This window comes from Microbulbifer maximicatervae (SeqCode), from assembly GCF_052467225.1.
Map to the genome: position 1 here is coordinate 4,170,045 of NZ_CP174303.1, position 115,343 is coordinate 4,285,387.

Below are 115,343 nucleotides of genomic sequence, written 5' to 3' on the forward strand. Positions count from 1 at the left end.
TTGCGGACTCGATAGCGCCCGACTTCAAAGCCTTCTTTACGTAACAGCTTCATTAACCGACGACTTCCCAGGCTCTGTCTAGATTCTGCAAATAGGGCCTTCAAACGATGGCATAGTTGCCATGTTTGAGCATCTATTGAGCTATTACCACGGCAACACCAATCGTAATAACCAGTTTTACTTACTTGCATTACCCGGCAGAGCACCCTAACAGGAAAGCTGCCTTGCTGTTTTTCAATAAAGCTGTACTTTATTTCATTTCTTTCGCAAAGAAGGCGCTGGCCTTTTTTAGGATTTCTTTCTCCATCCGCAACTGCTTATTTTCACATCGTAATCGCTCTAACTCTGCGCGCTCACCTACATCCAACCTCACACCGTCTTCTTCCTGCTTCAGTTCCTTTATCCAGCGTCGCAGGTTATTGGCTGTTGTTCCTACAGCCTCTGCTGCTTTAGAAATTGAATACCCTTGCACAGAGACTAGCGCTACAGCGTCTTTCTTAAATTCCGGCTTGAAATGCCGACGTGTACCTTTTGTTGTCATACTTCACCTCGCTTGGTAGTTTTACCATCTTAGCGAAGTGTCCGGAAGGATTAGACCACTACACTACTACTAATGGCAGTAACACCTCTATGCCGCCTCATACGCATCTGGCAAGTATTGCTAGTATCTGGACTACCTCTTACTTGATTTTCAATGGTCAGTGAGAATGTCTATTCAGAGGAACCTTAGAGACTGATAGATTTTAATTAGAGGCACTCTACTGTATACCAAAAAGCTCTAGCTAAGTAAGTCTGGAGTTGTACCGCTTGCTTTAAGCATGTGGCCTATCCCCATGTCTTTTTGTTTCAGGTTAACAAATAGCTTTGAAGTAAAAACACCAAAGGGCATTTGAGCTACACCAGTCTCTGTACCGGTCGGCGTAACAATGGCATAACTAGGTGTTTTATAAGGCTTAACCTTTTTACCTTTGGCTTGATTAATGATAACGCTCGCTAAGATGCCTCCTTGAACGTTTGCTATATAGCCGTGCTTATTTTTATCCAGAGTAGAGCAATCACCTATCGCATAAAGGTTAGAATAACCCCTAACCCGCATATATTCGTCCACTTTAATTAATCCCATCTTATCTAACACACCGAGTAATTCTGTTTTTAGAAACTCCGTATTTGGCGACATACCTACACATTCATAAACCAGGTCTGCCTTGAAGGTGTCTTGAGTATTCATAGAACGGTAAATTGCACCTTCCTTAACTAGCCGGGTATTGAGGTGTACGCTAACGCCTTTAGCCGTAAGCTGCTCTAGCGCCTTGTTCTGAGCTTTAGGCTTAAGATGGCCAAGTAGTACATCTTTAGAATGCACTAAGGTCACGGTTTTATTGGGATAAGCGCTGCTAATTTCCCCAGCCAGCTCCACGCCAACGGTACCGCCTCCTACAATCAAAACTGACTGAGATTTCGCCAGTATTTTTTGCTCATTCCGCATTTCTTGCTCACGCTCGGAAATCGTATAAGCTGATGTGGATTTCGCTATCGGCAAGGTTGGGTAGCGACTGCCTGTCGCGATAACTGCCTGTTTAAAGTGGATCTCTAATCCATTTGATGAGTTTGCTATCCGGTCATCCATGGAAACCACATCTGCTTGAACAAAATCGCTCTGAATAAAGTCACGATAATATTTACGTGGATTAGCAGTCAGTAAGTTAGGCGCTATCGCATTACGTAATGTGGCAAAGGTCACTTCAAAATGGTCCTTTCGGTCAACCAATACCACCTGCATACCCTGCTTAGCTAACTTTTGGGCCACAGAAACACCAGCAAAGCCTCCGCCAACGATTAACACGTCTGTCCGCTTGATCATAACTCGCCTCAATATCGTTCAACTGTTCGGATAAAGCGCGGCCGTTCGCAATGCCTCACGAACAGGTCACTTTTTGATAGAGAGATAAGGATAAAGTTAGACTTAAGCTAATGATATTAACTATAATCTAACCTCTTGTTAGCTTTTTACTAGCATGTTGGTTTAGCTGATATCGGGTGATGATACCGCGCAGGTATGAAGTAAAAAGGTGTACGCAGACTCCCAGCTTCTACTGGCAGAAGAAAAACAAATAGCTGGTTTACGTTACTCATTCAAAATGATCAGCGATGTTGATACTGTCCAGTTTGCAAGCACTGGCAAATGGTATCGAGTGCAGATTACTCATGTTGTCAGCACAATAGAAAAGATGCTTCATAAAAGAAAGCCAGTTAATGGCTATTTTCAGTTTAAGACCCTCAAATATGCTGCATCAGAAACTTACCAATATTTTCTCTAAACTCACGCCACTATGACTTTGGAACAATTACGATATTTTAAGGCGATAGTTGAAGGTGGCTCGCTAAAAGCTGCTGCCCAAACACTTCACCGAACACAGCCCACTATAAGCGCCGCCATCAAGAAATTAGAGGCGGACCTCAATCTACAACTATTTGATCGAGACCAATACAGGAGCACACTCACAGCTGACGGCAAAGCCCTGTATGAACAATCCAAATATGTACTAGCTGAAGCCCACTCGTTTGAGAGCTTAGCTAAACAGCTAGTCGCAGGAGAAGAACTGGAAGTAGGTATTGCGTTTACTTCCGCCATACCAGTCGGCCCAATACTCAGCGCAATCCGTCAGTGCAAAATTGAGTACCCAAAAACACGCTTGGAGGTCTATTCCGAAAATGGCCTTGGGCCACTGGACTTATTGACGGAAGGCCAGGTTTCCATAGCTATTATTCCGTGGACTGAAACTTACGACCAGCTTGAATCCATTCATCTAATGAATATGAAATTCATTTCTGTGATCGCTGGCGACTCTCCCCTACTTACCCAATACGAGGAAATCCCAAGGCAGATTATGCTACACCATCCCCAGGTGATCATCAGTGGTAGGAAGTCATCCACTAAAACCTACGGGGTGCTTGAAGGGGGCGATCAATGGAGAGTCAACGATTTTCCGACTAAAAAAGAAATTATTCTTCAAGGTATGGTTTGGGGTACGCTACCAGAACATATGATAGAAGCGGAGCTTGAACAGGGCTTATTATCGCCCATAGCAGTGGAAGGGATACCAAAACCGCAAGAACTGGAAGTGCGGGTGGCTAGACAAGCATCTGATCCGATGGGTCCCGTAGCAAGTTACCTTTGGCAATTATTCCTAAACCTTCAAGGCTTTCATTAGAAAACACTTACGATATTTCTACCAAAATTTTTCAGATTCTTTATGTTTAAAATATAGATTCTAAGAATTTGAAGCTGACCTACCAGGTGTTTGTACTTTACGAGAGAAACTCTTTGGTTGAGCTTCATCACACTAGCACATAGGTAAATAAAAGGCGCTTAAATTATCCTATTAGAAACAATTAAGTTTGTTTCCATATCAAAGATGCGTAAAATCGATAGATCTCTATTAGTATTTTGTTATTTTTGGTTCGGCTTGATTCGGCTCTCACCTAAAGAGAAGTACCAGAATTTCCTAAACGATCCATTCCTTCAAAAGGAGAACGGTAGCGAGATATAAGAATAAGTAAAAGGCGCTGACCCAAGGTGCTACCAACACCCGGGGCCAGCTAACCAAATTGATACAGACACTATCAAAAGTCGAGTAGACCAAAGGAACTTCCCCTTCAGCCTCTCACAGAACCGTACGTGAACCTCTCAATTCATACGGCTCTTCGTATTCAGCACATTTTCAATCTTCCCATTCTCCAGTGTGCAAACAAGCCACGCATTTGTTGACGAACCTTTCCAATAAAGACCCAACTCTTGAAACAGCTTCGCTTCAGATGCTTAAACTTCTTCCTGGCCCAACGCATCAGCGTTTGGTCAAGATACTTCTGAAGTCGATAAACACCATATTTCCGCCCAAAGTGACCGTAGTAGTTCAGCCATCCTTGTATTGCTGGATTAAGTGCTTGTGCCATCTCCGACAGTGATCGATCCACCCAGTTAATCACACGCCATTGCCTAACCTTATCCTTGATCCTCTTGAAAGCTTTTGGGCTCATTGATGGACCAAAGGCAGTGAAGGTTTGTCCATGGCGATTCTTTGCTTTCCTGGGACCAAATCGATAACCCAGAAAGTCAAAATGGATCACAGGGTGGTTGTCTTTGCGGTTGCTGTTCTTGCAATAAACCTTGCGGGTTTTCTCTGGATGAGCTTCAAGCCCGCAGGTAGTCAGGCGTGCTTTTAGAGCCGCCAGTAAGCGATCCGCCTCTCGAGGATTACGACAATGGTAAACAGCATCATCCGCGTAACGCTCAAAAGGAATATCTCTGTGCGTTCTCACCATCCAGGCGTCCAGCGCGTAGTGCAAAAACAAGTTTGCTAGTAGCGGGCTAATTACGCCCCCTTGTGGAGTACCTTGTGTTCGCTCTTCAAGCTGTCCGTCCCGATGTTGTACTGGAGCCGTTAACCAGCGCTGTACATAGAGTCTGACCCACCGATGATTATTATGTTTATCTAATGCCTTCAGCAGGAGTTCGTGATTAATATTGTCAAAGAAACCTTTGATATCTAAATCAACTACCCAGATTCTATCCCAGCATCGTTGTCGAGCTCGACGCACTGCGTCTATAGCAGATTTGCCTGGCCGATAACCGTAGGAGTCAGGGTGAAATACCTTCTCCAATTCTGGCTCCAGCAGTTGCTTAGCCACCATTTGTGCAATGCGATCTTCGATTGTGGGGATACCCAGTGGTCGCAGGCTGCCATCGAGTTTCGGAATATCCACTCGTTTGACGGCTGATGGAAAATAGCTGCCAGATGACATCCGATTCCATAGCTTGTACAGGTTTTTGACAAGACTCGATTCGTATTGCTCTATCGTTATCTCATCAATCCCCGCTCCGCCGCCATTAGCCTTAATCTGCTTCCACGCTTCCCAAACCGCTCGCTTGGGAATATTGAATGGCTTTGCGCTAATCGTTAATTCCTCCCCATCTGGGTTGATTACACGGTTAGTCGCCGAATACGACAACCCCTTCGCTCCACGTCCATTACAGCCGCTTCTCCACTACTACGGGTTGTTCCGCCCCTGTGACCAGTCTTGGTACTCAACGTCTTGTAGGGCCTCTACTTGACGCTCTTCCTTAACACCTGGACGACAGGTTCTCCTGTTCCACCCAAAAGCCTGTTGTGTGTTCACGCCACCTCTATGCCGGATGCCACTCGGTCGGTAAACAGGTAACCTCCAAGCTTATCCCCGCACTTAGCCAGTGCACGGGTTTTGACATCATCTTGGTAATACGCTTTCGACACCTCATCAGTGGTTCATTTGCATTCGTCTCTACACAACATACCTGACGTATCTCTTACGCCTTTTCCTCAAGCGCTTCTAACCAAAGCTCTTTACTCCGATCACCTTGAGGCGGTTTGTTATCACTTCCTGCAAAGCGATAACGGAGGGCCGACCTCCATCTCCTGGATAGCACGTATTTATTTTTTATTTATAAAAAATAAAAAAAATACTCAGGACGCACTGGCTGTATGGATGATACGCTAGAAACCCGCTCGTCTTCAATAAAGTGGTGTACATTCAGCAGCTTGAGGCGTGTCCCCAAGCTCTGGGAGCGTTGCGCTCGCCTTTTCTTCTTCTATGCTTATCGTTCTCGTGCTCCCCCTCTTCTAGCCGCTTCTTTCAATACTCACCCAAGAGAACGCTCTTTCTTGTAGCCTATATCAGTAGGAAATGAATATGTTGATATTGAAACGCCGAATAGGTGAAAACCTACGAATCGGCACCAAAGTTTCGGTTAAGGTATTAGAGGTTAAAGGCAATCAAGTGAAGATGGGGATACATGCCCCCAAGTCCGTACCCGTTCATCGAGAAGAAATATATAGGCGCATCCAAAAGGAATAGATGGTGAACTGCCGAAGCCGTTGAGAAGCAAGTGTTCGGTCTTCCCAGCGGCTTTCCAATTAGTTTATGACCTTTGGAAAGGCCTCGGTTAGCTAAATACTTGCACAAACTAACCAATAACAACTGTCTCTATGTGATATTTGTCAAACTCCAATACGAACTGCACTCAACTGAAACCTTTACAGATGGGGTCATTGAAGGGCGTATTACATACTATCTGCTTGTATTTAGCATAAGCTTCTGCATTATAATTTCTGGAATGGGGATTCATAAAGCCATGAAGGTAAGTGGAATGATGAACCTCCACTTGCTCTTTCTGCTTCAAAGTCTGTATGACCTCTGATACAGAAAAATGAGGCTCCATCGCCGGGAATATCAAGCGCGTAGGAAATATAGGATCAATTTTTACGTAATGGCGAACTTGTGAACTATAAAATAAAATTGCCCCTGAAACATTACTCAAAGCTTGATGATCAGATAATCTCCATATGGCCGATGCACCAATACTAAAACCTACTAAACTCACATGACCAAATGATGCGCTGATTCGTTCTGATAATTTTTCAACGTATTTATCGAACCCAACCTTTGATGTAAAGTGTGAATACGCCTCAACTTCACAATCGAAATTCATCAATCCTGAATTATACGGATCAACTATCTCTACACTACCAGGAAGATCAGCTGCAAATCGCTCTAACGCTTTTGTACGACCAAAAATATCTGAAACCAAAATCCAAGCCATAGTTTATTTTTTTCATATAACAAGAAAGAAACGATACACCGACCAGTTATAGTTTAATCTATACATATTTATCGAGTTCGATACAGTATGTCGTAAAACATCGACCCAACAGCTCAGTTTTATGCACTGTTTTGGATATTCTTTCCAAAGCCCTGTATTCTGGCCTACTATCAAGCAAATGACACACTATTTCCTTATGCCCTAACCCCTTAGCCCAACCGATCATTGTTTTGAATACTGAGAGTCCAGAACCCCAAAACTGTTGAGATATGACAACAGCCATCTCAAAGCCGTTATCGTCAGGTTGAATACCACACCACCCAGCTAATACTCCACCGATGTAAATTAGTCGAACACGGCACCCAGGCAGGGAGTCTACTTCTAACTTAAACTTGATCCACTCATTAATACTCTGGACATCAAAGTATTCATGTTTAATTAAGTGCTCCCTAAGTGAATCCTCATTGAGTACAGCTAACAGCTTATCTCGCTTCACTTGGGTTAGCTCCTTAAACTCGATTCTACTCATATTAAAGTAATTTTGACCTTCTCGTTTTGGGGTGGCTTTAAAGACGAAATAGTTTTTGCCTGCTTTGTAAGTTACCCAAGAGTAATTGCGACCGAAAGGTAGGTGCCTATTCAATAAGGAAAGTTTCTTTATCCATTTGAGGAAAAGAATGCAGCCACCGTGTAAAAAACACAAAAATAGGAAATCAACTTCATCACTTTATTAGTCGCTACGGTTTGCTCTCTTGTACTTTTCCTGGTATTCGCGGCGCTGCTTAGTAACTTCATACAATACAATTCCAGAAGTTGTTCCGAGGTTCAGGCTTTCAATCATTCCAAACATTGGAATGGATACGCAGAAAGCGCTATTTTCTACTGCAAGATCACTTATACCTCTAGATTCGTTACCAAACCAAACAGCCAGCTTTGGCTGAGTGTAATCTGCCTCATGCAATATAAAGTTATCTTTTCCTTTTACATGGGGAGAGGTGACAATCGAGATAAATCTGTTTTTCGCCAAATGATCCAAGCATTCCTCGGTACTATCAAAACGCTTTACGAAGCTCCATTTGATCGCAGAGACAGACGGCTTCGAGAGTGATTTCCTTTCTCTCATTTCCTGCCAGTCATCGGGTATTAGATTGCGAGGATCAACAATATACGTTTTTTCAACGCCTAATGCATTGACGTTTCTAATGACCGCTCCAATGTTCTTCATATCCATCGGGCACTCGAGAACAGCTATCAGATTTTTACAGCGATAAGGCTTAATTTCATCAGCTCTTTTTCGGGCACCATTTTTATCAATTTCCATATTCTCGAAGACCTTAGATAATTTGTTCATTCATAGCCCTACACTCAAATGCATATTCACGCACCGCTCGTAGTGTATCCTAATATTTTCATCTGGCGTTATTTCCAGCTTGAATCAAGGTATAAACGAGCAATAACCAACCCCTTTTCGTACGGACTTAGATTAGCAATCTTAATTCGATATTTATCGCACCCAAGAGCATGCTTATAGTACGAGCCCAATAAAATGTCATTTGTTTTGTTACCTGCTCTTGCTTCATTGTAGGATTTCAAGCTATCTCCGATACCACTATCTCCTATATATTTCCCCTTATTCGCGAAAAAAACTGTTTGGTAAACAAAGTCTCCAGCCATATTCATTAACGAAACTTCCAATCCTGCTTTTTCATTAGCCCAATACCTTGGCTCCTCTGAATACCAATAAACCTTAAATTGAAACCCTACGTTCTCTGAGCACATATTCATAAATTCATATTCCTGCCCCTCTTCGCTCATATCAAAACTATCAAATCTGACATTATGGTATGTGGCAGGCATGAACATTAGCCAGCTTGTATCCTTCGTATAGATTCCATCTCCTTTAAACGTACAAGACGCTACAATGAATGACACAAATATAACTTGAAGCCAAGAGATTCTAAATATACTCAACTTTACTCCCTTAAACATAACACCTTAATAACCGTAAACTAGATCGCAGCAAAACGTAATATAAGCCATCCTGCACCAAAGACGTATAAATCATTGTTTTTTTAAAATAGCACACCGACATAGCTACTATAAAGAAAGCAACAACGGGCAGCTTGGTTCAACTTGGAAAAAATCGGCACTCTCTATCTCAGCCTCTAATTTCAATAGTTTTTCTGTATGCCAATATCTTTTAGGAGCATTTCATTTGCGAATATCACAATCCTGTTACTCCACTCATTAGGACCAAGCTCTTCTACTGAATCATAAAGATCAATCAGCTCTCTAGATTCTTGTTCGAGGAGGCTTTTAGCAACCCCTGAGATAAAATCATATAGATCGATAATACCCATAAGATGCTTAGCAACCTAAAATGTTTGACCGAAGGCGTTTTCTGCTGGAGGTGCCGGCCCATCTATTTTGAGGGCGACATAACTTCAATGTTATGATCCACTATTTGGAATGCTCGCTATTTGGATATAAATTGCCTTAGATTTGCTCTAAAATACCTCGGAAACGACTTCTTTTGTTATAACTTCAAGGTTCTTCACAGTTTCCCCGCGCACGTCATTAACATCTAAAACAACAGTAACTTGAGTTAATACTCCATTGTTAATACTAAATCCGAGCTGTGAGTCCCAGCCGTATTTTTCTTTAATGGCAGCTTGGGCAAGCTTCTGTTTTTCAAAAATGCCTTTCATATCATCGACAGCATCACAGGCAACTAACAGAATTATTGCCAGAGCCAAAAACAGCATTCTAATCATTAAATTCTCCACTCGCTTCAAACTTACAACCCCAATAACAGGCCATGAATCTTTTACTATGCACTATCGCAGCTATCAGAAATTTTCTCCATTTTTCCGTAACCGACTTCACCAAAACTTCTCAAAGAAGCTGTTGATTCTTTTTTAATATTACTAACCATCCTGCTCCATTGGATATCAGCCTTCTTTGAACTTATAAAAACAAAACCCCACGTCTGACTTTCAACCCAAGCTCCGCCATCATAGATTATATTCATTAGCAAATTTCCAGATTTTTCCAGCACTTCATATTCCTGATAAAACTTCTGGAACGGCCCACCTTCTTCCAGCTTAATGTATAATTCGGGAATCTCTCCACAGTTTAATACTACTACCTGATAAAAGGGTTCACCCGTATCATTTGGAAGAACTGTAGTAGAAAATCTTTCAATGTAACCTGACCATGTGCCGGACGCCCTTTCTGTCTCAGATAACTTATCTGGCTTTGCAACAAAAGTTGTACATGAAATCAATATTAAAGAAATAAATACTAAAAAATACTTCATAACCACCTTAAAACTTTAACGCTTGCATTTGCAGCGGCTGCTATAAAGCGTAAGGTGCCGCTGCTTTTTTGTTATGACTAGACTTACTCTGGCCATTTATCACCCTCCGAACGGGCAATAAAATCGTAGTTTAACTCAGTACCAAAGGGCTCAGATGGTAATTCCGAGCCTTGGTAAGTAACTGAGCACTCCTGGTTTAAAAATGCCAAAAGATCATGTATCCCAGCCTCTTTAGCTTCTTGTACAATTTTAGCAATTTCATTTCGCTGGACTTCAGATAACGATGAAAGCACCTCGTTGCGGTACTCGTTTTCTTTAGTATCCGGGTAGATACCCAGCGCCACCCACTTAGAAGTGGCTGATTCTTTTAAAGAAACCACTTTCTCAATAAATTCTTTGTATTTTCCTAACCCTTTATTCATGAATTAACTAGCCATTACGTCCGCGGCACATGCGAGCTTATAGTAAAGGAAAAGTCGAAGCGGAAAAGCCATCGCTGCACCTACGCTTGCAATGCACTATTACCTTGTCGCTCAAAGTCATATTTTAGCCCCTGCGGCAAGGTGTAGTACCCACTCTCATTAATTGAAACATACATTGTTTTGCCTGCAACTTTTGGCTCCCAACCTGAACTCAATGCAAATTCGACAGCCTCTCTTACAGACTTTGGTGACAGAGTAAAGTACCAACTACTAGCATCTATATACAATAGAGATTTGGTGTTTCTAGCGAGATGTACTCGAATATGGAATTCCTTGTATGGATACAAAAAAAGATTCTCTTGATTAGCTACCCAGAAATAAATGCTATTTCCAATATGTAATTTTCGTTTGATTTTATTTGTCATGATTGTGCATTTTATTTATATGTTAGCCCTCAAACCACTATTATCTTGACTACTATTTCAAATGTAAATCAACTGCTCACATTTACCTTTCACTATCATTTCAATTAGATGTACATAAACGAGACCATCGAACCAAATAAAAAAGTATGATCAATATAACCACTATCAAATGTTGCAGATAGATAACCAACTCTTTAATTTTAAGATTATTACTCTAAAAATCTTAGCCTCTTCATAAATAACGGTCACTAAGAAGATCATTGAGCGACCCCACACGCTTTAATCAAAAATAGAACTCGCTCAACTACCACCGCCAAGTCGCCGCAATATAAGGCCCATGTTGAGTAATATCATAAGCAAAACGCCCATCAGAGAGTCGATCGGAATAATCAATACTGTAATACTGATACCCAAAACGCAGTGAGGTTGTCTTCCAGGCGCGCCAGTCGAATCCGGCTAGTAGGTTCCACTGTAAGTCATCACCCCCAGCGCCAAAGCCTCCCAGTTCCGTGCGTACAGCAACGGTTAGGCATTCAGTAATTCCGATTGCACCTCGCGCAGATAGTGTAGGTTCCCACCAACTCTGTTTGCCTCCAAGGCGATTCCTAAATTCGGGCCTGGGGCCTATGTTAATTCCCGCTCGTGCTTTCACTTCCTGCTTTAATCGGTTCCAGCGCAAACCCGCTCCCACATCTACAAAGTACTTTCGCCCACTATTAGCCAGATTCCCTTCTAAAATCCGGTAACCGGCTAGGGCATTTATCCAGCCCTGGCGAGCATCCACCTCAACATCAATATCTACATCGATATCCAGCTGTGGGTTTCGCGGCGGGGTTATGGTTGCTCCCTTGTCCAATCTGAGGTGCACATAGTAGAGATCCGCCACTACCCCAAAGCGCCCTTTCCAGGCTTCCAGGCGCACAGAAAATGCAGCGTTGAGGAGCTCCAGGGTTTTACTTAAATCCAGATCAATATCGACACTGGTGTCAGCGACAGTAGAAGTCCCTTTAGTGCGAAGCGGGAGGAAAAGATAAGGAGTGGCAAGGAAGCGCCAGTCATCGGGCTCTTTGGAAGTTAGGCTGGCAGCTGTTGCAGGCTCCGAACTTTGCGCGGCGGTACAGGAGATAAAGCTACAGAGCGTTAGCGCCAATATTTGCCTTGCGCTTTTCTCTTTCGCCTGTCCCTGTTTCATAGCAGCAACCGCTCCAAATCATTCGAGGCTCCATAGAGCACCAATGAATAAGGATAGATAGAGCTGAGGGAAGTTTCAGAGTGAGGAAATCTGCGGCATAGGGGGGAGGAAATACTGCCGGGCAGGTAAAACTACCCGGCAGTGAGAAGCGATTAGTCGTTCGCTTCAGGGCGCATATGTGGGAACAGCAGTACGTCGCGAATCGACGGAGAGTTGGTAAACAGCATTACCAGACGGTCGATACCGATGCCCTCACCAGCGGTGGGCGGCAGGCCGTATTCCAGCGCGCGGATATAGTCGGCGTCGTAGTGCATGGCTTCGTCGTCACCGGCATCTTTCTCCGCAACCTGGGCTTTGAAGCGTTCAGCCTGATCTTCTGCGTCGTTCAACTCGGAGAAACCATTGGCTATCTCGCGGCCGCCTACGAAGAATTCAAAGCGGTCGGTGACAAACGGATTGTCATCGTTACGGCGAGCCAACGGAGACACTTCGGTTGGGTACTCAGTGATAAAGGTCGGCTGGTCGAGACGATGCTCTACAGTCTTCTCGAAAATCTCGATCTGTACCTTACCCAGGCCCCAGCTGTCTTTCAGCGGGATTTCCAGCTTCTCAGCTACCGCGCGGGCGGATTCGATATTGTCGATATCGGCCGCAGTCAGTTCCGGGTTGTAGTGCAGGATGGAGTCGAACACAGACAAACGCGCGAACGGCTTGGAGAAGTCGTAGCTGCTGTCCTGGTATTCCACAGTGGTGGAGCCCAGTACATCTTCACAGATACCGCGCAGCATCTTCTCGGTGAGGTCCATCAGGTCATTGTAGTCCGCGTACGCCTGGTAGAACTCAAGCATGGTGAATTCGGGGTTGTGGCGCGTGGATAGGCCCTCGTTGCGGAAGTTGCGGTTGATCTCGTAAACCCGCTCAAAACCACCCACGACCAGACGCTTCAGGTACAGCTCCGGGGCAATACGCAGGTACATATCGATATCCAGCGCATTGTGGTGGGTAACGAACGGACGCGCGCTGGCACCGCCGGGAATAACTTGCAGCATGGGCGTTTCCACTTCCATAAACTGCTGGCCGTTGAGGAAGTCGCGGATGTACTCGATCACTTTGGAGCGCACGCGGAACACTTCACGGGCTTCCGGCGTGGCGATCAGGTCCACGTAGCGCTGGCGATAACGCATTTCCTGATCGGCGATGCCGTGGAATTTTTCCGGCAGCGGGCGCAGTGCTTTGGTTAGCAGGCTGTACTCTTCACAGTTGACGTAGAGGTCGCCCTTGCCGGATTTGTGCAGCGTGCCTTTTACGCCGACAATATCACCGATATCCCAGGCACCGAAGCGCTCTTTAATATCTTTCTGTGCCGCTTTATCGGCGTATAGCTGGATGCGGTCAGACACATCCTGGATCACCATAAAGGGTCCGCGTTTAGCCAGGATTCGCCCTGCTACGCACGCCCGTTTACCCAGTTCTTCCAGCTCCTCTTTCTGTTTATCGCCAAACTCAGCTTGCAGGTCGGCAGCGAGGTTCTCGCGGCGAAAACTGTTGGGGAAAGCATTGCCCTTCTCGCGCAGAGCGGAAAGCTTGGTGCGGCGCTCGGCGATCAGTTTGTTTTCGTCTTGCTGGATATCAGTCATGGTGATCTATCAGTTTTGTGATTGATATTGCCCCTCATCGACGAGGGGCGCGGTGAGAGTGGAGACTTTAAATCAGAGGCCGGCTTTTAGGCTGGCTTCGATAAATTGGTCCAGGTCTCCGTCCAGTACTGCCTGGCAGTTGCTGGTCTGGACATTGGTGCGCAGGTCCTTGATACGCTGGTCGTCCAACACGTAAGAGCGGATCTGGCTGCCCCAACCGATGTCGGCCTTGCTGTCTTCCATGGCCTGCTTCTCTGCGTTGCGCTTGAGCATTTCCTGCTCGTACATTTTTGCGCGCAGCATTTTCCAGGCTTTATCGCGGTTCTGGTGCTGGGAGCGCTCGCTCTGGCACTGCACGACGATACCGGATTCTGTGTGGGTCAAACGCACCGCAGAATCGGTTTTGTTCACGTGCTGACCACCGGCGCCGGACGCGCGGTAGGTGTCTTCACGCACCTGGGACTTGTCGATTTCAATCTCGATATTGTCATCGATTTCCGGTGACACAAATACCGAGCTAAAAGAAGTGTGACGGCGGTTGCCGGAATCAAACGGCGATTTGCGCACCAGGCGGTGTACACCGGTTTCTGTGCGCAGCCATCCGAACGCGTGGTCGCCGGCGAAATGCACAGTGGCACTTTTGATACCGGCCACTTCCCCCGCGGAGACCTCTTCCAGGGTGGTCTTGAAGCCGTGGGCCTCACCCCAGCGCAGGTACATACGCAGGATCATTTCCGCCCAGTCCTGGGCCTCGGTACCGCCGGAGCCGGCCTGGATATCCAGATAGGCGTTGTTCTCGTCGTTCTCGCCGGAGAACATACGGCGGAATTCCAGAATCCCCAGCTGCTGCTGGAGACCTTCGATCTCAGTGGAGACCTCCCCTACGGAGTCCTCATCATTTTCCTCGACGGCCATTTCCAACAGTTCGCGGCAATCGGCGATGCCGGAGTCGAGGTTTTCGATGGTGTTGACCACCGTTTCCAGGGAGGAGCGCTCGCGCCCCAGTTCCTGTGCGCGGCTGGGGTCGTCCCAGACGCTCGGCTCAGCCAGCTCCAGCTCTACTTCGGTAAGGCGTTCTTTCTTGCTGGCGTAGTCAAAGATACCCCCTAAGAACGTCGGTGCGCTCTTCGAGGTCTTTCAATTGATTGATGAGGGGATTGATTTCCATGAACTTTCGGTGTCCGGACAAAATAAAAAGCGGCGCGCATTCTACCGCAGCGCGCGGGGGTCCTTCCAGTCAGATAGGGGCTGATATGGCGGCAAATCCTCTACTAGGCGGTCTGTCCCGAGAGCTTTTCCAGAATTGCGCAGTCTGGGGACTCATTGCCGGCGCAGCTATCGGCAAAGGCCCGCAAGGTTGCGCGCATCCCCAGCAGGGTCTGCAACTGCTCTTCGAGCTGCCCGAGCTTGTGATTGACCAGGTCTTTGGTCTCGCGGCTGTGGCGCTCCGGGTTATCCCGCAACCCCAGCAGCGCCCGGACCTCCTCAGTGGTAAAGCCACAGGCCCGCGCGCGGCGCACGAAGCAGAGGGTTTCAACATCGGCAGTGGAGTAATCCCGATAGCCATTAGCAGAGCGGCCGGGCACCACCAGGCCAATATTTTCGTAGTGGCGCAGGGCTTTTGCACTGAGCCCCGAATTCTCTGCGGCCTGGGAAATATTCACGATTACCCCACTTAAGGTTTGAACTCAGGCACTGTTGTCCCGACAGGCAGCAAACTGATACTGCACTTTCTCCGCGGGGCTATATCCCAGCTCAATTGAGGCATCAAGGGCATCCATACCGACCAAGTGCATCAGGATATCTCCTGTGGGTGCGCCACATACGGCGGGGAACATCCTGTCGGTGCGGACTCCACAGCGGGACTCCTGCACCTTCACCCCATTGTCACTCAACTTGGCCTGGCTCTGCTGAAGGGTCATACCACCCCCTTCGCACTGCTTGCTGCCACTGCCGCGGTAAATCCACACCATTTCCCCTGGCCTCATAGTCGCTGCAGGAAGCGTGGGTGCGACTTCGGGCTCCGCCGCGCCGGGTGTGTTCTCAACCTCGTTCTCCATCGCTTTCTCCTCCCTCGACTGGCCGCAAGCCGCCACCGAGATAATCAGGGCCCATACCCATAAGAATGACAACCGTTTTTTCAACACAGAACATCCTCCATAAAGCGATAAATAGCCGTGTCAGAATAACGCCAACCAGGCTCCCACCGATAGCATCAAAGTACCAGAAATCCGATTAACCAAACGCACATTTTCAGACCGCTCCAACAATCGACTCAGGGCCTGGCCGCCACTGGCATAGATCAGCAGGCACAACGCCTCCAAAAGCAGCAATATCGCCAGCAAGACTGAGAGCTGCGGTACCAGGGGTTTGGTATCGTTAATAAATGGCGGTAATAACGCAATAAAAAACGCCCAGCCCTTGGGATTGGCCACAGCTGTGACAAAACCCTGTAGTGCCAGCGCTCTTCGCGATGGTCGGCTAGCGTCGACCGTATCACTCTGATCCATAAGGGCCAGCTGCCCCCGGGAGCGCCACATCTGCACGCCTATCCAGGCCAAATAGGCGGCCCCGCAGTATTTGAACAGCTGAAATAAAGTCGGATACTGAACCATCAATACCGCAGCACCGAGTGCAGAGGTAATCGCCACCGACGCAACACCGATCAACTCACCCACCATCATCCACAGAGTCTGACGCACGCCCAGGGTAATTCCCAGACTGAGCGATAGCATCATGCAGAGCCCCGGTGTGACCGAGGCAAAGAAGCTTGCGGGAACAAAGAGTGCCAGTGTCGATAATTCCATTGATATTCCTAGTGGTGAGTACCGCTGTGGTTGCCGTAATGACTGACCAGCATCCCCGCCAGCATCAAACCACAGCCAATTAACTCCGTGGTATTGAGCATTTCATTGAGGAATAGCCAGCCCGCCGCCAGGGCGAAAACTGCCTCCAGGCTCATAATTACAGTGGCGTGGGAAGGCGCGGCGTAGCGTTGGGCCAGGAGCTGGAAAGTAAATGCCAGTGCCGTGGAGAAAATCATCATGTAGGCGATAGGCCAAGCCGCATCGATCGCCGATTGCAGTGTCGCCTCCTCGGTAAATAGCGAAGCTACGGCGGACAAAAGGCCACACACCAGGAACTGGATACAGGCGAGTCGCAAAGCGTCATAGCGTTTTACCAGTCGATCTGCCGTCAATACCTGGATGGCAAAAACAAAGGCACTGGCAAATACCATTAAGTCGCCCACCAACTGGGACTCTTCACTGAAGTCCGCCAACCAATAGAGGCCGAACAAAGCGAGACCAATTCCCATCCAGGTCCAGCGATTGGTTTTATGCCCCAGGGACAAACCGATCACCGGCACCAGCAATAAATAAAAACCGGTAATAAACCCAGCGCGGCCGGCAGTGGTATACAGCAAGCTCACCTGTTGAAGTGCCGCGCCGAGAAACAGCCAAAAACCCAACAGTGCGCCACCGGGCAGGCAGGCGCGCCAGGTGTGATTCACCAATTGCCCCTCGGCTTCACCGGGCTGGGCATCGCGACGGGAGGACAACCAGTAAACGATGGGAATCAGGATTAAACCACCGAGAATAAAACGCCATGCGTTAAATGCCAGCGGCTCAATATCCGCCATGGCAATCTTTTGCGGCACAAAGGCAACGCCCCAGAAGAGAGCGGCTAATAACAGTAGGACTTCGGCCTGGACTTGTTTACGTTTCACTACTTTTTACTTCCAAACAACTTGGGAGCTGTTGCAAAAAACTCCGTGTTTTTCCCAACAGCCAGATACAAAGTGCGCCCTATACCGCTTCTAACAGGCTCACCATTAATTGCAGGGATTCCCGCCCGCGAAATTCATTAACATCAAGCTTAAAAGCCAAGCGCACTCTTTCCGTGGGCTGCGGCCACTGCTCGGTGTCCACATTAAAAGCAATAGCATCCAGCGCTAATTGCGGCGCCTGGGGCGGCGCCACCACCATTTTTAAATGGCGCTCGCCGACAATGCGCTGTTGCAGCAACAGGAATTCACCGTCAAATACCGGCTCTGGAAACGCCTGTCCCCAGGGCGCGCAAGCGCGCAACATGGCTGCCGTGTGCAAAGTGTAATCCCCAGATTCCAACTCACCGTCAGAGTCGATAACCGCGTGCAGCTGGTTTTCATTCAGGCGGTTGCGCACCACCTGCTCAAAAGCCTTGCGGAAAGCCTTCAGGTTTTCCTGGGGTAAGCTCAGCCCCGCCGCCATGGCGTGGCCACCGAACTTGCTGATCAGGTCCGGGTGAGAGGCGGCTACGTCACTCAGGGCATCGCGAATATGCAGCCCGGGAATCGAACGCGCAGAGCCCTTCACCAGGCCGTTATCACCCTCAGCAAATGCGATCACCGGGCGGTGGAATTTCTCTTTGATGCGGCTGGCCAAAATACCCACCACACCTTGATGCCAGTTGGCATCGTACAGACACAAACTCCAGGGAATTTCGCCCTCCAGGCGCAACTCATCCAGGGCCGCCATTGCCTCCCGCTGCATCCCCTGCTCGATCGCTTTGCGATCCCGGTTCAGGGCGTCCAGCTCGCCGGCCAGCTCCCGCGCTTCACTGGGATCGCGGGTGAGCAGGCAGCGGATACCGGTGCCGATATCGTCGAGACGACCAGCCGCATTAATTCGCGGCCCCAAAATAAAACCAATATCTGTGGTAGAGAGCCTGCGCTGGTCGCGCCCGGCAACCTCCATCAGGGCGGCAATACCGGGCCGGCAGCGGCCGGCACGGATACGGGCGATGCCCTGATGAACCAGAATCCGGTTGTTGTGATCCAGCGGGACCAGGTCGGCCACAGTACCCAAGGCGACCAAATCCAGGTATTCGGCCATATTGGGCGGGGCGATACCGCTCTGCTCAAACCACCCACTCTGCTGTAGGGCCGTGCGCAAACGGCTGAGCAGATAAAAGATCACCCCCACCCCAGCGAGGTTCTTGCTGGGAAAGTCACAGTCCGGCTGGTTCGGGTTTACGATGGCATCCGCCTGCGGCAGCTCACTGCCGGGCAGGTGGTGATCTGTCACAATCACTTTCATACCAGCAGCTTTTGCCGCTGCCACGCCCTCGATACTGCTAATACCGTTATCTACGGTGATCAGCAGATCGGGCTGATAATCTTTGGCTACCTCGACAATTTCTGGAGTCAGCCCGTAGCCGAAGTCAAAGCGATTCGGCACCAGGTACTCCACTCCCGGCGCGCCCATTGCACCCAGGGCCAACACCCCCAAGGTGCTACTGGTGGCTCCATCCGCATCGAAATCCCCCACGATAAGGATTTTCTTTTGCCCGTGGATAGCATCCACCAGCAAGGAAACGGCAGCCTCCAGCCCTCGCATACTCTGCGGGCTCTGTAATTGAGAGAGGCTGTGATCCAACGCTTCTTCGCTGACAATCCCCCGCCCCAACAGGACACGCTGCAATATTTTTGGTGTTTCAGAAGCAAAACGGCCAGTAGACAAATCCACTGGCCGTCGCTGAATTTTTGTACTCAATGTATTTCTCAGCAAACTAATAGCTAATCGGTTGCCGCTTATTGCACGACAGTGTGCCGATTAACTGCCTTCTGACAGCATCGTCGCCATATAGTCGTGTACTTGGGACAAGTTATTGGGCAATACCTTGAAGCGCTCCTCCCGCTGCCAGAGATCCTGCATATGACTCGGCAGGGGAATCTCTTTTTCTGGCAGGGCCTGGGCCACGGCATCGGGGAATTTTGCCGGGTGTGCGGTAGATAAGCAAACCATGGGCTGTTCGGTAGAGTGACGTACCTGTCGTGCGGCTTCAACCCCGATAGCTGTATGCGGATCAAGTAGATATTCGCAGGAGCTGAAGGTCTCACCAATCACTTCAACCGTGCGCTTGTCATCCACCCGACTGGAGGAGAAAACTTCTCTCGCTTTGCCCAGGGCCAATTCACTCAAATGCATGGGCTGACTGCGATCCGCGAGCAATTCAGCAACCGTCGCACCATCGCGACCGTAGAGATCAAACAGCAATCGCTCAAAGTTGCTCGACACCATAATATCCATGCTGGGAGATAAGCTGTGAACCAGTGGTTTGGGTGTGTGGTCATTGCCGCTGATGCAACGATGCAGAATATCGTTGGCATTGGTCGCAATTACCAATTGGTCGATGGGCAATCCCATCTGCCTCGCCAGGTAACCGGCAAAAATATCGCCAAAATTACCGGTGGGCACCGAGAAATTAACGGTTTTATCCGGCGCCCCCAGGCGCAGGGCGGCATAAAAGTAATAGACGATCTGCGCCATAATCCGCGCCCAGTTAATGGAGTTCACCGCCACCAAACGGCGCCCATCGGGCAGGAATGATTGATCGGCAAAACTCGCTTTCACCATATTCTGGCAATCGTCAAAATTACCTTCGAGAGCGATATTAAATACGTTGTCCGACTGCACTGTGGTCATCTGGCGTCGCTGGACTTCAGATACACGGTTATGGGGGTGCAGAATAAAAATATCGATATTGTCGCAATGACGGCAACCTTCGATCGCAGCCGAACCGGTATCACCAGAAGTTGCTCCCATTACCACCACTCTTTCACCGCGCTTTTTCAGCAGGTGATCAAAGAGTTGACCGAGGAACTGCAAGGCAAAATCTTTAAATGCCAGGGTGGGCCCATGAAACAACTCGAGCACCCACTCATTGGTGTCTGTCTGCACCAGCGGGGCAATAGCCTTGTGGCGGAAGTGCTTGTAGGAACGTCCGATAATACCGCTCAGCTCTTCATCACTGAGATCATCCCCCACAAACGGCTGGATAATGCGAAAGGCCAGCTGCTCGTAATCGAGCCCCGCCATAGAGGCAATTTCCTCGCGAGAAAACTTCGGCAAAGTCTCGGGAACATAGAGGCCTCCATCGCTGGCAAGACCTGTTAGTACGGTATCGGCGAAGGAGAGAGACGGCGCGCTGCCGCGTGTGCTGACAAATTTCACAGTATTTCTTGGCTCTTATCGCTGGCTGGGGAGTTTATTGATTGGGGCACCGAGCCCGGATTATGTCACTCGGCGCCCGCGGGGTTTATCCGAGGCTCTCAACACGAATCCTGACGACTTCACCTTCGACCGTTTCCAACGCCTCTATTTGTGCAACCGCTTGGCGGAGGCTGGCTTCATCGGCTCGGCTGGTCAAAATCACCACCGGGACAAGTGCCTCACCTTCAACCGGTTCGTGCTGGATCAGAGCCTCGATGCTGATGCCTTGATCACTGCAAATGGTGGCCACCTGAGACATGACACCGGGCTTGTCGTGGGCGGCGATACGCAGGTAATAACTAGTAATAACATCTTCTTCCGGCAGAACCTGGGTTCCCCCTTGGTTCGCAAGAGCGACACCCGCTGCCGGCACTCTGTGCTCCGGCTTGGCCTCAAGAGTGCGGGCCACATCAACAAGATCGGCAATCACTGCCGATGCCGTGGCTTCATCGCCCGCACCAGCGCCGTAATACAGGGTTGGTCCCACAGCATCGCCGCTGACCAGCACCGCATTCATAACGCCGTTTACGTTGGCGATCAGGCGGCGCTGGGGGATTAAAGTCGGGTGCACCCGCAACTCCACGCCCTTGTCAGTGCGACGCGCAATCCCCAGGTGCTTGATACGGTATCCCAGCTCATTGGCGTAGCGAATATCTTCACTACAGATCCGGCTGATGCCTTCGGTGTACACCTTGTCAAAAGCGAGCGGCATAGCAAATGCCAGGGAAGCCATAATCACAAGCTTGTGGGCAGCATCGATACCTTCCACATCAAAAGTGGGGTCCGCTTCCGCATATCCTAAAGCCTGGGCCTGGGCCAGTGCCTCATCGAAACTGCGCCCTTTTTCCCGCATCTCAGTGAGGATGTAATTGCCGGTGCCATTAATAATTCCGGCGAGCCACTGCACCTGGTTGCCCACCAATCCTTCGCGCAGGGATTTAATAATAGGAATACCGCCAGCTACCGCCGCCTCATAGGCAATGGTGACATTGTGCTTTGCGGCCAGCTCAAACAGCTCGTTGCCGTGTTCGGCAATCAACGCCTTGTTAGCGGTGACAACATGCTTGCCATTTTCAATCGCTGTGCGCACCAGCTCCTTGGCTACCGTAGTACCACCGATAAGCTCCACCAAAATATCCACGTTGGGATTATTGGCGACATCGAAAATTTCCCGGGTAACGTTTATCTGGCTGGTATCACAGTGTGCGTTATCGCGGCGCGCACCTATTTGCTCAATGACCAGGGCGCGACCGCAACGGGCTGCAATTTCCCGCCCATTGCGCGCCAATACATTCACCGTTCCACTGCCGACAGTACCCAGGCCACAGATACCGATCCGCACGGCACGGGGTGCCTTTTTTACAACCACCTGAGCCTCCGCCTCCGCAGTCTCTTCCACTGTTGCGCTCACAATGTTCCTCCGCGCAACTATAGGGGCAGCGAACCAGACCGGGATCTACCCCCGATTACATAGAAAGTGCCACCACAGGAAGCCGCGCAATAAATGCAAATAAAATTGACAAAAGATCATCAACCTTACCGAGCGGAACGTAAAAAAGTCAATATAATTGCGCCATAAAGGCACCGCTTCCGGCTAGAGTAGAGTCGAAACTTCTGTCACCCAAAATCACCTCTTGAAACCAACAGCGTCCTCAGTAGATGCTATAGAAGCATCTACTAGCATCAGGTAACAGCAACCTGCGAAATTGCATCCACCGCGCCTTTGCACAAAATAGGGGCGTACTGAATCCGGACTCAGATAGTGGTCGAGTAATGAAGAAAACCCTAATCCTTTATACAGGCGGAACCCTGGGAATGCGCCGAAGCGAATCGGGCTATGTGCCTGACGCCGACCTGGAAGGCGCTCTGGGCCGCCTCTTACAAGATGTTATCGGCCAGCTTCCACAATACGATTTCCAGGCACTCGACCCACTGCTGGATAGCGCCAATATGCGACCAAAGGACTGGTATCATATTGCCAGCCTGATACGCGACAACTATAGCCAGTACTCAGGCTTTTTGGTGCTGCACGGCACCGACACCATGGCCTACACCGCCTCAGCACTGTCCTTTGCCCTACAAGGCATAGAAAAGCCCGTGGTCGTCACCGGTTCCCAGATTCCCTTGCGGGAGATGCGTAGCGACGCCTATAACAACTTAATTGCGGCGCTATTATTAAGCGGCTCCGACGATATCAGGGAGGTTTGCCTCTACTTCAACGGCAAACTTCTACGCGGCAACCGTGCAGTGAAGGTCAGTTCTGGCTCACTGGATGCTTTTAGCAGCCCCAATTACCCCTGTCTCGGGGAAGTGGGTATCCAGGTCAATATCGACCACAACGCCCTGCTGGTGCCCACCGGTGAACCGCAGTTTCAGATTCCCACCAATGCCAATGGCGGAGTGATTTTACTGAAACTATTTCCCGGTATATCTCCCTCACTCATTGAGAAAATTTTAGAAAGCCGCCCCAAGGGCCTGATTATTGAAACATACGGCACCGGCAATGCGCCGACTGACGACAGTGCGTTTACTGAGCAGCTTGAGAAGGCTTCAAAGCTCGGCACTATTTGTGTAGCAGTGTCCCAGTGTTTGGAGCACCAGGTGGATCTGGGTAAATACGCTGCGGGCTCCGCACTGCTTGATGCCGGTGTTATAGGTGGTCTGGATATGACCAGCGAAGCCTGTTTTGTAAAGCTCAACCACCTGTTGGCAATGGGCCATTCCGATACGGAAATTAAAACCCTATTACAGCGCCCGTTGTGCGGTGAGTGCAATCACCCCAACTGATAAAAACTGAAGCTATTGGCGAGGCCATATGGCTTCGCCTTTAAAAAGGGATCGAGTGATTAACAGGGATTGAAGGGATAACCTCTATCCAGAAGCAAAATACCGATGAGCAACGATTTTTCGCAAAACCTCCGCCTTCTGTGCAGCTTCTACCCATCCATAGCCGAGGTGTGCCGGCGAATTGGGGTGAACCGTGCCCAGTTCAATAAATATCTCAACGGTAACACTCAACCCTCCCAGTATACCCTGGGAAAGATATGTCATTTTTTTGGCGTAGAGCCCCATGAAATCGTGATGCCCCACGAGCAATTCAGCCAAATTGTTCGCGTGCGCAGCGCACCCGTCTCCGACAGCCTCCCCGCCAGGCCCTACAATCGCGATATTGATATTCTGATGCGGGAGTCCCAGGGGCGGGCCGATAAATATTTAGGCTTCTATTTCGAGTACCACTACTCCATGACCTTCTCCGACCATATTATTCGCAGCCTGCTGCATATTGAGTCGGATGGTGATGGGTATTATTTTCAGCGCTTCGAACGAATGCGCTACCCGGATAGGGATGAGTGGTATAAATCCCGCTATAAAGGCATGCTGCTCTTTCTTGCCGATCGTATTTTTTTGGTCGGCTATGAATCCTTGACTCACAATGAAATCGCACAAACTATTTTATACCCCACCTATAAAAGCCGAGTCAGCTATCTATCCGGATTAAAGCTGGGAGCATCCGCCAGTGACAGGCGTGAGCCCGTCTGTACAAAAGTAGTTCTCGAATCTCTCGGTCGCAACATCAGCATAAAAAATGCACTGAAATTATGTGGTGTTTTTGGTCCTGAGTCCGAAGAGATAAACAAAAACATCCGCGAGAATATTCGCGCAACCTCTACAGAAGGGCCGCAGAGTTTCTTTGCGACACCACTCTAAAAAATACTTCCCAATTAATTACTAAATTACCCCAACACGAGGCTTGCGGGAGGTGGAGATATTACCCCACCCCACACAGGCCCATACGATGAAGAGAAGAGAAACTGATGACCAACGATTTCCACACACTCAAACCAATGCCGGTTTTTAGTGCAGGTGCAGAAACCCGCTTGGAGAAAGACTTATTGGGTGAGCGCGAAGTACCGGCCGATGTCTATTTTGGCATTCAAACTTTGCGCGCTTTGGAAAATTTCCAGATTACCGGAATTACCCTGAATCACTTCCCCAATCTGGTAAAAGCACTGGCGATGGTAAAAAAAGCTGCGGCCAGCGCCAATGGACAGCTCGGCTACCTGGAGCCCAAACTGCAAGATGCCATTGCCACTGCTTGTGACGAGATTATCGATGGCAAACTGCACGATCAATTTTTAGTAGATATGATTCAGGGCGGCGCCGGCACTTCTACCAATATGAATGCCAATGAGGTGATTGCCAACCGCGCACTGGAATTACTCGGTCACAACAAAGCCGAGTACAAAAAAGTACACCCCAACAACCATGTAAACCTGTCGCAATCTACCAATGATGTTTATCCAACCTCAATAAACCTGGCCATTCTGCTCAGCTACAGCGACCTGGTTCAGTCCATGGAGAGCTTGTGCGTTGAGTTCGACAAGAAGGCCAAAGAGTTTGCCTCAGTAATTAAAATGGGGCGCACCCAACTCCAAGATGCGGTACCTATGACCCTGGGCCAGGAGTTTGCCGCCTTCGCCGCCACTGTGCGCGAAGATGTCGACAGAGTTAAGGAGCTGGTCGCCCTATTCAAAGAGATCAATATGGGTGGTACCGCGATCGGCACCGGCATTAATACCGACCCGGAATATCGCCAGCTGGTTGTTAACGCGCTGTCAGAAATTTCCGGCATCGATTTTATCTGCGCAGAAAACCTGGTGGAAGCCACCTCCGACATGGGCGCCTTCGTGATGTTCTCCGGCGTCATGAAACGCATCGCCGTTAAGATCTCGAAAATTTGCAGCGATTTACGCCTGATTTCCAGCGGCCCTCGCGCTGGCCTCAATGAAATTAACCTGCCGCCGATGCAACCCGGCTCATCCATTATGCCCGGCAAAGTCAACCCGGTTATTCCCGAAGTAGTTAACCAGGTCGCCTACCAGGTGATCGGCAACGACCTCACGATTACCCTGGCTGCTGAATCCGGTCAGTTGCAGCTCAATGTTATGGAGCCTGTGATCGCCTTTAACCTGTTACAGTCCATGCGCCTGATGACCCAAGCCATGACCACACTTGCGGATCGCTGTGTGAGTGGAATCACTGCCAACGAAGAGCACTGCCTGCAACTGGTTGAGAACAGCATCGGCCTGATTACTGCGGTAAACCCGTTTATTGGCTATGAAAATGCCACCCGCATCGCCAAGCAGGCACTAATTACCGGAGCCAGTGTGAAGCAGTTAATCCTTGATGAGGGGTTACTGAGTGAGGAGGAACTGAACGATATCCTCGCGCCGGAGAATATGACCCAGCCGAGAAAAGTAGAAATTAAAAACCCTGCTTAAAAACAAAAACCGGCAACCTCTCGGTTGCCGGTTTTTTTAGCTATCAGCCGGGCTTAGATTCCCAGCTCTTTAAGCAGGCGATCCGGTGGTAAGTAACCGGGAACAACCCGACCATCTTCCATCACGATAGTCGGCGTACCGCGCACATCGATAGCCTCGTTGCCCAGCTTGTATTGAGCTGCCACCGGGTTTGTCTTACAGACATCCAAAGGCACGTTTTCACGGTTCTTAAGTGCAGTCAGCGTCTTGTTGCTGTCTTCCGCACACCATGCAGTTGCCAGTTTGCGATATCCCAGGGAGTTAAGACCACCGCGTGGGAACGCCAGGTAGCGCACTTCGATTCCGCGCTTGTTCAGCTCGGGCACATCCTGGTGCAGCTTGCGGCAGTAACCGCAGTCCACATCGGTAAATACATAAACGCTTGCCTTGGTTTCACCTTTCGGGGAGAAGACAATCATATCTTCTGTATCAAGGGCGCCCATGACCGCAGCGCGGCGCGTCGCTCTACGCTGCTCGGAAAGGTTGGCAACACCGCCAGCCTTCACCTGGTAGAGATCGCCATAAACAAAGTGATTGCCATCAGCAGAGACGAACAGGGTCGTGTTGCCGTCATCGACATCCACTTCGTAAAGCCCTTCAATTGGACTCTCCCGTACCTCTCCATAGGTTGCTTTGGGATTACTCGCCTCAAGGCGTGTCTTGATGGTTTTAACAACGTTGGTATCGACTTCTGCCAACGCTGCAGAGCCCACCAGACTGAGTAGCGCGCCAGCGATTGCCAGCGGCTTCTTGATAAGCGTCATTACCAATTGCTCCTTAAATTCTCATTGGGCTTCGACTTAATCATCGGCCTTCAGTTCCAGCCAGTATGGCAGCTCTTTGCCGCTGCGAACCTAATTGGCACGTTTTAACATATCCAGTCACCTTGGACTACGCAAAACACCGCAAGACGTGAGCGCTTTAGCGAAATTGACTGTATCCCCGCGCCAGGGCAAGCCCGTGTCCATTTATGTCAGTTAAGGCAAGCAGACCCAATCAGGGACACCAAATATGCTGTTCGTAACCCACATACAAAAAAGGCCGAAGCGTACGCTTCGGCCTTTTTCTGCGATCAAGGAGAGCTTAGTTGAGCTTCTCTTTGATACGTGCAGCTTTACCAGTCAGGCTGCGGAGGTAGTACAGCTTGGCCTGACGCACGTCACCGCGACGCTTAACCTTGAGGCTGTCTACCATCGGGCTGTGAGTCTGGAAAGTACGCTCAACGCCAACACCGTGGGAAATTTTACGCACGGTGAAGGAGGAGTTCAGACCACGGTTGCGCTTACCGATAACCACGCCTTCGAACGCCTGCAGACGCTCACGGTTGCCCTCTTTTACTTTTACCTGAACGATTACAGTGTCGCCCGGTGCGAAGGGAGGTACTTCGCTCTTCAGCTGTTCCTGCTCCAGCTGCTGGATAATTTTGTTAGTCATTTGGATCGCTCCCAAATACAGATTGTGTAGCTTCTCAGCTAGTTCACCGAACTACTCGCGCCTCCCGGCGAATTCGGCCTCAATTTTCTTCGAGCTTCTGTTCCCGCTGGATCTCATCCAGCAACAACTTCTGCTCATCGCTCAGCGCCAACCCTTGCAATAAGTCCGGGCGTCGCTGTTGCGTGCGCGCCAATGCCTGTTTCAGGCGCCAGCGGCGTATTCTTTCATGGTTGCCGGAAAGCAAAACTTCCGGTACCGCTACTCCCCGATATTGTTCCGGTCGGGTGTAGTGTGGGCAGTCCAGCAGGCCAGAGGAGAAAGAGTCCTCAACCGCTGATTGGTTGTGTCCAAGTGCGCCGGGAATCAAGCGGGTAATAGCATCCACCATCACCATAGCAGCCAGTTCGCCACCGCTGAGGACATAGTCACCAATGGACCACTCCTCGTCGATCATAGATTCGACGATACGCTCATCCACACCTTCGTAGCGCCCCGCCAACAACACCAAGTTGCCAGCTGCAGACAGCTGCTCCACTCCACCCTGATCGAGCTGTCGACCCTGGGGAGACATGTAGATACTGCGTACAAATTCACCATCTTCACCAGCCCAAGCTCGAGCAGCCTCGAGAGCCTGGTAAAGAGGCTCAGCTAACATCACCATTCCCGGTCCGCCGCCGTAAGGGCGATCGTCCACAGTCCGGTGCCTGTCACTGGTAAAGTCCCGAGGATTCCAACAGCGAACTTCTAAAAGGCCATCTTTCACAGCCCGTCCACTGACGCCATACTCGGTCAATGCGGCAAACATCTCCGGAAAAATGCTTACCAGAGCGATTCGTTTTGTCATCGCTCCTACGCCTTAAAAAGCCGGGTCCCAGTCGACGGTTATTACACCGACTTCCAGGTCAATATTGGTAATAAACTGATCAGGTAGATAGGGAATCAAGCGCTCGCGCTTATCCGCTCCACCGCGCACCACCATTACATCGTTGGCGCCAGTTTCCATCATGCGAGCAACGGTACCAAAGTCGTGATCTTCGCCATCGAAATGGCTGATAACCTTTAACCCTTCGAGCTGGTGCCAGTAATACTCACCATGCTCAAGCTCAGGCATCAGTTCACGAGCTACAGCAATATCGCGCTGGCAAAGTCGAGCCGCCAAATCGCGGTCATCAATGCCTTTCACATGTACGATCAAGCCCTTGCCGTGACGCTTACCAGCGTCAATTTCGAGAGCTTCCCAACCTTTCGGCCCCTGCAAGCGCCAATTAGGGAACTGCAGGATGTTGTCCATCGGCTCGGTATAGGAGTGAACCTTGACCCAGCCGCGCACACCATAAACGGTAGTAACGCGCCCAACCGTGACCAACTCTTCGGAAGGTTTTCCGTTATCTGTCACAGGAGCACCACTTACGCGCAAATTAAGCAGATTCTTTCAGAAGCTTGCCGACGCGGTCAGAAACCTGTGCGCCACGACCCAGCCAGAAATCAACACGCTCGCGATCAACACGCAGGCGCTCTTCCTGACCACGGGCAACCGGGTTGAAGAAACCAACACGCTCAATAAAACGACCGTCGCGAGATTTGCGGCTGTCGGTAACGGTCAGATGATAAAACGGGCGCTTTTTAGCACCACCACGGGCCAAACGAATGGTTACCATGTAACTTTCCTATAGGTTCAACACTAGGCAACCGCACTAAGCAGTCACCACAACAACTTTTTACCGGCAGCAGGGCCGGCAGAAAGGCGGCGTATTCTAATGTACCACCCCAGATTTGTATAGGGTCGCCAAGCCGCCCGGAGAACCGCGGTTCTCTACTTCTTTTTGAGGCCCGGTGGCAGGCCTCCGGGCATACCGCCCATACCGCCAGGCATACCACCGCCCATACCGGGCAGGCCGCCGAGGCCGCGCATCATTTTACCCATGCCCCCGCCTTTGAGCTTCTTCATCATCTTGCCCATCTGCTTGTGCTGCTTGAGCAGGCGATTCAAGTCCTGTAGCTGGGTGCCGGAACCGGCAACGATGCGGCGCTTGCGCGAACCGTTAAGAAGGTCAGGATTGCGGCGTTCGGCCGGCGTCATGGAGGAAATCAATGCGTCCATACGCTTAAATTCTTTGCCCATATCGGCCTGTTGTGCAGCCTGCGCTACACCGCCCATGCCGGGCATTTTCTCCAACAGGGAGCCAAAGCCACCCATATTTTGCATTTGCTGCAACTGATCGCGCAGGTCTTCCAGGTCAAAGCCTTTACCCTTCTGGACCTTCTTAACCAGCTTTTCGGCTTTCTCTTTATCAATCTTCTGCTCTGCTTCTTCAATCAGAGACAGAATGTCACCCATACCCAGGATACGGGAGGCGATACGATCCGGGTGGAAGGTTTCCAGAGCGTCGGTCTTTTCACCAACACCGATAAACTTGATTGGCTTACCGGTGACGTGACGCACGGAGAGAGCGGCACCACCACGGGCATCGCCATCGGCCTTGGTGAGAATCACACCGGTCAGCGGCAGCGCATCATTAAAGGCACTTGCGGTATTTACCGCATCCTGACCGATCATTGCGTCGATCACGAACAGGGTTTCCGCCGGGTCCAACTCGCTGTGCAGCTCACGGATTTCATCCATCAACTCGGAGTCCACATGCAGTCGACCAGCAGTATCCACAATCAGCACATCGGCAAATTGTTTGCGGGCAGCGTCCACAGCACCCTTGGCAATATCCAGCGGTTTCTGCTCAGCTGTAGAGGGGTAAAACTGTGCCCCCACTTCACCGGCCAAGGTCTCCAGCTGTTTAATAGCGGCGGGGCGGTAGACGTCCGCACTCACCACCATGACTTTTTTCTTTTCACGCTCCTGCAGGTATTTGGCCAGCTTGGCCACACTGGTGGTTTTACCAGCACCCTGGAGGCCCGCCATCAGGATTACCGCCGGAGGTTGTACGGCGAGGTTGAGAGGCTCTGCAGCCGCACCCATCACCTTAACCAGCTCATCCTGAACAATCTTGACGAACTGCTGACCCGGGTTGAGAGCCTTGCTAACCTTCTGTCCTACCGCAGCGGTGCGCACTTGCTGAACAAATGCCTTAACCACTGGCAGAGCGACATCCGCCTCCAACAGCGCCTTGCGCACTTCGCGCAAAGTATCGCGGATATTGTCATCCGTAAGGCGCGCTTTACCGGTAACTTTCTTTAAGGCCGCCGATAAGCGGTCACTCAGGTTATCGAACATAAATTCGTCTCGATCTCTCCGTTTACGGACTCAACCCCAGTGCGGAGGGGCGCGAAATTAGGGGGGAGCAAACTGCAACTCCCTCTCTGAGGCGCGGCAGTATAGCCCAGGTCTCGCCACAGCCGAAATATCGCAAGTCTTCCTTGTTTCAACTGGCTATGACACACTCCTGCCCTAACGCAATAATGAAGACACGGATTTACCCATGGCGGCTTTCGCCCACTGGACAGCTATCGCTCTCTACCTGGCCACAACCATAGTTGCAGGTGCGGCTCTGGCCCAAAAACAACAGCCGAATTCCAAACTGCTTCTCAGCCTTTTGGCGGGTGCACTTGTCACCCACGGAATATCCCTGGGACACGTTCTCTTTTCACCCGAAGGCTATCGCTTCGACCTGCTGGCAATGCTCTCGCTGATTTCCTGGGTAGTTAACTTTCTATTATTGATCCTGGCCGTTGGCCGGCCACTTACTCTACTTATTCTTATTTTCGCACCAGTGGGAGCCGCCACTGAATTTGCTGCATCCCATATTTGGGGCACCGTAACGCCACATCAACAGATCTCTGCCGGCATTGCGGTACATGCTCTACTGTCTATTTCTGCCTATTCGCTGCTGACCCTGGCTACCCTTCAGGCGATCTATCTCTATTACCTTAACCAGCAACTGCACAACCACAGGCCGGTAGGCGCCACCCGTCTTCTGCCACCATTGCAGAGCATGGAGTCACTGCTGTTTGGCCTGATCACTTTCGGGCAACTACTGCTCACCGCCTCCCTGCTGACCGGTTTCGTCTTTGTTGGCAATTTGTTTGAAGAGGGGCCAATACACAAAACCATCCTCTCTATGGTCGCCTGGGTTCTCTACACCATACTCCTATGGGGACACTGGAGGTTGGGCTGGAGAGGCAATACCGCTGTGCGTTGGACCTTAAGCGCTTTCGCCGCCCTACTACTTGCCTATTTTGGTAGCAAGCTGGTTATGGAAGTCATTCTCCAGCGCGGGTAATCGAATATACGACTGCAAAGCTTGCGGAGGTCGGCAATATGTTCCAATATCTCCGCTTGGAAATAAAAAGAGTTCTCCCTTGAACGAGATGCCCACGGGCCTGCTATTCGGTTTGCTGGCCCTATTGATACTGATATCCGCCTTCTTCTCCAGCTCCGAAACCAGCATGATGGCGCTTAACCGCTATCGTCTGCGGCACCAAGCCAAAAGCGGGCACCGCGGGGCAAAGCGCGCCACCGAGCTACTCGCACGCCCGGACAAGCTGATCGGCTCAATTCTAATCGGCAACAATCTCGTTAACGTTCTTGTATCCGTAATCGCCGGCTCGGTATTCGCGCAAATTTACGGAGAAATACTCACCACCATTGTCTTAACTCTTGCCCTACTGATTTTTGCTGAGGTCACACCAAAGACTATTGCCGCTCTACACCCGGAAAAAATTGCTTTCCCCGCCTCATTTATTTTGCGCCCACTGCAATGGCTGCTCACTCCCCTGGTGCTGTTGATTGGTGGCATATCCAACGGCCTGGCGCGTTTGCTGGGAGTCGAAACAAAAGCGAATAGCGAAGCGGAACACCTGGCCCCCGAAGAACTCCGAACCGTTGTATTCGAATCAGGCGCCCTGCTTCCCAGCAAGCACAAAGGCATGTTGCTCAACGTGCTGGACCTGGACCAAGCAACCGTTGAAGACATCATGATTCCGCGCAATGAAGTCATGGGCGTTGACCTGGAAAACAGCGCCGAAGAGATCCTGCAGCAGCTAGCGGAAAGTTCCTACACTCGCCTCCCGGTATATCGCGGTGACATCAATCGAGTAGTAGGCATACTTCACCTGCGAAAAGCGGCGCAAATACTGCGCGACGGACCGGAAAATTTAACGGCAGAGCGGCTCAACTCCTTCACCGATGAGCCTTACTTCGTACCCGAGGCAACACCACTCCCCACACTGCTGATGAACTTCCAGAAAACCAAGCGCCGCATGGGGCTAGTAGTTGATGAGTACGGAGAGGTAATGGGTATCGTTACCCTGGAAGATCTGCTGGAGGAAATTGTCGGCGACTTCACCGCAAGTCCAGTACCCAGCGATGACGAGGAGATAGTCGCCATAGAAGATGGCTGGTACATGATCGAGGGCGGCACTTCTATTCGCGATATTAATCGCACCCTGGGCTGGGAACTGCCCACTGACGGGCCGAAAACCTTTAACGGCCTAGCAATGGAACACCTGGAGAGCATCCCCGACGGCAATATCAGCCTATACATCCTCAATTACCTGGTGGAAATTGAGGAGGTCTCAGACAAGATGATTACCCGGGCCAGAATCAAGCGAATCGACAAGTAACGCTACAGCCGTTAATCACTCAACCTCTTCTAGCAAGCGCCTTACCGGTGCAAAGCTGGTGCGGTGTATTGGAGTGGGACCCTGCAACTGTAAAGCTTCCATATGCGCCTTGGTGGGATACCCTTTATGACCTGCAAGGCCGTAACCGGGATATTCAGAGTCCAGCGCTACCATTTCCTTATCACGGGTCACCTTAGCCAAAATAGATGCCGCCCCAATTGCAGCGACACGACCATCGCCCTTTACAACGGTATCGCAAGGGTAATCCCAGTTCGGTTTTTTATTGCCATCCACCAACACAAATTCAGGCTGCACGGATAGCTGTGCAACTGCACGATGCATCGCCAGTAAACTTGCCTGCAAAATATTTAGCTGGTCAATTTCCTCAACTATTGCACGAGCTATGGAGTAACTGAGTGCTCGCTCACAAATCTCATCAAATAACTGCTCGCGCTTTTTTTCAGTCAGCTTTTTGGAGTCGGCAAGCCCGGCAATTGGCTTGTTAGGATCAAGAATCACGGCTGCGGCAACCACATCACCAGCTAAGGGGCCGCGCCCAACCTCATCGACACCTGCAATCAAATCACCCTTGAAAGGGCAAACATAGGGGGGCAATTCTGTTTTACTACTCATAACTTATACTACTCGGCAGATTCAGGCTTAGCTTCCAGTAGCCCCACCACGGCATCGGCAGCCCGCTCAGAAGCATTGCGTCTCAACTGTTGATGCATTTCGAAAAACTCGCGCTCTAAATGATCCCCAAGAAGCGGATCTTCAAAGTACTGCATCACCGCCGCACCAAGATTCTCCGGAATAGCATCATTCTGCAAAATTTCCGGTACCAGTTCTTTTTGGGCAAGTAAATTTGGTAGCGAAACCCATGGGGTATGCAGCATCCGCGAGACGATCATAGACGTCAATCTGCCCAGCTTGTAGGTAACGACCATGGGCTTTTTAAGCAACATCGTTTCAAGGGTTGCTGTACCCGATGCAATAAGCACACAGTCTGCCGCTGAAACGGCCCGTCTCGATTGCCCCTCAAGTAAAGTGATAGGGAGTTCAGGGTAATCTTTTAGCTGCTCTTGAATCTCATCCATACGCTGCTTGTTGGCAGCGGGAATAACAAATTTAATATCCGAGTGACGCTGGTGGCACCATCGGGCCGTCTGCAAAAACAACGGCCCCAGCATGCGAACCTCTCCTCCACGGCTGCCTGGCAAAAGGGCAATTACCCGGTCGTCTTTCTCAAAGCCCAATGCTTTGCGTTCGCCGGCGATATCCACTTGCAGGGGAATTTCATCAGCCAAAGGGTGGCCAACAAAGGTCACCGGTACTTGGTTATCTCGGTAGAAATTCGCTTCAAATGGTAGCAGGGTCAACATGTGGTCGACAGCCCGCGCAATCTTTTTAATTCGACCCTGCCGCCAGGCCCAAACCGAAGGACTGACATAATGGACGGTGGGGATACCCTCAGCCTTGAGAGCAGCCTCAAGAGTCAATGTAAAGTCCGGGGAATCTATACCAATAAATAGATCGGGAGGGTTATCAGTAAAGTGGCGACGGAGAGATCTGCGGATTTTCAACAGTTCCGGAAGGCGCTTCAAAGGCTCTACCAGCCCCATTACCGACAGCCGCTCCATAGGAAATAAACTTTTAGCACCCAGTTCCAGCATGCGCGGCCCGGCAATCCCCTCAAACTCTACATTGGGAAGCCGAGTTTTTAATGCGGCCATTAAACCAGAACCGAGGATATCTCCTGACGCCTCACCGACAACGATACCAATTCGTATCGGCTTATTTTTTTCTGACACGCCTATATCCCTCCTCTTGGGGAGCTGTTTATGTTGGAATTAAATGGGAGTTGCATAAAGTGCAATCGGAGCTGCACAAAACAGCTCCAAAGAGAAGTGAATTAGCGAACAATGCCGCGGGTGGAAGATTGCAAAGACTCTATCCACGGCTGAATAACTGGAGATTGTTCGCGCAACTCCATCAAGGCCTGCAGCGCTTCTTGCATAGTAAGACCGCGACGATAAACGGTCTTGTAAGCTTTATTGATCAGGGCAATATCTTCTCTAGAAAAGCCCCGTCTGCGCAGCCCTTCTGAGTTAATGGTCTTTGCTTCGGCAGGGTTTCCGGCAACCATAACATAAGCAGGGACGTCTTTACCGATAGCAGCACCCATTCCCAGGAAAGCATGCTCTCCCACAGTACAGTTCTGGTGAACCAAACTATAACCACTCAGAATCGCCCAGTCCTTAACAACAACATGACCGGCCAAACCACAGTTATTCACCATAATAGTGTGATTACCAACAACACTATCGTGGCCAATATGGGCATAGGCCATGATCAGGTTTTCGTCACCAATAGTGGTCTCACCTCGGTCCTGAACGGTACCACGGTGGATCGTAACCCCCTCGCGAATCACGTTATTGTCGCCAATAACGAGTGTCGTCTCTTCACCACGATATTTTTTGTCCGGGGTATCCTGCCCTACGGAAGCAAACTGGTAGATTCGGTTGTTCTTCCCCAGTTTGGTCGGCCCACTAAGCACCACATGAGAGGCAATATCACAGCCATCACCTATCTCTACGCCGGCTCCAACAATGGTGTAAGCACCAATACTCACCCCGGAACCAATTACTGCCGTAGAGTCGACAATAGCTGTAGGGTGGATACTTGTCTGCATTCTGGGATCTACTCCTCGGCATTAATCGTACTGGGTAACCTGTACCCTTAAAAACAAAGGCTACCCGGAAAATCCTGAATCTAACTCTCCAGCGAGCTTTACAGAATTACTGAACCTTTTTGACGGCACATAGGATATCAACAGAAGCTGCCAGCTCGCCATCAACACTGGCTTTACAAGCGAATTTCCAGATATTTCTGCGAACAGATACCGCTTCAGACTCGAGCTCAAGGCGATCACCCGGGATCACCTGACGCTTAAAGCGCGCCTTATCAACCCCACCGAACAGATACAGATATCCATCTTCCGGTTTTTTACCAAACGTTTTAAAGCCGAGGATTCCCGAGACCTGGGCCAGGGCTTCAACAATCATCACTCCCGGGAAAATAGGCATTTCCGGAAAGTGGCCATTAAAAACTTCTTCATTTCCAGAAATGTTTTTATAGCCTTTTATATACTTCCCTTCTTCGAGTTCTACTACACGATCCACCAACAAAAAAGGATAACGGTGCGGCAGATACTCGCGAATTTCACGTACATCCATCATTCCAAATGCCCCCAGAAACCACTTCGGGGCGTAAAACGCCCCGAAAACAACAAAGCCAAATTAATTAATAACTAAAGTTCAATCGTCTGTCCCACTCTTTTGGGACAGTGCCTGAACCTGTTTTTCCAAATCTTTCAATCTGCGCGCCATTTGATCCAACTGACCAAAACGCACAGCATTACGACGCCAGGTAGAACTATCGGCAAAGGATAGCGCTCCAGAGTAGCTACCAGTATCCTTTATCGACTTAGTAACAAACGTGTTACCCGACACCTGACTGCCATCTGCAATCGTTATGTGCCCGTTAATACGGCTACAGCCACCGAGAAGACAATGCTTCCCTATCTCAGCACTACCGGCAATTACGGCACACCCGGCTATGGCCGTGTAGTCACCAATCTTCACATTGTGCGCGATTTGGACCAGATTGTCGATCTTGACTCCTCGCCCAATCACCGTATCACCCAAAGCTCCACGGTCTATACAGGTATTGGCTCCAATTTCCACATCTTCGCCAATTTGCACTCCACCAAGCTGGTGAATTTTCACCCAGCTGCCTTTATTAGGCGCAAACCCGAAGCCATCGGCTCCAATAACCGTCTGGCTGTGAATAATACCGTGTGCACCGATAGAGCAGTTATGATGAAAAACAACGCCGGCATACAGGCGTGTTCCTGCACCGACTAAACTGCCCTCGCCAACATAGCAGTTAGCACCAACAATCGCACCAGGCTCCAATTTTGCGTAGGCCTCGACCACAGAGCCGGGTCCCACGCTGACACCAGCACCAATCTCTGCCGTGGGGTGGACCACTGCAGAGGGGTGAATACCAATGGGTGCTTCAGGAGTTGTATCGAACAGAGCTGTTGCTCGAGCAAAGGCCAAGTAGGGATCCGCAACACATAAAGCCGTTACCGGGCACTCTTCAACAAACTCTTCCGATACCAGCACCGCGGCAGCTTTGGTCGTTTTCAGAAAGCGTCGATAATTAGGGCTTGCGAGGAAAGCCAAGTGCTCTGCACCGGCATCCTGCAGTGTATTTAAACCCTGAACTTTTTGATTGGAATCTGAACCGGGCGCCAACCGCAAGTCGGCCCCCAGCTCTTGCGCCAACTGGGCAAGAGAAAAGCTATCTTTCATATAAGACTATCGACTTACTTGGCTGCGTTCATACGCTTAACAACAGCCTCTGTCAGGTCGACGCTAGGACTTACATAGTAGGCAGTATTGGAATCCAGCACTACGTCAAGCTTCTGCTCTTTAATCAGTGCGTCCAGGGCATCCCTAGCCTTTGGCCCCATAGAAGCCTGGATCTCTTGACCCACTTGAGCTTCCATTGCACGCAATTTTTTCACCGTTGTCTCAAAATCTGAGCGCTGGAAATTCATCTTGCGCTGGTACTCAGTCTTCTGCTCATCGGACCAGGTCACACTGTTTTTCTTGGCATCTTCAGCCATTTTTTGCAGCTCAGAACGAATTGACTCGGCACTGCTCTGCAGCTTCGAATATTCAGAGCTGGTCTTCAAGGAGTTAACCTTGGTTTTAGCTGCATCTGTGCTCATGATCGCAGCTTGTAGGTTAAGTACCGCAACCTTGGTTTGCGCCAGCGCTGCGCCGGACAAGGTCATACCTGCAAGTAATACTGCAACAATTTTTACATTCTTAAGCACGTCGGTCTCTCCAATAGATTTTATTTTAATTGCGCTGATATACGCCTAATTCATTTTATCTGACAAATTTAGAAGCTGTTACCCAGGGTGAACTGGAATACTTCCACATCGTCATCTTCATTTTTCTTAAGGGCTTTCGCCAAGCTGAATGTCAGCGGACCAAAACCGGTAATCCAGGTCAAGCCAATCCCCGCAGAGACATTCATCTTACCAAAGTCCACATCGTAACAGTTGATTTGGGTATCACTACAGCTGGTATCAAACACATTACCCGCGTCAACAAAGAAAGCGGTTTGTAAGGAACGCTGATCTTTAACAAAGGGCAGCGGGAAAATGACTTCCGCACTACCCTCAACTAGAATATTCCCACCAAATGGATCAGCATCTCCATAAGTAGATGTCACTAGGTTCCCGTCATCATCAACCAGATAGCAACTCTGCGTTATGCTCTCTCCATCGGTCGCACAAGGAGCGAGGGTGGAACTGAAACCATCGGGGTCATAGTAAGGCCCTAGTATTTCTGCAGGAGTTGAGCGAGGCCCCAAAGTATTGCGCTCAAAGCCCCTCACAGACCCAAAACCACCAGCATAGAAGTTCTTAAAGAACGGTAGCTCATCAAGGTCTCCGAAACCATCACCATATCCTAAACGCGTTCGCAAGCGTAAGGTCAGGCTTTTAGTCAATGGACGGAAATACTGCCCAGTGTAAACAAGCTTGTAGTACTCCAGGTCACTCCCAGGCACACTGAGTTCCAGAGAAAGATTTTGCGAAGCACCTCGAGTTGCTAAAATCCCCCTATTTAAAGTTGATCGCGCATAAGATGCCGTGAGACTTAAACTGTTAAAGGCATCTCCATAGCGATCAATAAAACCATCTGGAGTGGGAAATAGATCATCAGTTAATGACATTGCCAGATCATTAGCTATACCATCTTGCCAATCATCAAAAATTTCATCAGCGTCAGCATCGGTAATAACACCGGTCACACCATCAATTGGCTCAGGTGTTGTGGAAATCTCCTGCACAGAACTACTTGAAGCTGTTAGTTCCAAGTGGTTGAAATTAATATTCAATCCGAGACGGGAAATTTCTGACATCGGGTAACCAAAGCTAACGCCACCACCATAAGTCGTGGTGTTGTAGTCAGAAAGGTTAACTTCGGAGTAATCATTCTCTGTGTAGAAGACATTAAAACCACGGCTCACACCATCCGGTGTGAAGTAAGGGTCAAGGTAAGAGAAGTTCACAGAAGTCTGGTAGGTGGAGGCATTCATCCCAATACCTACAGATTTACCGGTGCCTAACCAGTTATTTTCCTGGATATTAGCTCCCAGTACCAAGCCACTGCTCTGGGCCCAGCCAATTGTGCCGCCGATAGAACCTGAAGGCTGCTCTTCAACCGTGTATTCGACATCAATCTGGTCAGAAGTACCCGGTACTTCTGAGGTTTCCACCTCAACTTCTTTAAAGTAGCCCAGGCGCTCAAGGCGGACTTTTGACTGCTCTATACGGGCAGAGGAAGCAGAAGCTGACTCCATCTGACGCATCTCGCGGCGCAAAACCTCATCTGTAGTGCGAGTATTACCCCGGAAATTAATTCGGCGAACATAAGCCCGCTTGCCGGGGTTGATAAAGAAGGTAATTTTTACCGTTTTCTCTTCTTTATTGGGCTCGGGGATACCATTAACCTCAGCAAAGGTATAGCCCTCATTCCCCAGGCGCTTGGTAATATAATCCGAGGTTGTTGTCATACGAACCTGGGAGAAGGTCTGCCCTTCCCGCACCAGTAGCAAGCGCTTAACTTCTTCCTCTGGAACTACAGGATCACCGGCCAGGTCCACTTCACTAATGGTGTAAACATCGCCTTCATATACATTGACGGTGATAAATACACTCTCTTTATCCGGACTCAGGGAAACCTGGGTGGAATCAATTTTAAAATCCAGGTACCCACGATCCAGGTAATAGGATTCGAGACGCTCCAGGTCGCCGGTCAATTTCTCTCGGGAATACTTGTCATCACTGCGCAACCACGACAACCAGCCGGTGGTTTGCAGCTCAAAAATCTCTCCAAGCTCTTCATCGGAGAACGCTTTATTGCCGACAATATTGATGTGCTTAATTGCGGCTACTGAGCCTTCATCAACAATTACGCGAAGCTCAACCTGGTTGCGCGGCAACTCTTTTACTTCAGTTTTAACACTGGCGTCATAGCGTCCCTGGCCAACATATTGACGCTGCAGCTCCTGAGCCAACCCCTCAAGGGTTGCGCGCTTGAAGATCTGCCCCTCTGAAAGGCCATTCTCCTGCATGCCTTTCAACAAGTCTTCTGTTGCAATCGCCTTGTTACCCGTAATTTCAATCTTGGAAATTGCAGGTCGCTCGCGCACAGTGATAACCAGGACACCATTCTCCTGGCCAATTTGAATATCCTCAAAGTAACCAGTGCGAAACAGCGCCCGAGTGGCACTCTGAATTTCCAGAGTCTCCACCTCATCCCCCACTCGCACAGGGAGAGCTGAGAATACGGTACCGGCAGAGACGCGCTGCAGCCCTTCCACACGGATGTCATCAACTACAAATGACTGTGCTAAAGCACTGAGAGGCAGTGCCAGGCTAAGAGAAGCCGCTTTCAGGAAATGTTTCATCTACTAATTCCAGGTGTTTTTATTCGCAATCCAGGAGTTACAACGCAAACTAGCGCCCCGCTCCCCCAGAATCAGAGGGTTGCCCCTCTACCATGTAATCAACATCGGGCCGGCCTGAGGTGCCGGACACCTTAGTTGTTTCAACTTTCACTACCTTCAAGTATCCAAGGCGCTCAAGACGCACTTTGGATTGTTCTATACGCGCAGAGGAAGCCAAAGCTGACTCCATCTGACGCAGTTCACGCCGCAAGACTTCATCTGCGGTGCGAGTGTTCCCGCGAAAACTAATACGTCGCACATAAGTGCGCTTTCCCGGATCAATAAAGAAGGTAATTTTTACTGTACTTTCTTCTTCATTGGCCTCAGGAACACCATTCACTTCGGCAAAAGCGTAACCTTTGTTGCCCAAGCGTTTAGCAATATAGTCTGAAGTGGTCGTTACCCTCGCTTGGGAGAACCGCTGACCTTCTCGCACCAATAGCAGGCGGTTGATTTCCTCCTCCGCTACTATCGGGTTTCCAGCAATTTCCACCTCACTAACCGTGTAAACACCACCCTCAACCACGTTAATGGTAATGAATACACTCTTCTTGTCCGGCCCTAGAGATACCTGAGCCGAATCAATCTGAAAATCAAGATATCCACGATCCAGGTAATAGGACTTTAAGCGCTCCAAATCACCAGTGAGTTTCTCACTAGAATACTTATCATCACTGCGCAGCCAAGAGAGCCAACCAGTAGTTTTAAGCTCAAAAACCTCTTCCAGCTCTTTATCAGAAAAGGCACGATTTCCTACGACATTAATATGTTTAATCGCAGCAACAGCCCCTTCATCGACAGCAACCCGCAGTTCAACCTGGTTGCGCGGCAGCTCCTTGAGCTCCGCTTTAACACTGGCGCCATATCGACCCTGCGCCACGTACTGGCGTTCAAACTCCTGGGTCAACCCCCTGAGGGTCGAACGCTTTAGGATCTGGCCTTCGGCGAAACCGTATTCCTTCATCGCCTTCAGTAGATCCTCAGTGGCAATCACCTTGTTCCCGGCTATATCTATCTTTGATATAGCCGGTCGTTCTCTCACGGTAATAACAAGAACGCTGTTTTCGTGGCCAATCTGAATATCTTCAAAAAAACCAGTGCGAAACAATACTCGGGTTGCATCCTGAATTTCGACTGGCTCAACTTCGTCACCTACCCGAATCGGAAGTGCTGAAAAAACTGTACCTGCAGAAACCCGCTGTAACCCGTCTACTCGAATATCGCTGAGAACGAACGACTGTGCCAAAGCGCTGAGAGGCAGCACCAGGCCCAGAAAGATCGCTTTCAGCAAATACTTCATACCGCTTCCGAGTCGCTTTTACTCACAACAAAATCGTGCCAAGACAAAACGTCTCACACGTATAAAAATCTCACCCACATTATCAGCCCGGAAAAAAGCCAATCCAGGGCACTACAAACGTAAAATATCGTTGTACAGAGCCAGCCCCATAATGCAGAGCACCAGGGCCATGCCCACTTGTAAACCAATCACCTGCACCCTCTCTGACACAGGGGACCCCTTGATCGCCTCAATACCGTAGTAAAGGAGGTGACCACCATCGAGTACCGGGATAGGCAACAGATTGAGTACACCAAGACTAATACTGAGCAACGCCAGCAATGACAGGAAAGACTGCCATCCCGCTTCCGCGGAAGTACCCGCCACTTTAGCAATGGTAATGGGGCCACTCAAGTTTTTGGTCGAAAGTTGACCAAATAATAGTTTCTTCAAGCTATTCAGGGTAAAGACTGTTTTATCCCAGGTCTCCTGCAAGCCCTTAACTAAAGCGCCACCCACCCCATAGTGGTAAATCCGTACTCGATCATCCGGCCAAGTCTCTGATACCGGCTGCACTCCGACCTGCCCTATGGTTTCACCACTATCCAGCTTGATCTCCGCCGGTGTTACGGACACCGTCAGCAGTTCGCCTCCACGCTCGACAGTGATATCCATTGGAACACCAGCGCGGGCTCTCACATAATCGGTCCAGCTTTGAAAAGATGAAAAGTCACGGCCATCGGTCGAGACAATCTTGTCTCCAGCCTTGAGTCCAGCTGAGGCTGCCGGGCTCCCCTCCACCACATTATGAAGAGTCATACTCACCGGTGGAGTCCACAGCTGCAGACCAATCTCCCCGAGCGGATCGGGAACTTCGCGGCCGGCAAGCCAGCGATTGATATCCGCCACCATATGGTATTCAAGGTTGGAATCCGGATAGCGAACAGAGAATTCTATGGTGCCGCTGTCACCCAAACGGTTGGCAAGGCGCCAATTAAGGGCCTGCCAGGTGGGAGTGGCCTCGCCATCGACAGCCACAATTTCCTGCCCGGGCTCGAGCCCTGCCGACGCAGCAATACTCCCGGGCTCAACGGATTTCACAATAGGCACCGGGCCCGCTGTTCCACCGAGGAACACCGCCCAGAAAAAGACAACTGCCAGAAGAAAGTTAGCGGCAGGGCCGGCAGCGGCAATCGCCATCCTCGCCCATACGCTCTTGCGGTTAAACGCCTGATCCAGCTCTTCAGCCGCTACAGGCCCCTCGCGCTCATCGAGCATTTTTACGTAACCACCGAGGGGGATAGCGGAAATAGTGAATTCGGTACCGTGGCGATCATAGCGGGAGATCAACCGGCGGCCGAACCCCACAGAAAAGCGCAGCACCTTAACACCACATAGACGTGCTACAAGAAAGTGCCCAAACTCGTGGAAAGATACCAGTACACCGAGAGCCACCAAGGCCCAGATTACCGTCTGAATTAGATCCATACTCAGCTACAACTTCTTGTCATACGCAATTTAGCGGCCATTATACGCCGGGCAATGTGTTTAGAGGGCGGCAAGCGCCTGCTTGGCCAGTTCTCGCGCATTGAAATCAATGGCTTCGACTGCCTCGAGTCCCGACAGTTCAACAACGGGAGCCCTATTCATCACTTTTTCTATCACCAATGCAATATCAGTAAATGCTAGACGCCCCTCCAGGAAGGCTTCTACTGCAATTTCATTCGCTGCATTTAAGACTGTTGGAGCACTTTTTCCCTCATTAACAGCCTCTCGCGCCAAACGCAGACAAGGAAAACGATTAAAATCCGGGGCCTCAAAATCCAGCCTGCCTTGCGCAATCAGATCCAAAGCTGGTACCCCTGCATCAATGCGCAGGGGAAAAGCCAGGGCATGGGCGATAGGCGTGCGCATATCCGGATTACCCATCTGCGCCAGTAAAGAGCCATCCCGGTACTGTACCATCGAGTGAATAATACTCTGGGGGTGCACGACTATCTCAATCTGCTCAGGGCGCGCATTAAACAAATAGCACGCTTCTATAAATTCGAGCCCTTTATTCATCATTGTGGCGGAGTCAACAGAGATCTTCCGGCCCATCGACCAATTGGGGTGTGCACAAGCTTCATCCGGCGTCACCTCCCCCAACTCATTCGCAGCCCGTGTGCGAAATGGCCCGCCCGAACCCGTAAGCAGTATTTTTTCCACGCCCGCAGCTTCGAGATCCTCACAGGGGAATGGCAAACATTGAAAGATTGCATTGTGCTCACTATCAATCGGCAACAGTTGCGCACCACTCTTATTCAAGGCCCTCTGAAATATTGGGCCCGCCATAACAAGCGCCTCCTTGTTCGCCAGTAACACTTTCCTGCCCGCGTCTACTGCCGCCAAGGTTGGGCGCAATCCCGCAGCCCCTACAATCGCCGCCATGACTGTATCGACCAGAGTATCGGAGGCAACACGACACAAACCCTCCACCCCACTTAGGACTTCCGTATCCACTTCATCGCCAAGCAGTACTCGCAACTCTTCAGCTCGCGCCTCATCGACAACAACAGCATATTGAGGCTTAAACCGCCGACACTGCTGAGCAAGGTCGGCAACCCTTTCACGGGCGGTAAGGGCAAAAACAGAATATTTTTCCGGGTGTCGCGCCAACACATCCAGGGTGCTCACGCCGATCGAACCAGTGGAGCCGAGAACGGTAATTTGTTGCGGGGGAATTACTTGCATAGGCCCTTTTCGTACCTCTGATAGCAATATTGCTGCCACCAAACAATTGCACGCCCAGCATTAAGCTGGGCGCTAGCGAATAAAACACAAAACTGGAGCGGAAACGCCTCTACAAGTATTTCGGCAGCTCGCTCGCTAGTGCGGCCATCGTAAACACTGGAAGAGCCGCGGAAAGGCTATCTATCCGATCGAGGATGCCACCGTGCCCCGGTAACATATGACTACTGTCCTTAATCCCTCTGTGCCTCTTAAACATGCTCTCCACCAGGTCCCCAATAACTGAAGCCAGTGCAGTAACCAAGACACCAAAAGTGAACAAGACAGTATTTTTCAGTGGAAGCTCAAATAGGTAGGAAGTTACGAGAGCCAAAATCAAGCAAGCACCCAGGCCACCGAAAAAGCCCTCCCAGGACTTGCCCGGACTAACTTCTCTAGCCAACTTCCGCTTACCAAACTTGCGGCCGACAAAATAAGCACCGACATCCGCCGCTGCAACGATCGCCACCACATAAAGAACCAGCCAGGCTCCGTGATCCAAGCCCCGCAAAACTACCAGTGACAACCAGGTTGGAACTAACACAACAAGGCCTATCAGGCCGCGTACCCACCGGTTGCCCCACAGAGCAGCACTGGACGGGTAGCTCTGCACCCACAAGAAAGCGAGCGCCCACCAACCACAGGCCACGGCCAGAATCTGGCGGCCGCGATCGATATCTGGATCATCAAAACTCATTGAAAAGACGTATTGAGCCGTGACCATTAGGGTTAACCCTAATGCGGCCAAAAAAACGAAGCGCAAGGCTCGATTCAAATTCGAGAGGTTGGCCCACTCCCAGCCCGCCAGCAAGATAACCGCCACAAATATCAGTGAAAACCACTGCATTGGAAGTAAAAACAATACCCCCATAAACAGTGCCAATAGCACCAAAGCAGTAATTATTCTTTGTTTTAGCACCGCAAACCCCTTTGTTAGTAACTTGACCACTCTGTCTGGATACTCTGTACAGATCAAGAGCGTGTCGGCAAAGATTTCCAACCAATTTGTATCGCAAGCCTGGCGCCGCAGACTTGCCCGGATCACGCCTGAGCGATCGCGTCATCCCCCTCCGCGCGACCGCCGAAGCGGCGATCACGTAACTCATATTCTGCGATAGCCTTATCCAGTTCGGCTTCGTCAAAGTCGGGCCAAAGCGTATCAGTAAAATAGAATTCACTGTAAGCGGCCTGCCAGAGGATAAAGTTGCTAATACGCTGCTCACCGCTGGAGCGGATCAAAAGGTCTACCGGTGGCAGATCTTGAAGCCGTACGTACTTACCAAGTACATCCTCAGTAATCGACTCTGGGGAGCGCGTACCATCGGCAACCTCTTGAGCCAATCTACGGGCCGCCTGAGCTATATCCCAGCGCCCGCCGTAATCAGCAGCAATTATCAGGTCGCCCTCAGTCCCTTCGCGGGTGATATCTTCCGCTTCGGCTATAGCGCGCTGCAAGCGAGGAGAAAATCGGTCCCGTCGACCAATAACTCTCAGGCGAACCCCCTCCTCCCGCATCCGCCGGGCCTCTTTGCGCAAATAGGAATTAAACAGGCTCATCAGCAGCTCGACCTCCTTCGGAGGGCGCTGCCAATTCTCGCTGGAGAAGGCGAACAGAGTAAGCGCTTTAACGCCGCGGGCTTTACAAGCTGAAAGCAGGTCGCGGATACGCTCGACACCGGCCTTGTGGCCGGCTGAAGGGGAAAGGCCCTTTCGGGCAGCCCAGCGCCCATTGCCATCCATAATAATGGCGATGTGACGTGGGCCGGGAGCATGTAGCTCGGTACCACCGATGCTCATTAAATTTCCATCAGGTCTTTTTCTTTCGCTGCCAGTGCTTTGTCCACATCAGCGACAAACTGATCGGTAATTTTCTGAATGTCGTCACTTGCGCGGCGCTCATCGTCCTCAGAAATTTCCTTATCCTTGACCAGTGACTTCACGTCAGCCAGCGCATCGCGACGAATATTGCGAATGGAAACCCGTGCGGTCTCTGCCTCACTTTTTGCCTGGCGAGTGAAGTTCTTGCGAGTCTCTTCGGTCAGCATAGGCATTGGAATACGGATAACCGCACCAGCTGTGCTGGGGTTGAGGCCCAAATCGGACTTCATAATGGCCTTTTCAATATCCGGGACCAGATTTTTCTCCCAGGGAGTTACGGAGAGAGTGCGCGCATCCTCAACAGTAACATTGGCAACCTGAGATAACGGAGTATCAGAACCGTAATAGGAGACGTGGATGCCATCGAGAATACTCGGGTGTGCACGGCCGGTGCGAATCTTGTTGAAATTTCCAGCCAGGGCATCAAGTGCCTTACCCATACGAGCTTTCGCGTCTGTTTTTATATCTTCAATCACGATTTCACTTCCTCTTCAATTAAGGTGCCTTCCACGCCGCCAACCACAATATTTAACAGCGCCCCGCTTTTATCCATGCGGAATACACGTACAGGCATATTGTGCTCGCGACACAGGCAGATAGCGGTCAAATCCATCACGCCGAGCTTCTTGTCGAGAACCTCATCGTAAGTCAACTGGTCATAGCGAGTTGCTGTCGGGTCGAGTTTGGGATCAGCAGAGTAGACGCCATCGACCTTGGTCGCCTTCAAAACCAATTCGGCTTCAATTTCGATACCACGCAGGCAAGCTGCAGAATCAGTGGTAAAGAAAGGGTTGCCGGTACCGGCAGCAAAAATCAGAACTTCGCCACGCTCCAGGTAGCGAATAGCCGCACGGCGATCGTAGTGATCGACAATACCGCTCATTTGAATCGAGGACATCACTCTCGAGGAGATGTCAGATCTTTCCAGGGCATCGCGCAACGCCAGGGCATTCATCACCGTAGCGAGCATCCCCATGTGGTCACCAGTTACACGATCGAGGCCGGCCGCACTCAGCGCAGCGCCACGGAACAGGTTACCACCGCCAACAACCAGGCCCACCTGGACCCCGATACCAACCAGCTGCCCAATTTCCAGGGCCATTTTGTCCAGCACCTTGGGACTGATACCGAAACCCTGATCACCCATCAGCTCTTCGCCGCTGAGCTTTAACAAAATTCTCTTATACTTGCGGTCTTTAATACCGGGCATTCGTTAGTCCCCTTCAATGTACCTGTTAGTGGCCAGGCCTTGCCGCTGAACATTACAACAATTTCAGTCATTTACACAGAGGGGTGCTCCACTGTGGGCAAGAAACCCCAGCGGAAGCACCCCACTGCGATTGAGTGCCCGAGGGCACCCAATAATATGCGATTAAGAAGAGGACTTAACCTGGGCCGCAACTTCCGCTGCGAAATCCACCTCTTCCTTCTCGATACCTTCACCCACTTCGTAGCGAACAAAGGAAACCACATCGGCACCGGCATCTTTAACCAGTTTGCCAATGCTTACGTCCGGGTTCTTAACAAAAGGCTGCTCTACCAAGCTGTTCTCTTTCAGGAACTTCTTGATGCGGCCACCCATCATTTTCTCTACGATTTCAGCCGGCTTGCCTTCCATATCCGGCTGAGCCTTGATGATGTCCTTTTCTTTTTCCAGGACGTCAGCAGGCATATCTTCCGGCTTGTTCACCTGCGGGTTAACCGCAGTCACGTGCATGGCAACATCTTTAGCCAGCTCGATCTCTCCACCGCTCAGAGCTACCAGGGCAGCGATGCGGTTGTTGGAGTGAACGTAAGCACCTACAACTGGGGCTTCAACCAGCTCGATACGACGCACGCCGATGTTCTCACCGATTTTCTGAACCAGTGCTTCACGAGCAGTTTCCAGCTCGCCTTCCATCAGGGCAGCTACGTCTTGCTGGCGATCGGCAAATGCCTTCTCCACAACCTTGGCAACAAACGCCTGGAAGTTTTCATCGCGAGCAACGAAGTCAGTCTCGGAGTTCACTTCAACCAGTACGCCGTAGCTGCCGTCTTCTGCAACTTTAGCGGCAACAACGCCGTCAGCAGCGGTGCGGCCAGCTTTCTTGGCGGCCTTCAGGCCGGAGGCTTTGCGCAGGTCTTCAATCGCCTTTTCGATGTCGCCATCAGCAGCCGTCAGAGCTTTCTTACACTCCATCATCGGCAGGCCGGTACGCTCGCGCAGTTCTTTTACCATAGACGCGGTAATCGCCATGATTCAATCCTCGGGGTTCTGTCACTAAAAATTAGAAAAAAGGGGCCGTAATTCGGGCCCCTTTTTGAGTTCGCAGTGTAAAACGACTGTGTTACACCACTTAGCCCTGCAAATTACTCTGCAGCGGCTTCGTCATCGTTAGCTTCGACGTACTCGTCCTTCGCAACGGTGTTACCAGCCTCTGCAGCGCCAGCAAGTACTGCGTCGGCTACAGCTGTGGTGTACAGCTTGATTGCGCGGATAGCGTCGTCGTTACCGGGGATCACGTAATCAACACCAGCGGGATCGCTGTTGGTGTCAACAACACCGATTACGGGGATACCCAGCTTGTTAGCTTCCTGGATAGCGATGCGCTCGTGCTCAACGTCGATTACGAAGATCGCGTCAGGCAGGCCACCCATATCCTTGATACCACCGATGGAGCGCTCAAGCTTATCCATGGCGCGGGTACGCATCAGAGCTTCTTTCTTGGTCAGCTTCTCGAAAGTACCGTCCTGAGACTGGGCTTCCAGCTCACGGAAACGCTTGATGGAAGCGCGGATGGTTTTGTAGTTGGTGAGCATACCACCCAGCCAGCGGTTGCTGACGTAAGGCTGGCCACAACGCTCTGCCTGCTCTTTAATAGACTTCTGTGCAGCACGCTTGGTGCCAACGAACATAATCTTTTTCTTTTGAGCAGTCATGCCCTTGATGATCTGCAGGGCTTCGTTGAAAGCCGGTACAGTGTGCTCAAGGTTGATGATGTGAATCTTGTTGCGGGCACCAAAGATGAATTGACCCATCTTCGGGTTCCAGTAGCGGGTCTGGTGACCAAAGTGAACACCAGCCTGCAGCATATCGCGCATACTTACTTGCGGCATAATAAACCTCTATATATACGGGTTAGTCCTCCACGTATCCCATGCGTCAACCCCTTTCAGGGCACCCAGACACATGTGTCGATGCGTGTGCGGCTTTTACTCGCCCAGAGAGCATCCCCAGGCGGCGCGCTTTATACCACAAGTGCATTCCATAGTGAAGAATTGGCACCGATTTCGCGCAAATGATCACGCCGCAATGCTATTGGCGAGACGCCTGGGCCATCCTTGCGCCAATAGCGGCAAAATGTGTCCTACAGCCAGCAATCCGCTACAATAGCCCGCCTCTTGGGCGCTACCCGCCCCAACCCAGAAACAAAGGATACGCATGACCTCAGCCATTAAGACCCCAGAACAAATCGCCAAGATGCGCACCGCAGGCCGCCTCGCCGCAGAGGTGCTGGAAATGATTGGCGAGTATGTCGTTCCAGGAGTCACAACCGAAGAACTGGATCGACGCTGCCACGAACACATCGTGAAAGTACAGAAAGCGATCCCGGCCTGCCTCGGTTATCGCGGCTTCCCAAAGTCTATTTGTACCTCCGTTAACGAAGTGGTCTGTCACGGCATCCCCTCCGAGAGCAAAATTCTCAAAAAGGGCGACATCATCAATATCGATGTGACTGTTATCAAAGATGGCTGGTACGGTGACACCAGCAAGATGTTCTTTGCCGGCAAGCCCGCCGCCCACGCTGAACGCCTGGTACAAATCACCCAGGAGTGCATGTACAAGGCCATCGAAATTGTCCGCCCCGGCACTACCCTCGGCGATATTGGCCACGTCATCCAACAGCACGCTGAGAAAAACTATTACTCAGTGGTACGCGACTTCTGCGGACACGGCATCGGCGACGTCTTCCATGAAGACCCACAAATTCTTCACTACGGCCAACCGGGAACTGGGGAAGTACTCAAAGAGGGCATGACCTTCACCATTGAACCCATGATTAACGCAGGCAAAGCGGCCACGCGAGTGTTGGGAGATGGCTGGACTGCGGTAACCAAGGACCGCCGCCTCTCCGCTCAATGGGAACACACCATGGCAGTGACTAGCGACGGCGTAGAAGTGCTCACAGCACGCAGCGAGGAGAACTTCTAAAGCCGTACTGACGGGCCGCGAGGAATAAGTGCATTACTCGCGGCACTACAGTAGCGGATCTCCGCAAACCGAACCCAAGCCGCTCCCCACCTGCGGCAGCCCAAGAGCCAAACGGACTTCCCATGCAGCCGGTCAGCCCTCCCTATTTTGAACGCCCCCTGTTTTTCTTTGATCAGTCCCGTTTTCGCAGGGATTTAAGCTCCGGCGACAAACCCACTCTGGAGATATTCAAAGATGCTGTCGGCGCAGCCGAACGGCAAATGGCAGAGCGTTTTCGCGAGGGAGAGGACGTTGTCACGCTGGTACACGAGCGAGCCTTGTTTATAGACTGCCTTCTGCATTACGCCTGGCACCAGTTCGAGTGGAGAGACGGTATCGGGCTTCTCGCTGTGGGCGGATACGGGCGCGGAGAGCTGCACCCCCACTCCGATATCGATTTACTCATCCTCTCCAGCGATCACCCAACCCCGGATACCATCGACAACATAGAGCGCCTGGTAGCCTTTTTATGGGACCTGGGCTTGGATATCGGCCACTCTGTACGAAATATCGAGGAGTGCCTGGAGTTGGCCGCGAAGGACATCACCGTGGCCACCAACCTCACCGAATCCCGCACAGTTGTCGGCGACAGCACTGTTGGCGAGCAACTAACTGCACAAATGGAACACAAAAGGCTATGGCCTACCGAAGAATTCTTCAAAGCCAAGCTCGCCGAACAGAAAAAGCGGCACAGCAATCAGCAGGCTGCTGAATATATTCTTGAGCCCAATATTAAGAACTCTCCCGGGGGCCTGCGGGATATCCAGACAATTGCCTGGGTTGCCAAATATTTTTTCCAAGTGCGCACCCTAAAGCAACTGCAGGGCAAGGCATTTTTTACCGAGGAAGAGTTCGCCATATTACAGTCCGGGGAAACCTTCCTCTGGCGTGTGCGCTACGGCTTGCACCTGCTCGCCGGCCGCGCGGAAGAGCGACTGCTGTTTGACTACCAAAGAGAACTGGCGAAGCAATTCGGTTATGTGGATAGTGACACCCAGCTCGCCGTTGAGCAGTTTATGCACAACTACTACCGCATCGTGATGGCACTGCAGGAATTGAACGATGTACTTCTCCAATATCTCGGCGAAGCCATCCTTCAGCGCAAAGGCAGCCAGCTGGTCATTCCGCTAAATGAGCGATTCCAGCTGCGCGACGGCAATATTGAGGTTACCCACCCCCAGGTATTTAATCAGGAGCCCTCGGCCCTGCTCGAGATCTTCGTGCTGATGGCCAACAACCCGGATATTAGCGGGGTACGGGCCTCCACCATCCGCCTGATTCGCGAGCACCGACACCTGATCGACGACCAGTTCCGCGCAGATCCGAAAAATACCCAGTTGTTTATGCAGCTGCTTCGCTCACCCCGGGGCTTGTCGACCCAGCTATCCCGAATGACCCGCTACCGCATTCTCGGGCGATACCTACCAGAATTTGGGCAGGTAACCGGGCAAATGCAGCACGACTTATTCCATATCTACACCGTGGATGCCCACACCTTGCAAGTTGTGCGCAATATGCGCAGCTTCCGGAGCCCCGAGGCGCGGGAAAAATTCCCGATTGCAGCGGAAATTCTCGAGCGCATGCGCCAACCGGAACTGCTGTATATTGCCGGTCTCTACCACGATATCGCCAAAGGACGCGGTGGCGACCACTCCAAACTGGGCGTTGTGGATGCAGCGGAATTCTGCCAGCGCCACCACCTGCCCGCCCGCGACCGGCGTCTGGTTTGCTGGCTTGTAGAAAAGCATCTATTGATGAGCCAGGTTTCACAGAAGCAGGACATCAGTGATCCCGAAGTCGTGCACGCTTTCGCCCGTGAAATGGGTGACCGCGAACATCTGGACTACCTGTACGCCCTCACAGTCGCAGATATCAATGCCACCAACCCGGAACTCTGGAACAGCTGGCGGGCCAGCTTGATGCGCCAGCTCTACCAAGCCACCCGGCACGCCCTGCGCCGAGGCCTGGAAAACCCTATCGACCGAGAAGAAATTATCGAGGAAACCCGCTGCCAGGCAATGGAAAAACTGGACGCTATGGGACTTCCGCAAGTTTCGGTGGAAAATATCTGGGCGCAAATGGGGGATGATTATTTTGTTCGCGAGACCGCTGACAATATCACCTGGCACACTTCGGCCATCCACGATCTGCACAGCAGCCCCGACACCAGCCAAAAAGACACCCTGGTTTTAACGCGAAACTCGGGGCCCGGCGAGCACGATGGCGCTACCCAAGTTTTTGTCTACACGCCTGATAGAGCCAACGTATTTGCCGCAGCGGTTACCGGGCTGGATATGCTCAACCTGAACGTTCACGATGCGCGCCTGTACAATTCTGCCTCCGGTTATACGCTGGATACTTTTTACGTGCTGGATGAAGCGGGCCAACCGCTACTGGACGAACCCCAGCGCCTAGCGCAGATTCGCGACACGCTACAGCAGGAATTGGCCCTGGTTGAGGACTACTCAAAGATCATTCAGCGACGTACGCCCCGCCGCCTTAAAATGTTTGAATTGAAGAGCCAGGCTCATCTCTCCACTGAGCCCGGCGATCATTACAGCACCCTGGAAATTACCAGTGCCGATAGACCCGGCTTGCTGGCCCGCATCGCGCGAATTTTTATTTCCCACGATCTGCGCCTGCACAATGCAAAAATTTCGACACTCGGCGAACGAGTCGAAGATATTTTTCATATTACCGACGCCGAGGGATCACCACTTACCGACATCGAGGCCAACGGCGCACTGGAAAAAGCCATTTGCCTGGAACTGAACAACCAAGACGCCTAACCGAAAAAACGCCCGAGGCCCGCTCACGACCATGAACCCAAATCTGGAACAGCTGCAGCCCTACCCATTCACCAAGCTGCAAGCCCTGAAAGAGGGCCTCCAAGCGGCGGACAAACCGCATATTGCACTGTCCATCGGTGAGCCCAAGCATGCGCCACCGGAGTTTGTCAGTGCAGAACTAGTTCGACACCTGGACAAGCTTGCCGCCTACCCACTGACCAAGGGAATCGAGCCCCTGCGGCAGGCGATCGCCGATTGGCTGAGCCAGCGTTTTCAGCTCTCCAATGTGAGCGCAGATAGCCAGGTGCTGCCGGTGAACGGGACCCGGGAAGCACTTTTTGCATTCGCCCAGGCGACCGTTTCCGCAGGCAGCAAAGTCCTGATGCCCAATCCCTTCTACCAGATCTATGAGGGCGCGGCCCTTCTCGCCGGGGCGCAGCCGCACTTTATTAACTGTGTGGCAGAAAACCAATTCAAACCAGATTTCACCTCGGTTCCGGAATCGGTTTGGCAGCAATGCGAATTGCTTTACCTCTGCTCTCCCAGCAACCCCACCGGCGCTCTTCTCGAAGCTGAAGGTTTTAAACAGCTGATAGAGAAGGCAGACCGCTACGATTTCACCATCGCCTCCGATGAGTGTTATTCGGAGCTTTATTTTGACGAGTCATCACCGCCGGTAGGACTATTACAGGCCTGCGAGGAAATGGGGCGAACAGACTTTCGCCGCTGTGTAGTATTCCACAGCCTATCAAAGCGCTCGAACTTACCCGGGCTTCGTTCGGGCTTCGTCGCCGGTGATGCCGATCTGCTGAAAAAGTTTTTGCTCTATCGAACTTACCACGGCTGCGCCATGCCGCTGCCCAATCAATATGCTTCGATCGCAGCCTGGCAGGATGAGGAACACGTCCGCCAGAATCGCGCGCTTTACAGTGAAAAGTTTTCTTCAGTTCTCGAAATTCTCGACGGCTGCCTAGAGGTACAACAGCCACAGGCAAGCTTTTATCTGTGGCCCAAGGTCGGGGATGGTGAGCGTTTTGCCAGGGAACTCTACGAGGCGCAAAATATCACGGTACTTCCCGGTGCATTTCTCGCCCGCGATAGCATCGGCTTGAACCCCGGTCGCGAGTATGTGCGCCTGGCACTGGTAGCAACACTGCAAGAGTGCATCGAAGCTGCACACCGCATAAAGGCATTTTGCAGGTAAGGCCAACCCACTTTTCAAGAACAACTGACAACTCGAGCACATACAGGAACTTCACGCCCAGGCATATCTTAACAATGGCAGTAAAAAATCTACTCAAGCAAGAGCGCGTTACTTATATTTTGCAGCGCCTGGAGGAACTCTACCCGGAAACTCCCGTTCCTCTCGATCACAAAGACTCCTATACCCTGTTGGTTGCGGTACTCCTATCCGCGCAGTGCACCGATGAGCGTGTCAACCAGATAACCCCTGCGCTCTGGCAGCTGGCAGACAACCCCAGCGATATGGCGCAGGTCCCAGTAGAGGAGATCCAAAAAGTCATTCGCCCCTGTGGCCTCTCCCCGCAAAAATCCAAAGCCATCAGCAAGCTCTCGCAGATCCTGATCAGCGAATACCACGGCGAAGTGCCCGAGAATATGGCCGCGCTGGAGACCCTACCCGGGGTCGGACACAAGACGGCGAGCGTGGTTATGTCACAGGCTTTTGGGCACCCGGCGTTTCCCGTCGATACTCACATTCACAGATTGGCCCAACGCTGGGGCCTGACGAATGGCAAAAATGTCACCCAGACGGAAAAAGACCTGAAGCGGCTGTTCCCAAGAGACAAGTGGAATAAATTGCACCTGCAGATTATTTTCTACGGTCGCGAGTTCTGCTCTGCACGGGGCTGCGACGGCACCGTCTGTGAAATCTGCACAACCTGCTACCCCAACCGTAAAAACCCCAAGAAAACCAAAAAGGCGTAACCGTGATTACTCTGTACGGCATTAAAAACTGTGACACCGTAAAAAAAGCCCGCAAATGGCTGGAGAAAAATGGAGTCGATTATCGCTTTCACGATTTTCGCGTAGACGGCATGGAAGATGTCCCCCTTCAAGCATGGCTGGATAAATTTGGCTGGCAAGAGGTCCTGAATCGCCGCTCAACGAGCTGGCGTGAACTGAGCGATGAACAGAAAAACGAAATGGACAATGCACTCGCCTTAGATCTGGCCAGTGCGACCCCTACCTTAATCAAACGCCCGGTCACCACCACCTCAAAGGAAACCCTTTTCGGTTTTAAAGAGGCGACCTTCGAACAACTGCAAAGCTAGTCGAATTAGGAGAAAACCACCATGAGCAATATTTACAGCATCGGTTTTGGTGTCGGCACCTGTAACAGCAAGGGCGACTGGCTCGAAGTTTACTACCCCAAACCCCTGTTTAAACCTAGCGCAGAAATCGCTAACGCGGTTACTGAAACTCTCGGCGTGGCAGAGGGAAATCACAGTCTGCCTCTGGACTCCACCCAACTACAGAAATTAGCCGATGCTCTCCACAGTGCAGGCGCCGCTGACCAGGCGGAAATCCTGCAGCAATTCGCCAATTCCCAAAGACCACTCGCAGTAGTTATTTTGGCTACTGACGAAGCCCCGCAGTCCGTGCCGGAGGCCTACCTAAAGCTACATCTTCTCTCCCACCGCCTGGTAAAACCCCACGAGACCAAACTCGACGGTATTTTTGGCAAGCTGGTTAATGTCGCTTGGACCAACCAGGGAGCCATTGATCTCGAGGAATTACCGCAGCGACAACTGGATGCAAGACTCAAAGGTGAATACCTGGATGTCTCCTGCGTGGATAAATTCCCCAAAATGACCAACTACGTAGTACCGGCTGGGGTTCGTATCGCACACACCGCTCGAGTGCGCCTGGGCGCATACCTTGGGGAAGGCACCACAATCATGCACGAGGGCTTTGTTAACTTTAATGCTGGCACCGAAGGGCCCGGTATGATTGAAGGCCGTATTTCCGCCGGGGTATTTGTCGGCGCCGGTTCCGATCTCGGTGGCAGCAGCTCCACCATGGGCACGCTTTCCGGCGGCGGGAATATCGTTATCTCGGTAGGCGATAACTGCCTGCTCGGCGCTAATGCCGGCATCGGCATTCCCCTTGGCGACCGCTGCACAGTAGAAGCGGGGCTCTACATTACCGCTGGAACTAAAATCGCACTGCTCGATGACAGCGGCAAGCTGGTAGAGCACATCAAGGCCAGAGACCTGGCCGGAAAATCCGATTTACTATTCCGCCGCAACTCCACTAATGGTGCAGTGGAATGTCTCACCAACAAGAGTGCTATCGAGCTCAATGAAGCTCTACACAGCAATTAAAATTGCACGGTGCGGAACTTCAGTTCCGCACCGATGCACCCCACCCCTCTAGCCGCTTCTTTGCGGCCCATCTCCCTATACAAGGAAAGCCCAAGTGACTCCCACCCTCCAACTCGCTTTCGACCTGATTCGCCGCCGCTCTGTTACCCCAGAAGATGCGGGCTGTATGGACCTTATGATCCAGCGCCTGGAAAAAATAGGATTCCAGGTAACAAAATTGCGCAGAGACGACACCGATAATTTTTGGGCTGTACGCGATGGCTCTAGTGAAGGCTCCCTACTCGCCTTTGCCGGACACACCGATGTCGTACCCACAGGCCCAGAAGAAAACTGGAGCTGCCCCCCCTTCGAGCCTGAAATTCGCGACGGTTTTCTATATGGCCGCGGTGCGGCGGACATGAAGGGTTCCCTGGCAGCCATGGTGGTTGCCTGTGAGGAGTTCGTTGCGGCACACCCAGACCACAGTGGTCGCATAGCATTTCTGATCACCAGCGACGAGGAGGGCCCCGCAACAAACGGCACCGTTAAGGTTGTCGAGTGGCTCGAGGAGCAGAGAGAAAAGATTGACTGCTGTATCGTCGGCGAGCCATCCAGTAGTGAACGGGTTGGCGATATTATAAAAAATGGGCGCAGGGGCTCACTCGGCCTGGAACTAAAAGTTCTCGGCACCCAAGGCCATGTAGCCTACCCTCACTTGGCCGAGAATCCGATACATACCCTGGCCCCTGCTCTCGCTGAACTCGCTGCCGAAGAGTGGGACCAGGGGAATGAATTCTTCCCCGCAACCAGCTTCCAGGTTTCCAATATCAATGGCGGCACCGGCGCAACCAATGTTATTCCCGGCGAAGTGGATTTACTCTGCAACTGGCGTTTTTCCACTGAATTAACCGCCGAAGACCTTGAGACTCGGGCCCGCGCAATCCTGGATAAGCACAACCTCAAGTACGAGGCGAATTTTAAATTATCCGGATTGCCTTTTCTCACTGCCGCAGGCCCACTGGTTCAGGCAACTCAGCAGGCAATTCTCACCATCACCGGGGAAAAAACGGAGCTATCGACCGCCGGCGGCACTTCCGATGGCCGCTTTATTGCCCCTACCGGAGCCCAGGTCGTAGAACTGGGACCGGTAAATGCCACTATTCATAAAGTGGACGAAAGGGTTGAGGCCGACCACCTGAATATCCTCAAAGATATTTATCGGGAAGTCTTAAAAGAGCTACTCACTTAAATTAATCCGACTCAACCTAGAGGCTCGAAAAGGGCGAAAAATCAAAATATTCTTTTGAGAGGCCCCAGTTTTCATGGCTGGGGCAGTAAAACTCCAACAGGTTTATCTTGCCAAAAACTGGCTACCTCTTGAATATTACTATTCAGCGTATTTGCCAACTCTGCCAATACAACACCCCATTGCTCCAGACCGTGCAGGGTGGCTCGGGCCGACACAATTTATCGAGAGCAACAGCTGTCGCCAAGTTGGATTAGACTACTAAATGAGTTGCGGCGGGGATACTTAGTGAATCGCGCCGACGACCACCAACCGCTCACTGATTCTCGAGTCGCGCGGCTCCTGCCACCAACTCGAGCCCTCGAGAAAGACGCCATGAAAAGCGTAATCAAGTTGGACCCGCACAACCCAAGTGGCGAAGGCCTTGAGTCCTGGGCTGTCATCCCTCCCTCTTTTCTTACCGGCCCGACACCTATCCAGCGAGGGTATAAAGCCTTTGAGCGCAACGGCCTCTGCACTGGGACCTGGGATTGCTCTGGCGGAAGCAGCACAGGGCTCAATCCCTATCCGCTCTTTGAGTTCATGCTTCTGATCGAGGGCCACGTCGGCATTATCGACGAAACAGGACACAAAGAAGTTATCTCTGCTGGAGAGCCATTTTTCCTCCCGCAAGGCCTTAATTGCGCATGGGACTGGCCGGTATACTACCGCAAGTACTTTATCAATTTATTCAATGATGAGTATCCTGCAGAGACTGATCCGTCTAAGCTGAGTGTCGTGCGCCCGCTTCCAAATATTTCAGAAGACAACTACAGAGAGACCAGTCTCAGCGCTCTAGAGCCACACCAGGCCCGGCATCTGGCATACGAGTCTGGTGATGGCAGGATCCAGGTCGGCACATTAATATCCGGCCCTTGTCGTTGCGATATCACAGATTTCAGTCGGAGCGAGCTGATATGTATGCTGGAGGGGTCGGTACGGGTCACAACGTCAAACAGCTAAGAGACCTTCCACGCCGGCGACAGCTTCTTCGTACCATTGAATGCCCCGGTAGGGTGGCACGCCGACAAACCTTTTCGCGCATTCTTTTGCGCAGTCTGGCCCTGAGCATCAATGGATTACATCGATGACTGTCCTTATCTTTGGCGGCTCAGGAAACGTCGGCCGGGCCCTCATTCCGATCTTGTATGCGAGTGGGGCAAAGATCCGGGTCGCCACACGATCGACTGCCTATGCCGCAAGTCTCCCCGATGATATTGATACAGTTATTGCCGATATGGACGACCCTGCCACCCTGAGGCCCGCATTTAAGGGGGTTGAGAGTGCATTTCTACTCATCGCAAATAGCCCCAAGGAGACCCAGCAAGGCCTCTCCACGCTGGCGATAGCCGCTGAATCCCCCCCAGGCACATCGTTTATCTATCGAGCGATCTTGCAGTTCGCGCACCGATGGTTCCCCATGCGGGTGGAAAATTCGCCATTGAAACAGCGTTGCGAGCAAGTGGGATCGCGCACACGATACTACGGCCCACCTACTTCGCTCAGAATGATCTTGTTCAGAAGGATGTGATCACTGCAGGTGCTTATACAACGCCGTTGGGGCCCCACCCGGTTGCACGCATTGATATCCGTGATGTTGCGCTCGCAGCAGCGTCAGCACTCTTAGACATAAGGGCGAAGAACGAAGTATTTCTTTTGTCGAGTTTGGATGCCCCTAACGGCAATGAAACCGCCGCACTCTGGTCTATAGCACTTGGGCACGCCGTCATCTACCCTGACCTAACGCCGGAAGAATTTGCCAACAGCATCGAAACCATTGTGCCTCCGTGGCTGAATTTCGATCTTCTGATCATGCATCGCTGGTTCAAAACAAACGGCCATCCAATCCATCAGGAAGATCTCGAGGCTCAAGCCGCACTTTTGCCGCAGGGTCCGCGAAGCTATCGAAGTTTCGTAGAGGAAACGGCTAACACATGGCAGAGTGAAACCTAAAGCCACCAAGTACCGTAGCTCACCTCCTTTTCAATACAGTCGCTATTATCGTAGTGGTAGGTCGCCCTTTGTGCCGTTAGCCCAATACACACCCAGGTCCCATTAGTACCGTGCCCACCAGAATTGTGGTTACCGAATTAGAACCCGAAAAACTACTATTCACACAGTGTAACGAAATGGTTGGGGTCGACCAGTTTGATACTTTCAAAGATATTTATCGGAAAGTATTAACAGAGCTACCATTTCGATTAACTTGGCTTAGTTTGCGCGCTCAAAAAAGGAGAAAGTATAAAGTTTGCTTTTGACTTGCCCCAGCTTTCCTCACTGGGAAAGTAAAACTCCAAAAGGTTTATACGCCAAATAAACTGACTATCCTCTCAATATAGCAACTCAACGTATTTTTCCCATAAGATATCCTCCCTTCGTTATGCTCCATCCAATAATAAAAAACGAGCTCACTGACTATGGAAAGGCTTATAACATTTATCACTGCCGGATTTATCGCGATTCTGACACTTCCAACCCACTCTATTGAAAGTGAGCAATTCCAAAAGTTTAGCTATGAAGACATATTTGACCTGGAATACGCTGAGGATCCACAGTTTAGTCCCAACGGCGATAGTATTTACTACACCCGTAATTCAGTAGATGAAGTATCGGACAGTAGACGCGCTAATATTTGGCAAATAACTACTGATGGGAAACTTCACCGCCAGCTAACCTTTGGCAATTTTTTGAATCACTCGCCTCGATTATCCCCAAACGGAAATAATCTTGCTTTCATAAGTACTAGCAGTGGCAGCCCTCAGATTCACATTCTTGAACTCAACAACGGCCAAAACCACCAAATTAGCCAACTGACAATGCCTCCCTCGAATCTTCAGTGGTCGCCAGATGGCATGCAAATCGCCTTCACTACGTTTGTACCAGAAAGTGAAAAGCTTCCGTTCCAGGTTCCCACACCCCCTAAAAAAGCAAAATGGGCACCTACTCCGAAGTTTATTGACCGTAATATTTATCGTATTGACTCCCTGGGTTACTTGCAAAAAGGATACGCTCAGATTTTTGTAGTTTCTCTAGAGGGCAACAAACCACATCAACTTACCAGCGGCAAACACAATCGCATAGACAGCTTCGCCTGGAGCGCAAATGGCGATTCAATTTATTTCTCTGCAAACATACATTTAGACCAAGAAATTGAACTATTAAATTCAGATATATATAGAGTCGAAATTAAAAATCAAGAAGTTAAACAGATTACAGAAAGATTTGGGCCCGACTACTTCCCGCAAATTTCTCCCGACGGCACAAAGCTTGCCTACCTGGGCTTTGACGATCAGCGTCTGGGGTATCACCAGGATTCGCTATATATAATGGAGCTGAATAGCGGAGGTTCTTATAGAATTGAAACAGTAGAAGATCGGAGCATTTCAAGTTTTAAATGGCTGGAGGACAGTAACCGCATCGCATATAGTTATGACGACTACGGCTCCACAAAAATAGTGATCCAAAAATTAGGCGGCGAGAAAAGCCTAATAACAAGTGATGCCGGCGGATCATCACTCGCGTTTCCCGGCCGACCATTTTACAGGGTAAATTTTGCAGTTTCCAAGAATGCAGATATAGCTTACCTCCAAGCCAACGCACAACGTCCTGCTGAGTTAGCATTTATTCACAACGGCAAGATTCGCACACTTACCGATTTAAACGGCGAGCTGATCCGCAGGCGTGAAATGGCCAAAGTAAAAGAGATTAATTTCAAATCCAGATTTGATAATCGCAACATCCAAGGATGGATCGCTTATCCACCTAATTTCAATAGAATGAAAAAATACCCACTATTGTTACAAATCCACGGAGGTCCATTTTATAACTACGGTCCAAGATTCGCCGCAGAAGTGCAGCTATATGCTGCAGCTGGCTATGTAGTTCTATACACCAACCCCCGAGGCTCTACTAGTTACGGCCATGAATTTGCCAACTTAATTCATCACAATTATCCAGGTCAAGATTACGATGACCTGATATCTGGGGTCGATGCCGTGATTGCACAGGAGTATATAGATGAAGATCAGCTATTTGCGACTGGTGGTAGCGGCGGGGGCACATTGACAGCTTGGCTCATTGGCAAGACAAATCGCTTTCGTGCTGCTGTAGCGGCGAAGCCTATCATAAATTGGGAAAGCTTCGTATTAACTTCTGACTTTTCTAGCTATTTCACCAAATACTGGTTCTCTGCACCCCCTTGGGAGCAACCTGAAGAATATCGCCGGCGTTCTCCCTTAACCTATGTAGGTAATATTACTACCCCTACCATGCTTTTGACTGGAGAGGAGGACTACCGGACTCCAATCTCTGAAACCGAGCAGTTCTACCAAGCATTAAAACTAAACAAAGTAGATACAGCAATGGTACGCTTGCCCAATGCCTCCCACGATATTGCTCGCAAACCAAGCCAGTTGATAACTAAAGTTGCATCTATTCTCTACTGGTTCGAGCATCATAAACCTGACCCAAATAGTCCGGAATTAGCTAATAACTAGATATCTTGCAGAAAAATTGCTTGCTCCTGAAGATATCGATATAGACCACTGCAGTAAACATACAAGTTAACTTCAGCTATGAAGATATCTCTAACCTAGAATGCGCAAACAGCTCTCAGCTCATCAGAGACCAAAAACTTAGGCATCCTCTACGGCATTTATCGTGAAAGTTTAAAAATGGCAATTACTTAATTTTTTTCGACATGGGCCTAACTCATTAAAAGGACAGAATTTTTGAACCTGCTTTTAAGAAGCCCCAGCTATACCACTGGAGCAATAAGGTTTCAGAAGGTTTATCCGCCAAATAAACTGACTATCCCTTCAATACTACAATTCAGCGTATTTATCTCCTCTGTTGACACCCCTTCGGTATGCTGCATCTAATAATAAAAAGGAGCTCACGGACCATGGATAGGTTTATAAAGTTTATCGCTGCGGCAGTTATTGCAAGCCCGGCATTTTCCACCCACGCAAATACAAATGAACATTCACCCAATTTTAGCTACGAGGATATTTCCGACCTGGAGTACGCCAGCGACCCACAGTTTGGCACTAACGATAAAAATATTTATTACGTGCGCAACTCCCTGAACAAAATGGCAGATACCACAAGGGCAAACCTCTGGTATATCAGCGATGATGGCAAAGATCATCGCCCCTTAACTTCGGGAGATTTTCACGACCACTCGCCACATCTATCTCCAGATGGAAAAACCATTGCCTTTATCAGCGACAGGAGTGGAAAGCCCCAGATACATTTATTGTGGCTGGATAATGGTAAAAGTGAGCAAATTTCCCATCTACCCAAAGCCCCATCAAATATCCAGTGGTCACACGATGGTCAGCATATCGCCTTCACCATGTTCGTGCCCGAGAGCAAACCGCTGCCAGTAGAGCTTCCCACACCACCAGAAGGGGGCGAGTGGGAGGAAACACCTCAGTTTATCGACAAGAGCTTATATCGCATTGAGGGCCAGGGATACTTAGAGCAGGGCAATTCACAGGTTTTCATGATTTCTCGTGAAGGAGGTACTCCCCGCCAGCTCACCAGTAGGGACTACGAGCACAATAGCCAACTCAGCTGGGGCAAAAATAATAAGGCCATTTACTTTTCAGCAAATCGCCACCCAAATCATGAAATTGAACTGCTGGATTCAGAAATTTACAAGGTAAATATCGACGATGGGAATATTGAGCAAGTAACCGAAAGATTTGGCCCCGATTTTCAACCTCAAATCTCACCCAACGGAAGAAAGCTAGCATATTTAGGCTTTGAAGATCAGCGGTTTTCCTACCACCAAAACACTTTGCGAGTGATCGACCTCGCTAGTGGAAAAAACCAGCTAATAAAAACTGCCAGCGATCGTAGCGTTTCCGATTTTCAGTGGCTCGCTGACAGTATGCATATTGCTTACAGCTATGACGATCATGGCTCAACCAAAATTGCCATTAAGAAAATTGGCGGAATGGAAACCTTGATAGCGGATGACGCCGGTGGACTGACACTAGGCGCGCCCTATAGTTTTTCAGATTTTGCTGTCTCCAAACATGGAAACGTAGTTTATACACAAACCACACCTCAAATTCCCGCAGAACTTGCAATTTCTCGTGGCGGCAAGATAAAAACTCTCACGGCGATCAACAGTGATTTGATACCTCTACGCAATATGGCCCATGTGGAAGAGATCAACTATAAATCCAGCTTCGATGGTCGCAATATCCAGGGCTGGATAGCCTACCCCCCCAAATTTCGACCCCCAAAATAAATACCCCCTGTTACTTGAGATTCACGGTGGCCCACTATCTAACTACGGCCCGCGCTTTTCTGCCGAAATGCAACTATTTGCCGCCGCAGGCTATGTCGTGCTCTACACTAACCCTCGTGGCTCTACCAGCTACGGCAATGAGTTTGCCAACCTGATCCATCACAACTTCCCCAGCCAGGATTACGATGACCTAATGGCAGGTGTCGATGCAGTTATCGCCCAAGGCTATATCGATGAGGATCAATTATTTGTCACAGGTGGGAGTGCCGGCGGCACACTGACGGCCTGGATTATTGGTAAAACTGAACGATTCAGGGCTGCGGTAGTTGTCGCACCGGTAATCAATTGGGAGAGCTTTGTTCTAACTGCCGATTACTCCAAAATATTTACTCGCTACTGGTTTTCCGGGATGCCTTGGGAGGCCCCCGAGGAGTATCGACGCCGCTCTCCACTCACATATATTGGCAATGTCACTACACCGACCATGCTATTGACCGGAGAAAACGATTATCGCACCCCGATATCTGAGACCGAACAGTTTTACCAAGCACTAAAGTTAAATGATGTAGAGGCGGCTATGGTGCGCCTTCCAAACACATCCCATAACTTTTCCGATAGACCCAGCAAGAGAATCTCTAAAGTAGCTTCGACCCTCTACTGGTTTGATCAACACAAACCCGATAGAGAAAATGAAAGCGAGGACTTAGCAACCAACTAATTCAAAATTTTACAGGTATATTCGGCCAAATAACGGAGTAGCAGGTCAGCCATCCTGCTGCTCCATCACGGATTATCCCATCGAGCACACCAGTCAACGGATCACTCCCTTTACCCCCCCTTCCTCAGGTATCCTCTAGGAAACAAGAAGGAGGAGCCTAAAGATCATGAACCGGCTAATAAAAATTGTCGCAGCGATGTTTATCGCCAGCCCTGCGCTCGCTGATAACCAACTACCCAATTTTAGTTACGAGGATGTATTTAACCTCGAATACGCGAGTAGCCCTCAGTTCAGCAGTGACGGGAAAAGTATTTATTACGTCCGCAACTCAATGAACAAAATGAAAGACGGCAAGCGCGCGAACCTTTGGCGTATCGGTACCGATGGCAAAGATCACCGCCCTATGACCTCTGGAGACTACTCCGATTACTCCCCACAGCTATCCCCAGACGGGAAGACCATCGCTTTTATCAGCACCCGCAGTGGCAGCCCGCAGATCCACCTGCTGTGGTTAGATAATGGCCAGAATCTGCAGATTACTCACCTGCCAAAATCCCCCTCCAATATCCAGTGGTCACGGGATGGTAAGCAAATAGCTTTCACTATGTTCGTACCGGAGAGCAAACCTCTGCCAGTAAAGCTCCCCAGTGCCCCGGAAGGCGCAGAGTGGGCTAAGCCACCACAGTTTATCGACAGCAGCATTTATCGTTCAGATGGCATGGGCTATTTAAAGCAGGGGCATGTACAGGTTTTTGTGATCCCTCGAGAGGGCGGTACCCCTCGCCAGCTTACCGAAGGCGAGTACGATCACCACAGCAGTCTCGCCTGGAGTAAAAATAACGATGCAATTTACTTCTCAGCCAATCGTCATCCCGATCACGAAATCGAGCTGATGAACTCGGAAATTTACAAGGTAAGCCTACAAAACGGCAGTATCGAGCAAATTACCGAACGTTATGGTCCCGACCATCACCCGCAGATGTCTCCAGATGGTACGAAGCTGGCCTATTTAGGCTTTGAAGATCAAAAGCTCGGATACCAACAACATACTCTGCGCGTCCTGGATCTCAATAGCGGGAAGTCCCGTAAAATAAAAACTGCCAAGGATCGCAGCATCTCCAACTTCCACTGGCTGGGCGATAGCAAGCGAATTGCCTATAGCTACGACGATCACGGCTCCACCAAAATAGCCATCAAGAAAATTGGTTCCAGCGAAACCCTGATGGCCAGCGACGCAGGAGGCCTTTCGCTGGGACGCCCTTACTCCGGTGCCAATTTTGCAGTTTCCAAACGCGGGGACATCGCCTACACACAAACGACCCCTCAGAATCCCGCCGAACTGGCTCTAGCGCGCAACGGCAAAACCCAGGCACTCACCGAGCTCAATGGCGACCTGATGCCACTGCGCGAGATGGCAAATATTGAGGAGATCAACTACAAATCGAGCTATGATGGCCGAGATGTTCAGGGCTGGGTCGCTTACCCACCCAATTTCGACCCCGAGAAGAAGTATCCCCTTCTATTGGAAATTCACGGTGGTCCCTTCTCTAATTACGGCCCCAGATTTGCCGCCGAAGTCCAATTATTTGCCGCTGCTGGTTATGTTGTTCTGTACACTAACCCCCGTGGCTCCACCAGCTACGGCCATGAATTTGCCAACTTAATTCACCATAACTACCCGAGCCAGGATTACGACGACCTGATTTCTGGCGTCGATGCAGTAATTGCTCAAGGTTATATTGATGAAGAGCAGCTTTTTGTAACAGGTGGCAGTGGTGGGGGTACACTGACAGCCTGGATTATTGGCAAAACCGATCGCTTCAGAGCTGCTGTTGTTGCCAAGCCTGTCATCAACTGGGAGAGCTTCGTTTTAACTGCTGATTATTCGAGGTTTTTTACTAGCTATTGGTTCTCAGGGATGCCCTGGGAGAAACCTGAGGAATACCGCCGTCGCTCACCGCTCACCTATGTCGGAAACGTTACCACTCCCACTATGCTCTTAACCGGGGAAGAGGATTACCGTACACCAATGTCAGAAACGGAACAGTTTTATCAAGCACTAAAACTTAATGACGTTGACGCTGCCATGGTTCGCATTCCAGGGGCATCCCACAGTATCGCTGCCAGGCCAAGTCAGTTAGTGGCAAAAGTTGCATCGATTCTATATTGGTTTGATCAGCACAAGTCCAATCGGGAAAGTGAAGACTTAGCAAAAACTAACAATCTGTACCAATAAACCAAAGCTAAAACCTTCCTAGCGGGCTTTCAAAGCCCGCTTTCTATTTCTCTATTCTCCTCTCCCAATTTAACGCATAATCAACAGCATAATTTATAAGGAAGAAATTATGCGTAAAATTTTACTTATCCTTTTTTTATGGCCCACCATTGCATATTCAAGCCAAGTACCACTAAAAAAATTCATACGCCACGCAGATATTGAGGAAGTAAAAATATCTCCAACAGGCTCACATCTAGCCATAAGGAAACTACATGGAGGTGAACGTATACTGATCTTTATGTCTATTGAATCTTTAGAATTCACTGGATTCTTACATTTTAGAGGCAGGGAGGAAGTAGGAAATTTCTACTGGGCAAACAACGAAAGGGTTGTAGTTGAAGTAATGTCACGAAAGGCAGCTCTAGAAACCCCTGTCAACTACGGCTCCCTGTATGCCATCAATTACGACGGCTCCAAGGGAAAAAACATTTTTGGTTACTTGGCCGGAGAACGTCAAACTGGCACCCGCTTTAAGAAGGCCGAATCAACTTATGCACATGCTACGATTATTGACCCTCTTCCACATAAGAAAAAAGAAATACTTATCTCCACATCCCCCTGGAGGAACGATTGGGAGTCCAAAGGAGAAGTTGCCAAACTTAACATATATACTGGAGTTAAAAATCAAGTCATAAAGCTACCCCAAATAGATGGGCGAGCTTACACTGATGGAGCAGGTAACCTCCTCTATGCTACTGGCACTGATAAAAATAACAATCGACAACTATTTTTCAGGTCCAAAAACAATTGGCATAGAGTCAAAAATTCCACACTAGATTCAGCTAGACCAGTAGGTTTTGATACAGATACAGGGGAAGCCTACTTAATTACGAATCAAAAAAACAAAACTCAAGCCCTGATTAAATTAAAGCCCAAAAGCGAAGATTATTCACTGGTTTATCAGAATCAAGCATCCGACATTAGTGGCATCATTTATTCACCAGCCTCCTATAAGCCGACAGGCGTCTATCTACACCCAGATTATCCAGTCGAGCAGTTCATTGACCACGGGGAGCGTTTCCCTAAAATTTTTAGGGGAATTAAGAAAGCCTTTCATGGATTTCGAATTAAATTCACCAGTTTTACAACTGACGGGAACTTAGGAATACTAAAAGTTTATGGAGATCGCTTACCCGGCGACTACTATATAGTAGATTTGACAAGCAAAGCTGTTGATTTCTTAATATCATCTGCTAATTGGCTCGATCCTAGCCAGCTAAATCCGATGTTAGCCGACACTTTCACCACCACAGATAATTTAAACGTAGGCGTTTACCTTACTTTCCCTCAAGAATCTAAAATACACAACCCTATGGTTGTATTGCCGCATGGTGGCCCTCACTCACGCGACTACTGGGGTTATAACCGAAACGCACAAATTTTATCTCAAAATGGATACCTTGTACTTCAGGTGAATTTCCGTGGCTCCACCGGCTATGGTGATAAATTCTATTCTGCAGGTCTTCGAGAATGGGGAGGAAAAATTCAACAGGATATCGCAGAGGCCGTCGGCTGGGCCATTGAGAAAGGTTATGCCGACCCTAAGCGAATTTGTATTTATGGTGCAAGCTTTGGAGGATACTCAGCACTAATGAATCCCATTCGCTACCCCGATTTATACCAGTGCGCGATAGGCTATGCTGGCGTATATGACTTAGAGATGATATACACCAAAGGGGATATCAAAAAAAGGGAGCGTGGTATTTCATACCTAAATCGAACTCTTAGTAAAGATGAGAATCTTTTGAAAACCAACTCCCCAATACACAACGCAGACAAACTTAAATTACCGATTTTTTTGATTCACGGAGAAAAAGATAAGCGAGCTCCTATTGAACACGCAGAAGCATTAGTAAAAGCTTTCAAGAAGGAAGGCAAACCTATCCAAACCCTATTTGTAAAAACAGAAGGACATGGCTTCTATGCCGAAGAGAACAGGATGAAACTCTACACAGAAATATTGGACTTTTTGGATCAACATATTGGCGTTGGGGCTAGCGAAAAAAATAAAGGATAAAATTTAAACTGAAAATGTAGCCCCACTTACTTCAGGGGCTACACTTGTCAAGCTACCCGTCACAGCAGAAAAGAAGATCACTTAACCATGATCGCGATATGCCTTCCACTTCTTCATATGACGATCCTTTTTTTCAGCCTTCAGGGTTTCCAGCTTGGCGAGCTGCTCATCTGTTAATACAGACTCAAATTGAGTACGCATCTGGTTGCGGCTCTGCATTTTAGCGACTTCCAGTTTGCCAATCTCCGCCCCCAGGCTTGCCAGTGTTTGCTGATCGGCCCCGGAACGAATTGCTTCACGCAACTCTTCATACGCTTTGTGCATTTCTTCGCGCTTAGCTATTTTTCCTTCACGGTTGGACTCGCGAAGCTCCTTCAGTTGATCCTTTTGAGCTTCCGTCAGGTCCAGCTCTTTAGCAATTTTTTCTGGTCCATGGCCGCGACCTTCCATACGTCCTTTACCATCACATGCCATGCCAACGGCTGGTACTGCTACAACGCCAGCCAAAGCCAAACTACCTACTACAGTTTTCCAGTTTTTCATCGTTCAACCCTCTCGTTTGCATTCAGTAAGTACATAGTAAGTGAGCGCCGTGTAAACGGGGGATAACTGTGGTAAACCTTTGTTAAGAACTCACAACAAGCGCTTTTTATAATAAATACAGTTTACAAAATGCACCGACTGTAAAAAAATTTTCAAATTAATGGTTGTGAAGGGAAATAAAAGAGAGGGATAGAATTTAAATTGGAAATTTAATCCGGAAGTTATACAGGGCTGACTAGTATAACTTCCACAACATTTAGAGGTTTTTAATGGAGAGCGGCTGAGGAGGGATTTTGTTTCGTATCCACATCTTCCAGTGAGTGAGTCAGAACAAAGTAATAAACAACCTGCTCGCGCCCCTGGACTTCTGCTACCAGGTCAAAGTTGTACTCTCCCCGCTCCCCGGGAGAAATACGCACAGCGGCTATATGTTCAGGCTCAATAAACAGCTCGGCGACGGGTCGTTTACCGCGCATTACCTGAACCAACTTGGTACGGGCATCTTCAGCGGTGAAGCGCCAGTGGTAGTCATCATCATCGTATACTACCGAATCACTACTTCCGGCCCTGACGATGCAATTTGTATGCTCTGCCAGCCAGGGCCAAAACTCGCTGAACAACAGAGAGCTTTTCATAACGAATCAGTCATCCAACTCAAGAACATCACTATCAAGCGCAAGCTCTTCAGCTATTTGCAGACACCAGCGATTCAGCCGCTCTGTGGTCATCTCTTCCTGCTGGTCTTCATCAATAGCCAGGCCGACAAACTTTGCTCCACCTTCGACTTCAGCTTTTGAGGCTTCATACTCGTAGCCTTCAGTGGACCAGTGACCGACTATAGTGGCTCCTTTTTCCACAATAACATCGTGGAGCATGCCCATCGCATCCAGGAAATAGTCGCCGTACCCAAATTGGTCTCCCAGGCCAAATAAAGCGACGGTCTTTCCGCTAAAATCGATTTCCTGCACATCCTCCCAGAACTCTTCCCAGTCAGATTGAATCTGACCAAAGTCCCAGGTAGGGATTCCAAAGATAAGATACTGATAATTAGCAATATCCAACTGGGTGACATCGGCAATATCAAACAGGTCTACATTGTCTTCGCCAAGGCGGGCGCGGATGCGCAAAGCTACAGACTCGGTATTACCCTCATCACTGCCATAGAACAAGCCGATTTTACTCACAGTCAACCCTCTCCGCCCAATCCGGGCCGCTACATACTAAATTACAAGGCGGCGTATTCTCCCAGCAATAACCGGGCTCAGCAAGTTACCTATCTGATCAGGTTTCGGCAAGAATAAAGAAAAATGCCCCCGGGGCAGCGGGGGCTAAGGGTTATGAACCTGCTGGGCCTTGGGGAAGGGTGCACCCAGCGGATCGCACAAGGAGTCTTTGGTTGGGGGGCCTAGGACTCAGTATCCTGGCTCGCAGAGCTTTCATCGCGCCGTTTCATTTGGCGCGCTTTGCGCTCACTCTTAAGCTGCTCCAGCTTGGCCTTCTGCTCATCAGTCAGAATGGCCTTGAACTGTTCTTTCATCGTATCGTGATTCTGCATCTGCTGAACCTTTAGTTTGCCAAGCTCCTCACCCAGCTGGTCCAGTGTCGTCTGGTCAGCACCAGATTCGATCGCTTCATTGATTTGCTGGCGCAGTTCAATCATTTGCTCACGTTGCGCCATTCGCGCTTCACGAGTACTCTCACGATTGGCCTTCAGCTGTGCTTGCTGGCCTTCGGTCAACTCAAGCTGGCGGACCATATATTCAAATCCGCGCCCCTGACCGCTTACACCACCGCCGAAAGCCATCGCTGCTGGAGCAACCAGGACACCTACCAAGGCCAAGCTTCCTATCGCTTGTTTCCAGTGTTTCATTCCTTCGCCCTCATGTTCGCGTTCAGTGACTTCATAGTAAGCGCAGCTTATGTAAACGGGGGAAAACGCCGGTAAACATTTGTTAAGAACGGTAAAAAGCTCCATCGCCGGCGGTAACCAGCGCCAGCGCTTTGCATATAATGGCCACACAGAAACTGAGAGAACGCCATGAGCCGCATCCTTTTAATCGACGATGACACCGAACTCACCGACTTGCTAAGGGAGTACCTTACTGGAGAGGGTTTTCAAGTAACTGCTGCCAATGATGGTGGCCGGGGATTAGAGCTTGCTCAGAGCGAGAGCTTTGACGCTCTGGTTCTGGACGTCATGCTGCCTGTTCACAATGGCTTTGAAGTGCTGCGCAAACTCAGGGAGGAGGCATCAGCAGCAAGCCGCTCCCTGCCGGTTTTGATGCTTACTGCAAAAGGAGACACTGTGGATCGTATCGTCGGCCTTGAAATGGGTGCCGACGACTACCTGCCCAAACCCTGCAATCCCAGGGAGTTGGCGGCCCGACTGCGCGCAGTACTCCGCCGCGGCCGAGTCGAAACTGAAGAGAGTGACGACAGTCTTAGCAGTGGCCAGATTCGACTACTGCCTGCAGAGCATCAGGGTTATTGGAACGATCAGGCTTTGGCTCTGACCGGCGCAGAGTTCGCCGTGCTCAAGGTACTGGTTCAGCATGCCGGCGAAGTGGTTGGCAAAGAGGTTCTCACTGAAAGTGCCCTTGGCCGTAAGCTGATGCCCTACGACCGCTCCATCGATGTCCATGTCAGCAACATTCGCAAAAAGCTCGCGGATAAAGGTGCCAGCCGCGACCTGATTATCAACATCCGAGGCGCCGGATACATGCTCACCCAGAGCAAGCAGTAGGTTTTCCACGATGCGCAGTCTCTTCTGGAAAATGTTCTTTGGGGCCTGGATCACCGCCATGGTGATGGTTGTAGCCGCCATTTACATTACCCACTTCGGTGAATTCGGCGATCCCCGACAAGAGGAACGCTGGGAGGGCCCCGCCCTATTTCGCGAGGTGATGCGAAATATGCGTATCGCTCGCCGCCACGGCCCCGAACAATTCCAGCACTGGCTCGAGAAAGCCCCCAAAAAAGTCAAGCGGCGGGTTTATGCAGTTGATCAACAAGGCAACGACATCCTCGGACGCGAAGTGCCATCAAATATGGGCTCGTTGATCGACAGCCTCGATTACCGCAATCGCGAAGCTCACAAACTGGTAAATAACAAACCCACTGTAGGTTTCTTCCTACCGCTGCGCACCGGAGACCCCCTGCGTATCGTCGTCGTTGCTGGGGACAGCAAGGAAGGCCTATTGCTGCGTTTCTTATGGCGCAACTTTTGGCCGATGTTGCTGCTTTCCATGATTGCCTCAGGTCTAGCCTGCTACTGGTTGGCCCGCTACCTGAGCCGTCCACTGGAACAGCTAAGTGCCGCCACCAAGCGCGTCGCTGCCGGCGAACTGGACTACCGCGTGACTCCGTCCCTAAAGTCCCGGAATGATGAACTGACAGACCTGGCCCTGGACTTCGACTCCATGACCGCCCAGCTTCAGGAGTCGATGTCCGAGCAGCGCCGTCTGATCAAGGATGTCTCTCACGAACTGCGTTCGCCACTAGCACGCCTGCAAGTGGCACTGGCCATCGCCCGCCAAAAGCAAATAAACGGGCTCGATACAGAACTGGATAAAATCGGCAAGGCTGCGGATTACCTGGAAGATATTATTGCCGACGTGCTATCACTTCCTATTAGCAGCCAGGAGCAGCGTCCCCTGGATGACGTAGTGGAAGTTAATGCCCTGATAAGCGCCCTGGCGGAAGACCTCCACAGCGAAGCTGCTGACAAAGACCTGTCCTTTGAAATTCGCTCCGAAGGGGAAGAGCTCCTTGTCGCAACCCGGGGCAGCTCCCTGACCGCTGCCCTGGAGAACATCCTGCGCAACGCGATCAAGTACAGTCCCGAGCACGGCCGGGTCAAGGTGTCGATTAAAGAATCCTCAGAATCCTGTACCATCTCAGTCATTGACTCAGGTTCCGGCGTGGCAGATGAGGAATTGGAGGCTATTTTCCGCCCCTTCTATCGCACAGATAGTGCACGCACCCGGGAAAGTGGTGGCTTTGGACTGGGACTCGCTATCGCCCAGCGCACCATCCTGCATCACCAGGGAAGCATCAGCGCCAAAAACAGCCGGGATGCGGGCCTGTGTGTTGAGATTAAGCTCCCCCTGCTACATATTGCCGACGATTAAGCATCGCAGCAGCTAATATAAGCATCTCTACCGCCAGAGTTTTCTGGCGGTTGCTTCCTTGCACCCGCAAATAGCAAAGGAACCCGCTATGCGCTGGATTATTTATATTCTTATTGCTTTGGTAATTCTCGTGCTCGCGGGATACTTATTCCCACGCGAAGTCACTGTTCATCGCAGCGTATTTATCAACAAACCACCACAAGTGGTTTTCCCCTACGTTAATAATTTCCACAAATTCAACGAGTGGTCCCCATGGCGCCACATCGACCCCTCGGTACTCTATGAGTACAGCGGTCCCCAGGAAGGCGTCGGCGCCAAAATGACTTGGCGCGGCGAAAACTCCAAAGCCGGAAGCGGCAGTCAAACTATCTTCGCCAGCAAGCGAGATTCTGTAGTCGCCACCAAGCTGGATTTTGGTGATGGCAGCCGGGCCACGGCAGATTTCCAGCTGGAACCAAAGGATGGCGGCACCCTTCTTACCTGGAACTTCCACAGCGATACCGGCGGTGGTCCCAGAGAACGCTGGATGGGCTTGGCAGTGAAAAAAATGGTGGGAGAGTCTTATGAACAAGGGTTGGAAAAACTTAAAAACCTGGTTGAAACAGCACCGGAAAATAGCACCTCCGACGGAACCTCCACCGATTCAGTTTCAGATATTCCATCCGATGTAGATGATGCAATGGGTGATGGCCCTCAGGGTGTCCCCAGTGAACTGCGAGACCAGAATGAAGAGGAAGCAGGAGAAACACCGGAAAACCAGCAGTAACACTCAGCAATTAAGAGTAGCGATTACTGAAATACAAAAAAGCCCGCAATTTGCGGGCTTTTTCTGTTTAAACCGACTTCGGTCGATTGCGTCGCGCGGCTGGCGCCGGTGACTTGCGCAACTTCCTGCGCTGGCGCTCCAGGTTTTGTTTCTCACCCTGGGTCAATGGGCGCTGGCCCAGTTTCGGCATTCCCGCCGTTACGCAGAGGTCATCGATCTCGCGGGGCTCCATCTCAATCCACTGCCCGACGCGCACATGGGAGGGAATAAAGACGCTGCCGTAGCGCACACGCTTCAAGCGGCTAACTCTAACTCCCTGGGACTCCCACAGACGACGCACCTCGCGGTTGCGGCCCTCCATCACTACGCAGTAGAACCAGCGGTTTTTACCTTCACCTCCACTCTCCACGATGTCGGTAAAGCGCGCCGACCCATCATCCAACAACACGCCCTTGAGCAGACGCCGCCTCATTTCCTCATCCACATCACCCTGGATTCGAACCAAATATTCGCGGTCGATTACCGAGGAGGGATGCATCAATTTATTGGCCAGCTCTCCACTGTTGGTAAACAGCAGTAAACCACTGGTGTTGAAATCCAAACGCCCAACAGAAATCCAGCGGCCGGTTTTCAGTCTCGGCAGGCGATCGTAGACCGTCGGGCGGCCCTCCGGGTCGTGGCGGGAGCATATTTCTCCAACCGGTTTGTTGTAGAGTATTACCCGGCAGCGATTCTGCTCTGCCGAAGGCAGCCGACTACCATCAAACTCGATATGATCCGCGTCAGTTACGCGCTCGCCAAGCTCCGCCACTTTTCCATTTACGGTTACGCGGCCCGCATCAATTGCGCGCTCCATTTCACGGCGCGAACCGAGGCCGGTGCGCGCTAATACTTTCTGTAATTTCTCGCCTGCTGGCGGGGTACCATCACTCATGGGGTGGTGCTTTCCACTTGTACTACTTCTTTGGAATCTTCATCGACATCAGCATTTGCCTCCACCGACTCCTCGGCGACCTCTTCAGCTGTGTCGTCTTCGGCAAACATACTGCTGGGTGGTAACGTTGCCGTTAGAGAGTTCTCGCTCTCTTCTTCTGCTTGCAGCGATTCAGCGCTGCTTCCCTCATCACTGTGAAGTTCACTCTCTTCACTTAGATCAACATTTACATCCAACTCCGAATTACCTTCAGAGTCTTCCTGCTCCATTTCCCACTGGATCTCTGCTGCCGCAGTTTCCACTGAGTCTTCCTCTGCATCCGTCTCGGCGGGCGCTGCATCGGCATCTACTCCGGGCTCAGACTCGGTCTCGGTCTCGGTCTCGGTCTCGGCGCCTGATGCTTCAGCAGCAACTTCCTCAGCCAAAGCCTCTACCAGGGCATCGTCTATATCTTCGTGTTCAGCCGCAGGGGCTTCAGTAGAGGATTCTGCCTCGGTGTCTTGCTCTGACTCAGAATCTTCCAAAGCACCATTGTCCATCTCGGACTCTCCCTCCTCGGGAACCGGCTCTGGAGGCAAACCTTCCTGCCCCAGAATCTGGTTCAGACTCTCGATATCGCGGATCTCCGCCAGAGTCGGCAAATCATCCAGGGTGCTCAAATTAAAATAATCGAGAAACTCCCGGGTTGTTGCGTAGAGAGACGGCTTACCGGGCACGTCCCGCTGCCCCACAACTTTAATCCAACCGCGCTCCAGCAGGGTTTTAACAATATGCGAACTCACCGCGACGCCGCGGATATCCTCGATATCACCACGGGTTACCGGCTGTCGATAAGCGATAATGGCGAGGGTCTCCAAGGTTGCACGGGAATACCGTTGCGCCTTTTCCTCCCACAGCCGATTCACCCATGGAGCCAGGTCTTCCGGCACTTGAAAACGCCAACCACTCGCGACTTTCTTCAGTTCAAACCCTCGGTCAGCACAACTCTGGGCGATTTCTTCAAGCACATCTCTCAGGGTAGTCTTGGAGGGTTGCTCTTCCTCGTCCAGCAAAGACAACAGCTTTTCTTCACTGAGAGGCTGGCCCGCGGCCAACAGGGCGCCTTCGACGATTTTGCGCAGTAATTCGGGGGCGATTGTCATCTTCTATTTTCTAACTCGAATACATTTCCGACGCTTTATCCGAGGCCTCTATAGCGTCCTCTGGATCTTCAACCTCTTCGAGAATCTGATCCTCAGGCTCGCTGTCAGCACCGTCTTCGCTTTCACTGCTGTGGGTAGCAGCGCGAGCGCGTACGTGGATCGGGCCAAAAGCTTCATTCTGCACCAGCTCCACCAGTGACTCTTTTACCAGCTCCATCACTGCCAGGAAGGTCACTACGACACCGAGGCGACCCTCCTCAACGGTAAACAGGCTTACAAAGGGCACAAACTGGCCGTGGCGGATCTTATCCAGCACCTGGGTCATACGCTCGCGGGTGGACAATTTCTCCCGCTCAACCTGGTGGCTCTCAAACATATCCGCACGCCGCAGCACATCAGCCAGGGCGACCAGGACTTCTTTCAAGTCAATTTCAGGGTCGGGGCGTGTGATGCTGCGATCGGGAGCCTCTGCATTGGCCTGATGGACATCCCGGCCAACACGGGGGATTTCATCGAGATCCTCAGCCGCAGTTTTGAAACGCTCATACTCCTGCAAACGGCGAATCAGAGCCGCGCGGGGGTCCTCGCCCTCTTCCTCCTCCGCTTCAGGCGGTCGCGGCAACAACATCCGCGACTTTATTTCCGCCAACATAGCGGCCATTACCAGATACTCGGCGGCCAAGTCAAAGCGAATTGCCGTCATCATCTCCACATACGCCATATATTGATGGGTAATGTCGGAGACGTTGATCTCGAGAATATCCAGGTTTTGGCGGCGAATCAGGTATAGCAGGAGATCCAGAGGCCCCTCGAAAGCCTCCAGAACAACTTCCAAAGCATCTGGTGGAATAAAGAGATCCTGCGGGAGGTCGTTAAAGATTTCGCCCTGCACCAAAGCCAGGGGGGAATCCTCATCCGAGTCCTGGCCCTGCGATTCCGCATCGCCAGCCTGGGCAGGAGCTTCATCATCGCTCGCCGCAACCTCGGCCAGCACTTGCTCCTCGACCTCTGCTAGTAACTCATCACTGGACACCCTGCCCCACCCTCAATCGTGCAAACGCGCGATTATACACGGCGCCGCAGCTTTCAGCCGAGTATTTCGTCAGTTGCCCCACATCCCTGACGAATCAGTTGGGGCTCATCACCCGTCAGGTCGATCACGGTGGTGGGCTCCAACCCGCAGAAACCGCCATCGATAACCAATTCCACCTGGTGCTCCAGGGTATCGCGGATATCGTAAGGTTCGGTTAGGGGCTGCTCTTCGCCGGGCATAATCAGGCTACAGCTCATCAACGGCTCGCCCAATTCTTCAATCAGAGCCAGGGCGATGGGATTATCCGGCACGCGAATACCGATGGTCTTGCGCTTAGGGTGAATTAACCTGCGCGGCACCTCGGCGGTCGCCGGCATAATAAAGGTATAGGAACCCGGCGTATGATTCTTTAACAGCCTAAACATCTGGTTGTCGACCTTCGCATAGGTCGCCAGCTCCGATAGGTCTCGGCACATCAATGTGAAGTTGTGCTGCTTGTCCAGCTGGCGCACTCCTCGAATGCGCTCAACCGCCAGCTTCTCTCCCAGTCGACAGCCTATGGCGTAAGCTGAATCGGTGGGAAAAACAATAACGCCCCCTTGGGCGACGATCTCTGCTGCCTGAGTGATCAGGCGGCCTTGAGGATTATCCGGATGAATCTGAAAAAACTGCGCCACAAAGCCCCCCAAAAGCCTTACCGATTGAAAATACCTCACTGCCATCCACCAGGCTTAAAGCCGGACGATGGCCCCCAATTCACAAGCCGGAATTAGGGCAGCGAAACGTGACCCCGCTGTTCCCGGTGCAGAGTGTGCCACAGATTCCACACCGGCTCGACGTCTGCGGGCAACCTGACACAACCCAATTCACGCCAGGGCTGCTCCGGCTGGTGAAAATCGCTGCCAAGAGAGCAATATGGCATTGATTTGCCCGCCGCTTCCGCAGCTGAGAATAGTAGTTTCCTCAACTCCCTCGTCTGTGTCGGGTTCTGCCGACCGCACAACAATTCGACAGCATCTCCTTTATCTTCCAGAAATGCCCCCAACAATCGCAATAACTGGGTGCGGGTCAATCCATACTTGAGGGGATGAGCCAATACCGCACAGCCACCGGCCTGGTGAATAGTGGCGATAGTCTCTCCCAGCTGGGGCCACTCGACCCGCACATCCCCCACCTTGCCGGCACCCAAGTAGCGCTTAAATGCCTTACCCGTATCATCTATATGCCCAGCTTCCACCAGCCATCGTGCGAAATGGGGCCTACCCAGTACCGAGTCGCCCGCCAGGGCACGTCCACCCTCCAAGGCACCGCTAAAGCCGCGTTTTTCCAGCTTCTCCGCGATACGCTCTGCCCGCTCCTCGCGCAACTGCTCACGCAGCTGAATGGCTTCTTGCAAAGGCCCCGATTCGGGATTGATGTTCAGGCCTACAATATGTACGGGTCTGCGCCCCCAAAGACTGGAGAACTCAATCCCCGCCACCACATCTACGCCCAAACAGTCACCTTCCTGTTGAGCCTCAGGCACACCATCCACCGTATCGTGGTCGGTCAGGGCGAGCATCGTCACACCTTGGGATTTCGCTCTCGACACCAGCTGCGCAGGACTTAAAATACCGTCAGACGCGGTACTGTGGCAGTGCAGATCTACCAGGTCTGTATTCAAATCGGCTGAAAGGGTCTTCAACAACAGGCTCTCACTCAGTTCGACGATGAAAAAGATCGCCATATCCGTCTTTTCAGGAACAATCGCCCTATTGCGCTGTCTATGCGGCACTCGGCGTTTTCAGGGATAAGGCCCGAACTAGCAGTCACTCACAGGTGACTCGCCAGGGCCGAAGTCTGACAGTAGTTTTGTCAGCGGGGAAATTGAACGGGCTATCAACCCCATCAGTTTCCAGCGGGCATTATCACCGGAATTGAGTATGACCGAAACGAATTCGACCACGACATCTCCCGAGAAGCCTAAAAAGGAAGGGTTTCTCAGCAATATCGCCTTCAATGTCATTATTCCGACATTGATACTGACCAAGCTTTCCGGGGATGACTGGTTGGGCCCAACCTGGGCATTGATAGTGGCCCTGGCCTTCCCACTGGGTTATGGCCTTCGCGACCTGCTGCGCCTGGGCAAGGTCAATTTCTTCTCAGCCCTCGGGTTTATTGGCATCCTGCTCACTGGCGGCATCAGCTTGCTCAAGCTGGACCCGCAGTATATTGCGATTAAGGAAGCTGCAATCCCTGGCCTACTGGGTGTTGCAACGGCACTATCCGTTTACACCCGCTGGCCGCTGGTCAAAACCCTGCTTTACAACGATCAAATCCTGAATACGACAAAGATCGCCGAGTCATTACAGGCCAATGGTAACCAGCCAGCCTTCGACCGCACCTTGCGCCAGACTTCATGGATCGTTGCCGGGTCATTCTTTTTCTCCTCGGCACTGAATTACATTCTCGCCAAAATGATCGTCACCAGCCCGCCGGGCACAGAGGCCTATAACACCGAACTTGGCGAAATGACCGCCTATGGATATCTGGTTATTGCGATCCCATCAACCCTGATTCTGATGGGTGCACTCTTTTTCCTATTCTCCCGTATCGGCAAGCTGACCGGGTTGAAACTGGAAGAAGTGATGGTTGCGCAATAACACCTTAAAAAAACTAACAAGAGCATTAAAAACAATGTGGTACGCAATCATCAGTGAAGATGTTAGCGATAGTCTCCCTTTACGCAAAAAAGCCCGCGCCGGTCATTTGGCCCGACTCAACCTTCTCAAAGATGAAGGCCGTCTCCTGGCCGCCGGCCCAAACCCCAGCATCGACAGCGAAGAGCCCGGTGAAGCTGGCTTTACCGGCAGCCTGGTAATTGCTGAGTTCCCCTCTTTGGAAGAGGCCAAAGCCTGGGCTGACAGTGACCCCTATATCGAAGCTGGCGTCTATGCATCGGTTACAGTCAAGCCCTACAAGCTTGTACTGCCCTGATAAAAACTCTAACTAACAAGCTGCATCACAATGAAGAAATTACTGTCCGGTGTGCTCGCTGTAGCGCTGTTGAACTCAGCGCCAGCAGCACTTGCAGCGGAGACCCGCTATATTACCGACCAACTTCACGTGCCCATGCGCTCTGGCAAAGGCAATGAATTCCGGATTCTGCACCGCGGCCTGGCCAGTGGTACCGAGCTGGCTCTACTCGAAGATGCCGCCTCGGACGGCTGGGCAAAAGTGCGCACCCCCAACGGCACTGAGGGCTGGATCAGACGCCAATACCTTGTCAGTGAGCCCGTGGCAAAACTAAAGCTGGCAACCGCAGAAGCCAACCTGGCCCGCTTTGAAAAAATGGAAGGTAATCTGGGGGGAGAAGTTCGCCGGTTGGAGACAGAAAACGGCGAACTGAATAGCGCCCTGACCTCTGCCCAGCAGCAGAGCCAGGAATTGGCCGCCGAACTCAAAAGCCTGAAGTCCCTTTCTGCCGACGCAATTTCGCTCAACGATCGCCATCAAAAGCTTCTGCATCAGTACGAGTTGCTGAAACAGGAAAAAAGCATGGCGGAAGCGGAAATTCAGCGCCTGTCCGGTAGCGATGCCCGCAAATGGCAATTGTATGGTGCCCTATCCGTTGCATTAGGCGCTATTCTGGCGATGATTGCCCCCCATGTGCGCCCGCGCAAACGCAATTCCGAGTGGGCCAACTGATCTCCCTCGCTACAACCAAAATCGCTTACTATACGACTGCGGGAGTGCTGAGAAGCACCCCGCAGGCAGCGATACCCAAATATTTATCCTTTCTCTTTAGCCATACGCTGACACAGTAGTAAACCGATTGACCCCGGACATTCAAAGGACACGGATGATGCGTAAGTTACTCACTTTTCTTTTTTGTACTCTGTTCAGTCTTCCAATATTTGCTCAAAACCCTCAGGTGGAGCTTAAGACCGACTTGGGCATTATTCGCGTCGAGCTGTTCCCCAAGAAAGCTCCTGTCACAGTAGAGAATTTCCTCACCTATACCGATAGCGGCTTCTACGATGGCATTATTTTTCACCGCGTTGTGCCAGGATTTGTCGTCCAGGCTGGGGGCTTCACTTTCGACTTCCAGAAGAAAGAAACTCGCGACGCTATCGCTAATGAATCAGCTAACGGACTGCAAAACCTGCGCGGCACTCTCTCCATGGCACGGACCAACAACCCCGATAGCGCCACGTCTCAGTTTTTTATAAACCTGGTCGATAACACCCGCCTGGATGCCAGCGAGAACAAGCCTGGCTACGCGGTTTTTGGCAAGGTTATCGAGGGTATGGATATCGTAGAAAAAATCGAACAGGAACCCCGCGGCCTCTATCGCCAACACCCAGAGGCCCCCAACATTCCAATCCGCATACTTTCAGCAAAACGAGTTACCTCCAGCGACAACAGTGTCGCTGAACACAGCAAGGGAGAATAAGCAGTGATAGCTCTCAGTGTAAACCTCAATAAAATCGCCTTAATTCGCAATTCCCGCGAAGGCAACTTTCCCGATGTGGTCGCCCACGGGCGCATTTGCCTCGACGCCGGAGCCCAGGGGCTGACCGTACACCCCCGTCCAGACCAACGACATATTCGCCCCGGCGACGTGCGCGACCTGGCAGAACTCTGCGCCAGCCGCAAAAACATAGAATTCAACGTTGAAGGCAACCCCTTCGCCGCTCCCCTGGGGGACTACCCCGGCCTCATACCGCTGGTTTTGGAAACCAAACCAGACCAATGCACTTTGGTTCCCGACACTAATGATCAGCTCACGTCTGATCACGGCTTTGACCTCAAGCAAGATGGAGATCGATTAGTTCCGATAATTGATCAACTTAAAAATGCCGGGATACGTGTCAGCCTGTTTATGGATCCAGACCTGGACCAAATCAGCCTGGCCAAACAGGTCGGTGCTGACCGTATTGAGCTCTACACAGGCCCCTACGCCGAAGCCGTAACCAAACAGAGCCCAGAGCTGGAAACAATTTTTTCTGCCCACTGTGCCGCCGCTGAGCACGCACATCAGTTGGGGCTGGGGATTAATGCCGGCCATGACCTCAACCTGGTTAACCTACCGCGCTATCGCACATTACCGGGCTTGCAGGAAGTCTCCATAGGCCACGCCTTTACTGTCGATGCTATCAGCATGGGCCTGGAGAATGCCGTTAACGCCTACGTCGACTGCCTCGCTGGTAGCTGATGCAAAGCCTCAATATTATTGGCGCAGGTCGCCTTGGTAAAACCCTGGGGCGGCTGTGGCAGGAGAGCGGTGTATTTGGGGTGCAGTCAATTTATAACCGCAGTCTCGAGAGTGGACAAAGTGCCTGTCGATTTATCGGTGCAGGCAATGCTGTTGATTCCCTCTCAGCAATGCCGTCAGCAGACCTATGGCTGATTGGTTGTATCGATAGTGAAATCGCTATATTTGCGCAGAGACTTGCCGATAGCGGGCTGGTCGACGAGCGCACTATTATATTCCACTGCAGTGGCGCTCTCAGCTCTAAAGAACTAGCCCCATTGAGACCCGCCCTGATTGCCAGCGCTCACCCGGTTCACAGTTTTGCCGAACCGGAAACCTCGCTGCAAACATTTGCCAAAACCAGCGTCGCTGTCGAAGGGGATAGTCATGCAGTAGAGGTTATTTCTGTTGCTTTTGCAGCCATTGGCTGTGAAACACTGGCTATTGATCCCCTTAACAAGTCTCTGTACCACGCTGGATCAGTGATCGCCTCCAACTACCTCACCACCCTGATGGACCTGAGCTTACAAAGCTTTGCAGCCGCTGGCATAGAGCGGGACAGTGCTCTTCGCCTGTTGGCGCCGATTGTTTCACAGACTCTGCAAAACAATTTGACGCTGGGACCAGAGAGGTCGCTGACAGGTCCCATTGCCAGGGGGGATGTGGAAACCGTTGGCGCCCAGGTGGAAAGCCTAGCTTCAGTAGATAGCCAACTGGCACTTTGCTATCGCCATCTGGGCCTCGCCTGTGTAGAGTTGGCGCGGCGCGGCTCGCTCTCACCTGAGAGCGCAGCCAGATTGATCGAACTGCTGAGTGAGCCAACGCGGTGAAAGACTCCTCCGAATACCTGGAAAAAAAAGCCTTCTTCGATAGCCTCCTGACAATTTATGGGCGCAAGCCTGTGCTCGAGGCTCTCGAGGATTTATCTGTACCCGTCCATAAATTACATCTGGCCAGCAGCAACCGCCGCGACCAGCTAATCCAGCGAATGGAAACCCTGGCGGAAGAGCGTCAGATTGAAATTGCTTACTGGGATCGTAAGGGCCTGTCCCGGATTTCGAAGAATTCCCGTCAGGACCAAGGTGTAGCCCTCGACCTGGCCCTGCCTCACTACGGCAGAGCAGAGGACTTTTTACAGAAGGTTGCAGCCCCAGAGCACCAAAACACCTATGAACTTCTGGCCCTGGATGGCATAACCAACCCTCAAAACCTGGGCATGATTATTCGCTCAGCCTGTGCCGGCGGCATCGATGGAATCATCCTGCCAAAGAAAGGCTGTGCACAAATAGACCCCCTCGTTATCAAAGCCAGCACAGGCACCCTGTTTAAAACCCGGATTTTGCGCTGTGACAAATTGGCAGCCACCCTGGGGGAGTTCCGCAAAGCGAGGGCTCAGGTTTGTGGGCTGTCATCCCACGCCCGAACCACCTTGAAAGAGGTCTCCAGTAAAGTCTCCACAATTTTTGTGCTGGGCAATGAAACCCACGGTGTTAGCGATGCCGTCGCAGCTCAGTGCAATGAACTGGTACGTATCCCCATGCAAAACGGTGTGGAAAGCTTGAATGTGGCGGTCACGGCCGCACTAATTAGCTTCCGTCGAGAAATCTAACTCTGCCCTTGTGGGAGGTACCCTCCTCCCACTCCCTCAACTTATCCCACGGGTTCAATCCCAACCTATCCAGGATTATCCACTACCCACAGATTCTGTGGATATCTCTGTGGCTAACTTAGAGTAGTAGGCCGCAAAGGCCCGCCATTTGGTCTTTGTGACAATATGAAGAAAAAATAAACAACCTGGGAAACGCTCAAAAAATCAACGAGTTAGAGAAAACTTAGCTAAGCGTTTAGCGACAATCCGTACCAATTAAAGATCGAATAGAGAGAAGGGGCCGCTGTGGAAAATGAGACGCGAAGCCCAAAACAAAAAAAGAAAGGGGTGCTAAGCACCCCCTCTCGATTCTGCAGTTACTCCCACTCAATTGTCGCGGGAGGCTTGCTGGAAACGTCGTAGACCACACGAGAGATGTGCTCTATCTCATTGATAATGCGGTTCGAGACCTTCTCAATCAGCTCATAGGGGAGATGCGCCCAGCGCGCTGTCATAAAGTCCACAGTCTCTACCGCGCGAAGAGCTACCACGTATTCATATCGGCGGCCATCGCCGACAACACCCACAGATTTTACCGGAAGGAATACGGCAAAGGCCTGGCTGGTTTTGTGATACCAATCGGCGTTGTGCAGCTCCTCGATAAAGATCGCATCCGCCTCTCGCAGAATATCGGCATATTCCCGCTTTACCTCACCGAGAATCCGCACGCCCAGACCCGGTCCCGGGAAGGGGTGACGGTAAACCATGTCGTAAGGCAAGCCCAGCTCCAGGCCGATCTTACGAACCTCGTCTTTGAACAGTTCACGCAGAGGCTCTACCAGCTCAAACTGCATATCCTCCGGCAGGCCGCCCACATTGTGATGAGACTTAATCACATGTGCCTTGCCGGTTTTTGCGGCGGCAGACTCAATAACGTCTGGGTAGATAGTGCCCTGAGCCAGGAATTTCACCTCCTGTAACTTGGAAGCTTCGCGATCAAAAATCTCAATAAAGGTATTACCAATGATTTTGCGCTTGGCTTCAGGGTCTTTTTCACCTTGGAGGCGCCCAAGGAAATCCTCTTCCGCATCAGAACGGATAACCCGGACGCCCATATTGTCGGCGAACATCTGCATTACCTGGTCGCCTTCGTTTTTACGCAGAAGGCCATTATCTACAAATACGCAGGTCAGCTGATCGCCAATAGCCTTGTGCAGCAAAGCGGCTACCACAGAGCTGTCGACACCACCGGATAAACCGAGCAGCACCTTGCCCTCGCCCACCTGATCGCGGACTTTAGCAATAGAGTCTTCAATAATGTTCGCGGGAGTCCAGAGCTTCTCACACCCGCAAATATCAATCACAAAGTGCTCATAAATACGCATGCCTTGCAGGGTATGAGTCACTTCCGGGTGGAACTGTACACCGAAGAAATTCTTCTCAGCGTTGTACATACCGGCAATTGGGCAGGAATCAGTGGAAGCCAGCAGTTCAAAGCCCTCAGGCATCGCCACTACCTTGTCGCCGTGACTCATCCAAACATCCAGTAGGGAACTGCCATCATCAGCGATATGATCTTTGATATCGCTCAACAGGTTGGATTGGCCTTCAACTTTTACCTGGGCATAGCCAAATTCGCGAATATCGCTACCCTGTACGGTACCTCCAAGCTGATGGGCCATGGTCTGCATGCCATAGCAAATGCCCAGTACCGGCACGCCCAGGTTATAAACCGCTTCCGGCGCACGCGGGGAGCCCTCCTCCGGTACCGACTCGGGGCCGCCGGCGAGAATAATGCCCTTGGGCTGATACTCACGAATTTCCTCTTCGGTCATATCGAAAGCGCGAATTTCAGAAAATACGCCCAGCTCGCGGACACGGCGGGCAATCAATTGTGTGTACTGGGACCCGAAGTCGAGAATGAGTATTCGGCTGGAATGGATATCTTGGCTCATGACTTACTCGATAACTGGATTAAATAACGGCAAACGGACCTTAAAGGTCCGTTTGCTGCTTGTTCCGTCTAAATTTTTTCACCTGGAGAAGGTCGAAGGCTTAGCGTCGGCCCACCGGATAGTTGGGGGCTTCTTTGGTAATTTGAACGTCGTGAACATGGGACTCACCCATACCGGCTGCCGTGACCCGCACAAACTCAGGACGAGTGCGCATGGTCTCGATATCGACACTGCCGGTGTAACCCATAGCTGAACGCAAACCACCCATCATCTGGTGAACAATGGCTGACAGCGGGCCTTTATAAGGCACTCGACCTTCGATACCTTCCGGTACCAGTTTTTCAGCGCCCTTACTCGCATCCTGGAAATAGCGATCGGAAGAACCCTGGGTGCGAGACATAGCACCGAGAGAACCCATCCCGCGATAGGACTTGTAAGTACGACCCTGATAGAGCTCAACTTCGCCCGGCGCCTCTTCGGTACCTGCGAACATGGAACCCATCATGACTGATGAGGCGCCGGCAACAATTGCCTTGGAGATATCGCCGGAGTAACGGATACCACCGTCGGCGATCATGGGCACACCGAATTCTTTAAGGGCCGTGGCAACCTCTGCAATTGCCGTCACCTGGGGTACGCCGATACCCGTTACGATGCGGGTGGTACAGATAGAACCGGGGCCGATACCCACTTTAACCGCATCCGCACCGGCCTCAACCAGTGCACGCGCTGCGTCAGCCGTAGCGATGTTGCCACCGATCACATCCACCTGGGGGTGCATTTCCTTAATGCGGCGCACGCGCTCAATCACGTTGCGGGAGTGGCCGTGGGCGGTATCTACTACCAGCACATCAACGCCGGCTTCTACCAATGCAGCTACGCGATCATCGGTATCCGGGCTGGTACCCACAGACGCGCCCACGCGCAGGCGACCGTCGGAATCCTTACAGGAGTTCGGGTACTGCTCTGCTTTGTTAAAGTCTTTAACAGTGATCAGGCCGCGCAACTCAAAGTTGTCGTTAACCACCAGTACCTTTTCGATACGGTGCTTATGCAGCAGTTCGCGGACTTCGTCGGGGCTCGCATCTTCGTGGGCCGTCACCAGACGCTCTTTCGGCGTCATGATGCTGGCGACACTGACGTCGAGATCAGTTAAGAAGCGAACGTCGCGGCTGGTAACGATACCTACCAAGTCGCCACGATCCATTACCGGTACACCGGAAATATTGTGGTGACTGGTCAGCGCGATCAACTCGCGCACAGTGGCATCGGACTCAATAGTAATAGGGTCTTTTACAACACCGGCTTCAAACTTCTTCACCGCGCGAACGGCAAGAGCTTGCTCTTCTATCGACATACTCTTGTGAATAATGCCGATACCCCCTTCCTGGGCCAACGCAATGGCCAGGCGAGCTTCCGTCACCGTATCCATAGCAGCGGACACAATGGGGATGTTCAGGGTAATGTTGCGGGAGAGTTGGGTTTTTAAACTCACATCCTTGGCCGTGACCTCGGAATATCCGGGCACAAGTAGGACGTCGTCAAAAGTGAGGGCTTCGCGCGCGATGCGCAGATTGGATTCAGACATTGTTGACACTCAAACCTCGAATGGGCGGGATTGGGTATCGGCGCGATTATACCTCTACGCGCCCAAAGCGCAAACATCAATTTGCAGAAAAACGGATTTGTACAGTAAAGCTCTTTACCTACAAGGGCGATACTGCAATATTGCTCCGCCCAATACGCCCGACGAGATTCACCGATGCAGACAATTCCCCCTAGTCAAAATGCCAAGCGTAGCGTGCTGTCGGTAAGTGACCTGAATCGGGAAGTTAAACATCTTCTGGAAAGCAGTGTGCCCCTTCTATGGATCAGTGGGGAGATTTCCAATTTTTCCATGCCCAGCTCCGGGCACTGGTATTTTAGCCTTAAAGATGCGCGGGCCCAGGTGCGCTGCGCCATGTTTCGCGGTCGCAATCGCAGTGTCGCCTTTCGGCCGCAAAATGGTCGCGAGGTTTTAATCAGGGCCAGGGTGAGCCTGTACGAAGGGCGCGGAGAATTTCAGCTAATCGTTGAGCATATGGAGGAGGCCGGCTTTGGCGCCCTGATGCGCCAGCTGGAACAGCTCAAAGCAAAACTGAATGCCGAGGGCCTGTTTGAAACAAGCAGAAAACGCTCTCTTCCGTTTTTGCCAACCAATATCGGCATTGTCACTTCGCCGACAGGCGCGGCAATACGGGATATGATTCACGTATTGGGCAGGAGACACCCTTCTGCACAAATTGAAATCTGGCCCGTAGCCGTTCAAGGCCAGGGGGCCGCTCAGCAAATCGCGGCAGCGATTGAAAAAGCGGGCCGCAGTGGTCGCCACGATTTATTAATTGTCGGTCGCGGCGGAGGCTCCCTGGAGGACCTGTGGTCTTTTAATGAAGAAATTGTCGCCCGCGCACTGGCCGCAAGCCCTATTCCCACTATTTCTGCAGTCGGCCACGAAACCGATACGACTATTGCAGATTTAGCCGCAGACCTGCGCGCCCCCACCCCCTCTGCCGCAGCGGAAATAGCCAGCGCCAATGCTGCAGAAATTTTACAGCGGCTTGACCAGGTCCAGCGCAGATTACACCGCGCCATGGACAACCAACTGAAGCATTTATCTCAACAGGTTCAATTGCGACGCAACCGTTTGCGCCATCCCAAGGAGCAGCTCCTCAACCAAGCCCAACGGCTGGATCATTTGGAGATGCGCCTGGTAGCAGCTTGCCAACAACAAATCCAAAGTCGCAAATCCCAATTGGATTCCGCCTCCAGAGCTTTTGCCCACAACCTGCCGACACGCCGACTCGACAATAGTCGAAAGCAGTTAATTCAATTCAAGGGAAACCTGGAGCGTGCGATGCAACTGATATTACAGCGCGGCAGTGACAAACTCTCCCACGGGGCCCAATTACTACAAAACATCAGTCCTCTGGCAGTATTGCAGCGAGGCTACGCCATTGTTCTGGATTCAGAAAATCGCGCAATTCGCGATAGTTCAGAATTGGATACCGACCAGCAAGTCCATATTAAGCTGGCCAAAGGGAACTTCACTGCAGAAGTTAAAACCATCGAAAACTGATTTCTTTAACAATTAAAGGGCGCAAATCAAGCGACACTATAATGGTTGAGGTAGAGTGCCTTCGGAGCAATATATGGATAGTGAATCTACTGCTATCCACCTCAACCAGTGGACCTTGATACTACTTTCAGTACTACTGCTTGCCCTTGCAGCCTGCACGGAACCAGAGCGTGATTCTGGAGTAGCCGAATCAGTCACCATGTCAGCTGCCGAAGCGCAGGATGCCGACAAGCGATCAGGGCAACTGCCTGAAGTAACCCCCGCTAAAGAACAGCAAGTCAACTACATCGAAACCGGTGACCTTAGGGACATAAGAAAACACGGCACAATTCGGTTCGTTAATCTAACCGGTGCTTCCGAGGACCTGTTACCTCGTGACGATGTGGTGAGTCTCCGTCACTTCGAACTGGCCAACAAACTGGCCAAACAGTTAAAGCTGGAACCCAAGTGGATAAAAGCTGAAACGCCCGATGACGCGGTGCAAATGCTGATCGATGGCCAGGCAGATGTAATTGCCTATAACCTGACTGTCACTGACGCCCGTGAAGAAATTATTGACTTCACGGTTCCTCTCCGCCATTCGCGGTTAGTACTCGTCACTGGTCCTGAGGGTCCAGATATTTCAGATGCGAACAAATTAAAGGACCTGGAATTTATTATCCCCGCCGGCTCCTCTATTAAAGAAACTGCAGAGCAACTTGTTGCCGAAAATCCAAACTCAAACCTAACTATTCGAGAAATTGATATTAATGGTAACCGAGATACCTTGCTGGATATCATTAATGGCCAAAAGAACCGTGTTGCTATTTTGGAAGATTTTTCAGCCCAGGATTTGCGCAATTACCGCGATGACATGCGGATTGGTGCAGATGTATCTGAAGTACAAAATATTGCCTGGGGCGTACGCAAAGACTCCAAACGCCTGCATACCACTCTCGATAATTTTTTGACCCGCAACCTGGTTAAATCCCAGGAAGAACGCATTACCGATTGGAAGGGTATTAAAAAATCTGGAGTAATCAGGCTACTCACTTATAACGGGCCGACAACCTATTTCTTATGGAAAGGGGTATTAATGGGGTTTGACTACGACCTGGCCCAGGCTTTTGCCAATAAGCACAAACTCCAACTCCAGGTTATTGTTGTCCCCTACGAAGAAGACCTTGCCGACTGGCTGAGGGCGGGTCGCGGTGACTTTGCCGGGGCCGAACTCAATATTACCAGTGCCCGTGAAGACCAGGGCATGGTATTCACCAAGCCCTATGTCGAATCCACAGACCAGATCGTCAGTGGTAAAGGCAGCCCCCCTATTACCCAGATTCAGGATCTTAATGGCCGCAAATTAACCCTGCGCGCCTATTCATCATTTATTGAAACCGCTGAAACACTGAAAGAAGCAGGTATTGATGTCGATATCCGTGTGGCGCCGCCAGATATTTCCCAGTCACAAATCTTCTCATTAATCGCCGACGGGCTGGTAGATGCGACTATATCCCACTCCGGTCGAGCCAAGATTGAGGCATCCGTTCAGCCACAACTGGTACTCGGAACTCTTATCGGTGACCCGCGTCCACAGGGCTGGATGGTATTAAGACAAAATTGGCACCTGCTACAGAACTTGAATAAGTTTTTGAAAAATTACAGAAAAACGAGCCAATATCAAAAACAATACCAGGCTTATTTTGAGCCGAACAAACGATTTACCCAGCGAGTAAGTTCCCGGGTAATACCGGGAGAAAACCTCTCTCCTTACGATGAGTTGGTGAAGGAATCCGCCTTTAAATACGATTTTGATTGGCGCATGATCGTCGCGCAGATGTGGCAGGAAAGCAATTTCAACCCTAAAGCCGTATCTCCAGTTGGCGCGCAGGGATTGATGCAGGTAATGCCTGCCACAGCCGAGGAAATGGGATTTCCTCCGCCGCTGTTCGAACCTGAAAGAGGTATTAAAGCGGGGGTAAAATATATGGATTGGGTGCGCGATCGCTTTAATCCCGCTTTGCCAACCGTAAATAAACTCTGGTTTACTCTCGCTTCCTACAATGCAGGATACGGCCACTTACTCGATGCCCAGCGGCTGGCTAAAGAACTGGGACTGGATCCCAATGTGTGGTTCGACAATGTGGAAGTCGCCATGCTGAAACTGGCCCAGCCCCAGTACTTTAAACGGGCTAGATACGGCTATGTGAGAGGCTCTGAGCCCGTGCAGTATGTACGCAATATCAGCAACCTCTACAAAGCCTATGTGGAAATGATGAGCGATGATGTGACAGTCCGCCCACCTCTACAGCGCCTGCCCGGCAAAATCTATTGTGAACCCGGGGATGTGCCTGAGGGCGTTATTCAGCGGATGCCCACTTACTCCTCGCCCTAGGCAGCCACAAGCCCTCACAAGGTTAAAACGATTTTTCCGGTGATAGTGCCGGACTCCAGTAATTTATGGGCCTCAACCGCCTGCTGCAGCGGAAATTCAGCGGCTAGTTGCGGCCGCACTTTACCCGCTTCAATCAGCGGCCAAACCTTCTGTTCCAGCGATTTCGCAATACCGGCTTTCGCTTCTGGCGAGCGTGCCCTCAGAGTTGAGCCGGTCAATGTAAGTCGTTTCAACATCACCGGCATCATATTTACTTCTACTTTAGCGCCAGCCAGGTAGGCAATATTTACGATTCTGCCGTCGTTTGCGGCCACACGAATATTGCTATTGATATAGCTACCGCCCACCATATCCAAGATAACATCAGCTCCGTGATCATCAGTCATCTCGCGCACAACGGAGACAAAATCTTCATCCCGATAGTTAATCGCCTTCTCCGCTCCCAAAGCCACACAGGCTGCGCATTTATCTTCTGTTCCCGCAGTAGTGAAAACCCGGGCTCCCAATTGATGGGCCAGCTGGATCGCCGTGGTACCAATGCCAGAGGAACCACCATGGATTAAAATCACCTCGCCCGGTTTTAAACCGGCGCGGTCAAATACATTAGTCCATACGGTGAAAAAAGTTTCCGGCAATGCAGCTGCCTCAATAAGACTAAGGCCTTCGGGGACCGGGAGGCATTGCCCCTCTGGAGCTATTGCAAACTCTGCGTAACCTCCACCATTGGTCAGGGCGCAAACTTTATCTCCCACCTGCCAGCGCACAACTTTTTCCCCAACTTCAACAACCTCACCAGCCACTTCCAACCCCAATACCGGCGATGCTCCGGGAGGTGCCGGATAATGCCCTTGGCGCTGCACAATATCAGGGCGATTAACCCCAGCTGCGGCTACACGGATAAGGACTTCGTCTGCGCCGGGAGCAGGCTTATCCATCTCCTGCAATTGCATGACTTCAGGCCCACCAAATGTAGGCAGATCAATAAACCGCATATTTTTCCCCTTTATAGGTTCACTTTTATTGCCACACTATCGACACAAGAGTACCAAAAATCATCAAGCAATTTTTACTCAACACGCAACCCAATAAAAAACGGCCAGCCCCATCACAACATTTAATTGCGAAAAGGAACTGGCCGTTTCGAAGTCTGCTGACTTAAAAATAACTTTCTCTAAGCAGCAAATTCTCAGCCGAGATTAGAGTTCGTAAATAAACTCAACCCCCATAACACGACCTTTATTTAGCGGGGTAAAGCTGGCACCGATACCACCAAGGTTAACTGGTAGCTGCGTATCATTACCCTCAGTAACTTCATCAAGCATATTTTTGCCGAATATAGAAACTGTATATTGGCCGCTATCCGCAGTATAACCGATACTAAAGTCCACCATTTCTACTTCAGACAGCATACCCTTGTTATCATCCGTATAAGGTGCTTCATCGCGATGATTGTAGTTAATGCGGGAGGTGATTGTTCCGTAGGAACCTAGAGACAAATCGTGCACTAACCCTATACCATAAGTCCATGGCGCCAGGCGTGGGATCTCAAGACCCAGGTCTTCATCATCCACAAAGCCGTCACCATTCAGGTCACCGAGTACTTTATCGTAATCGCCATCTACATAGCCCACGTTGAAGGTAAGCAGCAGGTTTTCACTGAGCGCAGCCATGGTCTCCAATTCAGCACCACGAATTGTCGCATCTGCGGTGTTGCGGATAACCTGTACCACCCCAGCCTCAGGGGAGGAGAAATTCTCCTCCCGCTGCATATTGTCAATACTATTGTGGAACACCGCCATATTGGTGCGCAGTCGGCCATCAAGCCAGTCTACCTTGGCACCAATTTCGAAGCTGCTCTGCTCTTCCTGGTCAGTTGCCTCGGGCTTGAAGTTCCAACTTGTATTGCGGAAGTTGTAGCCACCACTGCGGAAGCCTTTGGTCCAGAAGGTGTAGAGCTGAGTTTCATCGGAAACCGTCCACTGCAGGCCCAGTTTGGGAGTGAACGCACTCCAACTTTCACTATCATCAAGATCGTAGTTAGAGCAACCACTTAGGGTGCAGTAATTCAGCGGGATAGAGGCAATCTTTGCGTCTTTTTCCTCACTCGAGTAGCGTCCACCCAGGGTCAACACCCAGGCCTCGTTCAGGTCGATATCAGCCTGGGTAAATAATCCATAAGTGCTGTGATCCTGCACACCACCACCGGTCCAATCGATAGTGCCGCCCTCACCATCGGCCAGCAAACGATTTTCCAGGTAGGTCACATCCTGAGAGAACCAATAGACACCGGCAGTGATGGCCGTGCGACCGAAACGGCCGGCATAGCGCAACTCGTTACTCAACTGGCTCTGATCTACGCTTGAGTCCGCATGGAAACCGACAATAGGCAGGGAATCAATATCCCCCAAACCCCGCGCCTCATATTCACGCCAAGCCAGGATATTTGTGATGGTGCCATCACCGAATTCAACGTCTTTATTGAACTCAGTAATGATCTGGGACCACTCGTCTTTTTGATAACCCTCTTCGTCCTGGGCTACTTCAAAGGAATCCTCACTGTTATCCCAGCCCAAAATTCCTGCCCACTCAGCCCACTCAGTGGCACTGGGGTACTGATAGCTCCCATCTCCTAGTGGTATCTCATAACTTGCATAACCCCGGTTTTGCGCAACCACCCCATCGGAGTCCATGCGCCCGTGCTCCATCCGCACAAGCAGCTCTGCCGTTTCATTGAGTTGAACACTAAAGCTAGGGCGAATAAACCAGCTGTCAGAGGCACCGGCATTATCATTGCCGGTGGCAACATTTTCGAACCAGCCACGGTCATCGTTGTAGTAAACGGTCAGACGGCCGTTAACATCGTCAGAGATGGCACCATTAATTGAACCCGCAGTCACCACATCCAGATTATCCGTTGTTGACACCTTGACGCGAGCAGAGAATTCATCAGTTGGGCGCGCTGTTTTAACTACGACAGCACCACCGGTAACATTACGACCAAATAGCAGGCCCTGCGGACCACGGAGAACTTCGATACCCTCCAGGTCAAACACATCGGTAACAACACCCGCATTCACACCGAGGTACATACCATCGACAAAGACCCCTACTGTGGGATCAATTGATGGAATAGAGCTATTCACTCCAAGACCGCGCACAGTGAAGTTTGCCGTATTTTTTACGGTACCCACATCCTCCAGCTGGACATTGGGCATTTTGAAAGAAAGGCTTTGTAAATCCCTAGTTTGTAGAGCCTCCAGTTGGTCACCGGAATAGGCGGTTGCCGCTACCGGAACATCCTGAAGTAATTCTGCGTCTGCACGCTTACGGGCTGTTACCTGCACTTCTTCCATAAGGGTGCCGACTGCTCCCTCTGCGGCATAACTGGGGCTAATACCACTGGCTAACCAAAGAGTTGCTACGGAACAGGCGGAAAGCAGAGCAGAGTGCTGCTTGGGTTTTGACGGACTTCCCATGTTTTCTCTCCATTGTTTTATTTTTTTTATGTACAACAACGGACTTATCGCAATCGGTACTGCCTGGCTCCACCGCTCTACCTCTATTAAGAGGCTCCGACTAAGTGAAGCTCCGATTCAAGACCGCGCTGATAAAGAGGCACAGATTTCGTAGTGAATCTGTGACATGGACAGGTTACAGGCTCACAACCGTGTGTGGAAGTCTATTTAACGTAAATGTCTGTAAAAATAACTCAATTAGTCTGGAAAGTTCTTTCAACTTGAAGAAAAAAATTAAAGGGAATGGAAAAAATAAAATTATGCACTGTTTAAGGGCGATACCCTAAGTTGCCCTATTACATAGAAAATTGATTATTTTCAAAAAAGCCAATGACAATATGTATCTAAACCACCCCAAAAACACAAAACTTTTTGTCTATTTTAAATTATTACACTCTCAGCTCTTTTAGTTCAGCCTGAAAATGCCCTTCGATATTTCAGGTTACCGGCAATTCAAAACTAATAAACTCAATTAACCTGGTACATTTAAATACATTAAATTTGACCAATGGGTCCGCCTGGAAAATAAATTTCCATTAAAGCCAGGAGCTATTTCGGCGCAATAGATGTGTCATCACCACCCGCAGCCACATGGGAAAGTATTTCATTTATTTCCGCTGCATCGAGGGTTTCTTTTTCCAAAAGAGCCCCAGCCAATGCATCTAATTTTTTGCGATTTTTTGTCAGCAACTGATCTACTTTCATCTCAATACCGCTGATCAAAGCAATAATTTCGTCATCAATAATCTCTGAGGTGTGTTCGCTGAAGTCCTTCTGCTGGGCCATCTCGCGCCCCAGGAATATATGTTCCTCTCCCCGGCGGAAAGCAACGGGACCTAATTTTTCGCTCATCCCCCAGTGCGTCACCATGTGACGGGCCAGTCGCGTCGCTTGCTTTAAATCTGCCTCAGCACCAGTGCTCACCTCCTTGAACACCACCCGCTCAGCGACCCTCCCCCCAAGCATTACGCCGATACGATCGCGGAGGTAACTGACCTGCATACTGTGATGTTCTTCGGTGGGAATCTGCTCGGTAGCGCCGAGACTGTGTCCCCTGGGGATAATAGTTGCCTTCTCCAAAGGATCTGCATTGGGCAATAGCGTTGCTACCAGCGCATGTCCCGCTTCGTGGTAGGCGATAATCCGCTTGTCCTCTTCACTGATAACCATTTCGCGCTCGCCACCGAGAACCACTTTATCCCTCGCCCTCAATAAACAATCCATATCCACCGCAGACTTATCTTCTCGCCCCGCCAACAGTGCGGCCTCATTAATCAGGTTTTCCAGATCCGCGCCGGCAAAACCCGCGGTCAGGGCCGCGAGCCGCTCCAGATCCACCTTGCCGTGCAATGGGACATCGCGGGAATGAATCTCAAGAATTTCCTTGCGTGCGGCCTTGTCTGGAAGGTCCAGAGTAATTTTTCGGTCAAAGCGCCCCGGTCTTAGTAGCGCCGCATCGAGAACGTCGGGCCTGTTGGTTGCCGCAACCACCACCACCGCTTCCTGGGGATCAAAGCCATCCATCTCACCAAGGATCTGATTGAGCGTCTGCTCCCGCTCATCGTGTCCGCCACCAACACCCGTTCCCCGCGCCCGGCCGACGGAGTCAATCTCATCGATAAAGATAATTGAAGGGGCATCTTTCTTGGCTTCGGCAAACATATCCCGCACACGGGAAGCGCCCACCCCTACAAACATCTCAATAAACTCAGAGCCACTAATACTGAAAAATGGCGCTTCACTCTCACCGGCCAGCGCTTTCGCCATCAGGGTTTTGCCAGTGCCGGGAGGGCCCATCAGTAAAATGCCCCGGGGGATCTTCGCTCCGAGCTTGCGATAGTGCTCCGGGTTCTTGAGGTACCCCGCCACTTCTTGCAGGTCCTTCTTCGCATTTGCCAACCCGGCAACATCATCGAAAGTCACTTGGGACTCACTGCGCTCAAACCGCTTTGCTGGTGATCGAGCAAAACCGAAGGGACTGCCGGGAGCCCCACTGGCCATCTTTTCCTGCATTCGCCGCCCCATCCAAACCAGGAGCCCAATAATCAGTATCCAGGGTAGAAGCAGAATCAACATCCGCTGCATAAAGCCCCCTCCCGGGGACTCTGCCAGGATTTCCACCTTCTCCTTTTCCAGCAGGGGCAGCAGTTCGGGGTCTTGAACGGAAGGTAAAATGGTTGTGAAGTGCTCCGGCGGTGGAGCCTTTTTTTCTTTCTCGTCAGTGTTTGGCGCCGGCACTTTGCTCGCCTCTGGCTTAAAAGTGCCGCTGACTCTATCCCCCTCGATAACCACGCTGGCAACTTTGCCTTCGGCGACCTCTTTCTTAAAGTCACTGTAAGCTAGCTCAGTCTGCTTGCCAGAAAGCTGTCCGTTAGTGCAGTACTGTACAGTCAGTATTAAAAGGAAAATCCACAGGAAGTACTGGAGCCAATTCAGCGGCCCTTGCGGAACCGGCTTTCCCGATGGCGGTGAAGGAGACTCCCCCTGCGGCAGCTTTCGCTCTTGGTCCTGCTCGTCCGCCATATTTTCTCACTATATCTCTGGAGAAGCCTGCCGCCGGACGATAGACCGGACTTGGCAGTGGGCAATGGAAAAGGTGCGAATCATCGAAATCCCGGTAGAGTAATGAGTATAGTTCGCCGCCAATCACACCGAGGAATTTAATGCCTCGCCCCTGGATAGCTGGCGCAATCGGTACCCAAGGCATATTTTTCAAAGTAAGGCTTGCAAATTGATGAAAGGCACGGCAGAATTCGCGCCCTGTCGAGACTGGTCGACCGCTCCCAGAGGGGCCCAGAAACTCGATAAGTTGCGGATTTTTAAGGATTTTTTCCAAAAAGAGGTTGACGGCAACGAATCAACTCTCTATAGTTCGCACCCATAACGACGCGCTCGTAGCTCAGCTGGATAGAGTACCTGGCTACGAACCAGGCGGTCGGAGGTTCGAATCCTCCCGAGCGCGCCATACAAAGAAAAGGGCTTACGTCTCACGACGTAAGCCCTTTTTTGTTGCAGAGCAGCTAATGCCAAACTGCTCTTTGCACAATTTATTCTTCGCGGCCTCACCCCACCCCAGCAACCCCCATTCACTTTAAGCAATCACAAACAACTTGAATGACCCAGCAGAGTTAGAAACAATCTCTTTCATTCGTTCCATACAGCGGATAGATATACGCACATCAGTCAGCGGGAGCAATTGCACCAACTGTGCAACCTCCAGATACGTCAATCCATTTTCATTTCGCTAGGGTCCTGTGCTCGACTAGAGATTTCGACACACAAAAGAAAGTTAGGAGTTAATGCTCTTCACTTAGGCCCGATCGCATTTGGAAGAGGGTTGAAGCCCCCCTCCACTTTTGCAGCTGCGCCTACACCGAGATAACAATCGATAGACTGCAATTCACTGATGCCTCAAAGTAGAAAACTCCCACCCACGCAGAGCAACAGCAAGGCAAACAAGCGCTTAAGCAATCGCGGAGATAACTTGTGAGCCAGGCGCGCTCCAAAACGGGCGAAGAACATGCTGGTGATGGCGATACCAACCATGGCTGGCAGGTAGATAAAACCAAAACTCCACTGGGGCAGTTCAGGTTGCTGCCAACCAATAACCATAAAACTAAGAGCGCCAACGGCAGCAATCGGCAAACCACAAGCTGAGGAAGTTGCCACTGCCTGCTGCAACGGCACGCTGCGCCAGGTTAGAAAGGGTACCGTCAGCGTGCCGCCACCGATGCCAAAGATGGCTGAGGCCCAGCCTGTCACCCCGCCGGCTGCTGTCAGTCCCAACTTGCCGGGAACAACGCGACTGGCCTTGGGCTTAAGTTCCAGTGCCATTTGAATGGCAATGGTGATAGCAAATACACCAATAATCTTTTGCAGTACCGGCCCCTGGATAGCTGCCGCTGTGAACGAGCCGAGACTTGCACCGAGAAGAATACCCAGACTCATCCAGGCAAAAGTTGGCCATAGCACCGCGCCTTTGCGCTGATGTTCCAGAACCGAGTTAATCGAAGTAAAGACAATAGTCGCTAGCGAAGTGCCCACAGCCAGGTGGGTCAGCACATGCGGATCGATACCCTGGGCAGTAAAACTAAATACCAGCACGGGTACGATGATGATGCCACCACCAACGCCAAACAAGCCGGCCAGCACCCCAGCCACAGCTCCTAGCAGCAGGTAGAGTAGAAATTCCATAAATTCCTCGAATTAATCAGCAACCACCCGCATAGCGGGTGGTATGGTGAAAGCCCCCAGAGGGGGCTAGTTACAACCCTGCCAGTCGCATCTGCTCTTGGCGGCGCTCTTCAACCTCTTGATTTTTGATGTACTCACACAGTAGCCCCGAGCCCAAAAGTGTCTTCCTGTGAAATTTCTCTGTACATGCTTGTACTTCCGAAATATCTGGATCGCAGATTTCCCTTTCAGAAACCCAATCGTATTGGAAACACTGAACTTCGGAAGAATCATTAACAACATATGGATGTGATCCTTCATTGCGTACTCCTCGACCAACTCAATGCCCTTTTGACGACATAAGTCTCGACATATTGCTCCAATCTCCCGCCTTAATGTCCCAAATAACGCTTTCTTTCGATACTTGGGCACAAACACCACGTGGTACCTGCAATAATGTTTCACGTAAGCTTGGCACTGCCAATCTCGCATATGGCCCCCTTATAGAACTTGCCGGTTCATGGAGGCCATATTTTTACTCTGCACGCCGGAACGGCAGAGCCCTGTCAAGTCTCACCGCCAGAGGCGGTGGTTTACCTAACTGTTAATTAATGCGGGTTTCTTCTGGAGGCAGGCGATGGGGCCGCATGCCCGCAACCCGTTGCTCACATGTATTACCCGGCTGGGGGCACCGCAGTAAGGTTGCGATATTGACCTTTGAAATACAGAAGTGGCTGCCTTGCAGCAGCTTTTTGTAGGTTTAACGCCTTCACCTCACCAATCACAATCAGGTGATCTCCCGCAGCGTGTTCAGCATGAATTTCACAGTCAAGCCAGTGTAGGCTGCCGGCGATAATGGGATTCCCCAGCGGCGATTCCTGCCATTCAACTTCGCTCCATTTGTCCGCGCCTTGACGAGCAAACTGGTTGGAAATCTTGACCTGATCATCCGACAGGATATTGACTGAAAATCGGCCTGCCTGGCGAATTTTGGGGTAGCTGTACGAACTCGACATAACGCTGAATGACACTAATGGCGGGTTCATCGATACGCTATAAAACGACTGGCAGGTGAAGCCTATCGGCTCACCCTCACAGTGCGATGCGATCACGGTAATACCGGAGGCGTAATGCCCCAGTGCTTCGCGAAAGCGCAACGGTTCTATGGCTGTACTGGAAAGTGACATGGGAGCACCTGAATATTGGGGACAGCTAAACCGAGAGCTCTCTTCGAACAATTTCTGCACCTGCACTTAACGCATTGAGCTTACCGTTCGCAACTTGACGGGATAGAGGCGCCATACCACAGTTCGTACAGGGATAGAGATCCTTAGCATCCACATACTTGAGTGCATTGCGCAAGGTATCGGCGACTTCCTCCGGTGTTTCAATCGTGTTGCTTGCCACATCAATAGCGCCCACCATCACTTTTTTACCATGAATAAGCTCAAGGAGATCCATTGGAACATGGGAGTTGTGGCATTCGAGCGAAATTAGATCAATATTGGATTTTTGCAGCTTTGGAAACGCTTCTTCATATTGTCTCCACTCTGAACCCAGAGTTTTCTTCCAGTCTGTATTGGCTTTGATACCGTAGCCATAGCAAATATGTACGGCAGTTTGGCATTTCAGCCCCTCGATGGCTTTTTCTAAAGTGGCAATCCCCCAGTCATTCACCTCATCAAAAAACACATTAAATGCGGGCTCATCAAATTGAATAATATCAACACCCGCAGCCTCTAGCTCACGCGCTTCCTGATTGAGAAGTTTGGCAAATTCCCAAGCGAGCTTTTCGCGGCTTTTGTAGTGGCTATCGTAGAGAGTATCAATCATTGTCATGGGACCAGGTAATGCCCACTTGATAGCTTGACTGGTTTGCTTGCGTAAAAACTTAGCATCTTGAACAAATACTGCTTGTTGCCTAGATACTTCGCCAACAACTGTCGGCACGCTCGCTTCATAGCGATTGCGGATTTTAACAGTTTCCCGCTTCTCGAAGTCAACGCCGTTGAGGTGCTCAATAAATGTAGTCACAAAATGTTGGCGGGTCTGCTCTCCGTCACTAACGATATCGATACCGGCTTGTTGTTGCTCTTGTAATGTCAGGCGCAAGGCATCCTGCTTACCCTCTTGTAATTGATCGCCCTTTAATTTCCAGGGGGACCAAAGTTTTTCGGACTCTGCAAGCCAGGATGGTTTAGGCAAGCTTCCAGCGCTTGAAGTTGGCAATAGGCGATTCATGAAAAATAATCTTATCTATATTTGTTAATTAAAGCGCGTAATTAGCGGCCCACTGATCAAGGATACTTCTGTATGGCTTGATAAATTGTTCTTCAGTAAACTTTCCTTGCTTTATAGCCAGCTGGCTACGCTCTTCCCGGTCATAAACAATTTTAGTCAGTGAATAATCCTGGTGCTTCAAGCTGGGCTGATAGCAGGTCCCCGCTACAGAATTTGCATTATATATTTCAGGTCGGTATATCTTTTGAAAGGTCTCCATCGTGCTGATAGTGCCGATAAGCTCAAGATTCGTATAATCACCAAGCAAATCACCTTGGAAGTAAAAAGCCAAAGGGGCAACACTATCCGGCGGCATAAAATAGCGAACCTGCAAACCCATTTTCTCAAAATACTCATCAGTTAAAGAGTATTCGTCCTGTCGATACTCAACACCGAGTACGGGGTGCTGATTTTCAGTTCGATGATAAGTCTTACTGCTCGATACACTCAGACAAATAACAGGGGGCTTGCTGAAGTTATCCTTGTAGGCACTTGAATTCAGGAACGATTGAAAAATTTTCCCGTGAAGATCGCCATAACCTTCAGGAAGGCTAAACTTGTCTTGCTTCTTGTTATGCTCCAACAACAACACGCTGAAATCATAATCCCGCACATATGAAGAAAAGTTGTTTCCTACTATGCCCTCAATCCGTTGATTGTTTTTATGATCAACAATATTCGTCTTCAATACTTCAATGGTAGGAAAGGCTTCTCCGTTGCCTTCAATATCAATATCAACGGAAATAATATCCAGCTCTACAGAGTAACGATCTGCACTAGGGTTGTCCCAATGCGCCAAGGCATTGAAACGACGATCAATCATTCTCAAGGTGTTGAGCAAGTTATCCCGACGGCTCTCCCCTCTCGCCAAGTTCGCAAAATTGGTGGTGATCCGCGTGCTATCCGCTGGACGATAGTTTTCATCAAAGCGTAAGTTCTTGATGCTGAATGCAAACTCTTTATTCATTGCGGCCTGGTATCCTGATTCCTAAGGCAAAAACTGAGTTCTTTGCTTGGTGATTGACATTGCCAGGCAGGATAAGCTTCTTTATAAATGAACAAAAATGGTATATTTTCAACTATCCATTAAATTTATTCATGGATTGCTCGGGTACAGCTATGCTAGAGCGCGCGCACTTAACAATAATCCAGGCCGTAGACCATCACGGTTCGCTAACCGCAGCGGCCAAGCACCTCTGCCTAACCCAGTCGGCGCTGAGCCACACGGTACGCAAACTGGAACAGAACCTCGGGGCCCCTATCTGGTTGCGTGAGGGCCGCAGCTTGCGCTTGACCCAGGCTGGTGAATATCTGCTTGGATTGGCCAATCGAGTCCTGCCACAACTGGAACACGCTGAGAGCAAGCTAAAGCAAATGGCTCAAGGTGAGCGCGGTACCCTGCGTATCGGTATGGAATGCCACCCCTGCTATCAGTGGTTACTGAAAGTCGTGTCGCCATTTCTGGAAGATTGGCCGGACGTGGATGTGGATGTTAAGCAGAAATTTCAGTTCGGAGGTCTCGGCGCTTTACTGGGTTACGAAATCGACCTGCTAGTTACACCTGACCCTTTCTATAAAGCCGGACTGCGCTTCGATCCCGTATTTGACTACGAGCAGGTGCTGGTAGTCCCTCGAGATCACCCTATGGCAAAGCGAAAGTACCTGACAGCAGAAGACCTACGGGATCAGGTGCTGTTAACTTACCCCGTGCCGCCGGACCGCCTGGATATCTATACCCAGTTTCTCAACCCTGCTGGCGTGGTGCCACTGCGCCACAAGACCAGTGAAACTACCGATATTATGCTACAGATGGTGGCCAGCGGCCGCGGGGTCGCGGCCCTGCCGCGCTGGCTTGCAGAGGAATACTCTACCAAGCTGGCCCTATCGGTGGTGCGCCTCGGGCGACAAGGTATTGCCAAACAGATTTTCTTAGGAACTCGTGAAGACGATAGCGAAGTTGAATACCTGAGCGCTTTTATCAAACTGGCCAGAGGTTATGAGCACTCAGAAACTGGGCACTAAGACCGATAAGATTTATCGATAATCCCGCAAGAATTCATTAAACAGCAAGTTTCTATTTGCCGACAACGAACTAGATGCAGTAGGTCCGAACCCGCCCCACCACACCAATCAAGAAAGGCCTAAATCACAAGATCCAGGTCCCTTCTTTCTCGATTAATTGTTCCGCAATTTCAGGCTTTCTACTTACAAATATCCTGCTTTTGCACCACATCGTATTTCTGCAATAGGGCTTTGTAGCGGCCACTGCTGCACAGCTCTGCCAGCCCGCGATTAAAGTCATCTCGCACTTTTTCATCGCGGAAACCGACTCGAAAGTCTGTCATCATCGGGAATATCTGGAATAGGTCAACCTGAGCCATGGTATGACCCATTTTATTGCTGTAGTACTTAAATAGCTCCATATCCACCACGGCGACCGCATCTGGCATTTTCCAGAATTGGGCAACCAAGTCACGAGCTGTTGGCGCTTGCATAACATTCTGTTTCTGGGTGCCATTAGGCCCAAACATTTTTTCAAATTCGGGCCCAAGATCCATGGGAGCTCCCTGCCAAGTGATCACTTTCTTACCCGCGAGATCTGCAATACTGCCAATCTTCATTTCTGCGCTGGCTTTAGCAATGGCGTAATTGGCAAAGCTGATCATATTGTTCGAGTAAAATAGGCCATCATTCTTCTTGAGTACATTCACCGCTGCCTGAACCATACCCTGCTCAAGTGCCGGGGCCGTCTCCGCAAACCCCATCTGTACGAACTCCAACTTATAGCCAGGGAGAGCTTGCCGAACGATATCTATTTCCAAACCACTGGTCGCACCGTCAATCACATAGGGTGGTGCATCCCCGGCGATCGCCACTTTTAACGGAGTTTCACCGGACTGGGCCAGCACCTGGGTACAGACTCCAAACATCAAGATAAGAAGGGCCAATAGCGAACGCATAAGCTTCTCCACAGTGACAGGAAAATCACCCAGACGCTCTAAGTGTTGGCAGACATCCCCCATTTATCAAGCTTCGCTGCCGGATAACTCTATCCATCCGAAACCTTGAATTCGGCAGTAAACTCCCCATTCTAAAATCAGGCAAATAGTAATTTGTCGCAACTGGGGCATACCGGGTAAAACAGTGATACATGAGATTACCGATATTCTGATTGAGAATGAAACAAAGCTGCATCAGTTCGAGATACGCAAAGACCCTGAAGTCATTAGCAAGCTGCTAAGCCCTGATTTTATAGAGGTAGGGAAATCCGGGCGGACCTTTGATTTCAAGGCAATAGTGCGATCAATGCAACAGGAGGAAAATACGGGCTGGGAAATTCACAGCCAAAACTATGAATGCATTCCTCTCTCTGACACAGTCATTATGCTGTTGTATAAATCTGCACGGCGAGGCCAGCAAGGGGAGTACAAGGGGTTTTGTAAGCGATCATCTATTTGGGTTAGAAGTAAAGGGCAGTGGCAAATGAAATTTCACCAGGGGACTCCCTGCCAAGAATTTAAGCTGGAAGATAATATCTCACGCAAACAACCGGTGTTTAAGCTGTGAGTGCTTTTATCGCAATTATCCTGCTGGCCCTGGCGATATGGCTGGTTCCCCACTTCTACCGACAGTGGCGCATTTTTTACCTCCGCTCACAACCCTTAACACGGGAACAGCTACAACTCATTAGGGAAAATCTTCCTCTCTATCACTACCTTAACTCCAATCAACAGCAAGAGTTATGCAGTAATATCGCCCTATTTCTCCACGGCAAAGAGTTTGTCGGTTGCGAGGGGCTTCAGGTCAATGAACGCATGAAGGTGGCCATCGCTGCCCATGCCTGCCTACTCCTATTGGGCCGCAAGAATGAATGCTACCCCAACCTTTACAGCCTGTTGCTCTACCCAGACACCTATGTCGCTCACGAAACACGTCGGGAAGGCTATATAGAAACAGCCAGGCACAGTGCCCGTGAAGGGGAGGCACATTATCGTGGACCCGTAGTCCTCTCCTGGGGTGACCTGGAGAAAGATTTACAGTCGCCTGAACGGGGCCACAATGTCGCCCTGCACGAGTTCGCCCACAAAGTCGATGAAGAGGATGGTTACTTTGATGGCCGCCCTCTATTTGAAAGCAGTGATGAAGGGGCCACCTGGGCTGAGGTTATGAGCCGGGAATTCCACCGTTTGAGACAAAGAGCTGAATTCGGTGAGTTTCCTGGTGATACACCCTCTGTGCTCGATTTATACGGCGCCCAGTCTCCCGCTGAGTTCTTTGCTGTAGCAACAGAAAGTTTCTATACGATCCCAACGGCTATGCACGCCTTACACCCGGAACTCTATAAGGAGTTAAGTCATTTCTATCGAATTGATCCCGCCGAATTAATACGCGGAAAAAGTACTGTGGCCTGACAAATACGCTACCAGTCCGGTTTCTGTCTTCCTGCTATGCTTATTTCGTGCACCAGCGGAGTTGGAATAGTGGCCAATACGCATTGTTTAAGATTCGCTCTTGTGGGACTGGTTGTTCTTTTGGTCATGACTCAACCGGCCACAGCAGATATCGCCACAAACCAACAGGATGCAAAAGCTCTGATAGAGCGCCTTGAAAAACTGTATCTCAAGGGCCCTACTCCTGTCTTTGTTCTACAGCTGGAAAAAAATACTCTACCGGACGCTAAGTTACAGGCTTTTGCAATGGAGCAACGCCTTATTAACTTATCGGACTTGAGAAGTAATGCACTATCTCTGCATCGTTTTGGTGGCTTACCGGGACATAGTACTAGAGCATTTTTTACTCGAATTACGACAGCAGAAATTCAAGCTAATACCCTGCTACCCAATCTGATTCAAGCATTGGGCATCTCACCCGAGCAGATCGCCCAGTACCAACCACTCGCAGGTGCCCAAGCCTATCCAGCCTATACTACCTGGCTAGCCAACTACGCTACACCCGCCGAAATTGCCGCTGCCCTGTTAATAAACTTTCAGAGTTTTGGCAAAAATGCTGAGCGCGTTGCAAAAGCTCTCAAACAAAATAAACGCTTTACCAATGAACAGCTCAGTTTCTTAATGACTTTTAGCCAACTTCCAGAAGGATTCAGGGAACAGGCTATCGATATAATTGCAAGAGGACTAGCTTCAGGTGTTCGAGAAAATGATATTGCCATTCGTGTGCGGTTAATCCAAGCCTATGAGCGGGATTTTTGGCGGGCATTTGAGGCAAGCAACATTCGCAATTAGTACGATAACTCAAACTCTCCAACTTTCCGGCATTACTTAACCGCCAAAGAAATACCTAAAATTCTTGATTGACCTAGTAAAAACTACTTTTATTCTCTCAAGCCGAAAGAACTTCCCCTATTGCGAAATATATTGTAGACAATGAAAAAAATGGATTTCACAATACTTATATGGGAAGAAAAGGCGGACTTAAAAATGAGCGAATATGCAGAATTCAAAGATGAAAACTTCAGGTTATTAGTCTTGGATAAGTTGATGTACCATTATAAGATAATACAGCCTGAATTCGATATTTTTCAGTTTGCCGATAGTTACACCAAAAGAAATATAGATATAGAAGAAGAAGGGTACGAGCCTATCCCCGAAGCTCTCGACCACTTCCGGTCCATTCCAATTAAGAAAGAATGGCTAAACGATATTACTGACCTTCATCAGGATGGGGGTGGCCATATCTGGTTACAAATCATTCCCTTCTGGTGTGGAACTACTGACGACTTTGATATCCATTCCACCGAAGACACAAACCTCCTACCAAACCTGAAAAAGCTCATACTTTTCTACAATGAAGAAAATCCAGAAGTTTTAGAAGATTTCAAAAGAAAAGGCATAGAGGCCAAATGGGTATAACTCTAAAAAATTACCATCAGGTAAAAAATATTTAAATTCCAACCAATATCGTATATCAGCCTGCCCATTACTTGAAACTAATGTTCTAAATTTGAGATACCGCTAAGCAGCGACAAAGTAAACCTCAGATGTGAAAATTTTGACTTTCTTCACTTCCAATTGAGTACAGATAATACTTATAGTACACACAAAATCTGGAACCAATTTAGAAAACACTACTCTATAGCCCCGCAAAAGATCACATCAGCAAGGATTAGTTTGTGAAACGTATTATTTCTTTAGTATCAGCCTCTCTAGTTTGTGTCTCATGCGCCACAGTGAAGACAGTTAACCCTAAGAATAATCAGGTAGATATTACTCATAGAGGCCACAAAAGCTATTGCGAAAGTATTCCAAGAGTTTATAGCGGAACCTCTTACTCCTTTTGCTTGCTAAATAGCGAACCCAGTCAGACTGTAAATACTGGATCAACTATCAACCGTGTTCCACTGGTAGCTATAGATGCTGTTTTTTCTGTAGCCGCTGATACCGTTGTTTTACCGTATACCGTAGTGACTCAAGCGAAGCATGGTAATATCGAAGTAAACTGATATGCTCCACCTGTAGCTTAATAATTTTAAAGTAGTTATTAATAAGCCCAACTGAAAAATCTCTCTTTTAACCACAGAAAAATATATTTATTGGGAACAGGCCGCGATCACTGATTTTGTCTTACTTTCAAATCCATGATCCGGCCTCTAGCTGCCCCCAGGCTAAAAGCAAAACCAAACAAATTAAATAATATTGATTATTAGGTGGGCAAAATTCCTTGGACTTGCCAGAACCAAAATGCCTGCACTATCGTCCCTCCTCCTACATATCACACAATTAAAAAGCAATTGGTTGCCTGAAGAATATATGTACAATATGAAAGGTAGACAGCTCCCACCTGCCCCTAAACAACAATAAACAAAGACCGAGAGACATCATTTATAGCCCTCTTTAACCGCCTCTACATTCCAACCTCATGGTAACAAGAACCCTTAGAGAGAAAACACTATAGAACTCACTAACTTTGGAGATAACAAATTGCGATATCCAGCAATAGACATCACTAGAGGTATATTAGTAATTATTATGGCCCTCGATCATACTCGAGATTATTGGACTTCGACCCAGTTTGACCCATTGGACCTATCCCAATCGTCCATCGCTTTGTTTTTAACTCGTTGGATCACGCATATATGTGCCCCTGGATTTATATTTCTTACAGGATTGAGTGCCTACTTTCACGGTAAAAAACTTAACTCCAAGCCGGAGTTGGCAAAATTCTTAATACTTCGAGGGTTAGTACTAGTTATCCTCGAACTAACCTTGGTAAACCTCTCTTGGCAGTTTGCTTATAATTACGCTTTTGTACAGGTAATCTGGGCCCTGGGCGTATCCATGATCATACTGGCGGGCTTAATCTATTTGCCAATGATATGGACCACCATCGTTTGCCTGGCCGTAATATCCTTACATGGATACCTGAATGATGACTTCATGCGCCAGCTATTAGGTGGCTATGAATGGCTTTGGATTCTTGCGCATGTACGCACTAGTTTTAGACTTTTCGAGTTCAACACCGGGATTTTTGCTGCTTACAATATTATTCCCCTCTTTGCTCTTATGTACCTAGGTTATGTATTTGGGCCTCTTTACGAGATGGCAAACAAGCAACGAGTGCGTCTACTAATAACAACAGCAACTGCGCTATCGATTATATTTATTGCGGTTAGACTAATAGGCTTTGGCGACCCCAATGATTGGATTTCACAGCAGGGGCTTCTGGGCTTTATCAACACCGCCAAATACCCAATGTCGTTCAGCTATATCCTTATGACAATGAGTATAGTTTTCTTGATCATGGCTACCGTTGAAAATCGACAAAACCGAATACTGGATGTATTGCTCCTCTTTGGGCAGGCCTCATTGTTCTTCTATTTACTCCATGTCCCAGTGATCAATCTGTCCGCACATCTATGGAGCTACTTAGAGTTTGGAGTAGCAACCAACTTCTTCAACGGCTCCAAAGTATGGCCTGAAGGCTACACACCTAATTTACTGAGAACCTATGCCTACTGGATTGCTCTGATTGCGATACTTTACTATCCCTGTAAGAAATATCTTCAAAAGAAAAAAGAAAGTGGATCGGTGATATACTCCTACGTATAACTCTCAGCACAACTTTATTTCGTATATTGAAAATTCTGTTCTGGGGTGAGCAAAGCCCCAGAGTTGCCTCCCAATCAGGACGATATAGATGTTGCAAAAAATAGACCATTGGATTGATCAAACACTGATAGACTTCAAAGAAGAGAGACAATCTTGCGCAAGGTTCACAGAGAAGTTTTCAGGGTATTATACGGAAGAATTTCTTAGCAAAAGCTACTTTGTAGTGGTTGATAATATTCCAAAACCGAGGTTTCCCGAGCTCTACCAGGCTGGTCTGGGTGACTTTGTCGACATGGAAGTAGCCGGTATCACTTACAAAGATACCTACTATGTCAAAACACCTTTTGCTGCGGACATTTCCCTCCATTTCCATGAGTTAGTCCATGTCCACCAATGGTCTCTCTTGGGAGCAGAGTCATTTATCAAACGTTATATCAGTGAAATTCAGACCTACGGCTACAACGGTGCACCTCTGGAAAAAATGGCCTACAGCCTGCAAGATAGATTTATGGACAATTGCACTCCAACAGATGTTTTAAGTTACGTTCAGAATCATTTGTAAGCACTCAATGATCATTGGACTTCATCTATAAAAAGGTTACCTTCTGGATAAGTGAAAGTGACCTTTATGCTACCAGCCAAAATTGATCTTATTGACAGGCTAAACATTTCTACTAAAGCCTGATCATCAAGACACAAACTATAATTTATTGAGTTTTATAGTTTGCAAGCTCCACGCCATGCTACAAGCAACCCGACTCTTCCTGATCTTTGCTGCCCTATCTACCTTAAATCTGGCATCAGCAACAACATGTAAGCCCATATTCAATCATCAAGATGACAAAGTGGCCAAGAACAATCGCTGCACTAAAATCAGCTTTCAACCAAGCAATACGGAAGGATCCGCTGTTATTATTATGGATGGCGATACCAAAGGCTCCTGCGCTTATACATCTGCGGTTCAGTGCGGGAATACCGAGATTAGAATGAAAGATATTTCTGCAATTGACTTTAAGGTTGACGTGCCCCCAGGTAAATGTGGTGCTAAAGAGTGGATTGCCGTTTATATGTTCCCCTGGTGTGGACAACCCGGTGGATGTTGGGCCGGGGGGCAGCGGGAAGTCGATTTTGTAGAAACAACAGGCTCCAATGGTCCGGGAGGTTTCGCTTCCAATTGGGGAGGGCTTCCCAAACAGGCGGCGTGGACAAGCCAAACAGGTCCCCTACAGGTGAAGAGTGGTGCCCAACAGCATATAACTTTTACATCCAGGAAAATCATATCGGGTGAAGCTAGTGGAACCTATCAATGGGATATAAGAGTGTGTGAAGCATCTGCGTCTAAGTGCGATGATTCAAATCAGCTTTGGCATGCCTACCGGGAAAAGGGGCCTGTAATTTTTGATGAATCCATGATGATCGTGATCGACAACTGGGGCGTCAACAATCCACCCCAGCCAGGTTGCACGTTAAAAATAACGGATATGCTAATCACCAAATATTAGCGATGCTTTCTACAACGATAGGGGGTTAGTGGCGAAAACCCTAATAATCTTTTTTCCACTGTAACTCTACACTACCGGAACCACTGTCACCGTCATCGGCACTTTTGAACTCCAGGTTGAGGTTATCCCTAAGTTCTATTTGCATCTCCGCCTGCCAGGGACTGAGAGGATCGGTACTTCTCTGTAATTCCACATAAATTCGATTGGTAATATATTTGCCCAAGCTCAATGCGTACTCATCACCTTCATCTCCCTCCTCCTGCTCAATATTGAGTGTATCCAGGTGCAACAGCTCGCGTGTCTTAGCGATAGGGTCCAATACCGCTCGACCCGACTGCAAACTGCGAACAACACTAACCAAGCGAACAGCCTGTAAAGGTGAAATATCTGATAATGACTTCCCAAAAAGCAATTGCGCCAGTATCTCATCCTGAGAGGCCGAGGGGTCAGAGGTAAATGTAATATCCAAGTCCGCAGCAGTGCCTGATATCTGCGCGGTTATTTCTCCATCGCTATATTCATAGACACCTTCAACCAGGATAGCGACCTCATTATTCTCGAAGCGAATTTCTCCATCTTCCAGATCAAATTTCTTACCGAATAAATCAAAGCTGCCGCGAACAATTGTTAATTCGCCAGAGGCTTTTGGCTTATCTGCGGTGCCTCGAATATCCACCACGCCGCGCAATTGAGAATTTAAGCCAAGTCCGCGCACATAGGATTGTTGGTCCAAAACAATCTCTACATCCAATCCAATTTTGCTAAACAGGGGAGAAGATCGCTGCACCTGTGGGCCATCGACCTGAACTTCCACCACCTGGATTTCCGGAACACTGCTGCCAATCCATTGCTCAATCTGTAAGGCCAGCGGCTTCAAAGTGAATCGCCCGGTAATTTCTGCATCCTGGGTTGAGCCCGACAAACGGGCATCACCGGATATTGCACCGCGTACTCCCGGTGAGTTCAGCAAGTGGGCCCGACTGAGGCTTAATACGATGTCAAAACTGGGCGAGCTATCCGGAGGTAAAAAGACCGCCCCTCCCAGGTTTATCCGCCCACCATCACCATCGGTAGCGCTTCCTCGTACAATCCGCCACTCCTCAGGAGACAGCTGCGCGTAGAAGTTAATATCCGCAATGCGAGTATGGCTCGGTCGGTGCTCATAACGACCATTACTCAATTCGATATCACCGGTTAATAGAGGACGCTGCCAATTTCCGGTACCGTCAACATTGAAACTGAGCAAGCCGCGCATACGGTGGACACGGGGATCAATATATTCCGCAATCACTGACAAATCGGCCGTACCGCGCCCCTGCAATTGGAAGGGCACATTTCGCAGGCCACCAGTTTGATTATTCTCAGCAAATAATTGTTCGAAGATCGGCGCAATCAATACACTTACTTGGCTATTTACTGCGTTGCTACCGCCGTGTTGGGCAATCAGGGATGCATCCAGCTCTCCATTCTCTGTCTGCCAATCCAATACTATCGAAAGCGGTTGAACCTGGATTCCGCGCTGCCCTCGCCCCAGGGCTTCTCCAGTAGCGCGCAATTCCCCTTGGAATTCAGGCTGCTGGGGGCTTCCGCCAATACTGGCATAAAAGCTGACATCACCATTACCCGCCCTACCGCTGGAAAAGCTATTCGCCAAATCCGATAGATCACCCTGGCCGCGCAACTCTAAATCCAGTCGCTCTGCGTTCAAGCTACCCAGTATCGATAATTGGTTGCGACCCGCCCATAGCAGCTCGATACCATCAGTTACCAGACTCCTGTCTGCATAGTCCAAAGTACCCTGTACATGCCAGGGCTCCAGATGAAATTCACCCTGGGCGATCAGGTTGGCTTTAATCTGCGGGTTTGAAATAGCCCCATCAACCCTGCCATCCAAGCTCAACTCCCCTTCAAGGGAGTTAGGGAGAGAGAGACCGACGAGATCTACCAGGAACAGCGGTAGATTGCGCGCGCCCATATCAATTTGTAATCGGTCTTGCCTAGGTTCGATGGAGCCATCGGCCTGCAACAATGCCACCCCCACCCGACCCAACTGCTGGGCATCTTCAGCGAGAGCTGTCAGGCGGCTCTGGCTCTGTAGGGGCTCCGGCTCCCCTTTATCAAAACCTGAGGCAATCACGGGGGACTGAGGGCCTCTACTCGAGGATGAACCAAACTGGTTGCCATTGCCGTTGGTAAATAACTCCAATCGCAGGTCACTGACCTCTATCAGGTCCATATCGCCACTGGCTTCCCCTTTTAAGTTAAAGGGGTAATCCTGCGCGACGCCATTGAAATCCAGTAAAATACTCACCTGGGGATTACTCCACTCCCCCTGGACCGTTACTTCGGAAGATCCCCCTAGGTTTACCCCCTCTGCCTCGGTAACTCCAAGGTCATCGCGCAAACTGATATTTTTGCCGTCGATCTGCCCGTGTAAATCCAGCTGCTTCTGTTCAATATCAAGCTGGCCGATTACTTCCAGATTTAGCTTCTCACCAGTAAACACCAATTCATCAATGGTCAGCGCGTGCAGGTTTCCACTTATCGCCGCCGACAACTCACCCTGTAAGTCGTGGTAAGCACTCACTGCACTCAGAGACAAATTGAGGTTTGGGTTTTTCCATGAGCCGATTGCCTCCACACGCAACTGGTGCAAGGTGCCGGATAAAGCAGTGGGAATAACTACCCTATCAGCCTGGGGTAGCGAAGCTGCAAGCAGGCGAATTTCTTCAACACCCAACTCATCAATCTCTCCCACCAAATCCAGTGCTTTCAAATTCGTATCTACAGTACCGAGCACTTCGATCCGTGCACCGGCAAAGTGCAAAGACAAGGCTTGCAAGTCAATCACACCTGCCTGGGTCTCGACCCGGCCTTCCAATTGCAGGGGCTGCTGCCGATAGCTGCTTTCCACTTGTAAGCTGCCATTAATATTCGGCTGTTGCAGGGAGCCCTGCACCGAAAAATCTGCGCTGAGCCAACCACTGTCCAGGATATCCTGCCAAGGGCGGGAAAGTGTTAGCGGGATTTGATTGAGGTTAACTGTCCCATTGACACCGTCCGCGCTAATGTTGCCTTTAATCGTACTGCGCCGCTCATCCACTCGCAGCCAAATCCCCGTTGAAGATAAGCGCCAGGGATTAATATCGGCTTCGATTCTTCCTGTCAGATCCAGTTGATGTTCTGCTAGAGGAGCTGCGATCGAATTAATATCCAGCAGCAGTTTTTCACCCTGCTTACGTAGGGATAATTCACCGCGAGCATCCAATACCTGATTTTCCGGCAGATGCAGCTGTCGACTGACAAACCCCTGGCCCACTTCACTGGTAGAGAAATCGATTACAAAGCGCTCGCCCTGCATCCGGCCATTTACAGTGAGATTAAACTCGGAACCATTCAGCTCACTCACTTCGATAAATAGCTGCGCCGGTTTACCCTGCCAGCGGTATTGGGCGTTAGCCTGAATAGCAACAGGGGGAATCCCCTTCAACCGGCTGTCCACCAATTGCAGGCGAGCTATATCCAGCTGCGCCAAGCGAAACCCGGGAACTAGCAACTCCCAAGTAGT

109 protein-coding genes, 1 tRNA gene and 1 pseudogene (2 of these 111 cut by a window edge) are annotated in these 115,343 nt (G+C 50.4%); 45 read left to right on the top strand and 66 right to left on the bottom strand.

Annotated features, from left to right (window positions below; all coding sequences use genetic code 11):
- Together ACJJIZ_RS17915 and ACJJIZ_RS17920 are read right to left on the bottom strand one after the other, a co-directional pair.
- Positions 1 to 541 (bottom strand): IS3 family transposase gene (locus ACJJIZ_RS17915; RefSeq protein WP_444914343.1). Its coding sequence is split into 2 segments (ribosomal slippage): positions 1 to 292 and positions 292 to 541, totalling 1,140 coding nucleotides (it extends 598 nt beyond the left edge of the window); the frame shifts between segments, so codons are not numbered across the junction.
- A 237-nt stretch (positions 542 to 778) separates the two neighbouring features.
- Positions 779 to 1,861, bottom strand: a complete 1,083-nt coding sequence (locus tag ACJJIZ_RS17920; protein WP_444914344.1) for an NAD(P)/FAD-dependent oxidoreductase — start codon at positions 1,859 to 1,861, stop codon at positions 779 to 781.
- Between the two features lie 208 nt (positions 1,862 to 2,069).
- Here ACJJIZ_RS17920 and ACJJIZ_RS17925 point away from each other — a divergent pair, with 208 nt between their 5' ends.
- Both ACJJIZ_RS17925 and ACJJIZ_RS17930 read left to right on the top strand, forming a co-directional pair.
- Positions 2,070 to 2,318 (top strand): hypothetical protein, encoded by a 249-nt coding sequence (locus tag ACJJIZ_RS17925; protein ID WP_444914345.1) that lies wholly within the window; start codon positions 2,070 to 2,072, stop codon positions 2,316 to 2,318.
- 12 nt (positions 2,319 to 2,330) lie between these two features.
- A complete protein-coding gene (locus tag ACJJIZ_RS17930; protein ID WP_444914346.1) occupies positions 2,331 to 3,212 on the top strand; it encodes a LysR family transcriptional regulator in 882 nt (293 codons plus the stop codon).
- A 499-nt stretch (positions 3,213 to 3,711) separates the two neighbouring features.
- Here the strand turns inward: ACJJIZ_RS17930 and ltrA are convergent, their stop codons facing one another.
- Positions 3,712 to 5,010 carry a group II intron reverse transcriptase/maturase gene (gene ltrA, locus ACJJIZ_RS17935; protein WP_444914347.1) on the bottom strand — a complete coding sequence of 433 codons (1,299 nt, stop codon included), beginning with the start codon at positions 5,008 to 5,010 and terminating at the stop codon, positions 3,712 to 3,714.
- Positions 5,011 to 5,727: 717 nt separating this feature from the next.
- Between ltrA and csrA the strand changes: the two genes are divergently transcribed.
- Positions 5,728 to 5,892, top strand: coding sequence for a carbon storage regulator CsrA (csrA, locus tag ACJJIZ_RS17940; RefSeq protein ID WP_282933640.1), 165 nt, complete (start codon positions 5,728 to 5,730; stop codon positions 5,890 to 5,892).
- Positions 5,893 to 6,058: 166 nt separating this feature from the next.
- Here the strand turns inward: csrA and ACJJIZ_RS17945 are convergent, their stop codons facing one another.
- The 19 genes from ACJJIZ_RS17945 to ACJJIZ_RS18035 all read right to left on the bottom strand — a co-directional run bounded on the left by ACJJIZ_RS17945 (position 6,059) and on the right by ACJJIZ_RS18035 (position 22,035).
- Positions 6,059 to 6,637 carry a dienelactone hydrolase family protein gene (locus ACJJIZ_RS17945; protein ID WP_444914348.1) on the bottom strand — a complete coding sequence of 193 codons (579 nt, stop codon included), beginning with the start codon at positions 6,635 to 6,637 and terminating at the stop codon, positions 6,059 to 6,061.
- Positions 6,638 to 6,695: 58 nt separating this feature from the next.
- The gene (locus ACJJIZ_RS17950; protein ID WP_444914349.1) at positions 6,696 to 7,133 is read right to left on the bottom strand and encodes an N-acetyltransferase; all 438 of its coding nucleotides are present in this window, start codon (positions 7,131 to 7,133) and stop codon (positions 6,696 to 6,698) included.
- A 234-nt stretch (positions 7,134 to 7,367) separates the two neighbouring features.
- Positions 7,368 to 7,988: a TrmH family RNA methyltransferase gene (locus tag ACJJIZ_RS17955; RefSeq protein WP_413662786.1), complete on the bottom strand. Its 621-nt coding sequence runs from the start codon at positions 7,986 to 7,988 to the stop codon at positions 7,368 to 7,370.
- Positions 7,989 to 8,056: 68 nt separating this feature from the next.
- Entirely contained in the window at positions 8,057 to 8,494 is a 438-nt protein-coding gene (locus ACJJIZ_RS17960; RefSeq protein ID WP_444914350.1) for a hypothetical protein, read from the bottom strand.
- Positions 8,495 to 8,808: 314 nt separating this feature from the next.
- Positions 8,809 to 8,997, bottom strand: a complete 189-nt coding sequence (locus tag ACJJIZ_RS17965; protein WP_444914351.1) for a hypothetical protein — start codon at positions 8,995 to 8,997, stop codon at positions 8,809 to 8,811.
- Positions 8,998 to 9,144: 147 nt separating this feature from the next.
- Complete coding sequence (locus ACJJIZ_RS17970) at positions 9,145 to 9,411, bottom strand: hypothetical protein (protein ID WP_444914352.1); 267 nt, start codon at positions 9,409 to 9,411, stop codon at positions 9,145 to 9,147.
- A 56-nt stretch (positions 9,412 to 9,467) separates the two neighbouring features.
- Positions 9,468 to 9,956, bottom strand: a complete 489-nt coding sequence (locus ACJJIZ_RS17975) for a hypothetical protein (RefSeq protein WP_444914353.1) — start codon at positions 9,954 to 9,956, stop codon at positions 9,468 to 9,470.
- Positions 9,957 to 10,039: 83 nt separating this feature from the next.
- Positions 10,040 to 10,378 carry a DUF6547 family protein gene (locus tag ACJJIZ_RS17980; protein WP_413662791.1) on the bottom strand — a complete coding sequence of 113 codons (339 nt, stop codon included), beginning with the start codon at positions 10,376 to 10,378 and terminating at the stop codon, positions 10,040 to 10,042.
- A gap of 80 nt (positions 10,379 to 10,458) precedes the next feature.
- Positions 10,459 to 10,803: a hypothetical protein gene (locus ACJJIZ_RS17985; protein ID WP_413662792.1), complete on the bottom strand. Its 345-nt coding sequence runs from the start codon at positions 10,801 to 10,803 to the stop codon at positions 10,459 to 10,461.
- A gap of 304 nt (positions 10,804 to 11,107) precedes the next feature.
- Positions 11,108 to 11,995: a hypothetical protein gene (locus ACJJIZ_RS17990; RefSeq protein WP_444914354.1), complete on the bottom strand. Its 888-nt coding sequence runs from the start codon at positions 11,993 to 11,995 to the stop codon at positions 11,108 to 11,110.
- A 152-nt stretch (positions 11,996 to 12,147) separates the two neighbouring features.
- A complete protein-coding gene (gene lysS / locus ACJJIZ_RS17995; protein ID WP_444886817.1) occupies positions 12,148 to 13,632 on the bottom strand; it encodes a lysine--tRNA ligase in 1,485 nt (494 codons plus the stop codon).
- Positions 13,633 to 13,704: 72 nt separating this feature from the next.
- Positions 13,705 to 14,800, bottom strand: a protein-coding gene (prfB, locus tag ACJJIZ_RS18000; RefSeq protein WP_413662795.1) for a peptide chain release factor 2 whose coding sequence is annotated in 2 segments (ribosomal slippage) — positions 13,705 to 14,727 and positions 14,729 to 14,800 — 1,095 coding nt in all. Because the reading frame shifts where the segments join, the coding sequence is not laid out codon by codon here.
- 103 nt (positions 14,801 to 14,903) lie between these two features.
- A complete protein-coding gene (locus tag ACJJIZ_RS18005) occupies positions 14,904 to 15,296 on the bottom strand; it encodes a MerR family transcriptional regulator (RefSeq protein ID WP_444893197.1) in 393 nt (130 codons plus the stop codon).
- A gap of 24 nt (positions 15,297 to 15,320) precedes the next feature.
- Positions 15,321 to 15,779 (bottom strand): hypothetical protein, encoded by a 459-nt coding sequence (locus ACJJIZ_RS18010; protein WP_444914355.1) that lies wholly within the window; start codon positions 15,777 to 15,779, stop codon positions 15,321 to 15,323.
- A 33-nt stretch (positions 15,780 to 15,812) separates the two neighbouring features.
- Entirely contained in the window at positions 15,813 to 16,439 is a 627-nt protein-coding gene (locus tag ACJJIZ_RS18015; protein ID WP_444914356.1) for a LysE family translocator, read from the bottom strand.
- A gap of 8 nt (positions 16,440 to 16,447) precedes the next feature.
- On the bottom strand, positions 16,448 to 17,359 hold the full coding sequence (locus tag ACJJIZ_RS18020; RefSeq protein ID WP_282933653.1) for a DMT family transporter: 912 nt from the start codon (positions 17,357 to 17,359) through the stop codon (positions 16,448 to 16,450).
- A 79-nt stretch (positions 17,360 to 17,438) separates the two neighbouring features.
- Positions 17,439 to 19,166 (bottom strand): single-stranded-DNA-specific exonuclease RecJ, encoded by a 1,728-nt coding sequence (gene recJ, locus ACJJIZ_RS18025; protein ID WP_444914357.1) that lies wholly within the window; start codon positions 19,164 to 19,166, stop codon positions 17,439 to 17,441.
- 60 nt (positions 19,167 to 19,226) lie between these two features.
- Positions 19,227 to 20,627: a threonine synthase gene (thrC, locus tag ACJJIZ_RS18030; RefSeq protein WP_444914358.1), complete on the bottom strand. Its 1,401-nt coding sequence runs from the start codon at positions 20,625 to 20,627 to the stop codon at positions 19,227 to 19,229.
- Between the two features lie 85 nt (positions 20,628 to 20,712).
- Positions 20,713 to 22,035, bottom strand: a complete 1,323-nt coding sequence (locus ACJJIZ_RS18035; RefSeq protein WP_444916222.1) for a homoserine dehydrogenase — start codon at positions 22,033 to 22,035, stop codon at positions 20,713 to 20,715.
- 404 nt (positions 22,036 to 22,439) lie between these two features.
- Here ACJJIZ_RS18035 and ACJJIZ_RS18040 point away from each other — a divergent pair, with 404 nt between their 5' ends.
- The 3 genes from ACJJIZ_RS18040 (at position 22,440) to aspA (ending at position 25,948) form a co-directional block, all read left to right on the top strand.
- The gene (locus ACJJIZ_RS18040) at positions 22,440 to 23,453 is read left to right on the top strand and encodes an asparaginase (protein WP_444914359.1); all 1,014 of its coding nucleotides are present in this window, start codon (positions 22,440 to 22,442) and stop codon (positions 23,451 to 23,453) included.
- 105 nt (positions 23,454 to 23,558) lie between these two features.
- Positions 23,559 to 24,374, top strand: coding sequence for a helix-turn-helix domain-containing protein (locus ACJJIZ_RS18045; protein WP_413662803.1), 816 nt, complete (start codon positions 23,559 to 23,561; stop codon positions 24,372 to 24,374).
- Between the two features lie 107 nt (positions 24,375 to 24,481).
- Entirely contained in the window at positions 24,482 to 25,948 is a 1,467-nt protein-coding gene (aspA, locus tag ACJJIZ_RS18050) for an aspartate ammonia-lyase (protein ID WP_444914360.1), read from the top strand.
- 53 nt (positions 25,949 to 26,001) lie between these two features.
- Here the strand turns inward: aspA and ACJJIZ_RS18055 are convergent, their stop codons facing one another.
- The 6 genes from ACJJIZ_RS18055 to ffh all read right to left on the bottom strand — a co-directional run bounded on the left by ACJJIZ_RS18055 (position 26,002) and on the right by ffh (position 30,647).
- On the bottom strand, positions 26,002 to 26,751 hold the full coding sequence (locus ACJJIZ_RS18055; protein ID WP_282933659.1) for a DsbC family protein: 750 nt from the start codon (positions 26,749 to 26,751) through the stop codon (positions 26,002 to 26,004).
- Between the two features lie 319 nt (positions 26,752 to 27,070).
- Complete coding sequence (gene rplS / locus ACJJIZ_RS18060) at positions 27,071 to 27,427, bottom strand: 50S ribosomal protein L19 (protein ID WP_282934563.1); 357 nt, start codon at positions 27,425 to 27,427, stop codon at positions 27,071 to 27,073.
- Positions 27,428 to 27,500: 73 nt separating this feature from the next.
- Positions 27,501 to 28,265 (bottom strand): tRNA (guanosine(37)-N1)-methyltransferase TrmD, encoded by a 765-nt coding sequence (trmD, locus tag ACJJIZ_RS18065; RefSeq protein ID WP_444914361.1) that lies wholly within the window; start codon positions 28,263 to 28,265, stop codon positions 27,501 to 27,503.
- Positions 28,266 to 28,277: 12 nt separating this feature from the next.
- Positions 28,278 to 28,817 carry a ribosome maturation factor RimM gene (gene rimM, locus ACJJIZ_RS18070; RefSeq protein ID WP_444914362.1) on the bottom strand — a complete coding sequence of 180 codons (540 nt, stop codon included), beginning with the start codon at positions 28,815 to 28,817 and terminating at the stop codon, positions 28,278 to 28,280.
- 22 nt (positions 28,818 to 28,839) lie between these two features.
- Positions 28,840 to 29,079: a 30S ribosomal protein S16 gene (rpsP, locus tag ACJJIZ_RS18075; RefSeq protein ID WP_108733998.1), complete on the bottom strand. Its 240-nt coding sequence runs from the start codon at positions 29,077 to 29,079 to the stop codon at positions 28,840 to 28,842.
- A 155-nt stretch (positions 29,080 to 29,234) separates the two neighbouring features.
- Positions 29,235 to 30,647, bottom strand: coding sequence for a signal recognition particle protein (gene ffh, locus ACJJIZ_RS18080; RefSeq protein ID WP_444893186.1), 1,413 nt, complete (start codon positions 30,645 to 30,647; stop codon positions 29,235 to 29,237).
- A 205-nt stretch (positions 30,648 to 30,852) separates the two neighbouring features.
- On the opposite strand from ffh, the gene ACJJIZ_RS18085 reads away from it, so the two are divergent.
- Both ACJJIZ_RS18085 and ACJJIZ_RS18090 read left to right on the top strand, forming a co-directional pair.
- On the top strand, positions 30,853 to 31,653 hold the full coding sequence (locus ACJJIZ_RS18085; RefSeq protein ID WP_413662808.1) for a cytochrome C assembly family protein: 801 nt from the start codon (positions 30,853 to 30,855) through the stop codon (positions 31,651 to 31,653).
- Positions 31,654 to 31,732: 79 nt separating this feature from the next.
- A complete protein-coding gene (locus tag ACJJIZ_RS18090; protein WP_444914363.1) occupies positions 31,733 to 32,995 on the top strand; it encodes an HlyC/CorC family transporter in 1,263 nt (420 codons plus the stop codon).
- 15 nt (positions 32,996 to 33,010) lie between these two features.
- Here the strand turns inward: ACJJIZ_RS18090 and rnhB are convergent, their stop codons facing one another.
- From rnhB to rpsB, 16 genes are all read right to left on the bottom strand, one after another.
- Positions 33,011 to 33,628 carry a ribonuclease HII gene (gene rnhB / locus ACJJIZ_RS18095; RefSeq protein WP_444914364.1) on the bottom strand — a complete coding sequence of 206 codons (618 nt, stop codon included), beginning with the start codon at positions 33,626 to 33,628 and terminating at the stop codon, positions 33,011 to 33,013.
- Between the two features lie 8 nt (positions 33,629 to 33,636).
- Complete coding sequence (gene lpxB, locus ACJJIZ_RS18100; RefSeq protein WP_444914365.1) at positions 33,637 to 34,806, bottom strand: lipid-A-disaccharide synthase; 1,170 nt, start codon at positions 34,804 to 34,806, stop codon at positions 33,637 to 33,639.
- 101 nt (positions 34,807 to 34,907) lie between these two features.
- Positions 34,908 to 35,687 carry an acyl-ACP--UDP-N-acetylglucosamine O-acyltransferase gene (gene lpxA, locus ACJJIZ_RS18105; RefSeq protein ID WP_444896539.1) on the bottom strand — a complete coding sequence of 260 codons (780 nt, stop codon included), beginning with the start codon at positions 35,685 to 35,687 and terminating at the stop codon, positions 34,908 to 34,910.
- 106 nt (positions 35,688 to 35,793) lie between these two features.
- Positions 35,794 to 36,234, bottom strand: a complete 441-nt coding sequence (gene fabZ / locus ACJJIZ_RS18110; protein WP_108734005.1) for a 3-hydroxyacyl-ACP dehydratase FabZ — start codon at positions 36,232 to 36,234, stop codon at positions 35,794 to 35,796.
- A 78-nt stretch (positions 36,235 to 36,312) separates the two neighbouring features.
- Positions 36,313 to 37,374 (bottom strand): UDP-3-O-(3-hydroxymyristoyl)glucosamine N-acyltransferase, encoded by a 1,062-nt coding sequence (gene lpxD, locus ACJJIZ_RS18115; protein WP_444907648.1) that lies wholly within the window; start codon positions 37,372 to 37,374, stop codon positions 36,313 to 36,315.
- Positions 37,375 to 37,388: 14 nt separating this feature from the next.
- Entirely contained in the window at positions 37,389 to 37,904 is a 516-nt protein-coding gene (locus tag ACJJIZ_RS18120; protein ID WP_413662813.1) for an OmpH/Skp family outer membrane protein, read from the bottom strand.
- 68 nt (positions 37,905 to 37,972) lie between these two features.
- Positions 37,973 to 40,552, bottom strand: coding sequence for an outer membrane protein assembly factor BamA (gene bamA, locus ACJJIZ_RS18125; RefSeq protein ID WP_444914366.1), 2,580 nt, complete (start codon positions 40,550 to 40,552; stop codon positions 37,973 to 37,975).
- 49 nt (positions 40,553 to 40,601) lie between these two features.
- Complete coding sequence (gene bamA, locus ACJJIZ_RS18130; RefSeq protein ID WP_444914367.1) at positions 40,602 to 41,891, bottom strand: outer membrane protein assembly factor BamA; 1,290 nt, start codon at positions 41,889 to 41,891, stop codon at positions 40,602 to 40,604.
- A 111-nt stretch (positions 41,892 to 42,002) separates the two neighbouring features.
- Positions 42,003 to 43,358, bottom strand: coding sequence for an RIP metalloprotease RseP (gene rseP / locus ACJJIZ_RS18135; protein WP_444914368.1), 1,356 nt, complete (start codon positions 43,356 to 43,358; stop codon positions 42,003 to 42,005).
- Positions 43,359 to 43,418: 60 nt separating this feature from the next.
- Positions 43,419 to 44,603 (bottom strand): 1-deoxy-D-xylulose-5-phosphate reductoisomerase, encoded by a 1,185-nt coding sequence (gene ispC / locus ACJJIZ_RS18140; RefSeq protein WP_444914369.1) that lies wholly within the window; start codon positions 44,601 to 44,603, stop codon positions 43,419 to 43,421.
- A 109-nt stretch (positions 44,604 to 44,712) separates the two neighbouring features.
- Entirely contained in the window at positions 44,713 to 45,558 is an 846-nt protein-coding gene (locus ACJJIZ_RS18145) for a phosphatidate cytidylyltransferase (protein WP_444914370.1), read from the bottom strand.
- Positions 45,559 to 45,680: 122 nt separating this feature from the next.
- A complete protein-coding gene (uppS, locus tag ACJJIZ_RS18150) occupies positions 45,681 to 46,436 on the bottom strand; it encodes a polyprenyl diphosphate synthase (protein WP_444896534.1) in 756 nt (251 codons plus the stop codon).
- A complete protein-coding gene (gene frr, locus ACJJIZ_RS18155) occupies positions 46,436 to 46,993 on the bottom strand; it encodes a ribosome recycling factor (protein WP_282933674.1) in 558 nt (185 codons plus the stop codon). Before frr ends, uppS begins: the two co-directional genes overlap by 1 nt.
- Positions 46,990 to 47,727: a UMP kinase gene (gene pyrH / locus ACJJIZ_RS18160; RefSeq protein ID WP_282933675.1), complete on the bottom strand. Its 738-nt coding sequence runs from the start codon at positions 47,725 to 47,727 to the stop codon at positions 46,990 to 46,992. Before pyrH ends, frr begins: the two co-directional genes overlap by 4 nt.
- Positions 47,728 to 47,889: 162 nt before the next feature.
- On the bottom strand, positions 47,890 to 48,753 hold the full coding sequence (tsf, locus tag ACJJIZ_RS18165) for a translation elongation factor Ts (protein WP_282933676.1): 864 nt from the start codon (positions 48,751 to 48,753) through the stop codon (positions 47,890 to 47,892).
- A 113-nt stretch (positions 48,754 to 48,866) separates the two neighbouring features.
- Positions 48,867 to 49,613 (bottom strand): 30S ribosomal protein S2, encoded by a 747-nt coding sequence (gene rpsB / locus ACJJIZ_RS18170; RefSeq protein WP_282933677.1) that lies wholly within the window; start codon positions 49,611 to 49,613, stop codon positions 48,867 to 48,869.
- 325 nt (positions 49,614 to 49,938) lie between these two features.
- On the opposite strand from rpsB, the gene map reads away from it, so the two are divergent.
- The 7 genes from map to dapE all read left to right on the top strand — a co-directional run bounded on the left by map (position 49,939) and on the right by dapE (position 58,112).
- Positions 49,939 to 50,709 carry a type I methionyl aminopeptidase gene (gene map / locus ACJJIZ_RS18175; protein WP_282933678.1) on the top strand — a complete coding sequence of 257 codons (771 nt, stop codon included), beginning with the start codon at positions 49,939 to 49,941 and terminating at the stop codon, positions 50,707 to 50,709.
- Between the two features lie 122 nt (positions 50,710 to 50,831).
- Positions 50,832 to 53,537, top strand: a complete 2,706-nt coding sequence (locus ACJJIZ_RS18180; protein ID WP_444914371.1) for a [protein-PII] uridylyltransferase — start codon at positions 50,832 to 50,834, stop codon at positions 53,535 to 53,537.
- 31 nt (positions 53,538 to 53,568) lie between these two features.
- Entirely contained in the window at positions 53,569 to 54,741 is a 1,173-nt protein-coding gene (gene dapC, locus ACJJIZ_RS18185) for a succinyldiaminopimelate transaminase (RefSeq protein WP_444914372.1), read from the top strand.
- 74 nt (positions 54,742 to 54,815) lie between these two features.
- Complete coding sequence (nth, locus tag ACJJIZ_RS18190) at positions 54,816 to 55,484, top strand: endonuclease III (protein WP_444914373.1); 669 nt, start codon at positions 54,816 to 54,818, stop codon at positions 55,482 to 55,484.
- A gap of 2 nt (positions 55,485 to 55,486) precedes the next feature.
- Positions 55,487 to 55,831: an ArsC family reductase gene (locus ACJJIZ_RS18195; protein ID WP_108734022.1), complete on the top strand. Its 345-nt coding sequence runs from the start codon at positions 55,487 to 55,489 to the stop codon at positions 55,829 to 55,831.
- Between the two features lie 21 nt (positions 55,832 to 55,852).
- Positions 55,853 to 56,884, top strand: a complete 1,032-nt coding sequence (dapD, locus tag ACJJIZ_RS18200) for a 2,3,4,5-tetrahydropyridine-2,6-dicarboxylate N-succinyltransferase (protein ID WP_444893179.1) — start codon at positions 55,853 to 55,855, stop codon at positions 56,882 to 56,884.
- Positions 56,885 to 56,978: 94 nt separating this feature from the next.
- A complete protein-coding gene (dapE, locus tag ACJJIZ_RS18205) occupies positions 56,979 to 58,112 on the top strand; it encodes a succinyl-diaminopimelate desuccinylase (RefSeq protein WP_444914374.1) in 1,134 nt (377 codons plus the stop codon).
- 71 nt (positions 58,113 to 58,183) lie between these two features.
- Here the strand turns inward: dapE and ACJJIZ_RS18210 are convergent, their stop codons facing one another.
- Positions 58,184 to 58,327 (bottom strand): hypothetical protein, encoded by a 144-nt coding sequence (locus ACJJIZ_RS18210; RefSeq protein WP_444914375.1) that lies wholly within the window; start codon positions 58,325 to 58,327, stop codon positions 58,184 to 58,186.
- A 157-nt stretch (positions 58,328 to 58,484) separates the two neighbouring features.
- Between ACJJIZ_RS18210 and ACJJIZ_RS18215 the strand changes: the two genes are divergently transcribed.
- The 8 genes and pseudogenes from ACJJIZ_RS18215 (at position 58,485) to ACJJIZ_RS18250 (ending at position 69,423) form a co-directional block, all read left to right on the top strand.
- Complete coding sequence (locus ACJJIZ_RS18215; RefSeq protein ID WP_444914376.1) at positions 58,485 to 59,111, top strand: cupin domain-containing protein; 627 nt, start codon at positions 58,485 to 58,487, stop codon at positions 59,109 to 59,111.
- A 124-nt stretch (positions 59,112 to 59,235) separates the two neighbouring features.
- Positions 59,236 to 59,445: pseudogene (locus tag ACJJIZ_RS18220) on the top strand (SDR family oxidoreductase); the annotation flags it as partial.
- Positions 59,446 to 59,558: 113 nt separating this feature from the next.
- Positions 59,559 to 60,101 carry an NmrA family NAD(P)-binding protein gene (locus ACJJIZ_RS18225; protein ID WP_444914377.1) on the top strand — a complete coding sequence of 181 codons (543 nt, stop codon included), beginning with the start codon at positions 59,559 to 59,561 and terminating at the stop codon, positions 60,099 to 60,101.
- Between the two features lie 464 nt (positions 60,102 to 60,565).
- A complete protein-coding gene (locus ACJJIZ_RS18230; protein ID WP_444914378.1) occupies positions 60,566 to 62,644 on the top strand; it encodes a S9 family peptidase in 2,079 nt (692 codons plus the stop codon).
- 407 nt (positions 62,645 to 63,051) lie between these two features.
- Positions 63,052 to 64,410 (top strand): TolB family protein, encoded by a 1,359-nt coding sequence (locus ACJJIZ_RS18235; RefSeq protein ID WP_444914379.1) that lies wholly within the window; start codon positions 63,052 to 63,054, stop codon positions 64,408 to 64,410.
- 19 nt (positions 64,411 to 64,429) lie between these two features.
- The gene (locus ACJJIZ_RS18240; protein WP_444916223.1) at positions 64,430 to 65,128 is read left to right on the top strand and encodes a S9 family peptidase; all 699 of its coding nucleotides are present in this window, start codon (positions 64,430 to 64,432) and stop codon (positions 65,126 to 65,128) included.
- A gap of 166 nt (positions 65,129 to 65,294) precedes the next feature.
- Positions 65,295 to 67,364 (top strand): S9 family peptidase, encoded by a 2,070-nt coding sequence (locus ACJJIZ_RS18245; RefSeq protein ID WP_444914380.1) that lies wholly within the window; start codon positions 65,295 to 65,297, stop codon positions 67,362 to 67,364.
- Between the two features lie 109 nt (positions 67,365 to 67,473).
- The gene (locus tag ACJJIZ_RS18250) at positions 67,474 to 69,423 is read left to right on the top strand and encodes an alpha/beta hydrolase family protein (protein ID WP_444914381.1); all 1,950 of its coding nucleotides are present in this window, start codon (positions 67,474 to 67,476) and stop codon (positions 69,421 to 69,423) included.
- A gap of 81 nt (positions 69,424 to 69,504) precedes the next feature.
- On the opposite strand, the gene ACJJIZ_RS18255 is transcribed toward ACJJIZ_RS18250, so the two are convergent.
- From ACJJIZ_RS18255 to ACJJIZ_RS18270, 4 genes are all read right to left on the bottom strand, one after another.
- Positions 69,505 to 69,966 carry a Spy/CpxP family protein refolding chaperone gene (locus tag ACJJIZ_RS18255; RefSeq protein WP_444914382.1) on the bottom strand — a complete coding sequence of 154 codons (462 nt, stop codon included), beginning with the start codon at positions 69,964 to 69,966 and terminating at the stop codon, positions 69,505 to 69,507.
- Positions 69,967 to 70,232: 266 nt separating this feature from the next.
- Positions 70,233 to 70,601, bottom strand: coding sequence for a hypothetical protein (locus ACJJIZ_RS18260; protein ID WP_444907635.1), 369 nt, complete (start codon positions 70,599 to 70,601; stop codon positions 70,233 to 70,235).
- Between the two features lie 6 nt (positions 70,602 to 70,607).
- Positions 70,608 to 71,150, bottom strand: a complete 543-nt coding sequence (locus ACJJIZ_RS18265; protein ID WP_444907634.1) for a flavodoxin — start codon at positions 71,148 to 71,150, stop codon at positions 70,608 to 70,610.
- Between the two features lie 221 nt (positions 71,151 to 71,371).
- Entirely contained in the window at positions 71,372 to 71,836 is a 465-nt protein-coding gene (locus tag ACJJIZ_RS18270) for a Spy/CpxP family protein refolding chaperone (RefSeq protein ID WP_444914383.1), read from the bottom strand.
- 168 nt (positions 71,837 to 72,004) lie between these two features.
- On the opposite strand from ACJJIZ_RS18270, the gene ACJJIZ_RS18275 reads away from it, so the two are divergent.
- The 3 genes from ACJJIZ_RS18275 to ACJJIZ_RS18285 all read left to right on the top strand — a co-directional run bounded on the left by ACJJIZ_RS18275 (position 72,005) and on the right by ACJJIZ_RS18285 (position 74,862).
- A complete protein-coding gene (locus ACJJIZ_RS18275; protein ID WP_444914384.1) occupies positions 72,005 to 72,709 on the top strand; it encodes a response regulator in 705 nt (234 codons plus the stop codon).
- Positions 72,710 to 72,719: 10 nt separating this feature from the next.
- Complete coding sequence (locus ACJJIZ_RS18280; RefSeq protein ID WP_444914385.1) at positions 72,720 to 74,096, top strand: ATP-binding protein; 1,377 nt, start codon at positions 72,720 to 72,722, stop codon at positions 74,094 to 74,096.
- Positions 74,097 to 74,184: 88 nt separating this feature from the next.
- Positions 74,185 to 74,862, top strand: a complete 678-nt coding sequence (locus tag ACJJIZ_RS18285) for an SRPBCC family protein (protein ID WP_444914386.1) — start codon at positions 74,185 to 74,187, stop codon at positions 74,860 to 74,862.
- Between the two features lie 67 nt (positions 74,863 to 74,929).
- Here ACJJIZ_RS18285 and rluB read toward each other — a convergent pair whose 3' ends face one another.
- From rluB to ACJJIZ_RS18310, 5 genes are all read right to left on the bottom strand, one after another.
- Positions 74,930 to 75,796: a 23S rRNA pseudouridine(2605) synthase RluB gene (gene rluB, locus ACJJIZ_RS18290; protein WP_444907630.1), complete on the bottom strand. Its 867-nt coding sequence runs from the start codon at positions 75,794 to 75,796 to the stop codon at positions 74,930 to 74,932.
- A complete protein-coding gene (gene scpB / locus ACJJIZ_RS18295; protein WP_444914387.1) occupies positions 75,793 to 76,938 on the bottom strand; it encodes an SMC-Scp complex subunit ScpB in 1,146 nt (381 codons plus the stop codon). Before scpB ends, rluB begins: the two co-directional genes overlap by 4 nt.
- Positions 76,939 to 76,948: 10 nt before the next feature.
- A complete protein-coding gene (locus ACJJIZ_RS18300; protein WP_444914388.1) occupies positions 76,949 to 77,971 on the bottom strand; it encodes a segregation and condensation protein A in 1,023 nt (340 codons plus the stop codon).
- 53 nt (positions 77,972 to 78,024) lie between these two features.
- Positions 78,025 to 78,648, bottom strand: coding sequence for an L-threonylcarbamoyladenylate synthase (locus ACJJIZ_RS18305; RefSeq protein WP_282933701.1), 624 nt, complete (start codon positions 78,646 to 78,648; stop codon positions 78,025 to 78,027).
- Positions 78,649 to 78,740: 92 nt separating this feature from the next.
- Complete coding sequence (locus ACJJIZ_RS18310) at positions 78,741 to 79,697, bottom strand: PHP domain-containing protein (RefSeq protein ID WP_444914389.1); 957 nt, start codon at positions 79,695 to 79,697, stop codon at positions 78,741 to 78,743.
- A gap of 196 nt (positions 79,698 to 79,893) precedes the next feature.
- Here ACJJIZ_RS18310 and ACJJIZ_RS18315 point away from each other — a divergent pair, with 196 nt between their 5' ends.
- The 7 genes from ACJJIZ_RS18315 (at position 79,894) to ACJJIZ_RS18345 (ending at position 84,816) form a co-directional block, all read left to right on the top strand.
- Positions 79,894 to 80,613, top strand: a complete 720-nt coding sequence (locus ACJJIZ_RS18315; RefSeq protein WP_282933704.1) for a VC0807 family protein — start codon at positions 79,894 to 79,896, stop codon at positions 80,611 to 80,613.
- A 34-nt stretch (positions 80,614 to 80,647) separates the two neighbouring features.
- Positions 80,648 to 80,947, top strand: coding sequence for a YciI family protein (locus ACJJIZ_RS18320; protein ID WP_108734042.1), 300 nt, complete (start codon positions 80,648 to 80,650; stop codon positions 80,945 to 80,947).
- A 30-nt stretch (positions 80,948 to 80,977) separates the two neighbouring features.
- The gene (locus tag ACJJIZ_RS18325) at positions 80,978 to 81,658 is read left to right on the top strand and encodes a TIGR04211 family SH3 domain-containing protein (RefSeq protein WP_444896521.1); all 681 of its coding nucleotides are present in this window, start codon (positions 80,978 to 80,980) and stop codon (positions 81,656 to 81,658) included.
- 157 nt (positions 81,659 to 81,815) lie between these two features.
- Entirely contained in the window at positions 81,816 to 82,406 is a 591-nt protein-coding gene (locus ACJJIZ_RS18330) for a peptidylprolyl isomerase (RefSeq protein ID WP_444898217.1), read from the top strand.
- A gap of 3 nt (positions 82,407 to 82,409) precedes the next feature.
- Positions 82,410 to 83,168: a pyridoxine 5'-phosphate synthase gene (locus ACJJIZ_RS18335; RefSeq protein WP_444914390.1), complete on the top strand. Its 759-nt coding sequence runs from the start codon at positions 82,410 to 82,412 to the stop codon at positions 83,166 to 83,168.
- Positions 83,168 to 84,037, top strand: a complete 870-nt coding sequence (locus tag ACJJIZ_RS18340; RefSeq protein WP_444914391.1) for a Rossmann-like and DUF2520 domain-containing protein — start codon at positions 83,168 to 83,170, stop codon at positions 84,035 to 84,037. Before ACJJIZ_RS18335 ends, ACJJIZ_RS18340 begins: the two co-directional genes overlap by 1 nt.
- The gene (locus ACJJIZ_RS18345) at positions 84,034 to 84,816 is read left to right on the top strand and encodes a TrmH family RNA methyltransferase (RefSeq protein WP_444914392.1); all 783 of its coding nucleotides are present in this window, start codon (positions 84,034 to 84,036) and stop codon (positions 84,814 to 84,816) included. The genes ACJJIZ_RS18340 and ACJJIZ_RS18345 overlap by 4 nt, the downstream gene beginning before the upstream one ends.
- 356 nt (positions 84,817 to 85,172) lie before the next feature.
- Here the strand turns inward: ACJJIZ_RS18345 and guaA are convergent, their stop codons facing one another.
- Both guaA and guaB read right to left on the bottom strand, forming a co-directional pair.
- Positions 85,173 to 86,750: a glutamine-hydrolyzing GMP synthase gene (gene guaA / locus ACJJIZ_RS18350; RefSeq protein ID WP_444914393.1), complete on the bottom strand. Its 1,578-nt coding sequence runs from the start codon at positions 86,748 to 86,750 to the stop codon at positions 85,173 to 85,175.
- A 100-nt stretch (positions 86,751 to 86,850) separates the two neighbouring features.
- The gene (gene guaB / locus ACJJIZ_RS18355; protein ID WP_282933710.1) at positions 86,851 to 88,338 is read right to left on the bottom strand and encodes an IMP dehydrogenase; all 1,488 of its coding nucleotides are present in this window, start codon (positions 88,336 to 88,338) and stop codon (positions 86,851 to 86,853) included.
- A gap of 174 nt (positions 88,339 to 88,512) precedes the next feature.
- Here guaB and xseA point away from each other — a divergent pair, with 174 nt between their 5' ends.
- Positions 88,513 to 89,865: an exodeoxyribonuclease VII large subunit gene (xseA, locus tag ACJJIZ_RS18360; protein WP_444914394.1), complete on the top strand. Its 1,353-nt coding sequence runs from the start codon at positions 88,513 to 88,515 to the stop codon at positions 89,863 to 89,865.
- A gap of 73 nt (positions 89,866 to 89,938) precedes the next feature.
- Positions 89,939 to 92,239, top strand: a complete 2,301-nt coding sequence (locus ACJJIZ_RS18365; RefSeq protein WP_444914395.1) for a transporter substrate-binding domain-containing protein — start codon at positions 89,939 to 89,941, stop codon at positions 92,237 to 92,239.
- Between the two features lie 14 nt (positions 92,240 to 92,253).
- On the opposite strand, the gene ACJJIZ_RS18370 is transcribed toward ACJJIZ_RS18365, so the two are convergent.
- The 3 genes from ACJJIZ_RS18370 to ftsH all read right to left on the bottom strand — a co-directional run bounded on the left by ACJJIZ_RS18370 (position 92,254) and on the right by ftsH (position 98,277).
- On the bottom strand, positions 92,254 to 93,231 hold the full coding sequence (locus tag ACJJIZ_RS18370) for an NAD(P)H-quinone oxidoreductase (RefSeq protein WP_444914396.1): 978 nt from the start codon (positions 93,229 to 93,231) through the stop codon (positions 92,254 to 92,256).
- A gap of 204 nt (positions 93,232 to 93,435) precedes the next feature.
- Positions 93,436 to 95,715 (bottom strand): TonB-dependent receptor, encoded by a 2,280-nt coding sequence (locus tag ACJJIZ_RS18375; RefSeq protein ID WP_444914397.1) that lies wholly within the window; start codon positions 95,713 to 95,715, stop codon positions 93,436 to 93,438.
- Positions 95,716 to 96,303: 588 nt separating this feature from the next.
- Positions 96,304 to 98,277, bottom strand: coding sequence for an ATP-dependent zinc metalloprotease FtsH (ftsH, locus tag ACJJIZ_RS18380; protein ID WP_444914398.1), 1,974 nt, complete (start codon positions 98,275 to 98,277; stop codon positions 96,304 to 96,306).
- Positions 98,278 to 98,642: 365 nt separating this feature from the next.
- Between ftsH and ACJJIZ_RS18385 the strand changes: the two genes are divergently transcribed.
- Positions 98,643 to 98,719: transfer RNA gene (locus ACJJIZ_RS18385), tRNA-Arg, on the top strand.
- Between the two features lie 446 nt (positions 98,720 to 99,165).
- On the opposite strand, the gene ACJJIZ_RS18390 is transcribed toward ACJJIZ_RS18385, so the two are convergent.
- The 5 genes from ACJJIZ_RS18390 to ACJJIZ_RS18410 form a co-directional block, all read right to left on the bottom strand.
- Positions 99,166 to 99,948 carry a sulfite exporter TauE/SafE family protein gene (locus ACJJIZ_RS18390; RefSeq protein ID WP_444914399.1) on the bottom strand — a complete coding sequence of 261 codons (783 nt, stop codon included), beginning with the start codon at positions 99,946 to 99,948 and terminating at the stop codon, positions 99,166 to 99,168.
- A gap of 66 nt (positions 99,949 to 100,014) precedes the next feature.
- Complete coding sequence (gene tnpA, locus ACJJIZ_RS18395; protein ID WP_444913664.1) at positions 100,015 to 100,419, bottom strand: IS200/IS605 family transposase; 405 nt, start codon at positions 100,417 to 100,419, stop codon at positions 100,015 to 100,017.
- A 182-nt stretch (positions 100,420 to 100,601) separates the two neighbouring features.
- The gene (locus tag ACJJIZ_RS18400; protein WP_444914400.1) at positions 100,602 to 101,114 is read right to left on the bottom strand and encodes a flavin reductase family protein; all 513 of its coding nucleotides are present in this window, start codon (positions 101,112 to 101,114) and stop codon (positions 100,602 to 100,604) included.
- Positions 101,115 to 101,139: 25 nt separating this feature from the next.
- The gene (locus ACJJIZ_RS18405) at positions 101,140 to 102,168 is read right to left on the bottom strand and encodes a methionine synthase (protein WP_444914401.1); all 1,029 of its coding nucleotides are present in this window, start codon (positions 102,166 to 102,168) and stop codon (positions 101,140 to 101,142) included.
- Positions 102,169 to 102,196: 28 nt separating this feature from the next.
- Positions 102,197 to 103,174 (bottom strand): DUF1852 domain-containing protein, encoded by a 978-nt coding sequence (locus ACJJIZ_RS18410; protein WP_444896507.1) that lies wholly within the window; start codon positions 103,172 to 103,174, stop codon positions 102,197 to 102,199.
- A 152-nt stretch (positions 103,175 to 103,326) separates the two neighbouring features.
- Here ACJJIZ_RS18410 and ACJJIZ_RS18415 point away from each other — a divergent pair, with 152 nt between their 5' ends.
- A complete protein-coding gene (locus ACJJIZ_RS18415; protein WP_444914402.1) occupies positions 103,327 to 104,229 on the top strand; it encodes a LysR family transcriptional regulator in 903 nt (300 codons plus the stop codon).
- Between the two features lie 179 nt (positions 104,230 to 104,408).
- On the opposite strand, the gene ACJJIZ_RS18420 is transcribed toward ACJJIZ_RS18415, so the two are convergent.
- Positions 104,409 to 105,167, bottom strand: a complete 759-nt coding sequence (locus tag ACJJIZ_RS18420; RefSeq protein ID WP_444896505.1) for a substrate-binding periplasmic protein — start codon at positions 105,165 to 105,167, stop codon at positions 104,409 to 104,411.
- Positions 105,168 to 105,351: 184 nt separating this feature from the next.
- Here ACJJIZ_RS18420 and ACJJIZ_RS18425 point away from each other — a divergent pair, with 184 nt between their 5' ends.
- The 8 genes from ACJJIZ_RS18425 to ACJJIZ_RS18460 all read left to right on the top strand — a co-directional run bounded on the left by ACJJIZ_RS18425 (position 105,352) and on the right by ACJJIZ_RS18460 (position 111,775).
- Positions 105,352 to 105,774, top strand: a complete 423-nt coding sequence (locus ACJJIZ_RS18425) for a nuclear transport factor 2 family protein (protein WP_444914403.1) — start codon at positions 105,352 to 105,354, stop codon at positions 105,772 to 105,774.
- Positions 105,771 to 106,619: a M90 family metallopeptidase gene (locus tag ACJJIZ_RS18430; RefSeq protein ID WP_413662861.1), complete on the top strand. Its 849-nt coding sequence runs from the start codon at positions 105,771 to 105,773 to the stop codon at positions 106,617 to 106,619. The genes ACJJIZ_RS18425 and ACJJIZ_RS18430 overlap by 4 nt, the downstream gene beginning before the upstream one ends.
- A 69-nt stretch (positions 106,620 to 106,688) precedes the next feature.
- Positions 106,689 to 107,450: a thiaminase II/PqqC family protein gene (locus ACJJIZ_RS18435; protein WP_444914404.1), complete on the top strand. Its 762-nt coding sequence runs from the start codon at positions 106,689 to 106,691 to the stop codon at positions 107,448 to 107,450.
- 141 nt (positions 107,451 to 107,591) lie between these two features.
- Positions 107,592 to 108,077 carry a DUF6892 domain-containing protein gene (locus ACJJIZ_RS18440; RefSeq protein ID WP_444914405.1) on the top strand — a complete coding sequence of 162 codons (486 nt, stop codon included), beginning with the start codon at positions 107,592 to 107,594 and terminating at the stop codon, positions 108,075 to 108,077.
- 260 nt (positions 108,078 to 108,337) lie between these two features.
- On the top strand, positions 108,338 to 108,667 hold the full coding sequence (locus tag ACJJIZ_RS18445; RefSeq protein WP_413662864.1) for a YceK/YidQ family lipoprotein: 330 nt from the start codon (positions 108,338 to 108,340) through the stop codon (positions 108,665 to 108,667).
- A gap of 478 nt (positions 108,668 to 109,145) precedes the next feature.
- Entirely contained in the window at positions 109,146 to 110,273 is a 1,128-nt protein-coding gene (locus ACJJIZ_RS18450) for an acetyltransferase domain-containing protein (protein WP_444914406.1), read from the top strand.
- Positions 110,274 to 110,361: 88 nt separating this feature from the next.
- Complete coding sequence (locus ACJJIZ_RS18455; RefSeq protein ID WP_444914407.1) at positions 110,362 to 110,835, top strand: hypothetical protein; 474 nt, start codon at positions 110,362 to 110,364, stop codon at positions 110,833 to 110,835.
- A 178-nt stretch (positions 110,836 to 111,013) separates the two neighbouring features.
- Complete coding sequence (locus tag ACJJIZ_RS18460; RefSeq protein ID WP_444914408.1) at positions 111,014 to 111,775, top strand: hypothetical protein; 762 nt, start codon at positions 111,014 to 111,016, stop codon at positions 111,773 to 111,775.
- Between the two features lie 40 nt (positions 111,776 to 111,815).
- Here ACJJIZ_RS18460 and ACJJIZ_RS18465 read toward each other — a convergent pair whose 3' ends face one another.
- Positions 111,816 to 115,343, bottom strand: partial view of a translocation/assembly module TamB domain-containing protein gene (locus tag ACJJIZ_RS18465; RefSeq protein WP_444914409.1) — the 3' portion only. 480 nt of this gene lie beyond the right edge of the window; the window shows 3,528 of its 4,008 coding nt (coding positions 481-4,008); the start codon falls outside the window, past its right edge — the gene reads right to left on this strand; it ends in the stop codon at positions 111,816 to 111,818.

What these genes read in the sequence shown, in the direction of transcription:
- ACJJIZ_RS18250 (WP_444914381.1), top strand. Translation starts at nt 67,474, where the DNA reads ATGCGTAAAATTTTACTTATCCTTTTTTTATGGCCCACCATTGCATAT.
- csrA (WP_282933640.1), top strand. Translation starts at nt 5,728, where the DNA reads ATGTTGATATTGAAACGCCGAATAGGTGAAAACCTACGAATCGGCACC.
- tsf (WP_282933676.1), bottom strand. Translation starts at nt 48,753, where the DNA reads ATGGCGATTACCGCGTCTATGGTAAAAGAACTGCGCGAGCGTACCGGC.
- ACJJIZ_RS17975 (WP_444914353.1), bottom strand. Translation starts at nt 9,956, where the DNA reads ATGAAGTATTTTTTAGTATTTATTTCTTTAATATTGATTTCATGTACA.
- ACJJIZ_RS18375 (WP_444914397.1), bottom strand. Translation starts at nt 95,715, where the DNA reads ATGGGAAGTCCGTCAAAACCCAAGCAGCACTCTGCTCTGCTTTCCGCC.
- bamA (WP_444914367.1), bottom strand. Translation starts at nt 41,891, where the DNA reads ATGAAGTATTTGCTGAAAGCGATCTTTCTGGGCCTGGTGCTGCCTCTC.
- ACJJIZ_RS18280 (WP_444914385.1), top strand. Translation starts at nt 72,720, where the DNA reads ATGCGCAGTCTCTTCTGGAAAATGTTCTTTGGGGCCTGGATCACCGCC.
- ACJJIZ_RS18365 (WP_444914395.1), top strand. Translation starts at nt 89,939, where the DNA reads ATGGATAGTGAATCTACTGCTATCCACCTCAACCAGTGGACCTTGATA.
- scpB (WP_444914387.1), bottom strand. Translation starts at nt 76,938, where the DNA reads ATGACAATCGCCCCCGAATTACTGCGCAAAATCGTCGAAGGCGCCCTG.
- rseP (WP_444914368.1), bottom strand. Translation starts at nt 43,358, where the DNA reads ATGGATCTAATTCAGACGGTAATCTGGGCCTTGGTGGCTCTCGGTGTA.
- ACJJIZ_RS18455 (WP_444914407.1), top strand. Translation starts at nt 110,362, where the DNA reads ATGTTGCAAAAAATAGACCATTGGATTGATCAAACACTGATAGACTTC.
- ACJJIZ_RS17930 (WP_444914346.1), top strand. Translation starts at nt 2,331, where the DNA reads ATGACTTTGGAACAATTACGATATTTTAAGGCGATAGTTGAAGGTGGC.
- nth (WP_444914373.1), top strand. Translation starts at nt 54,816, where the DNA reads ATGGCAGTAAAAAATCTACTCAAGCAAGAGCGCGTTACTTATATTTTG.
- ACJJIZ_RS18420 (WP_444896505.1), bottom strand. Translation starts at nt 105,167, where the DNA reads ATGCGTTCGCTATTGGCCCTTCTTATCTTGATGTTTGGAGTCTGTACC.
- ispC (WP_444914369.1), bottom strand. Translation starts at nt 44,603, where the DNA reads ATGCAAGTAATTCCCCCGCAACAAATTACCGTTCTCGGCTCCACTGGT.
- ACJJIZ_RS18255 (WP_444914382.1), bottom strand. Translation starts at nt 69,966, where the DNA reads ATGAAAAACTGGAAAACTGTAGTAGGTAGTTTGGCTTTGGCTGGCGTT.
- ffh (WP_444893186.1), bottom strand. Translation starts at nt 30,647, where the DNA reads ATGTTCGATAACCTGAGTGACCGCTTATCGGCGGCCTTAAAGAAAGTT.
- ACJJIZ_RS18440 (WP_444914405.1), top strand. Translation starts at nt 107,592, where the DNA reads ATGAAAAAAATGGATTTCACAATACTTATATGGGAAGAAAAGGCGGAC.
- lpxA (WP_444896539.1), bottom strand. Translation starts at nt 35,687, where the DNA reads ATGCAGACAAGTATCCACCCTACAGCTATTGTCGACTCTACGGCAGTA.
- ACJJIZ_RS18245 (WP_444914380.1), top strand. Translation starts at nt 65,295, where the DNA reads ATGAACCGGCTAATAAAAATTGTCGCAGCGATGTTTATCGCCAGCCCT.
- ACJJIZ_RS18310 (WP_444914389.1), bottom strand. Translation starts at nt 79,697, where the DNA reads ATGGCGATCTTTTTCATCGTCGAACTGAGTGAGAGCCTGTTGTTGAAG.
- lpxD (WP_444907648.1), bottom strand. Translation starts at nt 37,374, where the DNA reads ATGAAAGATAGCTTTTCTCTTGCCCAGTTGGCGCAAGAGCTGGGGGCC.
- ACJJIZ_RS18215 (WP_444914376.1), top strand. Translation starts at nt 58,485, where the DNA reads ATGAAAAGCGTAATCAAGTTGGACCCGCACAACCCAAGTGGCGAAGGC.
- ACJJIZ_RS18330 (WP_444898217.1), top strand. Translation starts at nt 81,816, where the DNA reads ATGCGTAAGTTACTCACTTTTCTTTTTTGTACTCTGTTCAGTCTTCCA.
- ACJJIZ_RS18085 (WP_413662808.1), top strand. Translation starts at nt 30,853, where the DNA reads ATGGCGGCTTTCGCCCACTGGACAGCTATCGCTCTCTACCTGGCCACA.
- ACJJIZ_RS18040 (WP_444914359.1), top strand. Translation starts at nt 22,440, where the DNA reads ATGAAGAAAACCCTAATCCTTTATACAGGCGGAACCCTGGGAATGCGC.
- ACJJIZ_RS17945 (WP_444914348.1), bottom strand. Translation starts at nt 6,637, where the DNA reads ATGGCTTGGATTTTGGTTTCAGATATTTTTGGTCGTACAAAAGCGTTA.
- bamA (WP_444914366.1), bottom strand. Translation starts at nt 40,552, where the DNA reads ATGAAACATTTCCTGAAAGCGGCTTCTCTTAGCCTGGCACTGCCTCTC.
- rluB (WP_444907630.1), bottom strand. Translation starts at nt 75,796, where the DNA reads ATGAGTGATGGTACCCCGCCAGCAGGCGAGAAATTACAGAAAGTATTA.
- guaB (WP_282933710.1), bottom strand. Translation starts at nt 88,338, where the DNA reads ATGTCTGAATCCAATCTGCGCATCGCGCGCGAAGCCCTCACTTTTGAC.
- ACJJIZ_RS18180 (WP_444914371.1), top strand. Translation starts at nt 50,832, where the DNA reads ATGCAGCCGGTCAGCCCTCCCTATTTTGAACGCCCCCTGTTTTTCTTT.
- uppS (WP_444896534.1), bottom strand. Translation starts at nt 46,436, where the DNA reads ATGAGCATCGGTGGTACCGAGCTACATGCTCCCGGCCCACGTCACATC.
- xseA (WP_444914394.1), top strand. Translation starts at nt 88,513, where the DNA reads ATGCAGACAATTCCCCCTAGTCAAAATGCCAAGCGTAGCGTGCTGTCG.
- ACJJIZ_RS17955 (WP_413662786.1), bottom strand. Translation starts at nt 7,988, where the DNA reads ATGAACAAATTATCTAAGGTCTTCGAGAATATGGAAATTGATAAAAAT.
- trmD (WP_444914361.1), bottom strand. Translation starts at nt 28,265, where the DNA reads ATGACAAAACGAATCGCTCTGGTAAGCATTTTTCCGGAGATGTTTGCC.
- ftsH (WP_444914398.1), bottom strand. Translation starts at nt 98,277, where the DNA reads ATGGCGGACGAGCAGGACCAAGAGCGAAAGCTGCCGCAGGGGGAGTCT.
- tnpA (WP_444913664.1), bottom strand. Translation starts at nt 100,419, where the DNA reads ATGCGAGATTGGCAGTGCCAAGCTTACGTGAAACATTATTGCAGGTAC.
- ACJJIZ_RS17980 (WP_413662791.1), bottom strand. Translation starts at nt 10,378, where the DNA reads ATGAATAAAGGGTTAGGAAAATACAAAGAATTTATTGAGAAAGTGGTT.
- ACJJIZ_RS18015 (WP_444914356.1), bottom strand. Translation starts at nt 16,439, where the DNA reads ATGGAATTATCGACACTGGCACTCTTTGTTCCCGCAAGCTTCTTTGCC.
- lysS (WP_444886817.1), bottom strand. Translation starts at nt 13,632, where the DNA reads ATGACTGATATCCAGCAAGACGAAAACAAACTGATCGCCGAGCGCCGC.
- ACJJIZ_RS17970 (WP_444914352.1), bottom strand. Translation starts at nt 9,411, where the DNA reads ATGATTAGAATGCTGTTTTTGGCTCTGGCAATAATTCTGTTAGTTGCC.
- ACJJIZ_RS18275 (WP_444914384.1), top strand. Translation starts at nt 72,005, where the DNA reads ATGAGCCGCATCCTTTTAATCGACGATGACACCGAACTCACCGACTTG.
- ACJJIZ_RS18260 (WP_444907635.1), bottom strand. Translation starts at nt 70,601, where the DNA reads ATGAAAAGCTCTCTGTTGTTCAGCGAGTTTTGGCCCTGGCTGGCAGAG.
- ACJJIZ_RS18270 (WP_444914383.1), bottom strand. Translation starts at nt 71,836, where the DNA reads ATGAAACACTGGAAACAAGCGATAGGAAGCTTGGCCTTGGTAGGTGTC.
- ACJJIZ_RS18325 (WP_444896521.1), top strand. Translation starts at nt 80,978, where the DNA reads ATGAAGAAATTACTGTCCGGTGTGCTCGCTGTAGCGCTGTTGAACTCA.
- ACJJIZ_RS18415 (WP_444914402.1), top strand. Translation starts at nt 103,327, where the DNA reads ATGCTAGAGCGCGCGCACTTAACAATAATCCAGGCCGTAGACCATCAC.
- ACJJIZ_RS17990 (WP_444914354.1), bottom strand. Translation starts at nt 11,995, where the DNA reads ATGAAACAGGGACAGGCGAAAGAGAAAAGCGCAAGGCAAATATTGGCG.
- ACJJIZ_RS18320 (WP_108734042.1), top strand. Translation starts at nt 80,648, where the DNA reads ATGTGGTACGCAATCATCAGTGAAGATGTTAGCGATAGTCTCCCTTTA.
- ACJJIZ_RS18405 (WP_444914401.1), bottom strand. Translation starts at nt 102,168, where the DNA reads ATGAATCGCCTATTGCCAACTTCAAGCGCTGGAAGCTTGCCTAAACCA.
- ACJJIZ_RS17985 (WP_413662792.1), bottom strand. Translation starts at nt 10,803, where the DNA reads ATGACAAATAAAATCAAACGAAAATTACATATTGGAAATAGCATTTAT.
- ACJJIZ_RS18225 (WP_444914377.1), top strand. Translation starts at nt 59,559, where the DNA reads ATGGTTCCCCATGCGGGTGGAAAATTCGCCATTGAAACAGCGTTGCGA.
- ACJJIZ_RS18230 (WP_444914378.1), top strand. Translation starts at nt 60,566, where the DNA reads ATGGAAAGGCTTATAACATTTATCACTGCCGGATTTATCGCGATTCTG.
- fabZ (WP_108734005.1), bottom strand. Translation starts at nt 36,234, where the DNA reads ATGATGGATGTACGTGAAATTCGCGAGTATCTGCCGCACCGTTATCCT.
- ACJJIZ_RS18400 (WP_444914400.1), bottom strand. Translation starts at nt 101,114, where the DNA reads ATGTCACTTTCCAGTACAGCCATAGAACCGTTGCGCTTTCGCGAAGCA.
- map (WP_282933678.1), top strand. Translation starts at nt 49,939, where the DNA reads ATGACCTCAGCCATTAAGACCCCAGAACAAATCGCCAAGATGCGCACC.
- rpsB (WP_282933677.1), bottom strand. Translation starts at nt 49,613, where the DNA reads ATGCCGCAAGTAAGTATGCGCGATATGCTGCAGGCTGGTGTTCACTTT.
- ACJJIZ_RS18370 (WP_444914396.1), bottom strand. Translation starts at nt 93,231, where the DNA reads ATGCGGTTTATTGATCTGCCTACATTTGGTGGGCCTGAAGTCATGCAA.
- rpsP (WP_108733998.1), bottom strand. Translation starts at nt 29,079, where the DNA reads ATGGTAACCATTCGTTTGGCCCGTGGTGGTGCTAAAAAGCGCCCGTTT.
- ACJJIZ_RS18315 (WP_282933704.1), top strand. Translation starts at nt 79,894, where the DNA reads ATGACCGAAACGAATTCGACCACGACATCTCCCGAGAAGCCTAAAAAG.
- ACJJIZ_RS18235 (WP_444914379.1), top strand. Translation starts at nt 63,052, where the DNA reads ATGGATAGGTTTATAAAGTTTATCGCTGCGGCAGTTATTGCAAGCCCG.
- aspA (WP_444914360.1), top strand. Translation starts at nt 24,482, where the DNA reads ATGACCAACGATTTCCACACACTCAAACCAATGCCGGTTTTTAGTGCA.
- pyrH (WP_282933675.1), bottom strand. Translation starts at nt 47,727, where the DNA reads ATGCCCGGTATTAAAGACCGCAAGTATAAGAGAATTTTGTTAAAGCTC.
- rnhB (WP_444914364.1), bottom strand. Translation starts at nt 33,628, where the DNA reads ATGAGTAGTAAAACAGAATTGCCCCCCTATGTTTGCCCTTTCAAGGGT.
- ACJJIZ_RS17920 (WP_444914344.1), bottom strand. Translation starts at nt 1,861, where the DNA reads ATGATCAAGCGGACAGACGTGTTAATCGTTGGCGGAGGCTTTGCTGGT.
- ACJJIZ_RS18055 (WP_282933659.1), bottom strand. Translation starts at nt 26,751, where the DNA reads ATGACGCTTATCAAGAAGCCGCTGGCAATCGCTGGCGCGCTACTCAGT.
- ACJJIZ_RS17965 (WP_444914351.1), bottom strand. Translation starts at nt 8,997, where the DNA reads ATGGGTATTATCGATCTATATGATTTTATCTCAGGGGTTGCTAAAAGC.
- dapD (WP_444893179.1), top strand. Translation starts at nt 55,853, where the DNA reads ATGAGCAATATTTACAGCATCGGTTTTGGTGTCGGCACCTGTAACAGC.
- dapC (WP_444914372.1), top strand. Translation starts at nt 53,569, where the DNA reads ATGAACCCAAATCTGGAACAGCTGCAGCCCTACCCATTCACCAAGCTG.
- ACJJIZ_RS18045 (WP_413662803.1), top strand. Translation starts at nt 23,559, where the DNA reads ATGAGCAACGATTTTTCGCAAAACCTCCGCCTTCTGTGCAGCTTCTAC.
- guaA (WP_444914393.1), bottom strand. Translation starts at nt 86,750, where the DNA reads ATGAGCCAAGATATCCATTCCAGCCGAATACTCATTCTCGACTTCGGG.
- ACJJIZ_RS18410 (WP_444896507.1), bottom strand. Translation starts at nt 103,174, where the DNA reads ATGAATAAAGAGTTTGCATTCAGCATCAAGAACTTACGCTTTGATGAA.
- ACJJIZ_RS18390 (WP_444914399.1), bottom strand. Translation starts at nt 99,948, where the DNA reads ATGGAATTTCTACTCTACCTGCTGCTAGGAGCTGTGGCTGGGGTGCTG.
- ACJJIZ_RS18460 (WP_444914408.1), top strand. Translation starts at nt 111,014, where the DNA reads ATGCTACAAGCAACCCGACTCTTCCTGATCTTTGCTGCCCTATCTACC.
- ACJJIZ_RS18340 (WP_444914391.1), top strand. Translation starts at nt 83,168, where the DNA reads ATGCAAAGCCTCAATATTATTGGCGCAGGTCGCCTTGGTAAAACCCTG.
- ACJJIZ_RS18285 (WP_444914386.1), top strand. Translation starts at nt 74,185, where the DNA reads ATGCGCTGGATTATTTATATTCTTATTGCTTTGGTAATTCTCGTGCTC.
- ACJJIZ_RS17960 (WP_444914350.1), bottom strand. Translation starts at nt 8,494, where the DNA reads ATGCCTGCCACATACCATAATGTCAGATTTGATAGTTTTGATATGAGC.